Here is a 105,757-nt window from a genome sequence, read left to right on the forward strand (position 1 = left end):
GTTTTTTTTTAAAAAAAAATTTTAAGCGGGGGTGGGGGGTACTTTAAAATAAAACCTTCTTAAAGCGCCCACTTTTATAAACCCAATCCGGGGCGGGCCTCGCCGCCCCGCTCTTGTCTCTTGCATGGCGGAAGAACGCCTGCTTCAAGCCGCCTTTGCTTCTGCTTCATGGAGCGCGAAAGAGCGCCCGTCCGCGTCGAAAATATGTAGGTCTCCGGCGTCCGCCGTCAGCCGCAGCGTCGCTCCGCGCTTGACCTCGACATTGCCCGGCAGCTTGGTCACCAGCGGCAGGTCGGCGCGGCCGATGTCGACATAGACGAGCTGGACCTCGCCGAGCTGCTCGACGTAATCGACCGTCCCTTCGAACAAATAGTCGGCGCCGGTGGCAATCATCAGATCCTCCGGCCGCACCCCGAAGCTCACCGCTGCGCCTTTCGCCGACGCAGGCGTTGCGATCGGCACCGTTGCCTTGCGGCCGCCGACATGGCTGACGACCGTCGGGTTGCCGGTCTTGTCGATCGTCGCCGGCAGGATGTTCATCGCCGGCGAGCCGATGAACTGGGCGACGAACAGATTGCCGGGCCGCTTGTAGAGCTCCATCGGCGTGCCGACCTGTTCGATATGGCCTTCCTTCAGCACCACGATGCGGTCGGCCAGCGTCATCGCCTCGACCTGGTCGTGGGTGACATAGATCATGGTTGTGGCCGGCATCGATTCCTTGAGCTTGGCGATCTCGATGCGGGTGGCGACACGCAGCGCCGCGTCGAGGTTGGACAGCGGTTCGTCGAACAGAAAAACCTTGGGATTGCGCACGATGGCGCGACCGATGGCGACGCGCTGGCGCTGGCCGCCCGACATCGCCTTGGGCAGACGGTCGAGATATTTGGTCAGCTGCAGGATCTCGGCCGCCTGGCGCACCCGCTTGTCGATCTCGGCCTTGCTTTCCTTGCCGATCTTCATCGAGAAGGCCATGTTGTCGTAGACGGTCATGTGCGGATAGAGCGCATAGGACTGGAACACCATGGCGATGCCGCGCTTTGACGGCGGCACGTCGTTGACGATCTCGCCGTCGATCTTGAGCTCGCCCGAGGTGATCTCCTCCAGCCCGGCGATGCAGCGCAGCAAGGTCGACTTGCCGCAACCAGAGGGACCGACGAAGACGATGAATTCGCCCGACTTTATGTCGAGGTCGACGCCGTGCAGAATGTTGAGATTGCCATATGATTTCCTCACTTGCCTTAGCGTGACATCGGCCATGGTACCCTCCAGTTCTTCCTTGAATTCAGTCGATACGCCCGAACCAGGCGCCGTAGCCGCCGAGGCGGATAGTGCCGGCGCCAGTCTGTCCCGAAAACCCGTGTCCCGGCAAGGGCTGCAATGAGCGGCCGCCAAGATCGACCTCGGCCGGCTTTGCTCCGAGATTGAAGGCGCAGACGATCTGCTCGTTGCCTTCGCGGCGCGTGAAGGCGACGGTGTCGCCCTCGCTTTCGATGAACTCGATATCACCCTTGGCCAGTGCCGGATGGGCGCGGCGGAAAGCCAGGAAGCGCCGGTAGTGCTCGAGCAGCGAGCCGTCGTCGCCTTGCTGCACATTGACGGCTTGCGCAAGGTGCTTGCTGGGCACCGGCAGCCAGGGCTTTGCCGTCGAGAAGCCGCCATTGCGGGCAGCGCCGTCCCAAACCATCGGCGTACGGCAGCCGTCGCGTCCCTTGAATTCAGGCCAGAAGCGGATGCCGTATGGGTCCTGCAGATCCTCGAAGCCGAGTTCGGCCTCGCTGAGCCCGAGCTCCTCGCCCTGATAGATACAGACCGAGCCGCGCAACGACATCAGCAGCGCCGAGATGACCTTGAGGTAGGCGGTCGGGTCGGGCTCGCCGGCTGCCCAGCGCGAGGCGGGACGCATCACGTCATGGTTGGAGAAGGCCCAGCACGACCAGCCGTCGCTGGCCACCTTGCCGAAGGTTTCCAGCACCGAGCGCACCTTTGCCGCGCTGATCTTCTCCGGCGCCAGGAAGTCGAAGGAGTAACACATATGCACGCGCTTGCCGCCGGCCGTATAGGCCGCCACCACTTCCAGCCCACGCTGCGAATCGCCGACCTCGCCAACTGCGGCCGTCGCCGGGTATTCGTCGAGCAAGGCGCGGAAGCGTTCGAGGAAGCCGAGGTTTTCAGGCCGGCTCTTGTCGTAGAGATGGTCCTGGTAGTTGTAGGGGTTGACGGCCGGCGCCGTCTGGTCGTTGCGCTGCTCGGGCGGCAGCGGCGGATTGTCTTCCAGGCCTTGGCTGTGGAAATAGAAATTGATGGTATCGAGTCGGAAGCCGTCGACGCCGCGCTCCAGCCAGAAGCGGGTGACGTCGAGCAGCGCGTCCTGGACCGCGCGGCTGTGGAAATTGAGGTCGGGCTGCTCGGCCAGGAAATTATGCAGGTAATATTGCTGGCGGCTGGTGTCCCACTGCCAGGCCGAGCCGCCGAAGATCGACAGCCAGTTATTGGGTGGCGTGCCGTCCGGCTTGGCATCCGCCCAGACATACCAGTCGGCTTTTGGATTGCTGCGGCTCGAGCGGCTCTCCTTGAACCAGGGATGGATGTCGGCGGTGTGCGAGAGCACCTCGTCGATCATCACCTTGAGGCCAAGCCGGTGCGCCTCTGCGGTCAGCGCGTCGAAGTCGGCCAGCGTGCCGAACATCGGATCGACATCGCAATAATCCGACACGTCGTAGCCAAAATCCTTCATCGGCGATTTGAAGAATGGCGAGATCCAGATGGCGTCGACACCGAGCGAGGCGATGTAGGCCAGCCGGCCGATCATGCCCCTGAGGTCGCCGATGCCGTCGCCGTTCGAATCCTGATAGCTGCGCGGGTAGATCTGGTAGATCACGGCACCTCGCCACCAGTCGCGATCGATAGCGAGATCTGGCTTCGGGGTGGCCTTCAAAGCGGATTGCATGATCTCAACCTCCTTTCACCGAGCCGGCAAGCAGCCCACGGACGAAATAGCGCTGCAGCGAGAAGAACACGATCAGCGGCACGATGATGGTGACGAAGGCCGATGTCGTCAGGATCTCCCAGTCGCCGCCGCGCGAGCCGAGCAACGCATTGAGCTTGGCGGTAAGCACGATCTGGTCGCCCTCGGTACCAAGGAAAACCATCGCCACCAGCAGATCGTTCCACACCCAGAGAAACTGGAAGATGGCGAACGAGGCCAGCACCGGGAACGACAGTGGCAGCACGATCTTGACGAAGATCTCGAAATCGCTGGCGCCGTCGATGCGCGCCGACTCCATGATCTCGCGTGGCAGGCCGGCGATATAGCTCCTCAGAAGATAGATGGCGAAAGGCAGGCCGAAGCCGGTATGGGCCAGCCAGATGCCGAGATAGGTCTTCGACGGCACGCCGAAGAAGCTGCCGACGCCGTTATAGAGCTTCAACAGCGGAATCAGCGACATCTGCAGCGGCACGACCAGGAGGCCGATGATGACGGCGATGAGCAGGGCCCGGCCAGGAAAGCGCATCCAGGCCAGCGCGTAGGCGGCGAACGCGGCGATCAGGATTGGAATGACGGTCGCCGGAATGGTGACGGTCAGCGAGTTCATGAAGGAGCGGCCGATGCCTTCCGAAAACAGCACCGTGTCGTAATTGTCGGTGGTGAATTTCGGCGGCGCCGACGAGGCGTAATAGACGCGCTGGCCGCGTTCGCTCTCGAAAGCCTTCGGCGAGGTCATGACGAAACTGCCGTCGGCATTGAGTTGCAGGGTGACGCCGTCGCCGAGATCGGCTGTCGAGCCGGCGGGATATTGCGTCGGCGCGGCCGACTTGACGCCAAAGGCGCTGATGTTGCGGGCCGGGCCGTCGCCGAAGATATTGCCTTGCAGGACGAACTTGCCCTCCTTCTCGACCTGCGCCGAGGCTGGCGGCAGCCGGCCGGCTTCCGTCTGGCTGGAACTGGTGAACGAGTTCCACCAGCCCGAAGCGATGATCTGATCCTTGTCGCGCAGTGACGAGACCAGAATGCCGAGCGTCGGGATCGTCCAGATCGCAACGAAGATGAAGACGGCGATGTGGACGCCGAAACGGCTGACAAAGGACTTTCCGGTCGACGCGGCCATCTCAATGCCCTTCCGTCTCTTTGTTCGCCTGGCGGATGTTCCAGACCATGATCGGAATGACCGCGATCATGATGATGATGGCGATGGTGGCGCCGCGGCCGAAATCGCCGCCGCCGCGGAACATCCAGTCGAACATCAGATTGGCCAGCACCTGGCTGTTCCACTGGCCGTTGGTCATGGTCAGCACGATGTCGAAAACCTTCAGCACCAGGATGGTGATGGTGGTCCAGACCACGGCGATGGTGCCCCAGATCTGCGGCACCATGATCTTCCAGAAGATCTGGAAAGGGTTGGCGCCGTCGATGACGGCGGCTTCCAGCGTCTCTTCCGGAATGCCGCGCAAGGCCGACGACAGGATGACCATGGCAAAGCCGGTCTGGATCCAGATCAGGATGACCATCAGGAAGAAGTTGTTCCAGAACGGCAGCGAGATCCAGACCTGCGGCTGGCCGCCGAAATACTGGATGATGGCGTTGAGCAGGCCGATCTGCGTCTGCCCGTCGCCGCGATATTCGTAGATGAATTTCCAGATGACGCTGGCGCCGACGAACGAGATCGCCAGCGGCAGGAAGATCAGGCTCTTGGCGATGGTGCCCCACCAGATCTTGTCGGTGAGCACGGCGATGATCAGCCCGAGGAAGGTGCAGGCGGCCGGCACCACCGCCAGCCAGATGATGTTGTTGAGGATCGAGTTGCGGAACTCGCGGTCGCCGAACGCCCATTGATAGTTGGCCAAGCCGACGAAATGGGCGCCGCCGCGATCAAGGAACGACAGCCTCAGTGTCTCCACCACCGGGTAGATCAGGTAGATGGTGAGGATGATCATCGCCGGGCCGACGAACAGCCAAGGCCGGATCACCCCCTGCCGGCGCAGATTGTTAATCGCCGCCTTGCCGGAAACGCCGCGCGCCGGAAAGATCGTGTCGAGTGCCTTGTTGGCGCCCCAGAAATAGGCGACGCAGCCGCCCACGCCGATGATGATGACGAATATCGCCGAAAAAATCTGAGCCGCCATGGGTCCCTCCCCCTGCGCACGGATCCGCCAGTCGAGAATGGCTTTGGCGACGGGATCATGCGCCGATTCAGTTGTCTGGAGCGCGACCAGCCGGAAAGCAGGTCACTGGGCGCGCGTCATGCCGGAATGCGTTGTGCTCACGACAATCGACGCGACGCCAAGCACCGGATAAGGTCCGGGCCGTTTGAGGCCCGGACCACATCACATTGGGAACTCAAGCCGGCCGCTTACTTGATCGCGTCCCAGCTTTTCTGGATGTCAGTGGCGACGTCCTGGGCGGACTTGCCGCCGACCAGGTCGATCATGCCGGTCCAGAACGCACCGGCGCCGATCTTGCCCGGCATCAGGTCGGACCCGTCGAAGCGGAAGGTCGAGGCGTTGGCCAGGATCTCGCCCTGCTTCTTCAGCGCGTCGCTAGCATAGGCGTCCTTGTTGACCGACTTGAACGGCGTCACGAAGCCGCCCTGTGCCATCCAGATCTCATGAGCGAGCGGCAGCTTCAGGAATTCGATGAACGCGCGGGCACTCTTGCTATCTTTGGTGATCATGGCCAGCGTGCCGGCGCCGAGCACCGGAGTGCCGAGCTCGGGCTTGGAGGCGTAGGGCGGGTAATAGAAGAAGTCGGCATCCTCGCCGATCTTGGTGCCTTGCGGGAAGAAGGTCGGGATGAACGATGCCTGGTGGTGCAGATAGCATTTCGGCGGCACCGAGAAGAGGCCCTTCGGGCTGTCACGGAAATCGGTCGCCGCAACCGCCTTGGCGCCGCCCTCGACCATCTTGTCGTCCGTCGCGATCTTGCCGAAAATGTCGATCGCATTGACCACTGCCGGATCGTTGAACGGAATTTCGTTCTTAACCCATTTGTCGTAGGTCTCGGGCGTCTGGGTGCGCAGCATGATGTCTTCGACCCAGTCGGTCGCCGGCCAGCCGGTGGCGCCGCCCGAACCAAGCCCGATGCACCATGGCGTGCCGCCGTCGGCGATGATCTTCTTTTCGAGCTCGGCAAGCTCTTCCTGGGTCTTCGGCACCTTGTAGCCCGCTTCCTCGAAATTGTCCGGCGAGTACCAGACCAGCGACTTCACGTCGGCCTTATACGGAAAGGCGAAGAAGCCGGGCTTGCCGTCCTTGTCCTTGAACGTGCCGAGGTCGACCCAGGATTGGCCGGCGCCGTAATTGTCCTTGACCCAGTTGGCCGTGTCGTCGCCGAGCGGCGTCAAAAGCCCCTTCGATGCCAGATCCTGGATCAGGCCCGGCTGCGGCAGCACGGCAATGTTGGGCGGGCTGCCGGCCTGCGTGTCGATGACGATCTGCTGCTCGTAATTCTCCGACGAGGAGTACTTGATCTCGGCGCCGGTGGCTTCGGAGAAGTAATCGAGGACGGTGCGGATAAGCCCTTCGTCCTCGCCGCGCCACGGCCCGAAGATCGTCAGCGTCTCGCCCTTGAGGTCGACCTTCTTGAGCTCCTCGTAGTTGGCCCAGTTGAAACGGGGATCTTCGCCCGGCTTGAACTTCAGTTCGGCTTGCGCCGGCATGGCGAGCGCAAGCGTGGCAAACGCAGCGCCCAGCAGAAGCATTTTCTTCATCGGTATTCCCTCCCAGTGGTGACAAACACCGAACGAAACCTCCATTCCGTCCGCCGGCGCTGCAGGACTGTGACTCAGTCGGAAAGGAACTGCAACCTTTTCGTAGAGTCTTCCAAAGCGCTTTGGTGATTTCGATCTCGCCACTGAATTGATCCGGAGTCAAGAGAAAGCCAAATTAATCGATTTAATTTTTGCGGTCGAGTGCCGGCGAAAGTGCGCTGCAGCACAGTTTTCTGGCGGTGCAGCAGCAAATTCGGCTTCAAACCGGTCCGAACCGTGCGTAAGGTCATTGCGCTCGGCGGCGCAGTTCGTAGCGGCCAGATCGATTCAGATTAAAAGCGCTTTGAGGTTTGGAGGCCTCCGGTGAACCTCAAGCAGCTCTCCCACATGCTGGCGCTTTCGCAGACTACGGTCAGCCGCGCATTGAACGGCTACCCGGAAGTCAACGAGGAAACGCGCCGGCGGGTGGTCGATGCCGCCAAGCGTCACGGCTATCGCCCCAATCCGAGCGCGCGCCGGCTGGCGACCGGCAAGACCGGCATGATCGGCTATGTGCTGCCGACGGGGACGACCGTCGACATCGACCCGCATTTCGTCGAGTTCCTGTCCGGCCTCGGCGACTATGCGCGTTCGCACGAGCTCGACCTGGTGCTGTCACCGGCCGATGCCGACGACCAGGAGACGACGTACCGCCGCATTGTCGCCAACCGGCAGGTCGACGCGGTCTATATCTCCTCGCCGAGGCCGGCCGACCGACGGGTGGCGCTGGTCAATACGCTCGGCATTCCTTTCATCGTCCATGGCCGCAGCGAAGGCTTCGATTTCGAGTATCCGTTCACCGACATCGACAATGAGGGCGCCTTCCACGAGGCGGCGCGGCTACTCGTTCAGCTCGGTCATAGGCGTCTGGCGCTGATCAATGGCGACGATCGCGAGACCTTCGCCATCCATCGCGAGCGCGGCGTGCGCCGCGCGCTTGCGGCGAGCGGCCTGGTGCTTCGTGATCAGCATGTCTGTTCGCTCACCATGACCGAGGAGAATGGCTACCGCGCCGCCCGGCGCTTGCTGGAACAAAGCGACGCGCCGACGGCGATCGCCTGCTCCAGCCTGATCATGGCGCTCGGCGTGGTGCGCGCGGTGCGCGATCTCGGCCTGACCATTCCGGGCGACCTGTCGCTGATCGCCCATGACGACGTCTTTCCCTGGCTGAAGCCGGAAAATTTTTCGGTGCCCTTGTCGACGACGCGTTCGTCGATCCGCCTCGCCGGCGCGCGCATCGCCGAACGCTTGGCGGCGCGGATTTCCGGCCTGGAGGAGGGCGCTCGCGGCGAAGTCTGGCCGGTCGACCTGGTGGTCAGGGGATCGGTCGCCGGCGCGCCGGCCTAGAGGCAATCACTCTGAACGGCCGAGGTCGACTCTTGGCGGCTGTTGGCCAGCACCAGCGGGTGCGTCCTGGTCTCAGGCCGCGGATTTGAGGTGATCGATGAAGGCGCGCAGCTTCGGCAGGACTTGGCGCTTGCCGGGATGATAAAGGAAGACACCCGGCGTCGTCGTGGCGACGCTGTCCAGCACCGACTGGAGTTTTCCTTCGGCTATCAGACCTTCGGCGAGTGGTCGCGGTGTCTGCGCCAGCCCGACGCCCCGCATCGCAGCCCCGACCAACGTCGAATAGTCGTGCGCGATCAGCGGGCCTGAGACGACCGCTTCGATCGCGCCGTTGCCGTCGATGAACGACCAGGGCGCGATGCTGCCATTCGAGCGGCGCAAGCGTAAGCAGGCGTGGTGGCGCAAGTCGTCGACACGCTCGGGACGGCCGTGGCGCTCAAGATAGTCAGGGCTGCCGACGACCACGAACGAGAACGGCGCTGTCAGCCGCACCGCGACCATGTCGGCGGCGATGAGCTGGCCGAGGCGGATGCCGGCATCGAACCCGCCGGTCGCGAGATCGACCATCTGGTCGCTCACGGCGATCTCCAGTTCGATCTCAGGATAGGCTTGGCAGAACGACGCGATCAGCGGCTCCAACATCAGCGGCACGATGGCGCGGGGCACAGACAGGCGCAGCAGACCAGTCGGCCGCTGGCCGATATCGCGGGCGGCCTCGCCGGCCGCGACAAGCTCTTCGAATGCCGGGCCGGCACGGTCGAGGAATCGCTGGCCAGGCTCGGTTAAACCAACGCTCCGCGTCGTGCGGACGAACAACGCCGTGCCCAGACGGGCTTCCAGCGCGCGCACCGCTTGGCTCACGGCGGATGGCGTCACGCCGAGATCGGCGGCGGCACGGCGGAAGCTGAGGCGCCTGGCGACGGCCAGGAACGCCTCGACGCCCTCCAGCGCACCATGTCGGACTGTGTAGTTCTGCTTCATAGGTTGTTGTGATTACACCGGATAGTCGAATTGCGGTAGCGGGCTTAAAGCCGCGTGAATCAACTGTTGAGAGAAGGCCAAATGTCCACGGAAATGGTGTTCCAAACCCATCTTGTTCTCGGCTATGTCGCGTGGTTGCTTTGCTTCGGCGCGTACGGTTTGCCGTGGCTCAGGTCGATGGACCGGGTCGCAGCGCAACGCGCTATCGCTATGCTGCACAGCTTCCGCTTCTTCGGGCTCGTCTTCCTGGTTCCGGGCGTCGTAAGCCCCAATCTGCCCGCTGATTTCGCCGTGTTCGCCGCCTACGGCGATTTCGCGACTGGCGTGCTGGCCATGCTGGCGCTGCTCACGGTGAGGATACGCCCGCTCTTCTGGCCGTTGGTCGTCGCCTTCAATGTCGCAGGGACGGTCGACCTCATCGTCGACTATTACCACGCCATTCAGATCGGCCTTCCTGCACGCGCAGGCGAACTGGGCGCCACCTACGCGATCCCGATCATCTACGTACCGCTGCTGATGATAACGCACGTCGCCGCGTTCTATTTTCTGGCACGTCCTCGGCAAAACGCGACTTGAGCGGGCTATTCCTTCGCCGCTTCGGCCGCCTTGGTATTCAGCAGCCCAAAGCCGAAATCATTGTCCCGCCCCTTGGGGCCGAGATCCCTGGCGGTGGCGGCAAGTGCTTTCTCGACCCAGTCGGCCAAACGGTCGGGTGCGGCATGCAACAGGTTGGCGACGGCGCCGGTCACGATCGCTGCGGCGAAGGACGTCCCGGTCACCACGTCCGAGCCGGCGCCGCTTGGCGCTACCATCTCGACGCCGGGAGCGGAGATGAAGACGTAGGCGCCGCGATTGGCCTGCGGCATCAGCCCGTCCTTGGCATCGGTGGCCGTCACCGCGATCACGCCGACGAAGGCGGCCGGATAACCATAGGGCGCCTTCGGTCCGTTATTGCCGGCGGCCGCGACCAGCACGATGTCGAGCGCGCGCGCATTGCGGCAGGCGATGCCGAGCAGGTCGTTCTTCGGACCGACGAAGCTCATATTGATGATGCGGACATCCTGCTCCGCCGCCCAGTCGAGCGCCGAAAGGATGACGTCCATGGTCGACTTGCCGCCCTCGAAGGCGCGGGCGTGATAGATCCTGGCGCCCGGCGCCATGCCTTTGAACGCGCCGGTGCCGGCAATCAGTCCATCGATCGAAGTGCCGTGGTCGCGCGCCTTGATCGGCACGTCGGGCATGGCATCGAACTGCCCGGCGATGACGCCGGAGAGCGCCGGATTGCCGTCATCGATGCCGGTGTCGATGACGCCGACGCGCACATTCTCGCCGCTGGCTTTGTCGGCATCGAGCGCGATGCGCTCGAACGCATAATTGACGATGCTGGCCGCCTGCTGCAGCGAATAGACATGGTTGGCCTCACGCCGCAACGTGCGGCCGTCGGCGGCAAGCTGTGCCAGCACGACGCCGACCGGGCGGCCATCGGGAATGCCGAAGCGCACCAGCGTGTTGCCGAGCAGCCGCGACTGCCGCTGCGAGCGTATCTCGAGGCCGAACGAAGCCGCGATCTGCTGGACCGCGCCGGCATCGCCATTGACCGTGACCAGCACCTCGTCGGACACGAAATCGCCGGTCACGGCGCGCGGCGGCTCGGTTGCGACAAGATCGGTCGGCGCTACGACCGGACCGCCCGGCGCGGCTACCTGTGTTGCTGGCGCATCGGAGGGCGGAGCGGACGACGGGGCTGCAGTATTGCCGGGAACGGGTATCGGCACCTCGGCGACTACGGCAGGATTGGGGAACAAGTCGACAATCAGCGCGGGAAGAAACACGGCAATCGCCGTGGAAGCTTTAGCCGGCGTTTTGCCGCCGCTATCCTTCCCGTCATCGCCGTCCTTGGTGCAGTCGGTGCCGGCAGCCGTTGCCCGGTTCAGGCAGTCGATCTCAGCCTGGGTGAGGTTCGGGTCATTGGTCTGCGCCATTGCGGACGCGGCGAAGATTGTCATCGCCGCCGTCAATCGAATGACCGCCTCAGCCGCCATCAGCCGGTTTCCTTCCCTCCAGGGCAGCTTCGGTGAAAGGCTGGGCGGCGATAAGGCCAAGCAGCTTGTGATAGTCGGCGGCGGTCTTGGCCGGGACGCCGACGCGGAAGACGCCGTCGGCGGTCGGCCCTCCGGCGATCTTCAACTGGTTCTGGTCGAGAAAAGCGATGATGTCGGACAGCTTCGCATCCGGTTTGAACTTCACAAGGGCAAACGGCATTTTGGCCAGATCGTCCTCCGATCCGGCAATCTCGAAATCGCCACCTCTGTTGCCGGTCTGCACAAAGGATTGCGCGACGACCAGGGCCAGCAGCACCGCGGCCGCGGCCCAGGCGACGCCGGCGGGCACCGCCATGAAGCGGCTCCAGGCTTGCGCCAGCCACGACGATGCCGCCGGCGCGCGGGACGGGCCGGCCTCGGCGTCGAGCGCCTTGGCAAAGCGGCTGAGCGCATCGGCCGGCGTGCGGATTGCCTCGTTTGCGGCAGCGGTGCCGGAGAATTCGGCCTCGGCCTCGCCTAATGCGGCCATCGCCGCCGGATCGCTCGCCAGCCATTCCTCGATGGCTTCGAGCTCGGTGCCCTCCAGCGAGCCGTTCAGATAAAACGGCAGCAGCATTTCCATTTCGTCGCGGCGTGACATTTTTTCAGCGGCGCTCATGGCCACCCCCTGTCGTAACCGGCGGCCTTGAGGGCTTCGCCGAGTTTCTTGCGGGCGTAGAACATCCTGGTCTTGACCGTTGCGACCGGGATGCCGAGTACCTCGCCGATCTCGCTCACCGATTGCCCGTGATAATAGGCAAGGTCGATCACCGTGCGGTGCTCTTCCGGCATGGCATCGATAAAGCGTCGCAAGGCGGCGGCCTTGTCTTCCTTCATCGTCACGACTTCCGGCGTGTCGGCGCCGTCGGCGACCTGGGCCGCGTCATCGTCGTCGATCCAGTCTTCCTTCTTCTTGCGCAGCAGGGACAGCGCCTTGAAGCGGGCAATACCGAGCAGCCATGTCGAGACCTCCGAGCGCCCCTCGAAGGCCGGTGCCTGCCGCCAGAGTTCGAGGAACACCTCGTTCGCGATATCGTCGGCCATCAGTTCCGATCCCGTCTGGCGTGCCACGAAGCGGTAGACCCGCGCGTGGTGGCGCATGAACAGGAGCCGCACGGCGGCACGGTCGCCTTTCGCGACCCGCTCGACAAGCGCGCGATCGGTCTCCGCGGCCGTCATCGCCGGTCGAGCCGCCTGGCTCCTGCCTGCTCTGTCGCTGATCGGCCCAAAAAGGTTCACCGCATCCGCTCGTATATTTGCGGAGGCTAACTGAAGAGCGGGAGCGTTGCCAGAGGGAGAAGAGGGCGCGCGCTCAACTCAGGAACGGCTCCGCCTTCATCGTCGCCGGCACCGGCACGCCGAGGCGCGCAAGCACCGTCGGCGCGAGCTGCAGCTGATCGAGCAGCGTATTGGCTTCCGGACCCTCGCCGGATCCGAAGTAGTAAAGTGCGAAATCCTGCATCTCATCGTCGTGGCCGCCATGATGGCCGCGATCGGTCTGGCCATGATCGGCGGTGACGATCACCTCGTAGCCGGCTTCCCGCCAGCGCGGCAGAAAGCCGGCGAGCATGGCGTCCATTGCATAGACGGCATGATCCATCTCGTGGCAGTCATGGCCGAAGCGGTGGCCCATCGAGTCCAGAGTACAGCTGTGCAGGATGCCGTAGTCGATGCCGTAGCGCCTGGTCAGCATGGTCAACGTCGCGAACAGGTCGACGTCGCTCGGCGTCATCTGGTTCCTGGCATTGTAGCCGGTCATGGTGTGGAACCGGCCATGGCTGATCGGCCTGCCCGGCTGGTCGAACTCCATGTCCTCGACCAGGTCGAACGGATAGGCCCGGAAGAATTCGGACCAGTAGGAGTGGGTGACCGCACCGGTCTTGCCGCCGGCCCTGCTGACTTCGGAAAAGATGTCCGGCTGTTCGACGCGAAACCGGTTCTCGTTCGACAGGATACCGTGCACCTGGGGCGGCACGCCGGTGTGGATCGAGGCATAGCAGGATGCCGAGGTCGACGGCAGCACGGAGCGCATTTTCCATACGCGGGCTTCGCCTGATTGCACCCAGCCTTCGAGATTGCCCATCAGCCGTCGCCAGTTCCGGTAAGGCACGCCGTCGAGGATGATGAGCAATAGTTTTGTGTTGAGCGCCAAGGGCGCCTCCATGCGGCTTAATCGGAAAAGTCAGGGCGGGCCTGCCGTTCAATCCACGCCCGGACAGGATCGTCGGGCGCAAAGGGCGGCCCGCTAGTTCCCCGCGCTGGCCATGCGCCGTCCCTTGATCGCTTTCTCTAGCCAGCCGATCTCCATTTCTGGCACCGACGATAGCAAAAGATCGGTGTAGGCATCGAAGGGTGGCGTCAGCACGGTGCTCTTGGCGCCGTAGCGCACCACTTCGCCGCGATACATCACGGCGATTGAATCGGCGATCGACTTGACCGTGGCCAGGTCGTGGGTGATGAACAGATAGGCGACGTTTTCCTCTTTCTGCAGCCCGAGGAGCAGCTCCAGTATGCCGTGGGCGACCAGCGGATCGAGCGCCGAGGTCACCTCGTCGCAGATGATCAGCTTCGGCTTTGCGGCGAGCGAGCGGGCGATGCAGACGCGCTGCTTCTGGCCGCCCGAAAGCTCGGCCGGATAGCGGTCGACATAGCCTTTGCCCATTTCGATCTTGTCGAGCAGTTCCGCGACACGGGCGTCACGTTGCCTTCCGCGCAGACCGAAATAGAATTCCAGCGGCCGGCCGATGATGGTGCCGACCGTCTGGCGCGGGTTCATCGCCACGTCGGCCATCTGGTAGATCATCTGCAGTTGGCGAAGATCCTCTTTCGGCCGGTCGGCAAGCCGGTTGGCGAGCGGCCGTCCGTCGAAGGTGACGGTGCCTTGTTCGGGCGGCAAGAGGCCGGTGATGGCGCGCGCCAGTGTCGATTTGCCGGAGCCGGACTCGCCGACCACCGCCAGCGTCTGGCCGGGGAAAATATCGACCGAGACGTTCTTCAGCACCTTGATGTGACTGCGGCCATAGGCGGCGGTGATGTTCTTGACCGACAGGAACGGGCTCGTGCCAGGCTTCTGCTCCTGGTGTTCGATCTCATGCACCGAAACCAGCGCGTTGGTGTATTCCTGGCGCGGCTCCTTGATGATCTGGCGGGTGCCGCCCCATTCGACCAGCCGGCCGTGGCGCAGCACCATGATCTCGTCCGAGACCTGGGCGACGACGGCAAGGTCGTGAGTGATGTAGAGCGCCGCGACATGCGTGTCGCGGATGGCATCCTTGATCGCCGCCAAGACGTCGATCTGCGTCGTCACGTCGAGCGCCGTGGTCGGCTCGTCGAAGACGATCAGGTCGGGTTCCGAGCACAGCGCCATTGCCGTCATCACGCGCTGCAGCTGACCGCCCGAGACCTGGTGGGGGAAGCGCTCGCCGATGCTTTCGGGGTTCGGCAGGCTGAGCTTCTTGAACAGCGCCACGGCGCGCTTTTCGGCTTCGGCCCGCGTCGCCGTGCCGTGCAGGAGTGCTGCCTCGACCACCTGGTCCATCAGCCTGTGCGCCGGATTGAAGGCGGCTGCCGCCGATTGCGCGACATAGCAGACCTCGCGGCCGCGCAATTTGCGAAACCCTTCGTTGCCGCCCTTCAAGATGTCGCGGCCATTGAGGATGACCTCGCCGCCGGTGATGCGCACGCCGCCGCGGCCGTAGCCCATCGACGACAGGCCGATGGTCGATTTGCCGGCGCCGGACTCGCCGATCAATCCGAGCACCTTGCCCTTTTCGAGCGTCAGCGAGACATCGTGCACCAGCACGATGTTCTTCGGCGCCTCACCCGGCGGATATACCGTGGCCTCGATGCGCAGATTGCGGATGTCGAGCAGCACGCCGGACTTTGGTTGCCCGGGCTTCGGTTGCCCGGGCTTCGGTTGCTTGTCAGCCATTAGCCGCGTCCTCCCTTCAGGCTTGTCGTGCGGTTGAGCACCCAGTCGGCGACGAGATTGACGGAAATCGCCAGCGCTGCGATCGCCGCCGCCGGAATGAGGGCGGCGCCTATGCCGAAGACGATGCCATCCTTGTTTTCCTTGACCATGCCGCCCCAATCGGCGTCCGGCGGCTGCACGCCAAGCCCGAGGAAGGACAGCGTCGACAGGAACAGTACGGCATAGATGAAGCGCAGGCCGAGTTCCGAAACCAGCGGCGACAGCGCATTGGGCAGGATTTCCCGGAAGATGATCCAGCCGCTGCCTTCGCCGCGCAATTTGGCCGCCTCGACATAGTCCATGACGTTGATGTCGACGGCGACCGCCCTCGACAGGCGGTAGACGCGGGTCGAGTCGAGAATGCCCATGACCAGGATCAGTGTCACCAGATTGGATGGCAGCACCGACAGCACGACAAGGGCCATGATCAGTGTCGGGATTGACATCAGGAGATCGACGAGACGCGACAGAAGCGTGTCGAACCAGCCGCCGAAAACCGCTGCCGAAAAGCCGAGGATGGCGCCGAGCGAGAAGGACAGCGCGGTCGCCAGCACCGCGATGAACAGGGTGATGCGGGCGCCGTAGATCATGCGCGACAACAGATCGCGGCCGAGATTGTCGGTGCCCAGCCAATGCGCCGCCGACATCGGTTCCCAAGGGACGTCGCTGACGATCTCGGCATTGCCATGCGGCGCGATCCACGGCGCAAAAATTGCTGCCAGCACGAACAGCGCCGTCAGCACGATGCCGACCAATGCCGGGATGGGGATGCGTTTGATGACGAGCATACCCGCCCCCTCATTTCGGATGTCTGAGGCGCGGATTGGCGACGATCGCCGCTATGTCCGCGATGATGTTCAGGCTGATGTAGACGGCGGCGAAGATCAGCCCGACCGCCTGCACCACCGGCACGTCACGCTTGGTGACGTGGTCGACGAGGTATTGGCCCATGCCTGGATAGACAAAGATAACTTCGACCACGACGACGCCGACGATCAGGTAAGCGAGATTGAGCATGACGACGTTGATGATCGGCGCAATGGCATTGGGGAAGGCATGCCTGCGGATGACCGCGAAGGCCGAAAGCCCCTTGAGTTCGGCGGTTTCGACATAGGCCGACTGCATGACGTTGAGGATCGCGGCGCGCGTCATGCGCATCATATGGGCTAGCACCACCAGGGTCAGCGCCGCCGCCGGCAGTGCGATGGCCTGAATGCGTTCGCCGAAAGGCATCCCGTCATAGACAGTGGAAATGGCGGGAAACCATTGATGTTGCACCGCGAAGAAAAAGACGAGCACATAGCCGACGAAGAATTCCGGGAAGGACGTCGAGGCCAGCGCCAGTCCCGAGATCAGCTTGTCGACCCAGCCATTGCGGTAGCGCACCGCGATCAGCCCGAGGATGATCGCCAGCGGCACCGCGACGACCGCCGCCCAGAAGGCGAGGAACAGCGTGTTCCACAGCCTTCCCTTGATAGAGGTTGCGATATCCTGACCGCTCGACATCGCCGTGCCGAGATCACCGGTCAGAATGCCGCCGAGCCAGCGAAAATAACGGATGTAGGCGGGATCATTGAGGCCGAGCTGCTCGCGCAGATTGGCGAGCGACTCCGGTGTCGCCGACTGTCCGAGGATGGCTTGAGCGACGTCGCCGGGCAGGATCTGGGTGCCGGCGAAGATCAGGACCGAAACGGCCAACAGCAGCAGAATGCCCAGCGCAATGCGCTGGGCCACCAGTTTCACGATGGGTGAGGACATATCCGCAAGGCCGGGCTCAGGCTTCGAGCCAGCACTTCGCCAGAGCATATCCGTTCATCAACTCCTGATGCGGATCATCCACCCACCCGGCAACCTTGGCGCCCGTCGCGTCGATAAACTGATTGAACATCGGCAGGATCAGGCCGCCCTCGTCGCGCACCATCACAGCCATGTCGTGGTACATGGCCTTGCGCTTGGCCTCGTCGAGCTCGGCGCGAGCCGCCAGCACCATCTTGTCGAAATCCGGACGCTTGAACCGTGTGTCGTTCCAGTCGGCCGTCGACAGATAGGCAGTCGAGTACATCTGATCCTGCGTCGACCGGCCGCCCCAGTAGGAGGCGCAGAAGGGCTGCTTGTTCCAGACTTCCGACCAATAGCCGTCGCCCGGCTCGCGCTTGATCTCCAGCGTGATGCCGGCCTTGGCAGCACTCTGCTGGAACAGCTGTGCAGCATCGACGGCACCGGGGAAGGCGACGTCCGACGTCCGGAGCAGGACGGCACCGTCATGGCCCGACTTCTTGTAGTGGAACTTGGCCTTGTCGGGATCGTATTTGCGCTGCTCGATCTCGGTGAATAGCGGGTACGATGCATTGATCGGGAAGTCGTTGCCGAGCGAGCCATAGCCACGCAGCACCTTGTTCAGCATCTCCTCGCGGTCGATCGCCAGCTTCAACGCCATCCGCAAATCGTTGTTGTCGAACGGCGCGGTGTTGCAGTGCATGATGAAGACGTAGTGGCCGGGTCCCGAATGGTTGCGGATGGTGACGCCGGGCACGCGCTTGATCAGATCGACGATCTTCGGCTCGACGCGGTTGATCATGTGGACCTGGCCGCCCTGCAGGGCGGCCGTACGCGCCGTGGCGTCGTTGATGACGATGATCTCTATCTGGTCGGCATGGCCCATCTTGTCGCCCTGCCAATAATTGGCGAAGCGCTCGCCGCCATGGCGCACGCCGGGCTCGTTGGTGGTGACCTTGTAAGGACCCGCCGAGATGCCGGCATCGGCCTTGTCCTTGCCGCCATTCGGCTGAATGATCAGGTGATAGTCGCTAAGCAGGTAGGGCAGGTCGGCATTCGGCTCCTTCAGCGTCAGCACCACTTCCTTGCCGCTGGCCTTGATGCTCTCGATGCCTTTCATGTAACCGAGCGCACCGGACTTTGACTTCTCGTCCGAATGGCGTTCGAGGGTGGCGGCCACGTCCTCTGCGGTCACCTTCTTGCCGTTGTGGAACTCGACGCCATCGCGGATCTTCAGCGTCCAGGTCTTGGCGTCGTCCGACGAGCCGATCTCTTCGGCGATGCGGTTCTCGAGCTTGCCTTCGGGAGACAGTTCGACGATCAGTTCGCCCCACATCTTGCCGAAGGCGAACGGCACCTGCGTCATAAACAGCGCCGGATCGAGGCTGTTGGTGGACTCGCCACCGACCAGGCCGGCCTTGAGCGTGCCGCCCTTGACCGGACCCGCCGCGCGGGAAGCGCTGGATAGCAGCGAATTGGCGATGGTTGCGGTGACGCCAAGCGCTGCTGCCCGGCCGAGAAAATCGCGACGGCTCAGCTTGCCGGACGCAACGCGCCGGCTCAGATATTCCAGTTCGTTTGACATGTTGAGTTCCTCACTCTGTTGGTCCGACCTTATGGTCGTTTTTCTCATTTCTATCGGGAGAATAATGACCGTAAGGGAAAGCGGTAAGCAAGACCGAATGCGACATGCCGTGGCGTAAATCGTGCGTCGCAATTGGACCAATCGCTATAAGCGCTCAAAGTAGCACGCGCGGGATTTTCTCCTCGAAATTGTGCTCGAAGACGAGTTTCTCGCCTTCATAGGCTTCAATTCTGGCGCTAACCACGAAGCTTTGCGCGTCGGACCGCATTTCGGCGAAGGTTTCGGTGCGCACCGACCATCCATTTCGCGACAGCGTCTGGCTCCAATGCGTCTTGCCCGAGGCTGACAGCGGATTGTCAGGATGGATCACCCATGTCTCCCTGGCGAGGCTCCCGTGGGCGAGGCCATGCTCCAGGTCGCGCACCTCACCGAAATCGTCGACGATGGAAACCGTAATCATTCCGGTCTTTTCGTCGCGATCGACATGACGCTCGGAATTGGCGGGCCGAAGCGTCTCCGTTGCCCAGGGCGCAGCACCTTCGGGAGCGGGGAAGGTGACCTCGTCGCCTGTCGCTGGCGGGCGTACCGGCAGCATCAATGTCGCGGCCGACAATTCGAGCCGGACCGGCTCCGGCGACGGCCAGATCATCGGCCAGTAGGCGTTCGAAACGGCAACGCGCAAGCGATGGCCGACCGGCACGCGATAGGCGCATTGGTCGAGCACCACCCGGGCGCTGACGGTTTCGCTGGGCACCAGCGCTTCGGGAAATTCGTGCGAGTTGCGATGCGTCAGGTTGAGCACGCCGTACGAGATCAGCTCCGATGCCCCGTCCGGATGGACGTCGCACAGCCGAACCGCGATGTTCGCCTGGCGCCGGTCCGACGAGACCCTGACCACAACTTCGGGAGCACCGACAATGTCGATCGTTTCGGTCAGCACCGGCTGGTCGAAGCACACCGACAGCGCATCGTCGGGGCGCTGGTCACCCGGCAGTTCCGGGCCGAAGGTGAAGGGGAAATATTCGCCGCCGGCGAGGCCGCAGCTTTGCGGCGAAGCGACGATAGCGTGGTTGCCTTCAGCGATAAGCTCAACCTCTTGCGTCTTGATGTTGGGTGACGGCCATTCCGATTCAGCGACCCAGCGGCCCGGCCGCTCGGGATGCCAGCGCGCCGGACGCACGCTGTCCATGACATAGGCGCGGTAGGCGGGGTCGGCCTCGACGCCGGTGTCGATGTCCTTCAGCCAGCGGTCCCACCAGCGCAAGGCCTCCTGCAGGAAGCCGATGCGCGGTTCGGGCGCGGCGTAATGCGGGTATTTGTGGATCCACGGGCCGACGATGCCCTTGACCGGCGCCTCGATATTGACGGCGAGATGGGAAATCGTATTGCGATAGCCATCATGCCAGCCGCCGATCGACAGCACCGCGGCATGGATGGCGGAATAGTCCTCGCAGATCGAGCCGCGCTTCCAATAGGCATCGCGATGCTGGTGCTTCAGCCACAGCGGTGCCAGGAAGGGCTGGTTCTCCAGCCTGGTCAGCCACAGGTCGCGCCAGCTTTTGTCGCCGGCCAGCAACGGATCCGGCGGCCTTGACGAATAGGACAGCATGGTCGAGGCCCAGCCGAAATTCTCGATCAGCAGGCAGCCGCCCTTGTAGTGGATGTCGTCGGCATAGCGGTCGACCGTCGAACAGAGACTGATGACCGCCTTCAGCGCCGGCGGCTGCTTAGACGCCACCTGCAGGCAGTTGAAGCCGCCCCACGAAATGCCCATCATGCCGACATTGCCGTTGCACCAGGGCTGGTCCGCCGCCCAGGCGATGACGTCGCAAGCGTCCTGCAATTCCTGCTCGGAATATTCATCGTCCATCAGCCCTTCGGAATCGCCATTGCCGCGCATGTCGACGCGGATCGAGGCGTAGCCGTGGCCGGCAAAATACGGATGCGTCAGCTGATCACGATAGATCGTGCCGTCGCGCTTGCGATAGGGCAGGTGTTCGAGGATTGCCGGCACTGGATCGTCGGCAGCATCGGCCGGCATCCACACCCGCGCCGACAGCCGGCAGCCGTCCGGCATGATGATCCCCATATCCGGAAATTCGACGATCTTTCGTGGGAATTCAGTGACGATTTTCATGCGGGGCATAACGCCCCGCAGCGAGGCGACTTTCAATCGCTATTCGCGACTGGAGCAGCAAATTATGCGACCTGTCAGAGAGGTCGCGCGGCTACCGCAACTCGTCCACCAACTCCGGGTGTTTTTCCAACAGCGTCATCAGCTGAATGGTTGGGCCACTCGGCTCGATCAGACCCCGTTCGTATTTGTCGAAAGCGTTCTCGCCGACCTTGAACAGGGATCCTGCCTCGCGCTGCGACAGTTTGAGCTTTGTGCGCACGCGACGGATGGTGGCCGGTGCCGGAACGCCGTCGATCTTTTCTTTGAGGATGCGGAGCGCTGCATCGACGACGGTCATGTCGTCTCCGACATGCACGCCCTCACTTCCCGAAGAGGGATAATAACCCGGCAGGTCGACGATCATGCTCTCGCCCTTGTAAGTCACAGTGAACGGACGCACCCCACGCGTCAGCGTTTCTCCTGTTTCGGGGGAGGTCATGCTATTCGTTCCATTATTTTCTTTCATCGCCATAGTCACTTTTCCTTGAACGACATGACTGTGAATTCGGTCACGACGTCCGCCTGAAATTTCACATAGAGAACCAGGTCGCGTGCTGGCACGTAATAGACATCTTGCCAGACACGATGGTCGGCGAACGTCGTCATCGACTTTACAAACATCTTCCGCGTGATGCTGCCGATCACCTCGACAATACCGGCGCGATCAAAGCCCAGCCCAATGGCATCCCGCAGGGCGGACGTCGTGATTGCCAGCGTGTCGACAGAACCCAACTCGGCCTTGATTGCATCAAGATCGTAAGTGGGTCTGCGTTTCTCCATAACGCAATATGCCACCATAAAGGTGGCAATTCAAGCCATTGAACTTTGCGGCATTCAATTCAGCGGAATGTCGTTTTCGTCCTTGCCGGCCTGATAGGCGCCGGACAATTCGTCATAGCGCGCCGATATTGTGTGGATGCGCGCTTCCAGCCGACCGCGCTCGGGGTCGGGCAGCGAGCGCACCAATTTGCGGATCGAAAAGCTCTTCCAATAGGCATTCTCGGCATTGTAGCCGCCGGGATCGAGGGTGAAGACCTCTTTCAGGATCTTCAAATCGTGCGGGATGTCGAAGCTGTCGCGCGAGTCCTCGTGGCTGAACAGATAGAAGAAATTGTCGAAGCCGGTCCAGGTGATCGCCGACAGGCAGAGTGAGCAGGGTTCGTGCGTGGCAAGAAAGATCGCGTCCTTGGTGTCGACGCGCTCGGCTTTAGGCATTTCGTAGAAGCGCTTCAGGCAATGCACCTCGCCGTGCCAGAGCGGGTTTTCGGTCTCGTTGTTGGTTTCGGCAAGCACCAGCGAGCGGTCGTCCTTGCGCAGAATGGCCGCGCCGAACAGCTTATTGCCGTGCGCGACGCCTTCGACGGTCTTCGGCACGATGTCGTGCTCGATGACGTCGAGCAGTCGGTCGATCAGCGAAATGTCGGTCATCATCTAATCCCGTCGGGAAGATCGATCTCGTAGGCGTGCGAGAAATGGCACTCTTCGAGATTGGAGCCGTCGCCACCGCGGTCGACGACCACAAAATCCTGGACATCGCCGATCGGCGTCAGCACTCCGTGCCACAGATTGCGCGGATAGTTGATGCCTTGCCCGGGCGCGGTGATGAAGGCATGCGGCTCGCCCGGGCCCTCCTCGCCGTCATGGCAGACGACGACCAGGAACGGCCGTGGTGACAGCGGGATGAAGGCCTGGCTGCCAAACGGATGGCGCTCCACCATGGTCAGCTTCAACGGCAGCTCATAGGGCGTGCCACGCACCATGGAGATCAGCACGCGCGCATTCGGTCCTCGTGCTTCCGCGGTGGCGAGGTCGTGGTAGCGCTCGGCCTTGCCGCCATTGATCGAATAATGGTTGTCGCCGCCCATATCGATGACGTCGCCGAATTCGGCGAAATTTTCGCGGGTCAGCGGCCGCGCGACGATGCGGGTCATGGTAAAGGTCTCGCGACGCCGGCGCTGCCAAGCTTGGCGTGGCGGTTGACGTCCTTGTAGAGGAGGTAGCGGAATTTGCCTGGCCCGCCGGCATAACAAGCCTGCGGGCAGAAGGCGCGCAGCCACATATAGTCGCCGGCTTCGACTTCGACCCAGTCCTGGTTGAGACGGTAGACCGCCTTGCCCTCCAGCACATAGAGCCCGTGCTCCATGACATGCGTCTCGGCGAAGGGAATGACCGCGCCCGGCTCGAGCGTGACGATGGTGACATGCATGTCGTGGCGCATGTCGGCCGGATCGACGAAGCGCGTGGTCGCCCATCGGCCTTCGGTACCCGGCATCGGCGTCGGCGCGATGTCCTGTTCGTTGACGAAGAACGCTTGCGGCGGCTCAATGCCGTCGACTGCATCATAAGTCTTGCGGATCCAGTGGAACCGGACGGCGGCGCCGCTTTCATTGTGCACCGTCCACCCACTCGCCGGCGGCAGGAAGGCAAAGCCGCCCGGCCTTAAGCTATGGTTCTTGCCGGCAAGCGAAACGCTTAGCTCGCCTTCGACCACGAACAGCGCACCTTCGGCGGCGGCGTCAAGCTCAGGGTGGTCGCTGCCGCCGCCAGGCGCGAGCTCGACGATATATTGCGAAAACGTCTCGGCAAAACCTGACAGCGGCCGCGACAGCACCCAGACGCGTGTCCCATCCCAGAACGGCAAGGCGCTGGTGACGATGTCCTGCATCACGCCCTTGGGGATGACGGCATAGGCCTGTGTGAACACAGCGCGGCCGGTCAGCAATTCGCTCTGGCCGGGATGTCCGCCCTGCGGCGCATAATAGGTTCGCTCGGCCATTTTCATCATATCCATAAATTCAAGCCTGTTGCGGAAGCCTGGGCCTATTGCGGCAGCCAAAGCCTATTGCGGAAGCATGTCCTTGAGACGAAGCAGCGCGATGCGCTCGACCTGTCTGCAGGCGGTTTCGAATTCGACATCGTGGCTGTTGCCAATACGCGCCTCGAACTCGGTCAGGATCTCCCCCTTGGTCTTGCCTTTCACCGCAATAATGAAGGGGAAACCGAAACTGGTGACGTAGGCGGCATTGAGTTTTGCGAACAGCTCGCGCTCCTTGTCGGTCAGCGCGTCGAGGCCGGCCGAAGCCTGTTCCCTCGACGATTCCGCCGTCAGCCGCTTGGCCTGCGCCAGTTTTCCGGCAAGGTCGGGGTGCGCATTGAGCACGGAAAGCCGCTCGGCCTCGCTTGCCGCGCGAAAGACGCGGCAGAGCGCATTGTGCAGGCCGCCGGCACTGTCATGCGCCGGGCCGAGCTCCAGCTCATAAGCGCGCTCGGCAATCCACGGCGAATGCTCGAACACGCCGCCAAATGTATGGACGAAGGCCTCGAATTCCATTTTCGACGGGCGCAGCGCCGGCAACCGGAACGGATGCGTCTCCTGCCAATGTTTTGCGATGTCGATGCGCCGTGCCAGCCAGACCTTGTCGTGTGATTTGACGTAGTCGATGAAGCGCTTCAGTGCCGCGACCCGGCCCGGCCGGCCGACGAGGCGGCAGTGCAGGCCGATGTTCATCATGCGCGGCCGTCCTGCCTTGCCCTCGGCATAGAGCGTATCGAAACTATCCCTGAGATAGGCAAAGAACTGGTCGCCCGAGTTGAAGCCTTGCGGCGTGGCAAAGCGCATGTCGTTGGCGTCGAGCGTATAGGGGATGACCAGCTGCGGCTTCGCCGACCCGTCCTGTGCCACATGCTCGAACCAGTAGGGCAGTTCGTCGTCATAGGTGTCCGACACATAGTCGAAGCCGCCCTCTTCCGCCGCCAGCCGCACTGTGTTGATCGAGGTGCGCCCGGTGTACCAGCCGGTCGGCCGCGCGCCTGTGACCTCATAATGCAGCCGGATCGCCGCTTCCATGTCGCGGCGCTCGTCTTCTGGCGCATGGTCGCGGTAGTCGATCCATTTCAGCCCGTGCGAAGCGATCTCCCAGCCGGCCTCCTGCATCGCCGCAACCTGATCGGGCGAACGCGCCAGGGCCGTGGCGACGCCATAGCAGGTGATCGGCACCTGTGCCTCGCTGAACAGGCGCAGCAATCGCCAGAAGCCGGCTCGGGCGCCGTATTCGTAGATCGATTCCATGTTCCAGTGGCGCTGGCCGGGCCAGGGCGCGGCGCCGACGATCTCCGACAGGAAAGCCTCCGAAGCCTTGTCGCCGTGCAGGACGCAATTCTCGCCGCCCTCTTCGTAATTGACGACGAACTGCACCGCGACATGCGCCCCGCCGGGCCATTTCGGATCCGGCGGATTGGCTCCGTAGCCGCGCATGTCTCGTTCGTAACGCATTCTCGCTCCTGCCGGAAATTGTGATCAGGATAGTCGAAAGGAGTGCCTGCGCATTCCCCCGAAATTTTTGAAAGTGTTTTTGTCGCGCTCCGCTCGACCGGGACTTATGCATCGCCTTTAATTGGCGCACAATTCATGAATAGTGTTCGACCGTTCAGGGAATGGAGCAGCTAGTGGCGGAAACGTCGAAAGCCGAAGGCGGGCGCCTGACGACCCACGTCCTCGACACTGCGGCCGGCAAACCGGCGGCCGGTCTGTCGATCGAGTTCTATCATCTTGACGGTCAGGCCCGGACGCATCTGAAAACGGTCGTCACCAATGATGACGGCCGTTGCGATGCTCCGCTGCTTGCCGGCGCGGAATTCCGTACCGGCGAATACGAGCTGGTCTTTGCGGCTGGCGACTATCTGCGCCGGCAAGGGACAAAACTGCCGGAACCGGCCTTCCTCGACCATGTGCCGATCCGCTTCGGTATGGCCGAGCCGGTGCACTATCATGTGCCGCTGCTTCTGTCCCCGTACGGCTATTCGACTTACCGGGGAAGCTGAGATGGCCGGGATCAAGACACGCAACGAAATCCGCTTCATCCTCAATGGCGAGGACGTCGCGCTCAGCACGGTTGCACCCGACCAGACCCTGCTCGATTGGCTGCGGCTCGACCGCTCGCTGCGCGGCACCAAGGAAGGTTGCGCCGAGGGCGACTGTGGCGCCTGCACGGTGCTGGTCGGCAGGCTCTCCGGTGGAACACTGGTCTATGAAAGCGTCAATGCCTGCATCCGCTTCCTTGGCTCGCTAGACGGCACACATGTCGTGACCGTCGAGCATCTGCGCGGCGACGCAGGAAAACTGCATCCCGTGCAGCAGGCGATGGTCGATTTCCACGGCTCGCAATGCGGCTTCTGCACACCGGGTTTCGTCATGTCGCTTTATGCTCTGTGGATGCGGGCGCCGGAGCCGTCGGACGCCGCCATCGAAAAGGCGCTGCAAGGCAATCTCTGCCGCTGCACCGGCTATGAGGCGATCATGCGCGCCGCACGTGCCATCTCCAGCTACGGCACGGCGGCAAAGGATCCGTTGGCGGCGGAGCGCAAGGCAGTCACGGCCAAGCTCGAAGCGATGAAGGACGGTTCGCGCATCGAGATCGGCTCCGGCAACAAGCGGCTGATCGTGCCGGCCAATGCCGACGATCTGGCCAGCGTACTCGTCAAGGAGCCGGGCGCCACTGTCGTCGCGGGTTCGACCGATGTCGGCCTTTGGGTGACCAAGCACATGCGCGATATTGCGCCGGCGGTTTTCATCGGCAATCTCGATGGTCTGTGCGGGATTTCCGAGGACAAGGGCGTCGTCTCGATCGGCGCCGGTGTCACCTATAGCGAAGCCTTCTCGACGCTGGCGAAACGCATCCCGGCGCTCGGCCCGCTGTTCGACCGCATCGGCGGCGATCAGGTGCGCAACATGGGCACCATCGGCGGCAATATCGCCAACGGTTCGCCGATCGGCGACACGCCGCCGCCGCTGATCGCACTCGGTGCCCGCCTGACGCTGCGCCGCGGCGACAAGCGTCGAACGATCCCGCTCGAGGAGTTTTTCATCGCCTATGGCAAGCAGGACCGGCAGCCCGGCGAATTCGTCGAGGCCGTGCATGTTCCGGTGCCGGGTAGCGAGACGAAATTTGCCGTCTACAAGATCACCAAGCGCCGCGACGAAGACATCACAGCAGCGCTAGGCGCGTTTTTCCTGAAGCTCGCCGAGCATGGCACGGTGGCGGATGTGCGCATCGCCTATGGCGGCATGGCGGCAACGCCGAAGCGAGCCTTTGGCGTCGAAAAGGCATTGCTTGGCAAGCCCTGGACGGAAGCGACGGTCGAGGCGGCGATGGCCGCGTATGCCGACGATTTCACGCCGCTGACCGACATGCGGGCAAGCGCCGAATACCGGGCGCTGGCGGCGCGCAACCTGCTGCTGCGCTTCTTTGCCGAAACCACCGGCACCCGGGCGCCGATCCAGGTATCACGGCACGAGGCGGCATGATGAACAAGCACGCCACCCCCAACCTGAAGGCGCAAAAAATCGCCGGCGGCGTCGCCACCGACCAGCGCCATGATTCCGCGCACAAGCATGTCAGTGGCACGGCCGTCTATATCGACGACATGCCGGAACCGGCCGGCACGCTGCACGGCTGCCTTGGGCTTTCGACGGCGACGCATGCCACCATCACCAGCATGGACCTGTCGGCGGTGCGCGCGGCACCCGGCGTCATCGACGTGCTGACGGCGAGCGACGTGCCAGGCGAGAACGACATTTCGCCGACCGGCCGTCACGACGAGCCGGTGCTGGCCGACGGCAAGGTGCAATTCTTTGGCCAGCCGATCTTCTGCGTCATTGCCGAAACCCGCGAGCAGGCGCGCCGTGCAACGAGGCTGGCCAAGGTCGAATACAAGGAATTGCCGTTCGTCGCCGATGTCGGTGAGCTCGATCCCCGGAAAGATAAGCTGGTCACGCCGCCGCTGACGCTGAAGCGCGGTGATGCAGCGGCTGCGATCAATGCGGCGCCGCGCCGGCTGAAGGGAAAAATGCGCATAGGCGGCCAGGAGCATTTCTATCTCGAAGGTCATATCGCCTTGGCCATCCCCGGCGAGGACCACGACGTCACCATCTATTCCTCGACCCAGCACCCGAGCGAAATCCAGCACATGGTCAGCCATGCGCTGGGTGTGCCGAGCCATGCGGTGACGGTGGAAATCCGCCGGATGGGCGGCGCTTTCGGCGGTAAGGAAACGCAAGGCAATCAGTTTGCGGCATTGGCCGCTATCGCCGCGAAGAAACATCATCGGGCCGTGAAAATCCGGCCCGACCGCGACGACGACATGATCGCCACCGGCAAACGCCACGATTTCCTCGTCGACTACGAGGTCGGCTTCGACGACCAGGGCAATATTCTGGGCGTAGATTTCATGTTCGCGGCGCGCTGCGGCTTCTCGGCCGACCTCTCCGGCCCGGTCACTGACCGCGCGCTGTTCCATTGCGACAACACCTATTTCTGGCCGGCGGTGCACGCGCAATCGGCGCCGCTCTACACCAACACGGTATCGAACACTGCCTTTCGCGGCTTCGGCGGCCCGCAAGGCATGGTCGGCGCCGAGCGCGTCATCGACGAAGTCGCGTTTGCCGTCGGCAAGGACCCGCTCGAAATCCGCAAGAAGAATTTCTACGGCACCAGCGACCGCAACATCACGCCCTATCACCAGACGGTCGAGGACAACATCATCCACCGCATCGTCGCCGAGCTGGAGGCGAGTTCCGACTATGCGAGGCGCCGCCGCACCATCGATGCTTTCAATGCCAACAGCCGCTTCATCAAGCGCGGACTGGCGCTGACGCCAGTCAAGTTCGGCATCTCGTTCACCGCCACCCACTACAACCAGGCCGGCGCGCTGGTGCATGTCTATACCGACGGTTCGGTGCATCTGAACCACGGCGGCACCGAGATGGGGCAGGGCCTCTATGTCAAGGTGGCGCAGGTCGTGGCGGAAGAGTTCCAGATCGACCTCGATCAGGTCAAGATCACCGCGACGACGACCGGCAAGGTGCCGAACACCTCGGCCACCGCCGCGTCTTCCGGCTCCGATCTCAACGGCATGGCGGCGCAGAATGCCGCCCGCCAGATCAAGGACCGGTTGATCAATTTCGCCGTCGAGAGATACCAGGTGCCGCGCGACCAGGTGCTGTTCTTGCCCAACCGCGTGCGCATCGGAAACCAGGAGATCGCCTTCGCCGATCTCGTCAGGCAGGCCTATATGGCGCGCATCCAGCTTTCGGCGGCGGGTTTCTACAAGACGCCGAAAATCCATTGGGACCGCGACAAGGGCGAGGGCCATCCCTTCTACTATTTCGCCTATGGCGCCGCGTGCTCGGAAGTCTCGGTCGATACGCTGACCGGCGAATATGTCGTCGAGCGCACCGACATCCTGCACGAAACCGGCCGCTCGCTGAACCGCGCCATCGACCTCGGCCAGATCGAGGGCGGCTTCATCCAGGGCATGGGCTGGCTGACGACGGAGGAACTGTGGTGGGACGACAAGGGGCGGCTGCGCACCCATGCGCCATCGACCTACAAGATCCCGCTCGCGTCGGACCGGCCGAAGATTTTTAATGTGACTTTGGCCGACTGGGCGCAAGCAGGCGAGCCGACGGTGCACCGCTCCAAGGCGGTCGGCGAGCCGCCCTTTCCGCTCGCAATGTCGGTGCTGCATGCGCTGTCGGACGCAGTTGCGAGCGTTGCCAGCCACAAGATCTGCCCGCGCCTCGACCCGCCGGCCACGCCGGAGCGTGTGCTGATGGCGATCGAACGGCTGAAGCGGGAAGCCAAAACCGGCACTTGAATCCCGGAAAACGTGCAATTCAGGCCGAAAAACTCTATATTTCCCGATAGGGAACGCAAATGATGAACGCGAAAGTGCAGAGCCTGAAAGCCTTTCTTGCCGGCGCCGGCCGGGTCGCCTTCGTTGAGGTGGCCCGGACAAAAGGTTCGACGCCGCGCGAGACGGGTGCCTTCATGCTCGTCTCAGGATCGGCCACTTTCGGTACGATCGGCGGCGGCCAGCTCGAATACATGGCGATCGACAAAGCGCGACAGATGCTTTTCCCCCCCCTTGAGGGGGAGATGGCCGCGGAGCGGCCAGAGGGGGTCGTCTCAGAAGGTACCGCCAGCGCGTCGAGCACTGCCGCGGCGACCCCACCCGGCGGCTTCGCCGCCACCCTCCCCTCAAGGGGGAGGGATATCCGCGCCACCCTCGACATCGCGCTCGGCCCGGACATCGGGCAGTGCTGCGGCGGCAGGGTCGAGCTGCTGATCCGGCTGGCCGACGCCGCGCTTGAGGCCAAGCTTGTTGCGGAGGCGGAGGCCGAGGCGGCGCAGTTGCCGCATGTCTGCATCTTCGGCGGCGGCCATGTCGGCCATGCGCTGGCCTCGGCGGTGGCTTTGCTGCCGGTGCATGTCGTCGTTGTCGAGACGCGAGCCGAGGCGCTCAAAGGCATGCCGGAAGCGGTCGAAACCAAGCTGACGCCGATGCCTGAGGCGATGGTGCGCGAAGCCCCGGCTGGATCCGCCTTCGTCGTCCTTACACATGACCATGCGCTGGACTTCCTGATCGTCGCCGAGGCGCTGAAACGCCGGGATGTCGCCTATGTCGGCATGATCGGCTCCAGGACCAAGAAGGCGACCTTCCGGAACTGGTTCCTTAAGTCGGCGGACGGAAGCGAGGCGGAATTTGCCCGCCTCGTCTCGCCGATCGGCGGCGATGCGGTGAAAGACAAGCGCCCGCAGGTGATCGCCGCACTCGCCGTAGCCGAGATTATGACAGCGTTGGCCGGCCATGCGGCGGCACCGTTCGCTCAGTCCAAAGCCCCTCACCGCAAGGCGATGGCTGGCTGACGTTTTGGCTATTCCTTCTCCTGCGTGTGCGCCTCAAGGAACCACAGCAATTTGTCGAGCGAGCGTGAATAGGCGGTGAAGATGTCGGCGGTGTCGGCATCGCCCGCGCCGGCCGCCTCTTCGATCGCCGCGCGTGCCCGCTTGGCGGTTGCGGCATAGCGGTCGATCAGCGCCGCCAGATGATCCCGGGTCTTGTGGATGTCGGTCGGATAGGCCTCGAGCATAGTCGCCTTCGACACCTCTTGCGATGTGCCGAGCGCCGTCCCGCCGAGCTGTACGGCGCGCTCGGCAATGGTGTCGACATGGCCGTCGAGCTCCTCGCGGAACGTGTCGAGCATCTCGTGGATGGCGATGAATTGCGGTCCCTTGACGTTCCAGTGCGCCTGCTTGGTGATCAAGGCCAGATCGATGGCGTCGGCGAGGCGGGCATTGAGAAGATCGATACACTCTTTCTTGGCGTTGGATTGCAGGTCGTTGCGGGTGGCGATGGCATCCATGATCGGCTCCTGTGGCGGTTGCGTCCGCTTGGTTTGAAGAGGGCGAAGTTTGTGGAAGGTCAATCGAACATGCGCGCAGACGCCCTCATCGCCGCGCGGCACAGCATCCCAAAACGGCGATCTCCGACTTTCGTTCCGCTCGTCGTTTACGCCGGCCTTTTCAAGCCCAGATGGTCGCGCAGCGTGCTGCCTTCATAATCCGTACGGAACAGCCCGCGCCGCTGTAGCTCCGGGACGACTAGTGTGGCAAAGGCATCGAGTTGGCCGGGAAAATAGGATGGCATGACGTTGAAACCGTCTGCGGCGCCGCCCTCGAAGCGTGCCTCGAGCTCGTCGGCGATCTGGGCGGGCGTTCCGACGACGCGCCAATGGCCGCGCGCGCCGGCGAAATGACGGGCAAGCTGGCGAATGGACAGCTTGTCGCGGCGTGATTGCTCGATGACGAGCGCCTGCCGGCTCTGCATGCCTTCGCTGGCCGGCAGCTCGGGCAGCGGTCCGTCGATGGGATAGCGCGCGAGATCGGATATGCTGAGATAGCTGGAAAGCAGCGCGACACCGACATCGTCCGGTATCAGCTCCTGCAGTTCATCATGTTTTGCCCGGGCTTCCGCTTCGCTTGCCGCGACGACCGGCGCGACGCCGGGCATGATCTTGACGTCCTCCGGCTCGCGCCCATGGGGCGCCAGCCGTCCCTTGAGGTCGTCGTAGAAGGCCTTTGCCTCCTCGAATGTTTGCGCCGCAGTGAACACCACATCGGCGGTCCGGGCGGCAAGATCGCGGCCCTCATCCGACGCTCCCGCCTGAACCATGACCGGTGCACCTTGTGGCGAGCGCGGCAGATCGAGCGGGTCGCGCACCGAAAAGCTTCTGCCTTCGTGTCCGCCCTGGCCTTGCCAAAGGCCGGTAACCACGGCAGCGAATTCGCGCGCGCGTTCGTAGCGGTCGGCATGCGGGCGCAGACCGGTCGAGCCGAAATTGGCGGCCTCGATCTGGCTGGCCGAAGTGACAAGGTTCCAGCCGGCACGCCCGCCGCTCAGATGGTCGAGCGACAGGAAGGTTCGCGCCAGCCCGTAAGGCTCGTTATAGCTCGTCGACGCCGTTGAGACGAGGCCGATGCGCTCCGTCTGCACCGCGAGCGCCGCAAGCAGGCTGATCGGCTCGAAGCCGATCGAGCGCGACGTTTGGCTGGCGATGTTGACATTGGCCTCACGCACGCCGGCGGCGTCCTCGCAGAAGATCATGTCGAACTTTGCCCCTTCCGCCGTCCGCGCCAGCTGGATGCAATGATCGATGTCGATGCCGGCCGTGACATGCGCCTGCGGATGACGCCAGGCGGCGATGTGGTGGCCTGTCGCCCACAGGAAGGCGCCGAGCTTCATCTGGCCTCGACCGGCGCTCATTGCCGATCCTCCCCTGCAAGCCCGAGATGGGCGCGCAGTGTCGCCGCGCTGTAGCCGGACCGGACAAGGCCGCGGCGGCGAAGCTCCGGCAGCACGAGACCGACGAAATCGTCGAGCGCCGATGTGAACGGCATGGCGATGTTGAAGCCGTCGCAGGCTTTCGAGCGAAAGCACTCTTCGAGCCTGTCCGCAAACAGGTCCGGCGCGGCGGTTATTTCGGCGCTGCCGGTAACGTTCATCAGCACTTTCAGCGCCTCCGGCCTGCGCCCGAAGGCAAGCGCACGGCGCTTCAGATCGCCAGCCTTCGCCGGCTCGATCGATGGCTCATCGAGCAGGACGACATCGGCGGTGCGGGCGGCGATATACATGGCGGGCTCGGACAGGCCGGACATGACCAGCACCGGCGTGTCCTGCGGCGACCGCGCCACGTTGAGCGGCCCGCGCACGGAAAAGTATTCGCCCTTGTGGTCGAGAAGGTGCATCTTCTCGGGATCGAAGAAGCGGCCGCCAACTTTGTCGAACAGCAGCGCGTCTGCGTCCCAGCCTTTCCACAAGCCTTGCACGATGCCGATGAATTCATCGGCGCGCAGGCGGAAATCGTCGCAGGAAAACCCTTCCGGCCGGCTGAAATTGGCGGCCTCGCGCGGGTCGGGCATCATGCTCGCGTTCCAGCCGGTGCGGCCATGGCTGATGATATCGAGCGAGGCGAAACGGCGCGCGAGATTATAGGGCTGGTGGGCGACCGTCGACGCGGCAGCGACGAGGCCGATCCTGCTTGTCACCGTCGCCAGGGCCGCCACCAAGGTCGTTGCTTCGAAGCGCATTTGCCGGTTCAGCCCGCCTGCAACCGTCGCGGAATCGCCGAGCAACACCATATCCAGACCGGCCGCTTCGGCTTCTTGCACGAACCGCGTCAGCAGACTGAAGTCCGGGCCGGCGTCGGGCGGATGGGAAGGAGCGGCTTCCGGAGACAGTGAAACGGCGAGACACATTGTGGCGCCGTTGGCCATCGCTTTCCCTGTTGAGCGAGATTCCTTGAGAATTATCTCGCCGGCTGGACGGAAAGCAACCGGCCAGCCAGCGATCATTTGCCGGCCAGAATATCCCTGATCAGCCGCTGGCAGCGCTCGGCCATGAAATCGAGCAGCAGCCGCACCTTCGGATCCTGCAGCTTCTTGTGCGGGTAGACGGCGGCGAACTGCACCGGCGTCGGCGGCGTGTTGCTCAGGATCACCTTCAGCCGCTGGTCGCGGATAAACGGCTCGACCTCGAAGCGCGGCTTGTTGATGATACCGCGGCCGGACAGCGCCCAGCCGGTCAGCACGTCGCCATCATCGGTATCGTAGGGGCCGTGCACCTCGAACTTTTGCGGCCCATTCGGCGTCTGCAGCGTCCAGACATATTCGCGCGCGCCGGAATAGCGCAGCATCAGGCAATCGTGTTTCTTGCCGATCAACTCCTGCGGCTCGGTCGGCTCGCCGCGCACGTCCAGATATTGCGGAGCCGCTACCAGCACGCGTTCGCAGTCCATGATGCCGCGCATCCTGAGGCTGGAATCCTCGATGATGCCCAGCCGGAACGCAACGTCGATGCCTTCCTTCATGATATCGACATTGTGGTCGGATAACCGGAGCCGCACCTCGATATCGGGGTATCTGTCGTGGAAATCCGGGATGCCGGATGCCACCAGCCGCCGCCCGAGGCCGAGCGGCGCTGTCACCTTTATGGTGCCGCGCGGCTGCCCGGATAACGCGCTGACCGCCGCTTCCGCCTCGGTGACCGCCTCCAGCACCTGCTTGGCGCCGGAGTAGAACACCGTGCCGTGCTCGGTCGGCATCAACTGCCGCGTCGTGCGGTTGAACAGCCTGACACCGAGATGCTTCTCGAGCTCCTTGATGCGATTGGAAGCGACTGCCGGCGAAATGCGCATGTCGCGTCCAGCCGCCGACAAATTGCCGAGCTCGACGACGCGGACGAAAACGGCGATGTTGTCGAGATAGGCCATGCGGCTTTCGTGGCTCTCATGTGGCAGCGTGTAACGAGCCTAGTATTTTCCAAATTTTTTTGAAAGTCATCGTGCAGCTCGGCTCTTTCCGTTTGCGCTCCAGTCCGTAAAGTCAGTGGATCGGCAGGGACGATTTTTTCATGATGGATTTCGCGATATTCTGGGATTGGCTGAGTTTCGCCGTGCGCTGGCTGCACGTCGTCACCGGTATCGCCTGGATTGGATCGTCCTTTTATTTCGTCGCGCTCGATCTCGGGCTGCGCCAGCGTCCGGGCATGCCTGCCGGAGCCTTCGGCGAGGAATGGCAGGTGCATGGCGGCGGCTTTTACCATGTGCAGAAATATCTGGTGGCGCCGGCTGAGATGCCCGAGCATCTGACCTGGTTCAAGTGGGAATCCTACGCCACCTGGCTGTCGGGCTTCGCCATGCTGTGCGTCGTCTACTATGCCGGGGCGGACCTGTTCCTGATCGATCCGAATGTCCTTGCCATGTCGGTGCCTACAGGCATCTTGCTGTCGCTGGCGACGATCGGCGTCGGCTGGGTGATCTACGATCTCTTGTGCCGTTCGCCGCTCGGCAACAGCGACACCGGCCTGATGCTGGTGCTGTATGGGGTGCTGGTATTCATGGCCTGGGGACTGACCCACCTGTTCACCGGCCGCGCCGCCTTCCTGCATCTCGGCGCCATTACCGCGACGATCATGTCGGCCAACGTTTTCATGGTCATCATCCCCAACCAGAAGATCGTCGTCGTCGACCTGATCGCCGGCCGTAAGCCTGATCCGAAATACGGCAAGATCGCCAAGCAGCGCTCGCTGCACAACAATTACCTGACGCTGCCGGTTTTGTTCCTGATGCTGTCGAACCATTATCCGCTGGCGTTCGGGACAGAGTTCAACTGGGTCATCGCCTCGCTGGTGTTCATCATCGGCGTGCTGATCCGGCACTATTTCAACACCAGGCATGCGCGCAAAGGCAATCCTACCTGGACCTGGCTGGCGGCCGCCGTCCTGTTCGTCGTCATCATCTGGCTGTCGACGGCACCGAAGCTGCTGACCGGCGAGGTCAAAACGTCCTCGGCGGCACAGGTCTACGTTGCCTCGGCGCATTTCCCTGCCGTGCGCGATACGGTGCTTGGCCGCTGTTCGATGTGCCACGCGGCGGAGCCGTCCTACGCGGGCATTTACCACGCACCGAAGGGCGTGATGCTCGACACCGATGCCGGCATCGCCGAGCACGCCGGCGAGATCTATCTGCAGGCCGGCCGCAGCCACGCCATGCCGCCCGCCAACGTCACCCAGATCACCGACAAGGAACGGGCGCTGCTGGTGGCGTGGTTCGAAGGCGCAAGGAAATGACCAGCACGCTCCTGCGCGGCCGCACGCTGTCGTTTTTGCGCTGGCCCGAAACCATCGACGACCATTCCGCCTGGCATTACGAGCAAGATGGCGGCCTGCTGATGCGCGACGGCAGGATCGTTGCCGCGGGCGCCTATGCCGAGGTCGAGAAAAAGGCGGGCGAGGGAACAAAAAAAATCGACCACAGGCCGCATCTGCTGCTGCCCGGGTTCATCGATGCGCACGCGCATTTTCCGCAGATGCAGGTCATCGCTTCCTTCGGCGCCGAGCTGCTCGACTGGCTGAACACCTACACTTTTCCGGAAGAGACCAAATTCCAGAACGCCCAGCATGGCCGCCGTATCGCCAGGCTGTTCCTGGATGAAGTATTGCGGCATGGCACCACGACAGTCGCGGCCTATTGCTCGGTACACAAGGAATCTGCCGAAGCGTTCTTTGCCGAGTCGCACGACCGCAACATGCTCAACATCGCCGGCAAGGTGATGATGGACCGCAACGCGCCGGACGGCGTGCTCGACACGCCGCAATCGGGCTATGACGACAGCAAGGCGTTGATCGATGAGTGGCACGGCAAGGGGCGCCAGCACTATGCCATCACGCCGCGCTTCGCCATCACCTCGTCGCCCGAGCAATTGGAGATGGCGGGCGCGCTCTGCCGCGAATATCCTGATCTGCACATGCAGACGCATCTGTCGGAAAACCACGCCGAGATCGCCTTCACGCAGCAATTATACCCGCAGACGCGGGACTACACCGACATCTACGAACACTATGGGCTGCTCGGGCGCAGAAGCCTGTTCGGCCATTGCATCCACCTGTCGGAACGCGAGGCGGATGTGCTTTCGGATAGCGGCTCGGTGGCGGTGTTCTGCCCGACCTCCAACCTGTTTCTCGGCTCGGGCCTGTTCGATTATCAGCGCTATAGCCGCCGCGAGAAGCCGCTTCGCATCGCCGCCGCCACCGATGTCGGCGGTGGCACCAACTATTCGATGCTGCGCACCATGGACGAGGGCTACAAGGTGATCGCGCTGAACGGCGAGAAGCTCAATCCGTTCCAGTCCTTCTGGCAGCTGACCCGCGGCAATGCCGAGGCGCTGTCGCTTGCGGAAAAGATCGGCACCCTGGAGGAAGGCAGCGACGCCGATATCATCGTGCTCGACGCCCGCGCCACGCCGGCGATGCGGCTGCGGGTGGAGACGGCGGACACGCTCGCCGAGGAATTGTTTCTGCTGCAGACGCTCGGCGATGACCGCGCCGTGCGCGAGGTCTATGTCGCCGGCCGGGCGGCCAAGGCGGATATAGCGGTTTAGCCGTCGTATGCGGCCGGCTTGACCGGGCGGCAGCCATCCGCCAAAGCAACAGGCGAGATCGACAGGGGAACGACATGGCCGTTGCGGACGACATCGCTCTGATCAAGAAACAGGAAGCCACGCTTGTCTTTTCGGCCTTCGATGAAGCCGTCGCTTTCGAGATCGGCTCGGCGATCCGCGACCGGGCTCTCAAGGAAAACCTGCCGATCATCGTCGATATCAGAACTTTCGACCGGCCGCTGTTCTATGCGGCAATGCCCGGCTCGAACGCCTCCAATCCGGACTGGGCGCGGCGCAAGATCAACGTCGTGCGGCGGTTCCTGAAAAGCACCTACCGCATTGTGCTGGAGCAGCAGCGCCCCGACCGCAGCTTCAAGCCCGGCGAGGGGCTGGACGTTGCCGACTATGTGCTGGCCGGTGGCGGCTTTCCCATCACTGTCAAGGGCGCTGGCGTTATCGGCGTGATCGCCGTCTCCGGTCTACCGGAGCGCGAGGACCACGGAGTGGTCGTCGATACGCTGTGTAGCTACTTGGGCGTCGATAGCCAGGAGTTGGTCCTGCCGCCGGAAGCAACATCGTGACGTTGGCGCTGCCCCTCATCCGCCTGCCGGCACCTTCTCCCCGCGTAGTGACGGGGAGAAGGGCAACGCTCCAACGCTGGCGATCCCCTCTCCCCGTCTCTATACGGGGAGAGGGTAAGGGTGAGGGGCAGCGCAAACGCCGCAGAAGCTCGCACAGCGTCCGTGGTAGCTCAGTATGACCGCGCTCGATCCCAAGTCCTTTCTCATTTCGATCTTCAACGCCGCCGTTGCCGCCGCCGATCCCCAGAGGACGATCAAGGATCATTTGCCCGCAAGGCCGAAGGGACGGACGATCGTCATCGGTGCAGGAAAAGGCTCGGCGCAGATGGCGGCGGCTTTCGAGAAAGTGTGGGACCGGCCGATCGAAGGTTTGGTCGTCACCCGCTACGGCTATGGCGCGGCCTGCCGGCGCATCGAGATCATCGAGGCGGCGCATCCGGTGCCGGATGCCGCGGGGCTGGAGGCCTCGCGACGGCTGCTCGAAAAGGTCCAGGGACTGACTGCGGACGACCTCGTCGTGGCGCTCATTTCGGGCGGCGGCTCGGCGCTGCTGCCGTCACCTGCCGAAGGTCTGACGCTGGCCGATGAGATCGCCGTCAACGAGGCGCTGCTCGCCTCCGGCGCGCCGATCGCCGCGATGAACACCATCCGCAAACATGTTTCCGCGATCAAGGGTGGCAGGCTGGCGGCCGCTGCCTATCCAGCCAAGGTGGTGTCGCTGGTGGTCTCCGACATTCCGGGCGATAACCCGGCGCTGGTCGCTTCCGGCCCGACCGTTCCCGATTCCGGCAGCCGCGAAGATGCATTAGCGTCGATCGCCGCCTATGACATGAAACTACCGGCTTCAGTGATGGCGCACATCAATTCGCCGGCCGCCGATGCACCGCGCGTCGATGATCCGCGTTTTTCGCGCAACGAGGTACATCTGATCGCCTCGGCCGGCGTATCGCTGGAAGCGGCTGCGGCCGAAGCCAGGTACCAAGGTATCGAAGCGGTCATTCTCTCCGATTCCATCGAGGGCGAGGCGCGTGAGGTCGGCGGTGTCCACGCTGCAATCGCGCGCGAAGTGGCGACGCGCAACCGGCCATTCGCAAAACCGGTGCTGATCCTGTCGGGCGGCGAGACGACCGTGACCTTGCGCGCGAAAGGCAAAGGCGGCCGCAACTCGGAATTCCTGCTCGCCTTCGCCATTGGGATCAGCGGCATGGCGGGCGTCCACGCACTGGCCGCCGACACCGACGGCATTGACGGTTCGGAAGACAATGCCGGCGCCTTCGCCGACGGCTCGACAGTGTCGCGGATGCATAAGGCGGGCGTCGATGCCAAGGCCATGCTTGCCGGCAACAACGCCTGGACGGCATTCAATGCCATAGATGACCTTTTCGTACCCGGTCCGACCGGCACAAACGTCAACGATCTCCGGGCGATATTGATCAAATAGCTCAGGCGGCCATCAGCTTTTTCACCGCTCTCATATCCTGCAGGAACCGGTCGCGTTCTGCCTGCTTGTCCGCCGGCTCGCGAATGCGCAGGATGAAGGACGGGTGGATGGTGACGAAGACACGCAAGCCATCGTCGCGCTCCACGACGGCCCCGCGCATCTTCATGATCGGCACCACCTTGCCAAGCAGCGCCTGCGCCGCCGTTGCGCCGAGCGCCACCGCCAGATTGGGCTTGATCAGATCGATTTCCTTGTCGAGCCACCAGCGGCAAGCCTGCACCTCGCCGGCGTTGGGCTTCGAGTGGATGCGCCGCTTGCCGCGCGGCTCGAACTTGAAATGCTTGACCGCGTTGGTGATGTAGACTTTCAGCCGATCGACGCCGGCATCGTCCAGGATCGCGTCGAACACCTTGCCGGCCGGGCCGACGAAAGGCTTGCCCGCCAGATCCTCCTGGTCGCCCGGCTGTTCGCCGACGAAGATCACCTTGGCTTTATCAGGGCCTTCACCGAACACGGTCTGCGTGGCGTCGTGCCATAGCGGACAGCGGCGGCAGATCTTGGCCGTTTCGCGCAGTTCAGGAATCGTCCTGGCGTCGATTTCTGTCGTTTCCGGAGACTTGCTTGCAGGCAAGCGTCTTGCCTGCACTTTGGCATGGTGCGGCGTCGGGGTTGTCTGCATCCTGGCGATCATGACTAAGGCGGCCTTGCTCGCTCCTGCAATCAGACACGCAATGAGCAAAGCCCGCCGAAGGTTCCGTTGAAATTATTCCGCATGGGCCTTCACCGGCGGATGGCCGACGATGCGATGCCCTACACCTCGTGCAGATAGAGGTGATAATCCAGTTCGCTGACCGTGCGCGCCACGCGCAGATATTCCGACTGCTTGATCGCCACGAACGTCCGGTGCAGGTCTTCGCCCAATGCGCCCTTGAGGAAGGTCGACGCCCTTGCCGCCTCGATCGCGGCACGCCAGTCGACCGGCATCGTCGTGCGCGTGACGGCCGATTCGTAGCCATTGCCGGTGGTTTCGGGACCGGGATCGAGGCCTTCGTCGAGGCCCTTGACGACACCGGCCAGCACCGTTGCCGCCACTAGGTAAGGATTCGCGTCGACGCCCGATGGCCGGTGCTCGATGCGGCGGTTCTTGGCATCGCCGGCCGGCACACGCAGTGCCACCGAACGGTTGTTGACGCCCCAGGTCGGCGCCACCGGCGCATAGGATTGCGAGACGAAGCGCCGCCATGAATTGGCATGCGGCGCGAAGACCAGCATCGATTCCGCCATCGTCTGGATCAGTCCGCCGAGGCCGCGCAGCAGCGGCAGCGACCAGCTTTCGCCGCCGGTTTCGGCAAAGACATTCTTGCCGGCATCGTCCAGCAGCGAGACATGAAAATGCATGCCCGAGCCGGCATATTTCTCGATCGGCTTGGCCATGAAGCAAGCGGTGACACCATGACGGCGCGCCTGCGCCCGCACCAGTCGCTTGAGCATCACGAGATCGTCGGCCGCCCGCATCACATCCTTGCGGTAGTTGAGCGTCAGCTCGTACTGGCCGGGCGCATATTCCGAGATGACCGTCTCGGCCGGGATGCCTTGCACCTTGGCTGCGGCGTAGATGTCGGAAAACAGCGGCTCCATGCCGTGCAGATGGTCGACGGAATAGACCTCCGTCTTGGCCGAGCGGCGTCCGTCAAGCACCGCGTGCGCCGGCTGCACCTTGCCTTCGGCGTCGCGCTCGTTGGCGAGCAGGAAGAATTCGAGCTCGAAGGCGCCGGCCGGATGCAGGCCCTTGGCCGCGAGGATGTCTACCTGGCGGGCGAGTGCCAGCCGCGGGTCGGACGACATCGGCTGGCCATCGAGATGGTACATCGCCATCAGCACCTGGCCGCGCGGCGGCTGGGTGCCGAACAGCGGCACCAGTGTGCCGGGGATCGGCCACGCCCGCAGGTCGCCGTCGCCCGTCGTCCAGATCAGCCCGGTCTCGTGAACATCCTCGCCGGTGATGTCGAGGCCGAGGATCGAGATCGGCATGTGCCGGCCCCCCTCGAAGATGCTCATCAATTCATGCCGGCGCACGATCTTGCCGCGCCCGACGCCATTGGCGTCGGTCAGCACGATGTCGAACGCTTCGATCTCGGGATGAGCGTCGAGAAAGGCCTGCGCCTCGGCGGGCGTCGAGCCCGAAGGGGATGCCGTGACCAGGTTCAAACTTTGCTTGGGCGCTTGTTTCATGCCGCAAGCTTGTCTCACGCCGTAAGCTTTGCCGCAACCGCGCCGAAGGCAGTGATCAGCCGGTTCACCTGGGCGGCGCTGGTCGCAGGAGAGATCAGCATCATGTTGTGGAAGGGTGCGATCAGCACGCCGCGATTGACCAGCGCGACATGGATTGCCGCCTCGAGCTCCGGCACGTGCGCAGCTTCCGCTTCGCCGCCGTTCCTCAGCGGGCCCGGCGCGCAGATGAACTCGACACGGGCACCGACGCGAGCAACATGCCAGGGCAGACGATAGCGATCGATGACGGCGGTCAGCCCGGCGTCGAGCCGCCGCGCCAGATGGTCCATATGGCTGTAGTTCTCGTCGGTCATGACGTATTCGAGCGTGGCGCGCATCGCTGCGAATTGCAGCGGATTGGCCGACAGCGTTGTCCCCATGCCGGAGTAGCCGGGCTCTTTCCGGCTGATATAAGCGGCATAGCGGGCCGCAACGTCTTCGCTCATGCCCCAGACGCTCGCCGGTACGCCGCCGGCAATCGGCTTGCCCAGCACGAACAGGTCCGGCTCCAGCCCGTATTTGCTTGAATAGCCGCCGGGACCGGTCGAGATTGTATGCGTCTCGTCGATTAGAAGCAGCGTGCCGGTCGCACGGGTGAGACGCCGCAAACCATCATGAAAGCCGGCTTCGGGCAGCACCATGCAGGAATTGGTCAGCACCGGCTCGGCGATGACGCAGGCGACATCGTTGCCCCGGAGTGCCGCGTCGAGCGCCGGCAGATCGTTGAACTCGACGACATCAGTCGCCCGCGTCAGGTCGCGGAACTCGCCGGCCAGTCCCGGTCGATTCACCGCTTTCCCGGCGACCAGCCGCACCATCGTCTCGTCGACCGAGCCATGATAGCAGCCGTTGAAGACCAGTATCTTCTCCCGGCCGGTAACGGCGCGGGCAACCCGCAGCGCGAAGCGGTTGGCATCGGTCGCCGTCGTCGCGATCTGCCACGACAGCAAACCGAAGCGCTGCTGCAGCAACGGCCCGATGGCGAGCGCGTTCTCGGCAGGCAGCATGTAGGTCAGGCCGCGTCCGGCCTGCCTGCGGATGGCGCGTGCGACCGGCGGCGGCGAATGGCCGAACATCGAACCGGTGTCGCCAAGGCAGAAATCGTCGAGCCGGTTGCCGTCGATATCTCTGATGATGGCGCCCCTGGCCCTATCGACGAGGATCGGGAACGGCGTCGGCCAGTCGTTCATCCAATGCATCGGCACGCCGCCGAAGAAGCCGGGCAGGCCATTGCCGATTTTCGCCATCGATTTTGGCCGCGCCCGGCGGAAGACTTCTGCTTCGGTCGCGCGCAACTCGGCGATCCGGGCCGGGCCGATGCCGCCGATGGAAGTCTTTGAATGGTTCATGACGTTCATGGCGGCCCTCTCAGTCGCACTTTAGACAATCGGCATCCGCCACCGCAATTGGCCGGGCGGCTGCCCTGTGTTGGGTCAGCGGTCGTTTGAATGAAAACAGGCGCTTGACCGCGAGCCGCCTTCGGGCGCCAATGGTATTTCGGCTGGAGGGGATAAGATGTTGCGGGCGATCGTCTGCGCAGCAACGCTGCTGTCGTCGGTTGGTGCGGCTCTGGCGTCCGGCGGCATCTGGTGTTCCGCCGAGGATGCAGCCGTCAAATTTCAGGTCGGTGCCGGGGTCACCAGAGGCATGGGCGGGCCGACCTTCAATTTTAGCGGCGAGCTCGAGATTCTGGGCAGGCCGGCTGGCGACAGTCTGCGCAAGACGGTGTTCGAGGATCAGAACCTCACGCAATATTGGCTCGACAACAAGGAATTGCGGCTGCTCGTCTACCACGAACGGCAGGTCGAAAACGCCTACGGCTATGTCGAACTGGCGATCCTGACCAAGGCCAGCGAGGAAGGCGTCTATGACGGTCGCTATTTGCTCTCAATCTATGATGTAACGGCCGATGCCGAAAAGGACGGCAAGCAGGCTGAATTGACCGGCAAAGTATCTTGCGGAGCCGAGTAAATAACAGGCTACGCCGAAATATCGATGACGCCGCAGTCGCCCGCAGCGCTGCCAAAGGCGACGCGGCGCTCTTCCTTGTCCCACATCATCGAAGTGACGGCGCCCTTGCCCGGCCGGCGCAACAGCACTTCCTTGGCGTCGGCGAAGCGCACCGCCATCACCATCCCGTCATCATAGCCGATAGCAACGACGTCCTGGCTCGGGTGGCAGGCGACCGTGGTCACCATGGAGCTGCCGCGCGTGCCGAGTTCCAGCGGCGCCTTGCCCATCGGCCCGTCTTTGCCGGAAAACGGCCAGACGATCGCCGCCGGCGCGCCGGAACTCGCCAGCCATTTGCCCTTGGCGCTCCACGACAGGCTTTTCACCTTGCCGGGGTAGCCGGACATGCGCATGTGCTTGCCGTCGGCGAGCTTCCAGCCATGCAGCGCGTTTTCCTGCATGGTGGTGACGACGAAGCCGCCGTCCGGCGAGAAGGTGATGCCGGTGTGGGCGCCGGCCCATTCGAGCTCGACCGGCTTGCCGTCGGCAGCCGGGAAGTGCAGCGTCGCGCCATTGTAGCGGGCAACGCCGAAGCGCATGCCCTTGGGCGAGAAGGCCAGCCCCTCGACCGAGCGCGGATGCGAGAATTCCCTGGTCTTGCCGTCGGCAAACCGCACATAGGCAATCTTGCCCGAAGCATAGGCAACAGCGCCTTGCGGCCCGGCGGCGACGCTGGTTATCCATTTTTTGCCTGCGGTCGCCAATTCCGTTGTATTGCCGCCTGGGGTCACGGCAAAGATCCTGCCGTCCTCACCACCGGTGATCAGTCGGTCGTTTGCCGCATCATGGAAGGCGGCGAGCATTCCGTCATTGGCCTGCACCGTCTTGTGGCCATGGTCGAGCCGATGGATTGTGCCGTCAGCCAGCGCAAAATGCGGCACGTCGCCGAGAAACACGGCGGCGAGGCAGTGGCCTTCGAGATCGAGCGGGGCGACTGTCGGCATGAGAGATCATTCCGTTCGAGATTTCTGCTTGTCATCTAACCCGCCGGACTGTCGGCGAGGCTCCGCCTTCTCCCCTTGTGGGAGAAGGTGGATTGGCGCGCAGCGCCAAGACGGATGAGGGGTGCTGGACGGAGTGCCGTCCTTGCCAAGCTGGAACACCCCTCATCCGACCGAGCTTTCGCTCGGCCACCTTCTCCCACAAGGGGAGAAGGAGAGAAGGGGCAGCGCTAGCGCTATAAAGTCCGGAAATCAAGCGGCCTGGCAGGCCTCGAAGCTTGTCTTCAGTCGCTCGGCGTCGAGTTCGCGGCCGATGAACACCAGCCGGCTCTCGTGCTTCTCGTCGTCCTTCCAGGCGCGCTGGTGGTCGCCCTCGATGATCATGTGCACACCTTGGATGACATAGCGCTCGTCATCGCCTTTCAGCGCAATGATCCCTTTCAGCCGCAGGATGTTCGGGCCTTCCATCTGGGTGACCTTCTCGATCCACGGGAAGAACTTTTTCGGGTCCATCTCGCCGCCGCGCAGCGACACCGACTGCACAGTCACGTCATGGATGTCGGAAGGGTGCGCATGATGATGCCCGTCATGATCGTGGTGATCATGGCCGTCGTGATCATGGTGATGGTGGTCATGATCATGATCATGATGGTCGTGATCGTCATGCGCCTCGAGGAAATGCGGATCGTTCTCCAGCGCCCGGGACAGGTCGAACGCACCGCGATCGAGCACCTCGGACAGCGCCACGCTGGCGCGTGTGGTGCGATGGATTCGTGCCGCCGGGTTGATGGCGCGGATCGTCGCCTCCACCTTGCTCAGCTCTTTGGGGGTGACCAGATCGGTCTTGTTGAGTACGACGACATCGGCAAAGGCGATCTGGTCCTCGGCCTCTCGGGAATCCTTCAGACGCAGCGGCAGGTGCTTGGCGTCGACCAGCGCCACCACCGCATCGAGCCTGGTCTTGGAACGCACGTCGTCGTCCATGAAGAAGGTCTGCGCCACCGGCACGGGATCGGCGAGGCCTGTGGTCTCGACGAGGATGGCGTCGAAGCGGCCAGGCCTGCGCATCAGGCCTTCGACGACGCGGATCAGGTCGCCGCGCACGGTGCAGCAGACGCAGCCATTGTTCATCTCGTAGATTTCCTCGTCGGATTCCACGATCAGCTCGTTGTCGATGCCGATCTCGCCGAATTCATTGACGATGACGGCGTAGCGCTTGCCATGGTTTTCCGAAAGGATGCGGTTGAGCAGTGTCGTCTTGCCGGCGCCGAGATAGCCGGTGAGGACGGTTACGGGGATCTGCGTCTGTGCGTCGCTCATATTGTGCCTCGAATAGGGATTGTCGGCTCCATATAGGATGTGTGCTCGGCTTTTGCACGAGGCAAACCGGTGGGCCAAAGAGGGCTGGTATTGCCGAACTTTCCTCACATTACCGAACTTTCATTGGCGCCGCCTGACAGCGGGCCCTAGATAGGCGGGGTCATTTACGGAGCTGTTCGCGTTGAAGAGGCGCCAGATGTCCGACAAGTCCTTGCCACTAAGCCGTCGGCAGGCGCTCGGTCTCGTTGCGGTTACCGCTGGCGGCATATTCCTGCCTGCCGGTGCAAGGGCCGGGCAGGTTTCGCGCTATGCCGGGCTTGCTTTGTTCGAAGCCGGTGCCGGCGTCTGCGCCATCACGCCCGAGGTCACCGAAGGGCCGTTCTATTTCGACCCGAAGCTCGAACGCGCCGATATCACCGAGGGCAAGAAGGGCATCGCCCTCAATGTGCGGCTGCAAATCGTCGACGCCGCCTGCCGGCCGCTTTCCGGCGCACGCGTCGATATCTGGCATTGCGATGCCCAGGGCACCTATTCCGGCTATCCCGGACAGGGCGACGGGCAGGATATCGACACGTCCGGCCAGAGCTTTCTCCGCGGCTGGCAGAGAACCGATGAAAGCGGCATCGCTTCTTTCGCCACCATCTATCCCGGCTGGTATCGCGGCCGCACCACCCACATCCATTTCAAGATCTTCCCCGACGACCGCTCGATGATGACCGGCCAGATGTTCTTCCCCGACAGCCTCAGCGAGCAGATATTCGCCACCGTCGCGCCCTATAAAGATCGCCCCGGCAAACGCGATACATCGAACGCGCGGGACGGCATTGCGCGGCAGGCCGGGCCGCTGTCGCAGGCAGCGCTGCGGGAAATGGCGGACGCCTATCAGGCGTTGATGGTGGTCGCGGTGAAAGCCGGTTGAGAACGCCTCGTCACGTCCCCATCCAGCCATTGCGGAAAGTCGTTTGTCATCTAACTGAAATAAACATCTGGCATTAGCCACGGCGAACACCGCGAAGCTTGCCGGCAAAGCTATTTTCCCAGCCGGAATGTTTTCGATCGTCATTGCCAATCGGCGGCCTGCTTCTATGCTGTCCGCACCGGTTCGGCCGAGGAGGGATGAGCATGGCCAAGGCGGACAAGACTGCAACAATGAGCCGGCTGCATTCGGCGGCGCGGCTGGCGCGCACGGCGCTCGCCGCCCGGCTTCTGGCGCATGGTTTCTATGCCGGCCAGGACCAGATCATGCTGGCGCTCGACCGCGAGGACGGGCAGACGCCCGGCAACCTTGCCGGCCGCCTCGGCGTGCGTCCGCCGACCATCACCAAGACCATCAACCGGCTGCAGGCGCAGGGCTTTCTGGAGAAGCGGGCCTCGTCCGCCGATGCCCGCCAGGCGCATATTTTCCTCACCGACACCGGCCGCGAAATCATCCACGCCATCGAGAAATCGGTGAAGAAGACCGAAAAGCAGGCATTGAAGGGTCTCGACAAGAAGGATCAGAAAGCGCTGTTCAAGCTGCTTGCCCGTGTCGAGGCGAACCTTTCGAACGGCGAAATGGTGCTCCCCGATGACGAACTCGATATCGAGGACAAGATCCTTGAATAAGGTCACGCGTTCGCCGCTGACGGCCGTCGCGTCAGTGCCGACCAGCGTCCCGGTGTGACGCCGAACGCCTTTTTGAAATGCCGATTGAAATGGCTTTGGTCACTGAAGCCGGCTGCGATGGCGATTTGCGCCAGTGGCTCGTCGGCTTCGATCATCCGACGGGCTCGTTGAAGCCGGCGCATCAACAGGAACCGGTGCGGGCTGGTGGAGAAGGTGGCGCGGAAATGCCGCGACAGGGCATAACGGTCCAATCCGGTTATCGCCTCCAATTCGTCTGAACGTACAATCCGCGCGACATTTTCCTCCAGATAGTCGCGCGCCAGGCTGGCGGCGCGCCACGCCGTTTTCGCTACCGGTTTCGTCGGCTGACCGGCGTGCCGGGCCAGGCTTTGCATAAGCTGCGTCATGAAATCGACGACAAACAGCTCGTCCAGTTCCTGATTCAACGGCCCGAGCGCGGAAAGCAGCGTCGCCCGGAGATCGCGGTCTGTCACCACGGCATTCCCGACGAATGGCAGTGATCCGCCGCCGAGACAATCGAGCATCAGGGACGGCTCCAAATAGAGCATTCTGTATCGCAAGCCGTCTTCGGTACCGGCACCGCCATCGTGCAGTTCGTCGGGATGAAGGATAATGATCTGGCCAGGCAGGCTCTGATGCGTTTGGCCGCGATAGCGGAAGCGCTGCACGCCATAAAGCGTCACCCCGATCGCATAGGTGTCGTGGCGATGGAGATCGAAGGCGTTGCCGTGGAACCGGGCCTCGATGCGTTCCATGCCGGCAGCACGGGGTGCCGGTACGATGCAGTTTTCGGCTGCATCCACGCACAAACGTCCAAGACCCTGAAAGGCTTCCCCGTCTAGACCGTGCGGCATCGCTTCTCTCGCAGCCTCGGATTGGCCCCCTTTCGGATTGGAAACTGTCGCATGTTCGATACGAAATTTGCAATCGTGCTCAAGGATGATCTTCCCGTCTGGCAAAAGCTCAATGTCACCGCCTTTCTGACCAGCGGCATCGTCGCGCAATTTCCCGACATTATCGGCGACCCCTACCGTGATCGCGCCGGCAATATCTACAACCCGCTGTCGATCCAGCCGGTCATCGTGCTTTCGGCGGACGGCCAGACGCTCGGCGCGATCCAGCGGCGGGCGCTGGAGCGTGGTGTGACGGTTTCGCTCTATGTCGAGGAAATGTTTTCGACCGGGTATGATCTGGCCAACCGCGCCGTCTTTGCCGAATTTGCGCCGGAGGATGCCAAGGTGGTCGGCATCGCGCTTCGCGCCGAAAAGAAGCTCGTCGACAAGATCACCAAGGGCGCCCGCATGCACGCCTGAGTCGTCGGCCACTAGGTCGGCCGCTGGGAAACAAACTGAGCCTGTCGGCGGCTGTCGTTGTGCCAGCCTGTTTTGGCTTGCCCGCAGGCGACAATTGCCGCATTGGTGAGGGACCGCCTTGCTTCCCGTCCGGCCTGAAATTGAATGCTCCCCCAAGACATGACGAAAGCGCGACATCGCCGGCGGCGATCCTGTGCATGCTTTCCGTCTATGTGTTTTTCACCTTCCTCGACACCAGCAGCAAGTACCTTGTGCTGGCCGACGTCTCGGCGCTGATCGTCGGCTGGGCCCGCTTCGCGGTCCATGTGCTGATCGTCGGCGTCTTTCTGCGTGGATGGCGCGAGCCGCTGCGCTTTCGTCCCGCCAACCTGCCGGCGCATCTCACGCGCGGTCTGCTCCTGTTCGGATCGACGATATGCAACATTCTCGCGCTGCGGACGCTGCAGCTGGCGGAAACCACCTCGATCTACTTCTTCGGCCCAATGGTGATCACTGCGCTTGCCGGTCCGTTGCTCGGCGAATGGGCAGGCTGGCGGCGCTGGCTGGCGATCATGAGCGGCTTTGTCGGCGTCCTCATCATCACCCGGCCGGGCATCGGAGTTTTTGGCGTCGGCCATCTCTTTGCGCTCGGCTCGATGCTATCGAACAGTTTCTACGTCATCATGACGCGCCGCATGTCGGCGACGGAAACCTCGGAAAGCCTCATTCTGTTTTCGGCGCTGGCGCCGGCCGTGCTGCTGCTGCCGACACTGCCGTTTTCGCTTTCGTTGCCGCAGGATGGCTGGCACTGGTTCATATTGCTGATGCTGGGCGTCTTCGGCGCCGCAGGCCTATCGCCTTGCCACCACCACGGCCCTGGCTCCCTATCCCTATTCGCAGATGATCTGGATGATCATCTCCGGCCTGATCGTCTTCAACCAGTTTCCCGATCGCTGGACGCTGGTCGGTGCCACAGTCATCGTCGCCAGCGGCCTCTACATCGTTCACCGCGAGCACCGGCTTCGCTTGCGCAACCGCGCGACGCTGGACGCGGAGGCGGAAGCGCTGGCAAAAAAACTTTGATTTGCGCGGGATCGATGGCATAAGAGCCGGCCTTTAAACAGTTTAAATTGCTTCGGGAGCGCAGGGCGCTGGCACAGAAGATCAAGCTTTCCACCATCGCGGATGCGCTCGGCGTGTCCACGGCCACGGTCTCGCTGGCCTTGCGCGACAGCCCGCTGGTCGCCGGCGGCACCCGCGATCGCATCAAGGAACATGCCCGCGCCATCGGCTATATCTACAACCGCCGCGCCGCCAGCCTGCGCACCTCGCGTTCGGGCATTGTCGGCGTCGTCGTCCATGACATCATGAACCCGTTCTTTGCCGAGATATTGCGTTCGATCGAGAGCGAACTCGACCGCAGCCGGCAAACCTTCATCCTGTCGAACCACTACGACCAACTCGAGAAACAACGCACCTTCATCGACACGCTTCTGCAACTCGGCGCCGACGGCGTCATCATGTCACCGGCCATCGGCACGCCGCCCGAAGACATAATCATGGCCGAGGAGAACGGTCTCCCGGCAGTGCTGATTGCACGCACCGTCGAAGGTGCCGACGTGCCGGTGTTTCGCGGCGACGATGCCTATGGCACCGGGCTTGCTACCAATCATCTGATCTCGCTTGGCCACAAGCGCATCGCAATGATCGGCGGTACCGACCAGACCTCGACCGGCCGCGACCGCTATCAGGGATATGTCAACGCCATGGAGGCGGCAGGGCTTGAGGTCAGGCCGTCCTGGCGCATCGCCGGCCCGCGCACCAAGCAGGCCGGCTTCGAGGCTGCCGGGCAGTTCCTGGCGCTGAAGGACAGGCCGACCGCGGCCTGCTGCTGGAATGACCTCGTCGCCATCGGCCTGATGAACGGCATCGCGCGCGCTGGTCTGGTGCCGGGCATCGACATCTCCGTTACCGGCTATGACGACCTCGAGGAGGCGGCGATCGCGACGCCTGCGCTAACCACCGTCTGGAACGGCCAGCGCGAGGTTGGCCGCCGCGCCGCCAGCGCGCTGCTCGACAAACTCAACGGACAGACGGTGCGGCCGTCGCAGGAACTGATCAAGCCGGAACTGCATGTGCGCCAGTCGACCGGCAAACCGGTGGAACGTGCATGACAAAAACCAAACAGCAAGCTGTCGCCATTCTGGTGCCGGGCCAGTTCAACGATCATGCGGTCGGCCGCATCGACGGGGTGTTCAGCCGCGTCCGGATCGAACGCGCCGATCCGTCGCTGGTCACCGACGAGATGCGTCATACGGTGCGCGGCATCGCCGCCTTTGGCGGCATAAGCTCCGCGTTGATGGACGCGCTGCCAAAGCTCGAGATCATCGCCAATTTCGGCGTCGGCTATGATTCGGTCGATGTCCGCCACGCCGCACAGCGCGGCATCATGGTCACCAACACACCGGATGTGCTGACCGAAGAGGTCGCCGATACGGCGCTCGGCCTGTTGATCAATACCATCCGCGAACTGCCGCGCGCCGAGGCCTGGCTACGCGACGGAAGCTGGCTGCGCAACGGCAACTATCCGCTGAGCCGGCTGACCTTGCGCGGGCGCCATGTCGGTATCTTTGGCATGGGCCGCATCGGCCTCGCCATTGCCCGCCGGCTCGACGCTTTTGGGCTGCCCATTGCCTATCACAACCGGCGCCGACTCGAAGGCCTGTCCTATGACTATCACCCGACGCTGAAAGGTCTCGCCGAGGCGGTCGACACACTGATCTCGGTGGCGCCCGGTGGGGCTTCGACGGAAAAGGCCGTCAATGCCGAAATCCTCTCGGCTCTTGGGCCGAACGGCGTCTTTGTCAACATCGGCCGGGGCAGCACGGTCGACGAACCAGCCCTTGCCGCCGCACTTGCCAGCGGCAGCATCGCCGCTGCCGGGCTAGACGTCTTTGCCGACGAGCCGAATGTGCCAACGGCGTTGCTTGCCGCGCCCAACACCTCGCTTTTGCCACATGTCGGCTCGGCCTCGCAGCACACCCGCCGCGCCATGGCGGACCTGTGCGTCGAAAATCTGGTCTCGTGGTTTTCGCAGCGCAAGGCGCTGACGCCGGTGCCGGAGACGGCAAATGTCAAGGCAAGGCCGTAAGCGGGCTGCCATATCTATTAACTTCAGCTTAACCCTTCGGAATCATTCTGGTCCCTTCGCAGTGTATGTCCGCCTGATAGGACATGACAGCAAGATGAAGCGCGCCTCCCTGATCTCTTCGAACCGGCGCGCTTGAAATGCGCGGAGAACCAGGATGAAGACGCTTCCTGCATTGATGGCAGTCGCTGTGCTGTTCGGCAGCGCCCAGCTGTTTTACGCCGGTAGCGGTGAAAGCCGTGCGGCCAGTGAGTCACCGCCTTCATCCGGCAACTACAGGCTGGTAGTCCATGGCAACGAGGGGTCTTGTGCGGTCAGCCGGGGCGCCGAGATTTCGCAAGGCCTGTCGCTGTTGACGGTCGCAGCAAATTGCCGCCGGGTGTTGCCCGGCGTCGAGCAGGCGAAGTTCTGGCGAGAGCAGGATGACGGCACGGTCACCTTCAGCGCCAACGGCACCGATCCGATCGTCATGTTCTCAGTCGCCGACGGCGATGGTTACGAATCCTACGCGCCGGCGCTGCCGCTGCTGACGCTGGCGTCGGCCGGCAACTAGCGAGCGCGGCAGGACTATTCCGCGGCTGCGCGCGCACCCGATTTCGCCGCCTGATGCAGGCGCACCGCATCGCCGAATGCGCGAAATATCTTTACCGAGATACTGTCCGATTTGACCCAGTATTCGGGATGCCACTGGACGCCGACGGCGAAAGCCCGTGCATCGCGCACCGAAACCGCCTCGACAGTGCCGTCGGCGGCGACCGCTTCGACCTGCAGCTTTGGGCCAAGCCGGTCGATGGCCTGGCGATGCACCGAATTGACCATGATATCGCCGGCGCCGAAGACCCCGGCCAGGCAGCTGCCGGGTTTTATCGCCACGCTCTGGCGGATGGCGAAGCGTTCGTCCTGATTGTCGCTTGCCGGCGCACGATGATCGAGCGAACGGGCGCGTTCCTGGATTTCGGTGGCCAGCGTGCCACCCAGCGCCACATTCATCTCCTGGATGCCGCGGCAGATGGCGAGCAATGGCACCCCGCGCTCCACCGCCCGGCGGATCAGCGGCAACGTCGTCGCGTCGCGGGCGGAGTCGTAAGGACCATTGGCTTCGCTGGCGTCACCGCCATAGAGCGAGGGATGAACGTTCGATTTGGAGCCGGTGACCATGACGCCGTCGACGGCGGAAAGCAGTTCGTCGAAGTCGAGCCGGTCGCCGAAGGACGGTACCAGCAGCGGGAACACGCCTGCACCCGAAAGCGCCGCTTCGAGATATTGCTGTGGCGCGGCATGCCAGGTGTAATTGTCGAACTGGCGGACATCGGTCGATACGGCGACGAGCGGCTGGTGCATTTGGTCCGGATCCCATCGGGTGCAACGAATTATCTGCCTGCAAAATAGGCGATCCGAAGGCGCATTTCCATGGCAAGTTTCGGCGTGTCGCGTAGGCCAGTTAATCGACCTTAGACTATAGTTGCAAGATCTGGCCCAACGCCGTGAATTTCCCCGAAATGCGCCGCTCAAACCGGGCTACCGTGCTGGACTCGACTCCTTGCCTGTGTATTGTCGGCTCGAAGCCGATCCGGGCGCCGAAGTGTCCCGAATGTCGGTCAGTGGATCCAAAAGGGAGGAACTTCATGGATCGTCGTTCGTTCATCCGCAAGGCCGGCACCACCGGTTTCGGCGCTGCGGCCGCTGCCGCGACACTTGCTGCGCCGGCCATCGCCCAGTCCAATCCGAAAGTGACCTGGCGACTGGCGTCGTCCTTCCCGAAGTCGCTCGATACGATCTATGGCGGCGCCGAAGTGTTTTCCAAGATGCTGTCGGAGGCGACCGACGGCAACTTCCAGGTCCAGGTCTTCGCCTCCGGCGAACTCGTTCCCGGCCTGCAGGCCGCCGATGCCACCACAGCCGGCACGGTCGAGGCCTGCCATACCGTGGCATACTATTACTGGGGCAAGGACCCGACGTGGGCGCTGGGAGCGGCGGTTCCGTTTTCGCTCAACGCGCGCGGCATCAACGCCTGGCACTATCATGGCGGCGGCATCGATCTGTTCAACGAGTTCCTGGCGACGCAGGGTCTGTTTGGGCTGCCGGGCGGCAATACCGGCGTGCAGATGGGCGGCTGGTTCCGCAAGGAGATCAAAACGGTCGCCGACCTTTCCGGCCTCAAGATGCGTATCGGTGGTTTTGCCGGCAAAGTGGTGCAAAGGCTCGGCGTGGTTCCTCAGCAGATCGCCGGTGGCGACATTTATCCGGCGCTGGAAAAAGGCACGATCGATGCCGCCGAATGGGTCGGCCCTTATGACGACGAGAAGCTCGGCTTCTACAAGGTTGCGCCCTATTACTACTATCCCGGCTGGTGGGAAGGTGGACCGACCGTCCATCTGATGTTCAACAAGGCGAAATACGACGAACTTTCGCCGGCCTACAAGTCGCTGGTGCATACTGCCGCTCAAGCGGCCGACGCCAACATGCTGCAGAAATACGACTATCTCAATCCGGCGGCGGTTAAGCGGCTGGTTGCCGGCGGTGCCAAGTTGAGCCCGTTCAGCCAGGAGATCATGGCCGCCTGTTTCGAAAAGGCCAACGAAGTCTATGCCGAGATGGAAGCCTCGAATGCGCCGTTCAAGAAGATCTGGGATTCGATCAAGGCGTTCCGCAAGGAGCATTATCTCTGGGCGCAGGTGGCCGAGTACAACTATGACACCTTCATGATGGTCCAGCAGCGCAATGCCAAGCTCTGATCCTGTTGCTTCGCGGCGCCAGTGTTCCTTTCGGAACACTGGCGCCGTAGCGCATTCATTTGCGATCAGCCGGGCACCACCACGACCTTGACCTCGCCTGGCGCCGGCGGGTTGGCAATGATCGCCACCGCCTCGTCGAGGCTGACTTGTCGTGATATCAGCCGATCTACTTCGATCGTCCCCGAGGCGATAAGATTGGCGGCCCGGCGATGGGTAAAGGGGTTGAGGAAGGAACCCAGGACCTTCAACTCACGGAACAGCAGATCGAACGGTTCGAACGCCACTTTCATGCCTTGCGGCATCACGCCGACGACGACGACGGTGCCGCCCGCTTTGGCCAGCCGCATCGCCTGCTCAACAGTGTCTTTCACGCCGGCGCATTCGAACACCACGTCGACGCCGCCCGGCATCAAACCCGACCGGCCGACGATCGCATCGATGACATCGAAGGCGCTGGGATCGAGCGTCGCCGTTGCGCCAAATTGCTCGGCAAGAGCCCGCCGCGAGGCCTGACGGGTCGACAAGATAATGGTCGTCGCACCGGCGAGCTTTGCCAGTTGAACGGTGAGCAGGCCGATCACGCCGCCGCCGAGCACCGCGACCGACGAGCCTGGTTTGATCGCGGCAAGGTCCACGCCATGCAGGCAGCAGCCGAGCGGCTCGCAGAAAGCACCATGCGTAGGCTTCAGATCGCCTGGCAAGACGAAGGCCTGTTTCTGTGGCAGGACAAGATATTCGGCAAAGCCGCCATCGCGATGGATACCGATGGCGCGTAGATTGCCGCAGAGATTGACCCGGCCGGCCTGACAATGCTCGCATCGGCCACAGGCAATGTTGGGATCGCCGGTGACGCGGTCGCCGACGGAAAAGCCGGATACGGCAGGTCCGACCGCCTCGACAATGCCGGAGAATTCATGCCCGAGCGTCACCGGCGGCGTGCACGGGAATTCACCATGGAAAAGATGCCTGTCGGTGCCGCAGACGCCGCACGCCTCGATGCGCACCAGCAGATCGTTCGGCCCGGCGGTCGGTTTCTCGACCTCGCACACGGCGAGGCTGCCCACTCGCTCCAACCGAACCGCCTTCATGGCTGCCGGGCCCTCCTCAGTTGAAACTCGGTGGTTGCGACAGATCGATTGCCGGCGCCGCCGGTTTCGCGGGCGGCTTTTCGTCGAAGCTCGGCGGCTGCGACAAATCCGGTGTGGAAGGTGAGGCCGGGGCAGTGCCGCCGTTGGCCGGCGGCGTGCCAAGCGGCGACAAGCCGATGCCAGGCGTTTCCGGCACCTGGTAGTTGATGGTGCCAGGATCGACGACAGTGCCTTTGTAGTGCATCACCATCTGCGGGAAGGCGATGGTCAGGCCGATCATGATCACCTGGATGCAGACGAAGGGCACTGCGCCCCAATAGATCTGCCCTGTGGTGACCGGCGCGATCTGCTTGCCGGTGAGTCGGTCGAGATAGGGCACGCGCGCGGCGACCGAGCGCAGATAAAACAGCGCGAAGCCGAAGGGCGGATGCATGAAGGAGGTCTGCATGTTGACGCCCAAAAGCACGCCAAACCAGATCAGGTCGATGCCGAGTTTGTCAGCCGCTGGCGCCAAAAGCGGCACGATGATGAAGGCAAGCTCGAAAAAGTCGAGGAAGAAGGCGAGCACGAAGACGAGGATGTTGACGCCAATCAGGAAACCGACTTCACCGCCCGGCAGCGACGTCAACAGGTGCTCGACCCAGATGTGGCCATTGACGCCGTAGAAGGTCAGCGAGAACACCCGCGCGCCGATCAGGATGAACAGAACGAAGGACGACAGCCTGGTCGTCGAGGCCAGCGCCTGCTTGACCACGTCGAGCGACAGCCGCCCCTTCATCGCCGCCATTGCCAGCGCGCCGACGGCGCCCATGGCGCCGCCTTCCGTCGGCGTGGCGATGCCAAGGAAGATGGTGCCCAGCACCAGGAAGATCAGCGCCAGCGGCGGGATCAGCACGATGATCACCTGCTGTGCCAGTCTGGACATCAGGTTGATCTTCAGGCGCTGGTCGACGATCGCCACGACATAGATGAAGATGACGCCCATGGTGGCGCCGAGGATATCGGCGTTGCCGCCATGGTTCGGCGCAAGGTAGCGATACGCCGCATAGGAAACCACCACCGCCGCCAGCAGCGCCGCCAGCAGCGACAGCACGCCGTGGCCGAGCGTGCGGGCCTCCAGCGGCAGGGCCGGCATCGACTTCGGCCGGAAGATCGACATCAGCAGGATGTAGAGCATGTAGATGCCGGTCAAAATGAGTCCGGGGATCAGCGCTCCCTTATACATATCGCCGACCGAGCGGCCGAGCTGGTCGGCCAGGACGATCAGCACCAGTGACGGCGGGATGATCTGGGCGAGCGTCCCGGACGCGGCAATGACGCCGGATGCCAGCCGCCGGTCGTAGCCGTAGCGCAGCATGATCGGCAGCGAAATCAGACCCATGGCAATGACGGAGGCCGCCACCACGCCGGTCGTCGCGGCGAGCAGCGCGCCGACGAAAATCACGGCATAGGCGAGGCCACCACGGACCGGTCCGAACAACTGGCCGATCGTGTCGAGCAGGTCTTCGGCCATGCCGGATCGTTCGAGCACGATGCCCATGAAGGTGAAGAACGGGATCGCCAGCAGCGTATCGTTCGACATCACCCGGCTGCCATAGAAATTATCCGGCAACGCGTGCAGCAACGGCCAGGCGAGATTGATCGAGCCGCCCGAATAGGGCGACAGAAGCACGCCGATGAAGAAGAACATCAGGCCGTTGGCGGCGAGCGAGAAGGCGACGGGGTAGCCGATCAGCAGGAAGACGACCAGCGAGGCGAACATGATCGGCGCCATGTTCTGGGCGATGAACTCGATCACGAGCGCACCTCTTCGGCGAGCGCCTTGGCTTCGAGTTCGGCCTGCTCATGCGCCGATATGAACGGAGTGGGATCGTCCATCTGACCGCGCATGATGGCGATTTTCTTGATGATTTCGGAAATGCCCTGCAGCGCGAGCAGAAAAAAGCCGACCAGCAGGATCGCCTTCGCCGGCCAGATGATCAGCCCGCCGGAATTGTTCGACATCTCCCCGCTGCGATACGACAGCGACACATAGGGAACGAAATAGACCACCATCAACGTCACGAACGGCATCAGGAAGAAGACGTGACCGAAAAGGTCGATCCAGTGCTGCACGCGGCGCGAGAACATGCCGTAGACGATATCGATGCGGATATGGTCGTTCTGCTTCAGCGTGTAGGCGGCGGCCAGCATGAAGGCGGCGCCGAACAGATACCATTGCAATTCCAGCCAGGCGTTCGAGGACATGTCGAACACCTTGCGGATGACGGCGTTTGCGGCGCTTACCAGGATCGCCAGCAGGATCAGCCACGAAACCCATTTGCCGATGAATTCGTTCAAACGGTCAATGGTTCTGGAAAGAGCGAGAAGCCCTGCCATGCATTCCTCCCTTGTGTCAGAGCGCGGCGGTTCCCTGTCCGTCGCGTCGCTGTGGACCAACGGTATGCAGTGCGTGGTCCGGCTGGTCAACACGGGACAGCCCGCATAAACACAGTTGTGAGATGACGGGCGGCAAAATGCTGCCGCGTCCTTTGCATGTCCAAGGACATGCGGCGCTTTCACCCAAGCAAAGTCGGGTGCGGCTCAGGCGATCTTCTGTTGGTCGCGGCCGGTGCCGATCAGCACAAGCATGGCGACGAGGAACAGGTACATCCAGCCGTCCCGCCATTCGAGCGGGAAATAGCCGGCCCATAGCGATTCGGCCATGCCGAAAGCGGCGGCACCCAGTGCCGCCCGCAAAGGCGAGAGATAGCCGCCCACTGCGGTCACGAACAGGATTTTCAACCCGTAGACCAACCCTGTGCCGAAGCTGATGTTACCGTAGTAGAAGGCGGCGAGCACGCCGGCCAGTGCCGCGCAAAGGCCGCCGAAAAGCACCGCGTGCCGAAAAACCGCACGGACATCGACGCCGCACATCGCAGCCGCCTTGGGATCGTCGGATACGGCGCGCCAGCTCCGGCCGAAGCTCGAATATGCGAAGCCCCAGGCAGCCAGCGCCATGGCCGCCAGTACGGCGGCGCAATCGAGCAATTGGATCAGCGTCAACGTCGCCTTGAAGCTGGCATTCTGCGCGAAGACGATGGTCTGGGCCAGCATTGGCGGCAACCATAGGTCATGGGTATCGGCGGCGATGCGGCTGGCTTCCGACAAGACCAGCAATATGCCGAGCGTCGTCACCACGATGGCGTTGGGCGAGCGGTCGGCCAGCGGTTCGAAGATACTTCGCGACAGGACATGGCTGAGCAGCGCCGCATAAAGGAATGCCGCAGCTACGCCGAGCGCGACCGATGCAAACAGCGTCAGCCACAGCGCCTGATAGCCGAACGCCGCAGTGAGGATCATCGTATGCCCGCAAAAGGCGAACAGCGCGCCATAGGCAAGATTGGTACGGTGCAGGATGCCGTTGGTCAGCACGTAGCCGAAGGCAAGCAATGCGTAGAGCGCGCCCGAATGCAGCCCGTTCAGAACCTGCTGGAAGAAATAGAGCATGCAAGACCCTCTATGCATGCCCCGCAATTGGGGCAGAGGTTTGGGACGAACGATATTCTCAGTACGGCGATCGCCTCAGTGACGAGCGTTGCACCCGGAATCTAACTTGTCAAACGCGAGTTATCAGTTAGATTCGCCATATGACAGTATCCTGGACTCCGCACCGCTTTACCGGTGGCATGCTGGCGCTCGATACGGCGAACACCGTCGTTTTGCGGAACGATCCGGAGAAAACTTTCGACCGTTTCGACGATCCGGCCGAGATCGCCCGCTTTGCCGAAGCCGCGAGTGCCTTTCGCGCCGCCGAGCTCGGCGGCAGGCGGCTCGTAGCGCCGGCGCCTGAAAAGATCGCCCCGGTGGTGCTGTCGATCCGGGAGACGACCGATCGGCTGTTTCGCGGCGCGGTATCGAAAGGTGCGATCGCGACCGGCGATATGCCGAAATTCTTGGAAGCCTGCGCCGATGGCCTCGCTCATAGCCGCACCGAAATCGGCACGCCTGGAAAACCGTTCGGTGATCCGGCGACGCCGATTGCCTTCGAGGCCGCGCTTGCGGTCTCGGCGCTGTCGCTGCTGCGTAGCGACACCATCGCCAGGCTGCGGATATGTCCGAACTGCAGCTGGCTGTTTGTCGACAAAAGCCGCAATTCCAGCCGCCTCTGGTGCGACATGGCGGTGTGCGGCAACCGCCAGAAGGCAAACCGACACTATCGCCGCCGGACCGCGGCCAGGGAGGTCACCAATGTCTAGAAGATTCTCACGCGCAATGATTGTCGTCGCGGCGTTATTCGCGGCGGCCGCGCTCGGCGCCTGCCGTGATTCCGGCAAGGACCAGCTGTTCGCCATTTCCGGGAAGCTGTTCGAGTTCAACTACCGGCTGGGTATCGCCACCTATGTCATCACCCTCAATCCGCTGCGGCCGGTGGGTGAGGGGCAGGTCGCTGTGGTCTCCTTCCAGAACCCGGCCGGTGGTGATCCGATCATCGTCACCCAGAAAATATGGCCGAAGCTGCCGCATGTGACGCTCACCAGCCCGCCGCTTACCTGCGTTGTCAAGGACAAGCCCTATGCGGTGTCGATCCGCATCGAGGATTCCAGCGGCAAGTTGCTGCAGAGTTTCGCGACCACTCTGACGTCCTCGCTCGACCAGTCGGTCCTGCCCGACCGGCCTCTGGTGGTCGGGCCAGTCTACGAGCTCAACAAGGACTTGGCCGGCCATGTCGACGGCAAGCTGCCCGGTGAACCGAAGCCCAGTTGCCCAAAGGCTGCATGATGCATCACCAGCGGCACTGACCGCCGCCGGAATTTTTCATGCTCGGCCATCCTCCCCGACAGGCGTTTCGTGGCGCCACACGGCCGCGCACGGATCGTTTGTTGCGGACCGCCTGGCACCTTCGATTTTGTTTGACCTCCCCGGCAAGGGAAGAAAGACTGTGGGCACTCGACTCCGACGTTGGCCGCGCACCTCCAGGCGCGGCCTCCGCACAGGAAATGCCTGATGACGCTGCACAATGTCGCGCTCGACGACAAGTTCGACCTGGCAAAGGAGGGCATCTTCCTGTCGGGTGCCCAGGCAGTCATCCGCATGCTTCTGATGCAGCGCGAGCGCGACCGCCGGGCTGGCCTGAACACCGCCGGTTTCGTCTCCGGCTATCGCGGCTCGCCGCTCGGCGGCCTCGACATGCAGCTGTGGAAGGCCAGGAACCAGCTCGCGCAGTCGGACATCGTCTTCCAGCCCGGTCTCAACGAGGAGCTCGCCGCCACCGCCTGCTGGGGCTCGCAGCAGGCCGAATTGCTGGGCGAGGGTACCCATGACGGCGTTTTTTCGGTCTGGTACGGCAAGGGTCCGGGCGTCGACCGCTCCGGCGACGTGTTCCGCCACGCCAATCTCGCCGGGTCGTCGAAACATGGCGGCGTGCTGGCTCTGATGGGCGACGACCACATGGCCGAATCCTCGACCAACGCGCATGCCACCGAGTTCCTGTTCGTCGACACCATGGTGCCGATCCTTAATCCGGCCGGCGTCCAGGAGATCATCGACTACGGCCTTTACGGCTTTGCCATGTCGCGTTTTGCCGGCACCTGGGCGGCGATCAAATGCGTCAAGGACAACATCGAATCGACAGCCTCGGTCGATGCCGCGCTTGACCGGCTAGATATCGTCATTCCGGACTTCGACATGCCGCCCGGCGGCCTCAACATCCGTAACGAGATCGACATGCTCGGCCAGGAGGAGCGGTTGCATGAATACAAGCGCGCCGCCGCTTCTGCGTTCATCCACGCCAATGGGCTGAATCGGATCGTCTATTCGGGCGGCACCAGCGCCAAGCTTGGCATCGTCACCATCGGCAAGAGTTATCTCGATGTTCGCCAGGCGCTGGAGGATATCGGCGTCGACGAAGCGGCCGCCAGTCGTATCGGTATCAGGCTGTTCAAGGTCGGTTGCCCGTGGCCGCTCGACCTGCAACACATCGCCGACTTTGCTCGCGGCCTCGATACCATCGTCGTCGTCGAGGAGAAACGCTCGCTGATCGAGGTGCAACTGCGCGAGAACCTTTACGGCACCGCGACGCAGCCGGTCATCGTCGGCAAGAAGGACGAGCGCGGCGACTGGCTGTTCCCGGCCAAGGGCGCGCTCGACCCCAACGATATTGCCATCGCGCTCGGCGAGAGGATTTTGCGAACGATCGGCCCGTCGGAAGAAATCGCCGCGCGGGTGGCGAAGTTGCGCCAGTTCCAGGCGATGCTGGCCGACACGTCAGACATCGCCTCGCGCACGCCCTTCTTCTGCTCCGGCTGCCCACACAATTCCTCGACCAAGGTGCCGGACGGCTCGCTCGCCGCCGCCGGAATCGGCTGTCATTTCATGGCGCTGTGGATGGACCGCAACACCGTCGGCTTCACCGCCATGGGCGGCGAGGGCGCGCAGTGGGTCGGCCAGGCGCCGTTCTCGAAGCGCGAGCACATCTTCCAGAATCTGGGCGATGGCACTTACAACCACTCGGGTGTGCTGGCGATCCGCTTCGCGCTGTCGACCGACGCCAACATCACCTACAAGATCCTCTACAATGACGCCGTCGCGATGACCGGCGGGCAGCCGCACGAGGGCGGCCTGACGGTGGACATGATCGCAAGACAGGTGCGCGCCGAGGGCGTGGAGCGCATCGCCATCGTCACTGACGAGCCGGACAAATATACCGGCAAGGTGGAATTTCCCGCCGGCGCCACCATCCATCACCGCGACGACCTCGATCTCGTCCAGCGCGAGTTGCGTTCGGTCAAAGGCGTCTCGGTGCTGCTCTACGACCAGACCTGCGCCGCCGAGAAGCGTCGCCGCCGCAAGCGCGGCACGTTCCCCGATCCGGACAAGCGTATCTTCATCAACGAACTGGTCTGCGAAGGCTGCGGCGATTGCGGCGTGCAGTCGAATTGCGTCTCGATCCAGCCGGTCGAGACCGAATTCGGCCGCAAGCGCAAGATCGACCAGTCGAGTTGCAACAAGGACTTCTCTTGCGCCAACGGCTTCTGCCCCTCCTTCGTCACCGTTCATGGCGCCAAAATCAGGAAAGCCGAAGGCATAGCCGGCGCGGCCGACCCGCTCGCGGGGGTGCCGGCGCCGGCGCAATTTACGCTCGGTGAACAAGGCTGGGCGGCGATCATCGACGGTGTCGGCGGCACCGGCGTCGTCACAATAGGCGCGGTGCTCGGCATGGCCGCGCACCTGGAAGGCAAGGGCTGCGGCATGATCGACATGGCCGGCCTCGCCCAGAAGGGCGGCTCGGTGTTCACCCATGTCCGCATCGCCCGCACGCCGGACGACATCCACGCCATTCGGGTATCGGCCGGCAAGGCCGATCTCGTGCTCGGCTGCGATCTCGTCGTTTCGGGTGCCAAGAAGGTGTTGGCCGCGGTGTGCGAAGGCCATACCATCTTCCTCGCCAACACTGCCGAGATCATGCCGGGCGAGTTCGCCCGTTCGGCCGATTTCTCGCTGCCCGTCGAGCGGCTGAAGAAAGCGATAAGAACGGCCGCGGGCGACGACAGGACGCATTTCTTCGACGCTACCCGCACCGCCACTGCGCTGTTCGGCAGCTCGCTTGGTGCCAACATGTTCATGCTCGGATTCGCCTTCCAGCATGGCGGCTTGCCGCTGTCGGCGGAGGCGGTCGAGAAGGCGATCGAGCTCAACGGCGAGGCGGTAGCGATGAATGTCGCGGCATTTCGCTGGGGCCGCCGCGCCGCCCACCAGCCGGATTTCGTCCGCAGCCTTCTCGCCCAGCCGGGCAAGGCCACGCAGCATGCCGCCATTGCCGAGACGCTGGACGATATCATTGCTCGCCGCGTCGCCTTCCTGACCGCCTATCAGAACGCCGCCTATGGCAAGCGCTATGCCGACAGACTGGCGGCGCTGCGCAAGGCCGAAACCAATGCTGTGCCCGGGTCGACCGTGGTGACCGAGGCTGCCGCAAAGAACCTGTTCAAGCTGATGGCGATCAAGGACGAATACGAGGTGGCGCGGCTTTATACGGACGGCTCCTTTGCCGCAGAGCTCGCAAAGCAGTTCCAGAGCTACGGCAAGCTTGAATTCCATCTCGCACCGCCGATCATGGGCAGGCGCGGCAGTGACGGCAAGCCGAAGAAGTCGAGCTTTGGTCCGTGGATGATGAACGGGTTCCGCCTGCTGGCGGCGGTGAAGGGGCTGCGCGGTACCGCTTTCGACCTGTTCGGCTACAGCGCCGAGAGGCGTATGGAGCGGCAGCTTCTTGCCCTCTATGAAGCCGACCTGGAGCTTGTCGCCGGCGCGCTGGCGCCGGGCAAGATCGAGGCCGCCGCCGCGCTTGTCTCGGTGCCGGCGCTCATCCGCGGCTTTGGCCACGTCAAGCAGGCCAGTGCCGAAAAAGCCGCCGGCGAACGCCAGCGTCTGCTCGACCGCCTCTCGACGGCGCCGCTGCGGCCGCAACTTCAAGCCGCCGAATAATTCAGCGCCGTGATACGCCTTGTTTACCTGAACTGTAGTTTCCCTGCTTCCGCTGCGTCACCAATGAATGCCAATAGAGCCCGAACCGCTGCTCTAAACCTTTCTTAAGGCCAATGTGACACTGCTGGGTTCCCCAGGGTTGGGATCCAGGCGTGAATCTGAGACGAAAAAACGAGATTCCGGTCGACGTTTACATTCCGTTCGTGGAAACGCTGTTTCGCGACGGGTTCACGCTGTCGATCGGCCTTGTTGCGCAGACACTCCTCGTCATTCTGGTCTATTGGAAGACCATGGACTTGGCGTATCTTCTAGTTGCCGCTGGGCTCATCATTGTCGGTACCCTGCGCCTTCGCAACATCCGAAAATACGGGCGACTTCCTTCCCCGACGACGTGGGAAGAAGCCCATGATCGCGAAAACGATTACATAATTTTCGGTTCGATGCATGGTTTCATGCTTGGCGCGTTCTGTTTCGTCAGTATCTATCTGGCAAATGACAGCCACGACAACTATGCCGAAATAGCCTCTGTCTGCGTCACTCTGGCATCGGTCACGTCGATTGCCGGCCGCAATTATGGGTCGCCGCGCATGGTCATGATTTTTATCATAACCACCACATGGCCCATATCGCTTGGCTTTATCCTGCGCGGCGATATCTACCACATCATCCTCGGTCTGATGTCGGCCCCTTTTCTGTTTGCGATCAAGCGGTTCGCCGACATCGTCCGCGAAGTCCTGTTTACCGCCCTGTCGGAGGAAAAGAAGGCGAACCGCATCGCGCAGCGTTTCAACCGCGCGCTCAACACCATGTCGCATGGCCTTGTCATGCTTGGTCCCGACGGCCGGGTGGCGGTGGCCAATGCCGAAGCCGCGCACCTGATGTCGCTCAAATCGGCCGATGCGCTGCTAGGCCGCTCGATCCACGGTCTGCTGATGCGCGGCGCTGCAGGCGGCATGCTGGCGCCGAAAGATTGCCGTTACATCGAAGCCCAGCTGACGCGTGCGTTGCGCGAGGGCCGCGACCGCAAGGTCCTGGTCTCGCTCACCAACGGCCAGCACTATGAATTTTCGGCGCGCGAAGGCAGCCAGGAACTGGGCGTCGTCACTTTCGAGGATGTGACCGCTCGGGTCGAGGCGGAAGACAAGATCCGCTTCATGGCGCGCTACGACAGTCTCACCGGCCTGCCCAACCGCGCCTACTTCCACGAGTTGGTGGTGGAAGCCATGGCCTCAGGGGATCCCGAGCGTCTCTGCGGGCTGGTGGTGCTCGATCTCGATGATTTCAAGAGCGTCAACGACACGCTCGGCCATCCGGTCGGCGACGGATTGATCTACGCCGTTGCCGAGCGGCTGGCGGCAGTCGCTGGGCCAGGCATCACCGTCAGCCGCTTCGGCGGCGACGAGTTCATGATCTTCTTCGAGCGCATCGAGGATGAAAGCCACTTGACCGGCCAGGTTGATGAGATCTTTGTCAATCTACAGGGCGAGGTCGATGTCGCCGGCCACGGATTACGCATCCAGGCCAGCGGCGGCGCGGTGCTGTCGCGGGTCAAGGATACCGACGTTGACGCCATGATCGTCAAAGCCGACCTTGCACTCTACAAGGCCAAGGAGCTTGGCAAGAACGGTTGGCGGCTGTTCGAGGCCTCCATGGATGCTGCCTTCCGCAGCCGTCAGCTGATGAAGGCGGACCTGCGCAGCGCCGTGGAAAACAACGAATTGCGGGTGGTCTATCAGCCGATCGTGGCGATGAGCACGATGCGTATCGCCAGTTGCGAAGCGCTGTGCCGCTGGGATCATCCCGATCTCGGGCCGATTTCCCCCGGTATCTTTATTCCGCTGGCGGAGGAAATGGGGATTATTTCCGACATCAGCACCTTCGTCCTGCATGCGGCCTGCACGGAATGCGCCAAATGGCCGGCCCAGACCAGCGTGTCGGTCAATCTCTCGGCCAAGGATTTCCGCAACCGTGATGTCATCCAGAAGGTTCGCGACGCGCTGGCTGAATCCGGTCTCTCCGCCGGACGTCTGGAGATCGAAGTCACCGAGACGGCGCTGCTCGACGACAAGTCGCTGACACGCCAATATATCGAGGAGTTGAAGCGGCTCGGCGTGCGCATTGCGCTCGACGATTTCGGTACCGGGTATTCGAGCCTCAGCTATCTCCACAAACTGCCGCTCGACAAAATCAAGATCGACCGCTCGTTCCTGATGGATGTCACTCAGAACAGCCGGTCGCTCGAATTGCTCAAGGGCATCGTCAACCTGTCACGGCCGCTGGGACTTTCGGTTACCGTCGAAGGTGTCGAGACCTTCGAACAGCTCAAGATCCTGGCATTGCAGGTCAAGCCGGACCTGGTCCAGGGCTTTCTGTTCGGGTCGGCACTCAGCGCGTCCGGCATCGAGACGATGTCGAGCACCGTCTGGCCCTTCGCCAAGGACATCCAGACGGCAAGGAAGGCGCCGCGGCGCTGACTTCGCGCTGAAAAACCGCGTATTTTAGTATAATTTTATTAATTATTAACCTTAACGAGCGGTAAACGAGATCCTACTTATTTTCATCTTTACATCTCATGACCCGTCCGTAGTGTCGGCTGGTGGCGGTAATCGCGGGGAATAGAGTTCATGTGTGCCCAGTTGAGTTCGCTCGGCCATGCGGCGGGCGCTGGTGGGAAAGATGCGTCCGAGACCATGTCCAGCTTCGCGCAACATGTTTATGCGCTGCTTGACCGGACGGAGTACCGACGCTGTGAAAGCGGCGAGGACTTCGAAAGCATTTACAGGCTGCGCTACAATTCCTATCGGATGAACGATCTGGTGCCCGAGAATGCGTCCCGTCAGGTCCATGACGAGTTTGACGAACTGCCCAATTGCCATACGTTCGGAATCTACATCGAGGGGCGGCTGGTCAGCACAATGCGCCTGCATAACGTGTCTGCTGATAACGCCACATCACCAGCGCTCAGCGTCTACAAGGACTTGTTGATGCCGCGTCTGGCGGCCGGCGAAGTCTTTATCGACCCGAGCCGTTTTGCCGTGGACGCCGAATGGTCACGGCTTTACCCGCAGATCCCGTATCTGACGCTGCGCCTTGCGGGCATGGCTTGCTTCCATTTCGGCGCGCCTTATTGCATATCCATGATCCGCGAGGACCATGCGGCTTTCTACAAGCGCATCTATCGGGCGCGACCGATTGGCGATGCGCGGCCCTATGCCGGCGTGATCAACTGTTTCGCGCTGCTTTATCAAGCCGATGTCCTGGCGATCAAGAATGAAACCTACGCTCGCTTTCCGTTCTTCCGTTCGACGCCAATGGAGCAGCGCATGTTGTTCGATACGCCCGGTGCCGGCGAACTCGCCCCGCTGACCATCCTGCCCACCGCCAAGTATTTTCGCGAAGCCGCCTGAACGAGCCCATGGAGCCTTCCGGTCGCTTCGGCGTTCTGGGCAAGGGTGCTGGTGGTAGGTCGGCATGGCCGGCATCCGCCAAGCATCGCTTCGATAGCGATCCGATCAAAGGAACCGATATGACCATTTCCACGCTCGCCCTTACCCCGCTTATCTCGCTGATTGCAGGCGTGCTGATCCTGGTGATGCCGCGGCTGCTCAATTATATCGTCGCCCTTTATCTGATCGTTGTCGGCCTGCTCGGTCTGTTCCCGCATCTCGCCGGCTAACGACATCGGCAATAGCGGACCTGCCATCCATTGTGGTAGGTATCGCCGCGCTTCGCGCAGCGATTTCCAGTTTCGCTTGAGACAGTTGGCTGCGGCGATGCGGCAATAGTGCCATTGCCCTTAACGCGGCTTTTCGCTATGTGCCTGAAAGATGTCTTCGAAGGGGTATTCCTATGGCTGAACACACGCCGACCGGTCCTGTCGAACTGGGCGCGAAGATGGACTATGCCGAGCACGACCGCACCTATGCCGGCTTTGTGATGCTGGCCAAATATGGGTCGCTATTTTGCGCCGCCGTGCTTCTGGCCATGGCGTTCGGCTTCTTTGTGGGCGGCTTCTTCTCGGGGACTATCCTGTTCGTTCTGATCCTGGCCGTCGGCGCCTTTATTCTCCGATAACTCCTCCAACCTTTGTCGAGGGCGCCGCCGGGGGCCGGCCGGCGTCTTGGGTAACGGGTTCCGGCCGAAAGGATCATGCGGTGGGACAGACGGTTTTCATCCCTCGTGAGCTTGACGCGAACGAGCCGCGCGTCGCGGCCTCGCCCGACACGGTGAAGCGGCTGGCGGCACTGGGTTTCGACGTGATTGTCGAAACCGGCGCCGGCACTGCGTCGCGCATTCCCGACGAGGAGTTCGCCCGGGTGGGCGCCGCGATCGGCAAGGCCGGCGATGCAGCCAGGGCCGATGTCGTGCTGAAGGTGCGCCGCCCCATGGACGCCGAGCTGAAGGGCTACAAGTCCGGCGCCGCTGTCATCGCGATCATGGATCCCTACGGCAACGACGCTGCCGTCGCTGCCCTTGCCAAGGCCGGTGTTACTGCCTTCTCCATGGAGTTCATGCCGCGCATCACCCGCGCCCAGTCGATGGACGTTCTATCCAGCCAGGCCAACCTCGCCGGCTATCAGGCGGTGATCGATGCCGCTGCCGAATATGACCGGGCGTTACCGATGATGATGACGGCGGCCGGCACGGTACCGGCAGCGAAGGCGTTCGTCATGGGCGTCGGCGTCGCCGGTCTGCAGGCCATCGCCACCGCGCGCCGCCTCGGCGCCGTGGTCACCGCCACCGACGTGCGCCCGGCCGCCAAGGAGCAGGTCGCCTCGCTCGGCGCAAAATTCCTGGCCGTCGAGGACGAGGAGTTCAAGGCGGCCGAGACGGCCGGCGGCTACGCCAAGGAAATGTCGAAGGGGTACCAGGCCAAGCAGGCGGCGCTGACCGCCGAGCACATCGCCAAGCAGGACATCGTCATCACCACGGCGCTGATCCCCGGCCGTCCGGCGCCGAAGCTGGTCTCGGCAGCAATGGTCGCCTCGATGAAACCCGGCTCGGTGATCGTCGACCTCGCGGTCGAGCGCGGCGGCAATGTCGAGGGCGCCGAAGCCGGCAAGGTGGTGACCACGGCCAACGGGGTAAAGATCGTCGGCCATCTCAACGTTCCCGGTCGCGTCGCCGCCTCCGCCTCGCTTCTCTATGCCAGGAACCTCTATGCCTTCCTCGAGACGCTGGTCGACAAGGCGGCGAAGACGCTTGCCATCAACCACGACGACGAACTGGTCAAGGCAACGATGCTGACCGATGCTGGCAAGATCGTGCATCCGGCTTTCGCAAAGGCTGAGCAGGAGCCGCCAAAGGGCCAATATGTCGAGCCACCGGCCATTCCGGCCAGGACGATGGTTGCCGAGGCTTCGGCGAAGCCGGCTGCGAAGAAAACGGCCGCTTCGAGGAAGCCCAAGACCACCGGAGGGATCGCGTGATGGATCAGACTCTGCAGAAAGCCCTCGACCAGCTCGACCAGGCGACAGCTGCCGTGCGGCTCGCGGTGCAGAACCTGGCGGCCGCGCCCGGCACCGAGGCGGCGGGTGACGCCGCTCACGCGCTGTCCGGCGGTGCCATCGATCCCTTCGTCTTTCGCTTCGCCATCTTTGTCCTGGCGATCTTCGTCGGCTACTACGTCGTGTGGTCCGTCACGCCGGCACTGCACACGCCGCTGATGGCGGTCACCAACGCCATTTCCTCGGTCATCGTCGTCGGCGCGCTGCTGGCCGTCGGCATCTCGGCCTCAGGGCTTGCCACCGGCTTCGGCCTCGTTGCGCTGATGCTGGTATCGGTCAACATCTTCGGCGGCTTCCTCGTCACCCAGCGCATGCTGGCCATGTACAAGAAGAAGGAAAAGTAGGCCGCTATGAACGCCAACTTCGCCTCCTTTCTCTATCTGGTCTCCGGCATCCTGTTCATCCTGGCATTGCGCGGCCTGTCGCATCCGACCACCAGCCGCCAGGGCAACATGTACGGCATGATCGGCATGGGCATCGCCATCGCCACGACGCTGGCGCTGGCGACCCCTTCGGCCGGGCGCTTCGGCCTCATAGTGCTCGGGCTGCTGATAGGCGGCTCGGCCGGTGCGGTCACGGCACGGCGCATTGCCATGACCTCGATGCCGCAGCTGGTCGCCGCCTTCCACTCGCTGGTCGGTCTTGCAGCGGTCATGGTGGCGGCCGCCGCCATCTATGCACCGGAAAGCTTCGGCATCGGCACCGTCGCCGATATTCATGCCCAGGCACTGATCGAGATGAGCCTCGGCGTTGCCATAGGTGCCATCACCTTCACCGGCTCGGTCATCGCCTTTTTGAAGCTCGACGGCCGCATGTCGGGCAAGCCGATCATGATCGGTGGCCGCCACTTCATCAACGCGGCCCTGGGCATTGCGCTGATCGTGCTGATCGTGCTGCTCGTCACCGCCGAGTCCAAGGTGGTGTTCTGGCTGATCGTTGCCGCCTCGCTGGTGCTGGGTGTGCTTCTCATCATCCCGATCGGTGGCGCCGATATGCCGGTGGTCGTGTCGATGCTGAATTCCTATTCGGGCTGGGCCGCGGCCGCCCTGGGCTTCACGCTCGGCAATCTGGCGCTGATCATCACCGGCGCGCTGGTCGGCTCGTCGGGCGCCATCCTGTCTTACATCATGTGCAAAGGCATGAACCGGAGCTTCATCTCGGTCATCCTCGGCGGCTTCGGCGGCGAGACATCAGCCATTGCCAACGACGGCATCGAGCGCACGGTCAAGCAGGGCTCGGCCGAGGATGCCGCCTATCTGATGATGAATGCTCAAAAGGTCATCATCGTGCCGGGCTACGGCATGGCCGTCGCCCAGGCGCAGCACGCCCTGCGCGAGATGGCCGACAAGCTCAAGGCCAACGACGTCGACGTCAAATACGCCATCCACCCGGTTGCCGGCCGCATGCCCGGCCACATGAACGTGCTCTTGGCCGAAGCCAACGTGCCTTATGACGAAGTGTTCGAGCTGGAGGACATCAACTCTGAGTTCGCGCAGGCCGACGTCGCCTATGTCATCGGGGCCAATGACGTCACCAATCCCTCGGCTCGTGACGACAAGTCCTCACCTATCTACGGCATGCCAATCCTCGACGTCGACAAGGCGCGCACTTGCCTGTTCGTCAAGCGCTCGCTCGGCTCCGGCTATGCCGGCATCGACAACACGCTGTTCTACAAGGACGGCACCATGATGCTGCTCGGCGACGCCAAGAAGATGACCGAGGAGATCGTCAAAGCGATGGATCACTGAAACGGCGTCGCTGCCAACTCACTGCCGATCGTCGAATACAGCCCGGCTCCGCGCCGGGCTTTTTCTTGGCTGTTCCCGGTTCTGAAGCTACGATGCCGACCCGTCGTCTTGCTAACGGCGTCATCGTGGAGGTGCTGGTGCCCGACCCTGGTTCTGCTGCATCGCCGGCCGCCGATCTGACCGCAGCAGAGAAGGCGCCACGCAAGCGCAGCCAGGCGGTAGTGGTCGTGCACGGCATGGGCGAGCAGCGGCCCATGGACACGTTGAGGGAGTTTGTCCAGGCCGTATGGAGCCACGATCCGGCCCGTGCACCGTTCTATGCCCATGTCCCCGATCCGGCCGACCCGATGGGTGCGAAGATCAACCAGAGCTGGATCACGCCCGACAGCCGGACCAATTCGCACGAACTCCGCCGGATCACCACGCCCTATGATGTCGATGGCCGCCGCACCGATTTCTACGAGCTTTACTGGGCCGATATCACCCAGGGCACGACCCGAAGCCGCCTTGCTGCCTGGGTGACGACCCTGCTCTGGCGCAAGCCGGCCGATATTCCGCGCGATGTGCTCAAACTCTATGTCGTCACGCTTTTGGCCACCATCGTCGTCCTTGGCGCGGCGCTGGCGCTCGCAACGTCGACCTGGCAAGGCTACATCTCCTGGACGACCGGTGTGCTTGTCACGGTTCTGGCGTCGTTCGTCATCTGGTCGGTGGACCAGTTTGGCTTGCCTTATTTCGGCGACGTTGCCGCCTATGTGCGGGCCGAAGCGGCAACGGTCGAGAAGCGGGCGCTGGTCCGCGAGCGTGGCCTCAAGCTGCTGAAGCGTCTCATGATGGACGATGCCTATGACCGCATCGTGCTGGTCTCGCACAGCCTCGGGTCGATCATCGCCTATGATCTGTTGCAGATATTGTGGGCCGATTTCAGGCCTAGAAAGTTGGAAGCCATTCGCGACAAAGCGAGGCTGAAGGCGATCCACGTCGTCGACAAGGCGACGCTGGCCGCCGATGCCTCCGCTTGGCCCGACAGCCTCGATGACCTCCCCGCATTCCGGCGCAGCCAATGGGAGCTCTACCGGCAGCTTCGCGTCGGCGACGCCGATCATCCGCTGCCGTGGAAGATCAGCGATTTCGTCACGCTCGGCAGTCCGCTGACCCACAGCGAGTTTCTGGTGACCTACAACCTCGCCGAATTCAGGCGCGGCATCGCCGAGCGCCTGTTTTCGGCATGCCCGCCGATCGCCGACAGGGCGGCGGGCGGGACCATGCTCTACCAGGAAGGGCGCAGCCATTCCGGCAAGCCGCAGCGGGCGGTGCATCATGGCGCGGTGTTTGCCGCGACGCGCTGGACCAATATTTTCGACAGGGGCAATGGCTGGCTGACCGGCGACCCGATTTCAGGGCGGATGACGGAAAATTTTGGTCCCGGCGTGGAAAACATCCAGGTCGAGCTGCGCGGCTCGGGCGGCCGCGTCTTCACGCACAGGCTCTACTGGTCGCTGACGGCGAGCGGCGTCGAGGTCAACGCGCCGGCCGGCGTACAACCGCGCTCGCACCTTGCCGTGCTGCGCGATGCGGTCGATCTCGGCCGCAAACTGGAAGCTGAGCTGTAGGCGGCGAGCAGCGCACGACAATGCCGCGGCGGCAGTTCAAAGCAAGGTCCCCTTCGGACGCAATCTTCCCGAAGCGGACCGAGTTCGCTTAGTCACCGATCAACGATTGGTCAGGAAAATCGCTTCCTCGTCGTCGCGCTGCCTGCCGCCAAGTGCTGCAGCCGCGCTGGCAATGAAGGCCCCGACGACCAGCGACAGCGCGCCAATCAGCGAGAAGGTGGCGCCTGCCTTTCTGGCGGTGTCGGCCGCCTGCTGGGCCTTGACCTTGGCGTCCTGCGCTCTGGCGATTACCGCATCGACGCGAGCGGTGGCATCCGCTTCGGACAGGCCTGTGCGGGCGGCCACCAGCCGCGACAGATAGGTCTTGTCGTCGGCCGATATTTCGCCTGCTGCGGCACTCGCGACTAGAATGCGCGATGCCTGCGCCGTTGCCGCAGCGTCGCTCTCCGGATTGGCGGCAGCGAGCCTTGCCGGATCGGCCGGGCGGAACAGCGTATCGACGAAATACGATGTGGCGTTGTCTGTCGAGGCGCTACCCGCGTTTGCAGCAGCACCTGCCGAAGCGCCAATTGCCGCGCCCGATGCCACAGTCGAAGCAGCCTGGACACCGGTACCTATCGCGGCCGAAAGCGCCGTGCCGAGCACGCCGGCGACGAGCAGCGTCGCCAGCGCCCAGGCCAGGAAGCCGTGAGCGGTATCGCGGAAGAAGACTTCATCGGTGTGGATGCCGACCCATTTGGTGCGCAGGCGTCCGGCGAGGTAGCCGCCCAGGGCCGACGACAGCCACTGCACGACGATCAGCCAGACGGCGGTGGAAACGGCGAAAGTCGTGACTGACGCACCCGAGCCGGACCATGGCGACACCATGCTCAGCCCAAGCCCGGAGCCGAGCAGCATCAAGATGAAGGTAAGCGTTGACGCAGCAAAGGCGCCGGCGACGATTGGCCCCCAACTGACAGCAGTGGAAGCGGATTCCGTCGGGGCGGAAACGTCGACAGCTGTTACGGTGGACTGCATCGAAGCCTCCCTACCGTGCGAACAGCATGATCAGAATAATGATCGGAATTGGGACTCCGAGAAGCCAGAGCAAAATGCCACGTCCCATGGATGCCTCCTGCGGCGATTGTGATCAACTACAATGCCTTGAAAGCCTTTCCGTTCCGGCGGTCCTGGTGATCTTTGTTGCGTTGCAGCAGTCGTATTGGTGCGCCAAGGCGCACCAATACACTTCAGCCTGCTGGCTGGGTATCTGGATGGCGGCTCAGATGTCCAGATTGGCAACCGACAGCGCGTTTTCCTGGATGAATTCGCGCCTTGGCTCGACCTCGTCGCCCATCAGCCGTGAAAACAAGCTGTCCGCATCAGTCGCGTCATTGACCTTGACCTGTAACAGCGAGCGCACATTCGGGTCGAGCGTCGTTTCCCAGAGCTGCTCGGCGTTCATTTCGCCAAGGCCCTTGTAGCGCTGCATGGTCAGGCCCTTGCGGCCGGTGGCAAACACGGCATTGAGCAGTGCCAGCGGCCCCGAAATGGTTTCCGAGACATCCTTGCGGCGCAGCACCGGCGGCTCGCCGTAGATTTCCGCCAGGCGCGGCGCATAGCGGTCGAGCTGGCGTGCGTCGGCGGAATTGATCAGCGCCAGGTCGAGATGCGCGAACTCCTTGACGCTGCGCACCGTTCGCTCGAAGACATAGCCGCCAATGCCCTCGTTCGAGGTCGACATGCGGCCGATCCAGCCGCGCTCGGTGTCCTCGGCGATAATGTCGAGACGACGGGCAACACGCTCGGCCGTCTCGTTGGCGCGGCGGAGGTCGGTGAATATCTCCGGGTTGAGCGCGCCGGCAATCGCTGCCTGCTCGACCACGCCTCTGTCATAGCGCGTGTGCAATCCGTTGATGAGCTGGCGGACAGCCAAGGCGTCGTCGATGGCACTGCGCAGGTCCTGCCCGGCCCGCACCTCGCCTGTGCTGAGCGCAAGCGACGCTTCTTCCAGCCCGGAGCCGATCAGGAATTCCTCGAAGGCGGCTTCGTCCTTGATGTATTGCGAGCTCTTCCCGCGCGTCACCTTGTAGAGCGGCGGCTGCGCGATGTAGAGATGACCGCGTTCGATCAGTTCCGGCATCTGGCGGAAGAAGAAGGTCAGCAGCAAGGTGCGGATGTGGGCGCCGTCGACATCGGCGTCGGTCATCAGGATGATCTTGTGGTAGCGCAGCTTGTCGGCGTTGAACTCGTCCTTGCCGATCGAGGTGCCGAGCGCGGTGATCAGCGTGCCGATCATGTCGGAGCCGAGCATGCGGTCGAAGCGGGCGCGCTCGACATTGAGGATCTTGCCGCGCAGCGGAAGAATGGCCTGGTTCTGGCGCGAACGGCCGCCCTTGGCCGAGCCGCCGGCGCTGTCGCCTTCGACGATAAAGATCTCGGATTTCGCCGGATCGCGCTCCTGGCAATCGGCCAGCTTGCCGGGCAGCGAGGTGACGCCGAGCGAACTCTTGCGGGTGATGTCGCGTGCCTTGCGCGCGGCTTCCCGCGCGGCAGCGGCCTGGATGACCTTCTCGATGACCGCCTTGCCCTCGGTCGGGTGCTCCTCGAGCCAGGTGCCGAGCGCTTCGTTGACAAGCCCTTCGACCACCGGGCGGACCTCGGACGACACCAGCTTGTCCTTGGTCTGCGAGGAGAATTTCGGGTCGGGAACCTTGACCGACAGCACCGCGGTCAGCCCTTCGCGGCAATCATCGCCGATCAGCGCCACTTTTTCCTTCTTGGTCAGGCCCGAGGAGTCGCCATAGCCGGTTATCTGGCGCGTCAGCGCACCGCGGAAGCCTGCCAGATGCGTGCCGCCGTCGCGTTGCGGGATGTTGTTGGTGAAGGCCAGCACGTTTTCATGGTAGCTGTCGTTCCACCACATGGCGACTTCGACCGTGATGCCGTCGCGCTCGGCGCGGATCGAGATCGGCTTGTCGAGCAACGGCTTCTTCGTCCGGTCGAGATATCGGACGAACTCTTCCAGCCCGCCATCGTAGTGCAGTTCATGGCGCACGATGTCGGCATGGCGGGCATCGGTCAAAACGATGCGCACGCCGGAGTTCAGGAAGGCGAGCTCGCGCAGCCGATGCTCCAGCGTACCGTAGTCGAATTCGACCATGGTGAAAGTCTCGGACGACGGCAAAAACGTGATTTCGCTGCCGCTGCGCCCTTCATAGGTGCCGGGGACCTTGTCTTGTTCATAACTGCCGGTGATGCGCAGCGGCGCGTCGGCATTGCCATGCGTGAAACTCATCTCGTAGATATGGCCGTTGCGGCGGATCTTCAGTTTCAGCCAGGCCGACAGGGCGTTAACGACCGACACGCCGACGCCGTGCAGGCCGCCTGAGACCTTGTAGGAGTTCTGGTCGAACTTGCCGCCGGCATGCAGCTGCGTCATGATCACTTCGGCCGCTGAAATGCCTTCGCCGGTGTGGATATCGGTCGGAATGCCGCGGCCATTGTCGATGACCGTCACCGATCCGTCCGGATTGAGCGTCACCGTCACCAGGTCGGCATGGCCGGCCAGTGCTTCGTCGATGGCGTTGTCGACGACTTCATAGACCATGTGGTGCAGGCCCGAGCCGTCGTCGGTATCGCCGATATACATGCCCGGCCGCTTGCGAACGGCATCCAAGCCCTTCAAAACCTTGATGGAATCGGCGCCGTATTCGGCTTCAACGCCGTTGGCGATGTCGGTCTGGTCGCTCATGAAAACCTGTCTGATTGATGCCGTGTGCAGAGCGCGAAAAATCGGCTTCGAATCGCGCATTCCTAATGTCGTAGATATAGGCGCAAAAGGCGGTTTTTCCAAGGTTTGCAGGCATTTCGGAACGGAATGACCATCGCGTGAGCCGGCTACCGGCGCCTGGCTTCGATCCTGGCCAGCCGCTCACGTAAAAACTTGATCATGAACTTGTGGCGCGGTGCCAACCGCCCGCTCCGGTCGAGCTCGAGCGTCATGTCGAGCGCCTTGGAAAGCACAGCCTTCGGGTCCTTTGCGACTTGGGCGTAGTCGATATAGGCGACCACCAGGTCGCGCTGCCAGGTGGCGTTGTCCGGATCGGACCGGGCAAGTTTCTCGCGAATGGCCAGGCTGTTCTGAAGGGCTTGCCGGGCGCCCCTGACGTCGCGCTGCCTGAGGCGCAGCGTGGCGACTTCGGACAGCGTTATCGACAAGTCCCGCTGCCAGTCGGAATTGACGGGATCGAGCTTGGCCAGCCTCTGCGCAATCGCGTAGCTGTCCAGATAGGCGTTCAGCGCGCCTTTGTGGTCGCCCTGTATCGCCAGGACGCCGGCGACTTTCTCGATGCACACGGACAGGTCGCGCTGCCATTCGGTGTTGTTCGGGTCGCCGGCGGCGAGCGCGCTGGCCTGGGAAAGTGCCTCACGATAAGCCGAAAGTGCCGCCGGCCAATTCTGCTGGTCGCTCAGCGCATTGCCGATCTTGGCGTTGCCGACCGACAGGTCGCGCTTCAACTCGGTGTCGTCCGGATCGCGTTTCGCCAGTTGTTTGACGATCGCCAGACCTTCCTTGTAGGCCGCCAGCGCCCCGGCGGCGTCGCCGCGTTCGCGCAGCAGGTCGCCTATCGTATCGTGGCTGACCGAGACGTCACGCTGCCGGTCGGCGTCGCCCGGTTTGTCCGCCGCCAGCGCCAGCCGCACCTTCAGGCTCTCTTCATAGGCCGCCTGTGCGTTTTCCAGTTGGCCTGCGATATGGGCAAGGTGACCGATCTCATCGTAGGTGATGGTCAGGTCGCGCTGCAGTTCGGCACGGTCGGGCTCTCCGGCGGCGAGCTGCTTCTTGATGGACAGGCTTTCCTGGTAGACCTCTGCGGCGCCGGCCAGATCGCCTTGCGTCGCCAATACGTTGCCGATCTTGTCGTCGGCCATGGCGAGGTCGCCGAACCACTCCAGATCGTCCGGTTCTGCCTCGGTCAGGCCCTGCAGAATGGTCTTGGCGGTCTCATAATTCTGCAGCGCTGACGGCAGATTGCCTTGCGCCATCCGCACGTTGCCCAGCTTGACGTGGCTGACGGCGAAGTCGCGCTTCACGTTGGGATCGGTTTCATGATGCGACCGCCGCTCGAGATCGGCTTGCAGCGCCTCGAAGGCACGGCCAGCCGCATCGATATTGCCGACCGTGGTATAGAGCTTGCCGAGCTCGTCCAGCGTGCGGATCAAGCGGTCGGCGTCGTCGAGCGACAGCACAACCTGTCCGGCTTCGCCATAAAGCGCGAGCACGGATTCATAGTCCCTGATGGCTGTGGCGTAGTCGAGGTCGGCGCGCGCGGCCCCGCCGAACAGATAGCGCGTTGCGGCCTCGGAGAGCGTGCGGCTGACGAAATTGGCCTTCAGCGCGTTGCGCGAGACATTGTCGATCTCGGCTGCCTCGGCGAGCTTTTTACGCGCGGCATCGAACGCTCCCAGCGAAAGCTGCTCTTCGGCCTGCCGGCGCAACGCTGCCACCCGCAGATCGTCGGAGCCAAGCGTCTGCATTTCGCTCCGCACCTTGACGAAGGCGTCGGCTGCCTCACGCAGCCTGGCGTTCAGACTGTCCGCGGAGAGGTGGCCGGCATCGGAACTGATCAACGCGCCATAGAGCGGTGCCAGCGGCATGTCGGCGTCGCTGGCGATCTTCTCCACTTCGCCGCGCATCGCGGGCGTCACCTCGGCCATGGCCAGCAACAGGCGTTCGCGTTCCGGCAATTTCTCCTTGGCCGAGGCGGCAAAGAACAGCTGCGGCAGGCCGCTCTCGACATAGGGCAATTGCTTGCCGCGCGAGAGGTCGTAGACCTCCTGCTGCACGAGCGTCAGCACGGAGCGGATCTCGAGACCTTCGGTGCCGAGGTATTTCGTCAGCGCCGCGGTAAACGGCGAATTCTGGTCCGTCCCATCCGCGGCGGTCTCGCCGGGCGCCGCCGAGAAGGCAAACAGGATGTTTTCTGCCCGCCCGATGCGGCCAAGACCCGGCCGGACCTTGTCGCTGACCTCTTTTACCAGCGCCGTTGCGCCGCGGCCTTCGCCGCCCGTAGCCGCAAACGGATCGCTGCGGCAGGCATCGAGCACGATCAGTCCGACCTTGCTGGTGGCGGCGACGGTCGCGCGGATCTCCTCCAGCGGCAGGCTGGTCCTTTCCAGCGTAGCGAGCGACGACGCGTCTGCATCGACCGGCAGGAGCCGATTCTCGCCGGCTATCTCGACGCCGTGGCCGGAGAAGAACACCAGCGCCACGTCGGCGCCTTTGGCATCCTCGCGGAAATCGTCGAGCGCCCGGCGCATGCGCCGCAGGTCGCGGTTGGTTTCGAGGAAGACCTCGAAACCAAGCTTCCTCAGCACCGTTTCCATGACCTCACCGTCATTGACGGGATTGGCGAGCGGCCGGATCAGCCGATAGTCGTTCTCGGCGATGACCAGCGCAACGCGCCGCTCCGCCGCAGCAGCGGAACCGGTCGAGAGGATCAGCAGCAAGGCAAACAGAAGACGCAAATCGAACCGCCCCGGCTCGGTCATTTGCCGGAGCATTCCATCTCTTTATGGCATGAGCAAGTTACGGCATCGGCAAGCTGGGCCGTTCGCGTTGTCAGCCGACCCGCATCGGCTTCAGCGCTTCGCTCCAGCGGAACAGCTCGTCCAGCATGGTCCTGGCCCCGCCGAGCACCTGCTCGCTGGGGAAGAAGGCGCCGGTCTCGTCGAGCAGCTTCTGGTACATCGGCAGCGCCACGCCTTCCGGAATCGGCATGACGCCGACGGAGGTCAGCAGCGGTTTGATCGCCTGCGCCGCTCGCAGGCCACCGGAGACACCGCCGTAGCTGAGGATGGCGGCCGGCTTGTATCGCCATTCCCTGAGCAGGTAGTCGACCGCGTTGACGATCGCGGGGGCTGCGAAATAATTGTATTCCGGCGCTACGAAGACGAATGCGTCGGCGGCGTCGATTGCCTTCGACCACGCTTTCGTGTGGCTGTTTTCGTATTTGGCGAGTCTCGGATGATGCGGCTCGTCCAGCACCGGCAAGTTGAAGGCGGCGATGTCGGTGAGCACCGGCTCGAATTTCCCGTGCTCGCGCGCAAAGCTCTCCAGCCAATTTGCGAAAACCGGCCCGGCGCGGCCCGGCCGCGTGCTGCCGATGATGACGTTCAACTGGTGCTTCAAGGCAGGCTCCCGCCGGTTAGTGGCATCTGTGGTGCTGCCACCTAAGACACGCAGCCCGACACAGCAAGCAGGCACTTTCCGGTGCCCCGGTCACATTCCAGAGAGCGGATGCATCACCTTGTCGTCCACTCACATGGACGCCTGCCTTGCCCGCCACTACATTGAGGTGTCAGCGGAGCAAGTCATGGACAGTCAGCCCGTCCCCTTCGTCCCGCCGGCGCCGAAGCCGCGCACCGCGCCGCCCTCGACGCTGGAGATGATCCGCATCGTCTACCGCAATCCGCTCGAACTGTGGGGCGAGCCGACCTACAACGAGCCCTGGATTTCGGTGACCGGCATCGGCGGGCCGCTGGTCATCGCCAACGACCCCGGTCTCATTCGCCACGTGCTTGTCGATAACGCCAAGAACTACAAGATGGCGACGGTTCGCCAGCTGATCCTGCGGCCGATCCTGCGCGACGGCTTGCTGACCGCCGAGGGCGAGGTGTGGAGGCGTTCACGCAAGGCGATGGCGCCGGTGTTCACGCCGCGCCATATCTTCGGTTTTGCCGAGCCGATGCTGAGGCGCACGCGGGAGTTCGTCACGCGCTACGAGGGCGGCGGTACGTTCGACATCGCTCACGACATGACGCTGCTTACCTTTGACATTCTGGCCGAGACGCTGTTTTCCGGTGAGATTTCAGGCGAGCCGGGCAGCTTTGCCAAGGAGATCGACCGCCTGTTCGAGACCATGGGTCGGGTCGATCCACTCGACCTTTTGCGGGCACCCGATTGGCTGCCGCGTCTGACCCGCATCCGCGGCCGCAAGACCATGGCCTACTTCCGCAAGATCGTCACCGACACGGTGCAAATGCGCGAGGCGCGGTTGAAGCGTGATCCGGACACGGTGCCGCAGGATTTTCTCACGCTGCTGTTGAAAGCGGAGGGACCGGGCGGGCTGACCCGGGCCGAGGTCGAGGACAACATCATCACCTTTATCGGTGCCGGCCACGAGACTACGGCCAGGGCGCTCGGCTGGACGCTCTACTGCCTTGCCGAAGCGCCGTGGGAGCGCGAAAAGATCGAGCGCGAGATCGATGCCGTGCTGGCGCGTGAGCCCGACCCGACGAAATGGCTCGACGCCATGCCGCTCACCCGCGCCGCCTTCGACGAGGCGCTCAGGCTCTATCCGCCGGCGCCGTCGATCAACCGCGAACCGATCGAGCCCGAAACCTGGAACGGCCTCTACATACCGCGACGTGCCGCGGTGCTGGTGATGCCGTGGGTCGTCCACCGCCATCGGAAATTGTGGGACCGGCCCGACGCTTTCATGCCGGAACGCTTCCATCCGGGAAACCGCGAAAAGATCGATCGTTTCCAGTATTTGCCGTTCGGCGCCGGCCCCCGCGTCTGCATCGGCGCCAGCTTCGCCATGCAGGAGGCGATCATCGCGTTGGCGATCATGCTGTCGCGCTACCGTTTCGACGCCACCGCGGAAACCCGCCCCTGGCCGGTGCAGAAGCTGACGACGCAGCCGCAAGGCGGCCTGCCGATGCAGGTCACCCGGCGCGGCTCGTAGGCAACCGCACGTCCGTTCGTGTTATGCGGCGGACTTGCGTTGGAACTGGCCGGCGGCGCGGTAGCGCCAGAGATAGCTGGGCAGAATGGTTCCGATCGACCGTGGCTGGATCCCGAGGCCGGCGAGCGTCCTGTTGTCCTTGACGGCGGCTTCCGACACCACATTGTGCTGGCGCAACAGCAGGACCTGGTCCTTGGTCAACAACGGATTGGGCAGCAGCCCGAGAATTGACGCCTGGAGGTTCGCCAGCCACCATGGCACGGGCAGCAAAAACCGCTTGCGTTCGATGATGACAAGCAGCTCTTGCATGCATTCCTTGAAGGTAAGCACCTGCGGCCCGCCGAGTTCATAGATCCGGCCGCCCTGGACCTTGCCGTCGACCGAGTGCGCCACCGCTTCGGCGACGTCGCCGACATAGACCGGCTGGAATTTCGTCTGCCCCCCGCCGATCAGCGGCAGCACTGGGGAAAAGCGAGCCATGTTGGCAAAGCGGTTGAAGAAACCGTCCTCCGGCCCGAAATTGATCGATGGCCGCAAGATCACGGCGTCTTGGACCGTCTCAAGAACGGCCTTTTCGCCGAGCGCCTTGGTACGCGCGTAGTCCGATTGCGCGTGGAGGTCCGCTCCCAGAGCCGAAATGTGGGTGAGGCCGGCGCCGACGGCGCGCGCCGCTTCGGCAATAGCGCGCGCGCCGAACTCGTGGACGGCAGTAAATTTCTGCCGGCCGGCCTCATGCGCGATCGCCACCAGATTGACGACATGGTCGGCGCCTTGCACGGCGCGGTCGACCGACCAGCGCACCCGGACATTGGCCTGCACCGGCTGAATCTGCCCGACATTGCCAAGCGGTTGCAAATGGCCGGCGAGATCGGGCCGACGGCAGGCGACCCGGATGCGGTAGCCGCGCTTGGCCAGCGCCCGCACGACATGACGACCGACAAAGCCGGAGCCGCCGAAAACGACGACGAGCTTTGGGGTCTGAAGGATTTCGGTCATGGCTGGCTCCGGCGTGCTATCCAGATGGTTTGGTTTGAAGCCGTTTCATAGTCGGTTTCGCACCAAAGGCAAAGGGCGACCATGGGTCGCCCGGCATTGTTGAAGCATGATTTCCGGTATCAGTTGGAAACGGCAGAAAACCCGCCGACGCCCGGCTTTAGGTAACTCCATTCGGGACAGGAACCTTTGTTCCGGCCGGCGATTTTAGGATGTATGGTTTGATTCCGAATGGAGGATATTGCCGATGACGACAAAACGCGTTGCGATCTTCGCTCTGGCGTTCGCAACAGGCTGCAGCGTCGGTGCCTCGGCATTCGCGGCAAACCGGCATCACCACCAAGCTCAACCCGAACGCTACGTTCCGGCCAACGGCAACATCATCGACATTCTGTTCGGTGGCCCGCGCTACTATGACAACCACCTGTTCACGACGGCCGCCGAACCCTGCTCCTACAACAGGGTAGGGCCGGACGCGAATGCGGCGAACGTCATCAACGATCATTATTGCGGGAAGTAGGCTCGCGCTGCCGGATCGGCCGGCCTCGTCAGCCGCTCATCGGACAAACGAATTTCTTCAGGACGAATAGCGCGCGGCGAATTCGGAAATGCGTTGCACCACGGCTTTCGGCGCGCTTATGCCGCGCGCCGCCGCCTTCTCCGCGGCCTCGGCCCGGGCACGCCCCGGCACATGCACGCCATAGCGCCGCCGCAGCCGGTCGAGCTGATCCTTCATCCGCTTTTCGAAGTCCGGATCGAGCAGCTTGGGCTCGACGGCAAGCACGAACAGGCCGGTCCCCGGACTGTCCGGCCCGCCGCTGAACCATGGCGCATCGAGCGACCAGTTGGCGCCCGACAGGCCCGCAGCCAGCACCTCGACCATCAACGCGATGTTGGCGCCGCGCTGGCCGCCGAAGGCAAGCATGGCGCCCTTCGTGGCAGCTGCCGGGTCCGTGGTCGGATTGCCGCTGGCATCCAGTGCCCAGCCTTCGGGTATCTTCTTGCCGTCCTCGGCCGCCTTGCGGATGTTGACGAAGGCGGTGGCGCTCGACGACTGGTCGATGACTAGCGCCGCCCCGTCCGCGGCGGGTGCCGCAAAGGACATCGGGTTGGTGCAGTAGACCGGCTTGACCGAGCCCGAGCCGGCAAGCACGGCCGGGCCGTTGGTGGCGGCGAACGATACCAATCCCTGCGCGGCCAGCCGTCCGGTGAAATAGCCGAGCGCGCCGCATGTATAGGCATTCTTCTGTGAAAAGATGGCGACGCCGAACAGTCGCGCCGCCTTGGCGAGGTCATCGATCGTGCGGTCGAAACCGGTATGCGCCAGTCCGCCGCGGGCATCGGAGAGATAGACTGCGAGCGCCGGCCTGGTGATCACCGGATCGGCATTGCCGTCGATACGGCCGGCTTCCAGCGCTTCGAGATAATCGATGAAATGCGACAGCCCGACGGTCGACAGTCCTTCCGCCTCGGCCGCGACGATCGAGGCAGCCAGCGACTGCGCTGCCTCTTCGTTTGCGCCGGCGCCAAGTGCGGCCATCCGGCACAGCCCTGTCGCCTGGTCGAGACTGAGTTGCATTGTGATTGCCATGGATATCTGAGGGAATGGGTGAATGGTGAATGGTGAGTGGGATTTAGCCGGTAACACTACGGGCTACTCACTACTGACTATTCACCATTCACCATTCACCTAACCAATCTTGTTCGGAATCCGCGCCTCGATCTTGCCCAGAGCGAAGACGAGGATGCCGGTGATCGCCATATAGATCAACGCCAGGAGCAGCAAGGGTTCATAGGTGAGGTAGGTATCCTGACGCACCTTTGAAGAGACGGCGAATATATCGATCACGCTGATGGTCGCCACCAGCGGCGTCGATTTCAGCTGCAGCACGGTTTCGCCCGTCAGTGTCGGCAGCGCGCGGTAGAAGGCCTGCGGCAGCCAGATTCGCTGGAAAATCCTCCAGCGGCTCATGCCGAAGGCGCGGGCGGCTTCCAATTGACCTTTCGGCACGCCGGCGAAAGCGCCTCGCATCACCTCGCCCTCATAGCCGGCGAAGGACAGCGTCAGCCCGAGAACGCCATAGGGCCATGCCTGCCTGAGATACGGCCACATCCAGGACTCGCGAATCCACGGATATTGTGGAAACAGCGAGCCCAGCCCGTAATAGAGCAGCCAGAGCTGCAGCAGCAGCGGTGTTCCCCTGATGACGGTGCAGAAGACCTTGGCGGGTGCCGCGAACCAGACGGGGCCGGCAGCCTGCGCCAGGCCGAGCGGCACGGCGAGCAGGAAACCCAGTATGCAGGTGACGGCAAGAATCCACAGCGCGCGCCAGATGCCGAGCAACCCCATCCCGTAATATTTAGGCAGCCAGTCCCAGCGCATGAAGACAGCCGCCGCCAAAACCAGTCCCAGCGCGATCAGGATCAGCACGATACGATGCGGCTTCAGCCACAGCGAAGCGCGTGCGGCTATCTCGACGGCCGCTTCGCCAGTCATCACCGGGCCAGCCATCAACGGGCCTCCTTGAGCGAGGGCATGCCGCGGCGGGCCCAGCTCTCGATGCGGCCGATGATCAGGTTGGAAACCAGCGTCAACAGAAGGTAGATCGCGCCGGCGGCGACAAAGAATGTCAGATAGGCTTTGGTGACGCCGGCCGCCTGCCGTGTCGCCAATGTCAGCTCGAAAAAGCCGACGACCGCCAGCAGGGCGGTGTCCTTGGTGGCGATCAGCCAAAGATTGGCAAGGCCGGGTATGGCGAACGGCAGCATCGCCGGCAGCGTGATGCGCCGCAGCAGCAGGCCGGGAGACATGCCATAGGCGCGCGCGGCTTCGATCTGGCCCTGCGGAATGGCGAGGATCGCCCCGCGGATCACCTCGGTCGAATAGGCGCCCTGGACGAAGCCGAGCACGGCAATGCCGGCCGCCAGCCCGCTAATGTCCATGCGCTGATAGCCCATTGCCGTCAGCATCTGATTGATCAGGTCGGTGCCGGCGTAATAGAGCAGAAGGATCAGCACCAGCTCCGGCACGGCGCGCACGACGGTCGTATAGACTGCCAGGAGATCGCGCACCACCGGACCACCATACAGCTTGCCGGAGGCGCCGCCGATACCGATCAAAAGGCCGAGACAGGTGGCGCCGACCGCAATCTCGATCGTATGGAGCAGCCCGACGATGAGCGTTCCACCCCAGCCCGGCGGCACGGGCGAGAGAAGCGCGATGGCAGAGGCGGCCCAAGCCGGAACAAATGCGTCGATCAGCGTCGCCCTCGAATTGCTGGCGCTAAAACCGCCGGCGATTTCCGCCCGCGGAAGCTCGCGTCGATGGATTTCGACCAACCACGCGGCTCTATCGGGGCCGCGTGGTTAATCGCTCATGGATGAGGCCGTCAGTTCGACTGCGTGTCGGAGCCGTAAATATCAAAGTCGAAGTACTTCTTCGAAATCTCGTCATATTTGCCGTTGGCGCGGATGGCCTTGATACCGGCGTTGATCTTTTCCTTCAACGCGGTGTCTTCCTTGCGGACGCCGGCGCCGACGCCGGGCCCGAGAATGGCCAGATCCGGCGCGACCATGCCTTTCAGATCGCAGCATTGCTTGCCCTGGTCCGATTTCAGGAAGGCGTCGAGGGCGATGGAATCGGCCTGCACCGCGTCGACCCGGCCGGCGGCAAGATCCTGGTTGGCCTCGTCCTGGGTCTGGTATTCCTTGATTTCCGCCGCGTCGGCGAAGTGCTTCTTGGCGTAGTCGGCGTGTACGGTCGAGACCTGGACGCCGATGATCTTGCCCTTGAGGTCCTCCGGTGTCGAGCCGAACTTCTGGTCCTTCGGCCCGATGATCGCAGTCGGGGTGTTGTAATATTTGTCGGAGAAGTCGATCGTCTTCTTGCGTTCGTCGGTGATCGACATCGAGCTGGCGATGACGTCGATCTTCTTGGTCGTCAACGCCGGGATGATGCCGTCCCAGGCGACCGGCGTGATGACGCAGTCGAGCTTCTCTTCGGTGCAGACAGCGTCGATGAATTCGATTTCCCAACCGACCCATTTGCCGGAAGCATCCGGCGAGGTGAACGGCGGATAGGGCTCGGCAGCGACACCGATCTTGACCGGATCGGCCTTGGCCACGCCCACGGCGGCAACGCCAAGCAGCAGCGCTGCCGCAAAGGTCTTGAGAATAATCTTCATCGTCATGACTCCCAGTTTGTTGTTGTTCCCGGTTTTCGTCCGCCCACGGTTTAACTGATGTTGCGGATGAACTGCTTCAGCCTTTCGGATTTTGGTGCGCCGAAGATCTGTTCCGGCGACCCTTCTTCCTCGACCAGCCCGTTATGGAGGTAAACGACATGCGTCGCGACCTCGCGGGCAAACTTCATCTCATGGGTGACCAGCACCATAGTGCGGCCTTCGCGCGCCAGGTCGCCGATCACCTTCAGCACCTCGCCGACCAGCTCCGGGTCGAGCGCCGAGGTCGGCTCATCGAACAGCATGACGCGCGGATTGATGGCCAGCGCCCTGGCGATCGCGGCGCGCTGCTGTTGGCCGCCCGACAGATAAGCGGGATAGACGTCGCGTTTTTCGGCCAGGCCGACGCGGGCGAGCAATTTTTCCGCCTCGCCGATCGCCACATCGCGCTTGACGCCGAGCACATGCACGGGAACCTCGATGACGTTCTCGATCAACGTCATGTGGCTCCACAGATTGAAATTCTGGAAGACCATGCCGAGCTTGGAGCGGATGCGTTCGATCTGCTTGCGGTCGGCGGGCACGGTGTGGCCGTAGCTGTCGGCCTTCAGCTTTATCTCTTCGCCATTGACCCGGATGATGCCGCTGGTCGGGTTCTCCAGGCAGTTGATGCAGCGCAGCAGCGTCGATTTGCCCGAGCCGCTGCCGCCGATGATGGCGATCACCTCGCCGTCGCGAGCCGACAGCGAAACGCCCTTCAATACATGCAGCTTGCCGAAATTCTTGTGCAGGTTCTCGACGTGGATGGCTTCGGCGGCGCCGTTCTGCGCCGTATGCTTCAGGGCGGTGGCCGGCGCTGTCATCGTCGCGGCGCCCCGCGGAGCAGCCGAGGCAGTGCTTGCTGGAATTTTTTACCCATTACCCGTCACTGGACAGCGTTCCGATTCTCAAGATGGACCGTTCCGCTTGTCTCCGTCAACCGCAGTTTTTTGGACCATTGATCACCGCCTGCCGAGTGGCTATTGGCAGGAGGGGCGCGTTTCAGGAGAATTTAGTGGGCAAAGCATACGGGTCGCAGTCGATGGCCGGGACGCTGCAGCGCGTGCTGATGCGCTCCGCTGCCGGCGCCATGCGTCGGGCCGAAGCGCTGGAGTGGCACTATGGCCCCGGCTTCAATCCGCAAAAAGCGGCGGTCCAGCATGATGCGCTGGCCAGGCTGATTTCGGCCTCAGGCGCTGAGATCGAATGGCTGAGTGACGCCGACGACGGGCTTGCCGATTCGGTTTTTACCCACGATCCCTCGCTGATGACCGACCATGGCGCGGTCATCCTTGCCATGGGCAAGGCGCTGCGCCGGCCCGAGCCCAGCCTCCACGAGGCAGCCTATGGGCGCATGGGCATCCCCGTCCTCGGCCGAATCGAGGCTCCCGGCCAGGTCGAGGGCGGCGACTGCGTGTGGGTGGATGCAAACACGCTGGCCATCGGCCGCGGCGTGCGCACCAATCAGCACGGCATCCAGCAGCTCTCCAACCTGCTTTCGCCCAAGGGCATCCAGGTCTATGGCTTCGACCTGCCGCTCTGGCAGGGCGAGGAGGCCTGCCTGCACCTGATGTCGGTGATCAGCCCGCTCGCCGACGATCTGGCGCTGGTCTATGCGCCCCTCCTGCCGGTCGCCTTCCATCAGATGCTGCGCGAACGTGGCATTCGGCTGGTCGACGGCGATGCCGACGAATTCTTCGCCTCGAATGGGCTCAGCCTCAATGTCCTGCCGACCGCGCCGCGCCAGGTTATCGCCGTTGCCGGTTTTCCGAAGACGGCGGCTGCCATGCAGGCCGCTGGCTGTACGGTCTCGACATTCGAGGCCGATGCGCTGTGCATTGCCTGCGAGGGCGGCCCGACCTGCCTCACACGCCCGGTGCTAAGACAATGACGACCATTGGCGAAGCGCTCATCACCTTGCTCGAAGCGCACGGCGTCGACATCGTCTTCGGCATCCCCGGCGTGCACACGGTCGAGCTCTACCGCGGGCTGGCGCGGTCGAAGATCCGTCACATCACGCCGCGCCACGAGCAGGGCGCCGGCTTCATGGCTGACGGCTATGCGCGCGCCAGCGGCAGGCCGGGTATCGCCTTCGTCATCACCGGGCCGGGGCTGACCAACACCATCACCGCCATGGGCCAGGCGCGCGCCGATTCGGTGCCGATGCTGGTAATCTCGGGCGTCAACGCCACACCGACGCTGGGCAAAGGCCTTGGCCATCTGCATGAACTGCCGGACCAGCGCGGCATGATGGAGAAGGTGGCGCTGTTTTCGCACCGTGTCACCGAGGCCGGCGAACTGCCCGGCGTGCTCGCCCGCGCCTTTGCGCTGTTCTCATCCTCGCGTCCGGGTCCGGTGCACATCGAGATCCCGACCGATGTCATGAGCCTGCCTGCCAACGGCATCGTGCCGCTGCTGCGGAGTTCAGCGCCGCCCGAGCCGGATGTGGCGGCGATTGCCGAGGCGGCAAGGCTATGCGCGTCTGCCCGCCGGCCGCTTATCCTGGCCGGCGGCGGCGCCAAAGCGGCCGAAGCGCCGTTGCAGCACCTGGCCGAGAGGCTGGGAGCGCCGGTCGTCCAGACCGCCAATGCGCGCGGCCTGCTCTATCGTCATCCACTTGGCGTGCCGGCCAGCCCCAGCCTGAAGGCGGTGCGTGCGCTGATCGCCGATGCCGACCTGGTCATTGCCGCCGGCACCGAATTCGGTCCGACCGACTATGATGGCTATGGCGACGGCGGTTTTGTCCTGCCCGCCAACCTGATCCGCATCGACATCGGCGCCGACCAGCTTGCCCGCCGGCCTGCGCGGATTTCGATCCAGGCCGATTGCGGAGCGGCGCTCAAGGCGCTGCTTGCCGAAATCGGCACGCACGAGACGCCATTGGATGATGGTTCAGCCCGCGCCGCCGCGACGCGGCAGGCGGCCTTTGCCGAGATCGGCCCGGCCATGCAGGCGCAATTGCGAGCCGTCGAGACGATCCGCGATGCGCTGCCTGGCGCGATCATCGTCGGCGATTCGACCCAGCCGGTTTACGCCGCCAACCTCTATTACGATCACGACCGGCCGGGCGGCTGGTTCAACGCGGCCACCGGCTTCGGCGCGCTCGGCTATGGCCCGCCGGCGGCGATCGGTGCCGTCCTTGCCAGGCCTGAGGCGCCGGTCGTTTGCCTCACCGGCGACGGCGGCTTCCAGTTCACCCTGCCGGAACTGGGCGCCGCGCTCGACGCGGCGGCGCCGGTGATCTTCGCCGTCTGGAACAATCGTGGCTACCGCGAGATCGAAACCTCGATGCTCGACGTCGGCGTCGAGCCGGTCGGCGTCTCCCCGGCACCGCCGGATTTCTGCAAATTGGCCGAAGCCTACGGCATTGCCGCCGAGCGGATTTCTGGCACTGGCGGCTTGGCGGACGCGCTCGGGCGCGCGCGGGCGACTGGACGACCTTACGTCATCGAGATTTCGGTTGAGTGATCGCGCGAAAGGCGCGACCTTCCGCATCGGCGGCGCGCAATGACGGAGCGGTCGAATATGACGGAAACACTGGACGGCAGACATATCGTGGTGACCGGCGGCACCGGTGCCCTTGGCGGCGCGGTCGTAGGAAAACTGCTGGAGCAGGGCGCGATCTGCCATGTGCCCAATGCCCACGCTGCCGCGCCTGCGCATTTTCCCTTTCCGGCGCATGACCGCGTCAGGCTGGCGCACAATGTCGACCTTGCCGACCCTGCCAAGGTCGACGCCTTCTATGCCAGCGTTCCGAATTTATGGGCATCGGTGCATCTGGCCGGCGGCTTCACCGCCGCGCCGGTCGAGAAGATCGAGCCCGCCTCCTTCGCCGAGATGATGGATACCAATGCCCGCACCACCTTCCTGTGCTGCCGCGCGGCGATACGCTCGATGCTGGAATCTTCCGTGCCGGGCCGCATCGTCAATGTCACCGCGCGAGCCGGGCTCGATCCGCGGCGCGGCTCCGGCAAGGTGGCCTACGCCGCCGCCAAGGCGGCAGTCGCCGCGATGACCGTGGCGATAGCCGAAGAGCTGAAGGGCAACGGCATCCTGGTCAACGCCGTGGCGCCCTCGACGCTCGACACGCCGGCCAACCGGGCTGACATGCCGAACGCAGATTTCAGCAGATGGGTCAGCCTTGAAGCGGCCGCCGAGGCCATTGCTTATCTCGCCTCGCCGGCCAACATGGCGATCAGCGGCACGCTGGTGCCACTCTACGGCCGGGCCTGAGCCTGCGGTCCGTCGCAAGCAAAAGGTCACAAGCAAAAGCCCCGCCGGACCGTTCCGGCGGGGCTTTTGTTTCGTTTATAACCCGCGCGAGGCGCGGTGTTGGCTTAGCTGCCCTGCTTCTTCAGCGCGGCACCCAAAATATCGCCCAGCGAAGCGCCGGAGTCGGTCGAACCGTATTGGGCGACCGCTTCCTTCTCTTCGGCGATTTCCAGGGCCTTGATCGAGACCTGCAGCTTGCGGGTCTTCTTGTCGAAGGCGATGACGCGGGCGTCGACTTTCTGGCCGACGGTGAAGCGCTCGGGGCGCTGCTCGTCGCGGTCACGGCTGAGATCGGAGCGCTTGATGAAGGTCTCGATGCCGCTGTCGACCAGCCGCACTTCCAGACCGCCATCCTTCACGCCGATAACCTCGCAGGTGACGACTGCGTTCTTGCGCAGTTCGCCTGACGTCGCCGCTTCGCCGACCGTGTCCTTGGCCAGCTGCTTGATGCCGAGCGAGATGCGCTCCTTGTCTATGTCGACGTCGAGCACCTGCGCCTTGACCATGTCGCCGCGATTGTACTCTTCGATCACCTGCTCGCCCGGACGGGTCCAGTCGAGGTCGGAAAGGTGGACCATGCCGTCGACGTCGCCTTCGAGGCCGATGAACAGGCCGAACTCGGTCTTGTTCTTGACCTCGCCCTCAACCTGGCTGCCGACCGGGTGGCTGCGCGCGAAGGCCTCCCACGGGTTCTCCAGCGTCTGCTTGAGGCCGAGCGAGATGCGGCGCTTGGCCGGATCGACTTCGAGCACCACCACGTCGACTTCCTGCGTCGTCGACAGGATCTTGCCGGGATGCACGTTCTTCTTGGTCCACGACATTTCCGAAACGTGGATGAGGCCTTCGATGCCCGGCTCCAGCTCGACGAACGCGCCGTAGTCGGTGATGTTGGTGACGGTACCCTTGATCTTCTTGCCGATCGGGAACTTGGTGCCGATCTCGGACCACGGATCGCTCTCGAGCTGCTTCATGCCGAGCGAGATGCGGTGGGTTTCCTGGTTGATGCGGATGATCTGCACCTTGACCGTCTGGCCAATATTGAGGATTTCGGTCGGATGGTTGACGCGGCGCCATGCCATGTCGGTGACGTGCAGAAGGCCGTCGATGCCGCCGAGGTCGACGAACGCACCATAGTCGGTGATGTTCTTGACGACGCCTTCGACCACCTGGCCTTCTTCGAGGTTCTGCACGATTTCCGAACGCTGTTCGGCGCGGCTTTCCTCGAGCACGGTGCGGCGCGACACCACGATGTTGCCGCGGCGGCGATCCATCTTGAGGATCTCGAAGGGCTGCGGGTTGTGCATCAGCGGCGAGACGTCGCGGATCGGGCGGATGTCGACCTGGCTGCGCGGCAGGAAGGCCACGGCACCGTCGAGGTCGACGGTGAAGCCGCCCTTGACCTGGTTGAAGATGACGCCTTCGACGCGTTCGCCCTTGGTGAACTTCTCTTCGAGACGGACCCAGCTCTCTTCGCGGCGGGCCTTTTCGCGCGACAGCATGGCTTCGCCAAGCGCGTTCTCGATACGCTCGACATAGACCTCGACCGTGTCGCCGACCTTGAGCGTCGTGTCCTTGCCCTTGACGCCGAATTCCTTCAGCGGCACGCGGCCTTCGACCTTGAGGCCGACGTCGATGATGGCCATGTCCTTCTCAATGGCGGTGATGATGCCCTTGACGACCTGGCCTTCGCCGGAATGGCCGGCGGAAAATGATTCTTCGAGCAGGCTCGCGAAATCATCGCGAGTGGGATTTGCAACTGACATAGTTTCTCCTGGAATGCCCCGCAATCTGTCGCGGGGCGGGCGCCGTGGGTTAGCGTTGCGTTGGCCTGCCAGCGTTCCGGGCAAAAAGCCCTTGGCCGCCCTTGAGCGGCAATTCCGGCGCATGAAGAATGCTGGCAGGCTGGTTCATACCCGATATGGGAAGTCTTTTTGTCGCCGGCAATCGGCGGCGGCAGGAAAACCCGGCTCAGGCTTCGTTTCTCTTGGCCAGGACATCGTCGATGATCGCCTGAGCTGCCAGAAACGCGGCTTCTATAGCCATTTCCGACGTGTCGAGCAAGTGCGCATCGGCGGCCGGCTTCAAGGGCGAGTCCATGCGGCCCATATCGCGCTCGTCGCGGCGCACGATATCGGCAAGGATTTCGTCGAAATTGGCAGTGCCGCCGATGCTCTCGATTTCATCCAGCCGCCGCTTTGCCCGCACCTCGGCGCTGGCCGTGACATAGAGTTTTACGTCGGCACCGGGACAGACGACGGTGCCGATGTCGCGGCCGTCGAGCACCGCGCCAGGCGGTGTTCTTGCGAAGTCACGCTGTTTCTCGACCAGGATGCGCCGCACCGACGGGATCACTGCCACTTTCGAAGCCGCCTCGCCAACGGCGTGTGCCGAAAGCACGGCGCGGTCGAGCTTTGCCAGATCGACCTGACGAGCCGCGGTTTCAGCGGCCGAGACATTGTCGAGCGGCAGGCCGAGCCGGAGCAGCGAATGCGCCACCGCCCGATAGGTAAGGCCGGTGTCGAGCAGGTTCAGCCGGTAGTGATCGGCGAGTCGCCGAGCGAGGGTGCCCTTTCCGGCACCGGCAGGGCCGTCGATGGCTATGGTGAAAGTTGAGGTCATTGGCCGCCCACCGGAATCGAAAAGCGCAATGATCCAGATAGGCGTTGCGATCCTTCGCGCCCCCCTCTGTCCTGCCGGACATCTCCCCCACTTGGGGGGAGATCGGCGGCCATCGCGGCTTTCGCCAATTGTCTACGTCGCAGGATTGAGCGGAGCGCCGAAGCTGCCAATCTCCCTCCTTGCGGGGGAGATGTCCGGCAGGACAGAGGGGGGCGCTGTCCCACCGACGTTCCAGTTTGGCCCCAACCCCCAAGGCTATTGATTGCTATCAAGCTATTCGATCTCCGCACCGAGCCCCTTCATCAGCCCCATGAACTCCGGAAAGCTCGTTGCGATCATCGCCTGGTCGTCGATGGTCACGGGCTTTTCCGTTGCCAGCCCCATAACCAGAAAACTCATGGCGATGCGGTGGTCGAGATGGGTCTGGACGATGGTGCCCTGTCCGTTGGGGTGTTGGCCGAGGCCCTTGCCGCCGGGCTTTCCGCGCACGACAAGCGAGGCCTCGCCTTCGCTGCAATCGACGCCGTTGAGCTTCAGCCCTTCGGCCACCGCCGACAGCCGGTCGGATTCCTTCACGCGCAGCTCTTCCAGGCCAAGCATCAGCGTTTCGCCCTCGGCAAAGCTCGCCGCCACGGCAAGCACCGGATACTCGTCGATCATCGTCGGCGCCCGTTCGGGCGGCACGGTGACGCCTTTCAGTTCGGAATAGCGTACGCGCAGGTCGGCGACGTCCTCGCCACCTTCGTTGCGCGGATCGATTATGTCGATCCAGGCGCCCATTTCCTGCAGCGTCAACAGAAGTCCAGTGCGGGTCGGGTTCATCAGCACGTTTTCGATTGTAATGTCCGAGCCCGGCACGATCAGCGCCGCCACCAGCGGGAAGCCGGCCGAGGAGGGGTCGCCAGGCACCGCGATCGTCTGCCCCGTGAGCTTGCCCTGGCCTTCGATGAAAATGTGGCGCACGCCGCGCTCGTCGGTCTCGACCGACAAATTGGCGCCGAACCCCTTGAGCATTTTTTCGGTATGGTCGCGCGTCATAACCGGCTCGATGACGGTGGTGATCCCCGGCGTGTTCAGCCCGGCCAGCAGCACCGCCGACTTGACTTGTGCCGATGCCATCGGCACGCGGTAGGTGATCGGCGCGGCGTGCTTAGGCCCATGAAGCGTGATCGGCATGCGGTCGCCGGGCGTCGCCTTCAGCACCTGCACGCCCATCTGGCGCAAAGGTTCGAGCACGCGGCCCATCGGCCGGCCGGACAGCGAGGCGTCGCCGATGAAGGTGGTTTCCATGTCATAGGTGCCGACCAGGCCCATGGTGAGGCGTGAGCCGGTGCCGGCATTGCCGAAATCGAGCGGGCCTTCCGGCTGCAGCAGCGCGCCGTTGCCGGTACCGCGGATCACCCACTCAGCGCCATGCTTCTCGATATGGGCGCCCATGGCCTTCATGGCAGCGCCCGTACGCATCACGTCCTCGCCTTCCAGCAGCCCGGTGATACGGGTTTCGCCGGAGGCCAGGCCACCGAACATGAACGAGCGGTGCGAGATCGACTTGTCGCCCGGCACCCGTGCCGCGCCTGAAAGGCCAGATGATTTGCGGGCGGTGGCCTGCTTCGGGGCGGCAGTGTGCGACATGGTTCTTTCCTGGAAACGCCGGCGGCCGGCCATTTTCTGCTGGTTTGCGGGGTCTCCTATCATGGCGTACCGAAATGGTCATCCCCTTGGTATGAAGGCCTTCGAATTCAAGCTTTTTGGGACGCCGGCTTTTCGCTTTGACAGCGCCGTAAACTCTGGTTAAGGGGACCAAACTTTCATCGACGAGGCTTGCTGTGGCAAAACCCGAACTTGGCACCAAACGCATCGACCCGGAGACGGGTCGAAAATTCTATGACTTGAACAAGGACCCAATCGTCTCGCCTTATACGGGCAAGAGCTATCCGCGCTCCTATTTCGAGGAAGGCAAGATCGCCGCCCTCGAGGAGGAAGAGGAAGTTGCCGAGAAGGAAGTGGACGCCGAGGAGGAAGAGGGCGTCGAGGTTGTCTCGCTCGAAGAGGCGGACGAGGACGCGAAGGCCGACGAGCTTCCCGATCTCGGCGATGACGAAGACGACGTTGACCTTGGCGATGACGAGGATGACACGTTCCTCGCCGACGAGGAGGAAGAAGACGACGACGTTGCCGACATGATCGGCGTCGGCGAAGACGACGACGAAGTCTGAGCGAACCGCATTCGCCGGCTTTCGCGGCGCTGCCTAGAAAAAGCGGTTCTTGAAGGCTTGATATTGACTGAAGGCGGGGTTAGAAGCCGCCTTCACTAACGGCGCGGTTTAGAACCCGCGCCGGAACTCTTCGCCGGAAACGGCGCCGGTGAACTGCCGGAGTGGGGCCATAGCTCAGTTGGGAGAGCGCTTGAATGGCATTCAAGAGGTCGTCGGTTCGATTCCGATTGGCTCCACCAGTTCTCTCCGCGAAAATCAGCGGAACGGCCGCCCGCCCATCCGGGCTGGCCGCCGCCCATCGCAGAACCTAGCTGAGACTAGTTAATCGGCCGCCCGGCTTGGGCTCGCCGATCCATTCAGAAGTAATGAGCCCGTGCCCGGTCTGTGCATGTTTCTGGCTGTGGTTTGAACCGCGAGCACCGGTCTGGACCAGGCAGCGGGCTGAAATGACGGCTGAGCAAAACGCCGTTACTTGTTGCAGTTCTGCATATCCGACGTCATGGCGCCGCTGGGGGTATTGTTGTCGGTATCGCTGCTCGCCGTATCCTTACAGCGGTCCTCCATACCGTTTGTCTGCGGCGTGGTGGCGTTCGTTGCGTTCGGATCGATCGTGTTCGGGGTAGTTGCGCTGCCAGTCCCGGTGTTGCCGCCGGAAGTGCCTGTGTTGACGCCGGTATTGGGGTCGTTACCGGTCCCGGAGCCCATGGATTGTGCCATGGCAGATGTGGCCAGGCCGATAGCAAGTAGGGATGCAGAGAGAATTTTCATCATCTTAGTGTCTCCATCGAGTTGCATCGCTCTATCGCGATCTATACCAACGAGAGTTTTTTCGAGATGTTCCGTTGGGCAGAAATATTGATCGATACAATCATTATGGATCTTTGTTGCTCGTCGTTTCCTGAATGCGGCTGCGAAATTCCTGCCGCATAGCGGCAATTTCGTCTGGAACCAAATCGAGCATGCCGCGTTCTTGCGCTTGCGGGGAGTTGTGTCGGCCGCAGGGGACAGTTTCACCAGGACATTTAAGAAATCCGTGAGCTGGGAGGGGCGCTGTGAGCGTGCTTGCATCCACAAGGCAATTGGACCACCGTCAAATACTGAACGCGCTGAAGGCTTTTCGGAGCGGTGACTTCTCCGTTCGCATCGACAATATCTATTCTGGCCTCGATTCGGAGATCGCCGACACCTTCAACGAAATCGTCGAGCTCAACGATCAGGTCACGCGCGAGTTTGAGCGCCTCAGCAAGGTCGTCGGCAAGGATGGCCGGATCGGCGAACGCGGCCGTGTCCGCAACGCCACCGGCAGTTGGGAATCGAGCGTCCGTTCCGTCAACGATCTGATCGAGGACATGGTTCAGCCGACGGCCGAAGTGGCGCGCGTCATCGGCGCGGTGGCCAAGGGTGACCTGTCGCAGACGATGATGGTCGAAATCGACGGCCGGCAGCTGCGCGGCGAGTTTCTGCGGATCGGCAAGATCGTCAACACCATGGTCGGGCAACTGGCCTCCTTCGCCTCGGAAGTGACGCGCGTGGCGCGCGAGGTCGGCACCGAAGGCAAGCTCGGCGGCCAGGCCCGCGTGAAAGGTGTGGCCGGGACCTGGAAGGACCTGACCGACAACGTCAACGCGATGGCGACGAACCTGACCGGGCAGGTGCGCAACATCGCCGAGGTGACGACCGCCGTCGCTTCCGGCGACCTGTCGAAGAAGATTACCGTCGACGTGAAAGGCGAAATCCTCGAACTCAAGAACACCATCAACACGATGGTCGACCAGCTCAATTCCTTCGCCTCGGAAGTGACGCGCGTCGCGCGCGAAGTCGGTACAGAAGGCAAGCTCGGCGGCCAGGCGCGCGTCGAAGGTGTCGGCGGCACCTGGAAGGACCTGACCGACAACGTCAACCTGATGGCCGAGAACCTGACCGGCCAGGTGCGCAATATAGCCGAGGTGACGACGGCTGTGGCGCTTGGCGACCTGTCGAAGAAAATCACGGTCGACGTCAAGGGCGAGATCCTCGAACTGAAATCGACCATCAACACCATGGTCGACCAGCTGAACTCATTTGCCGGCGAGGTGACGCGTGTCGCCCGCGAAGTCGGCACCGAGGGCAAGCTCGGCGGCCAGGCTCAGGTGCGCGGCGTCGCCGGCACCTGGAAGGACCTGACCGACAACGTCAATTCGATGGCCGAGAACCTGACCGGCCAGGTCCGCAACATCGCCGAGGTGACGACCGCCGTCGCTTCGGGCGACTTGTCGAAGAAGATCACTGTCGCCGTGCAGGGCGAAATCCTCGAGCTCAAGGACACCATCAACACGATGGTCGATCAATTGAACTCCTTCGCCTCCGAAGTGACGCGCGTCGCCCGCGAGGTCGGCACCGAGGGCAAGCTCGGCGGCCAGGCCGAAGTGAAGGGCGTCGGCGGCACCTGGAAGGACCTGACCGATAACGTCAACCTGATGGCCGCCAACCTGACCGGCCAGGTCCGCAATATCGCCGAGGTGACGACCGCCGTTGCCCGCGGCGACCTGTCGAAGAAAATCACCGTCGACGTCAAGGGCGAAATCCTCGAGCTCAAGGACACCGTCAACACGATGGTCGATCAGCTCAATTCCTTCGCCTCGGAAGTGACGCGTGTGGCGCGCGAAGTGGGGTCGGAAGGCAAGCTCGGCGGCCAGGCGCATGTCGAGGGCGTCGGCGGCACCTGGAAGGACCTGACCGACAACGTCAATGCCATGGCCGGCAATCTGACAGTGCAGTTGCGCGACGTGTCCAAGGTGGCGACGGCAATTGCGACCGGCGACCTGACCCAGAAGATCACCGTCGATGCATTGGGCGAGATCCTGCAGATCAAGGACGTCATCAACACGATGGTCGACCAGCTGAATTCCTTCGCCTCCGAGGTGACGCGCGTGGCGCGCGAAGTCGGTTCCGACGGCAAGCTCGGCGGCCAGGCGCAGGTGCGCGGCGTTGCCGGCACCTGGAAAGATTTGACCGACAACGTCAATGCGATGGCTGCCAACCTCACCGGCCAGGTGCGCAACATCGCCGAGGTGACGACTGCGGTGGCGCTGGGCGACCTGTCGAAGAAGATCACGGTCGATGTGCGCGGCGAGATCCTCGAGCTCAAGGACACCATCAATACGATGGTCGACCAGCTGAATTCCTTTGCCTCGGAGGTGACGCGCGTTGCGCGCGAGGTCGGCACTGAAGGCAAGCTCGGCGGCCAGGCGCAGGTGCGCGGCGTTGCCGGCACCTGGAAGGATCTGACCGATAATGTGAATTCAATGGCCGAGAACCTGACCGGCCAGGTCCGCAACATCGCCGAGGTGACCACCGCTGTGGCGCGCGGCGACCTGTCGAAGAAGATCACCGTCGACGTCAAGGGCGAGATCCTGGAGCTGAAATCGACGATCAACACCATGGTCGACCAGCTGAACTCCTTTGCCGGCGAAGTGACGCGTGTCGCCCGCGAGGTCGGCACCGAGGGCAAGCTCGGCGGCCAGGCGCGGGTCGAGGGCGTCGCCGGTACCTGGAAGGACCTGACCGACAACGTCAACCTGATGGCGACGAACCTGACCAACCAGGTGCGCGGCATCGCCGATGTCGTGACCGCGGTCGCGCAAGGCAATCTCAAGCGCAAGCTGACGGTCGATGCCAAGGGCGAGATCGCCTCGCTCGCCGACACCATCAACGGCATGATCGAGACGCTGGCGACCTTCGCCGACCAGGTGACCAACGTCGCCCGCGAAGTGGGCATCGAAGGCAAGCTCGGCGGCCAGGCCCGGGTGCCCGGCGCTGCCGGCCTTTGGCGCGACCTGACCGACAACGTCAATCAGCTCGCGGCCAACCTGACCACTCAGGTGCGCGCCATCGCCGAGGTGTCGACGGCGGTGACCAAGGGCGATCTGACCCGCTCGATCAGCGTCCAGGCCTCCGGCGAGGTGGCGGCGCTGAAAGACAACATCAACGAGATGATCCGCAATTTGAAGGACCAGACGCTGAAGAATGCCGAGCAGGACTGGCTGAAGACCAATCTCGCCCGCTTCTCGCGCATGCTGCAGGGCGAGCGCGACCTGGCCACGATCTCGCGCCTCATCATGTCCGAACTCGCCCCGCTGGTGAATGCGCAATATGGCGTGTTCTATGTGACCAACCGCGACGAGGATGAATTCTATCTGGAGCTCGCCGCCTCCTATGGCGCCGAAAGCAAGGCGGAAATCAAGCAACGCCTCGATCTGCGTGAAGGGCTTGTCGGGCAGAGTGCCGCCGACAAGCGCGCCATCATGCTGGACAATGTGCCGCCGAATTTCCTGCGCGTTACCTCCGGCCTTGGCAATGCCGCGCCGGCGAACGTGATCATTCTTCCGGCTCTGTTCGAGGACGAGGTGAAGGCCGTCATCGAACTCGCCTCGTTCAGCGAATTCCGCGACACGCACCAGTCGTTCCTCAACCAGCTGATGGAATCCGTCGGCATCGTTCTCAACACCATCGCCGCCACCATGCGCACCGAAGGCCTGCTCAAGCAGTCGCAACTGCTGACCTCGGAATTGCAGGCGCGTCAGACCGAGCTGACCAAAAAGCAGGAAGAGCTGCACGCCACCAACGAGGAGCTGCAGGAAAAGGCGCAGCTGCTCGAGAACGAAAAGAAGCAGGTGGAGAACAAGAACCTGGAAATCGAGATGGCGCGGCGGGCGCTGGAGGAGAAGGCCGAGCAGCTGGCGCTTACCTCGAAATACAAGTCGGAATTCCTCGCCAATATGAGCCACGAACTGCGCACGCCGCTGAACTCGCTGCTCATCCTTTCAAACCTGCTCGCAACCAACCAGCAGGGCAATCTCAACGACAAGCAGGTCGAGTTCGCGCGCACCATCAATTCGGCCGGCACCGACCTTTTGAGCCTGATCAACGACATCCTCGACCTGTCGAAGATCGAATCGGGCACCGTCTCGATCGACATCAACGACATGCCGGTGGTGCATCTTCGCCAGCACATGGAGCGAACCTTCCGGCAGCTGGCGACCGACAAGGGGCTTGGCTTCACCATCAACGTCGATCCCGAGCTTCCGGAGACCGTCCGCACCGACGAGAAGCGATTGCAGCAGATCGTGCTCAACCTTTTGTCGAACGCCTTCAAGTTCACCTCGCAAGGCGAGGTTCGCTTGAATTTCCGGGCCGAAAAGACGGGCCGTCACAACGTTTCGGCGCAACCGATGGAGGCGCTCGCGATCGTGGTCACCGATACCGGCATCGGTATTCCGCAGGACAAGCAGAAGCTGATTTTCGAGGCCTTCCAGCAGGCCGACGGCACCACAAGCCGCAAATATGGCGGCACCGGGCTTGGGCTCTCGATCAGCCGGGAGATTGCCCGGCTGCTAGGCGGCGAATTGCGGGTCGAGAGCACGCCGGGCAAGGGTTCGACGTTCACTCTGGTCATTCCATTCGACGGACCCCGGATGGCCTTGGCCCCGCAAGCGGCGTTGCTGCCGGCGATGGAGGTGGCCGCGACGACAGCGCAGCCGAGCCCGCCGTCCTCCGAATTGCTCGATGACCGCGATACGATCTCGTCGGAAGATCGGGTCGTGCTGATCGTCGAGGACGACCCGACCTTCGGCGGTTTGCTGCTCGGCCTTGCACGTTCGGCCGGGCTGAAAGGCGTCCTGTCGACCGCGGGCTCCGGCACGCTGGCTTTGGCACGCAAGCTGGTTCCCGACGCGATTACGCTCGATCTCGGACTATCGGATATCGACGGCTGGGTGTTGTTCGATCTGCTTCGCCATGACCCGAAAACCAAGGACATTCCCGTTCATGTCATCTCGGGCGCCGAAGACATCGAGGTGCTTGCCCGCAAGGGTGCATCCAGCATTTCAACCAAGCCCGTATCGTCGGACGAACTGATGAAGGTCTTCCAGGATATTCATTCCAGAAAGCTCCGCGTCCAGAGCCGCGTCCTGATTGCCGATCCCGATCCCGAGCGCCGCCTTTCGCTGATCGAGGCGATCCGCGACGGCGTCACCTCGGTTACGGCGATCGGCCGCGTCGCGGCGAATGCGGACGAAATCGGCATCGCCAACTATGATGCCGTTGTGCTCGGCTTTGGCCGCTCGGCCAAGGACAACGCCCAGATGCTGGATGAGATTGCCATCCTGTTCGGGCAGTCGGTGTCGCGACTGCTGTTCTTTGCGCCTCATCCGGAAGCGCTGCAACAGTCGCTCGCCTTGCATCCGGCATTGGCGGATGTTCCGCGGGCGGAGAATTTCGCGCAGCTGGCTCTCCTGATGTCGGCAACACTCCCCGGGCGAGGCCACGAAAACGATGGTGCGGCAGCCGAACAGCCGGACAAATTCGACCTCGCCGGCGCAAAGGTCCTCATCGTCGACGACGACATCCGCAACATCTATTCGCTTACCAGCGTTCTCGAGACCTATGACATCCAGGTGCTGCATGCGGAGCGCGGCCGGGAAGGTATCGCGCTTCTGGAGCAGAGCCCGGACATCGATGCGGCACTGATCGATATCATGATGCCGGAAATGGATGGCTACGAGACGATGCGGCAGATCCGCAGCATGCCGGCGATCGCCCATATCCCGTTGATCTCGGTCACAGCCAAGGCAATGAAGGGCGACCGGCAGAAGTGCCTCGATGCCGGCGCCTCCGACTACATCGCCAAGCCTGTCGACCTCGATCTGCTGTTGGCATTGCTGCGTGTCTGGATCGGCCGTTCGCGATCCCGTGTCCATGGTCCGGAAAAGATGCTCATGGCAGTGAACTGACGGCCGCTCGATGCAGAAGCTATCGAGAAACGGAGCAAGGAAGCTGGAGGTCATGGCGCCGGCAGCGGGGCCGGCAAAGGCGCGCATCCTGGCCGTGGATGACGACGAGCGCAATCTGCTGGCGATCGGCGAGGTTCTGGCCCCTATCGGTGAAGTCGTCTGCGTGCAGTCGGGCGAAGAAGCGCTGCGCGCACTGCTGAAGGAGGATTTCGCAGTCATCCTGCTGGACGTGCTGATGCCCCGGCTGGATGGCTACGAGACCGCGGGATTGATCCGCCAGCGCGAGCAATCCAGGCGAACGCCGATAATTTTTCTCACCGCCATCAACAAGGAAGACGCGCACATGCTGCGCGGCTACGACGCCGGCGCGGTGGATTACGTGTTCAAGCCTTTCGACCCGGCCATGCTGCGTTCCAAGGTTGCCGTGTTCGTCGAACTTCATGAGAAGACGCTCGAAATCCAGCAAAAGGCGGCTGCCGAGCAACGGCTGCTGGCCCAGGCACTGCAGGCGCAGAAGGAAAAGCTCGAGGCCGAGCGGGCGCTGCGCAGCGCACAGGAGCGGCAGCATGCCATTTTGAGCTCTCTTCCGGTCTGCTTCCACGCAAGGGCGGCGGAGCCGCCGTTCGGCGCCAGCTTTGTCACCGAAGGGGTCGAACGCCTGACCGGCTTTCCTGCGGAACGGCTGACCGCCGATCCAGGCTTCGGCCTGAGCCGCGTTCATCCCGACGATCTGCCGAGAGTGAGGGAGGTCCTGCTCGCAGCCAAGGCCACCGGCTCCTACACCTGCGAATTCCGCTGGCAATGCGCCGACGGCAATTACCGGATTTTTCTCGACCAGGGCGTCCTGTCGAATGGCTCCGACGGCCGGAAGCCCGAGATCCTCGGCACATTGCTGGACGTTACCGAGCGGCGCGAGCTTGAGGACCAGCTGCTGCAGTCGCAGCGCCTCGACGCGATCGGCAAGCTTACCGGCGGCCTGGCGCATGATTTCAACAATCTGCTTGCCGCAATTCTCAGCGGATTGGGATTGCTCGAGCGCCATGCCGAGTTCGACGGACAGACCAGGCAGGTTCTGGAACTGACACGCCGGTCGGCAAAACAAGGCGCCGAGCTCGTCAACCGCATGCTTGCCTTCTCGCGCCGCCAGACGCTGAGGCCGCGGGCCGTGCGCCTCGCCGCGCTCGGCGATACAATGAACGGGTTGGTGGCCCCGGTCCTGGGCGGCCTGATCCGTTTCGATTGGCTTGTCGACGACACTGTGTGGCCGGCGCATGTCGATGCCAGCCAGCTGGAGCTCGCGCTGATGAACCTGGTCTTCAACGCGCGCGATGCCATGCCGTCCGGCGGCACGATAATCGTGGAGGCGCAAAATCGAACGCTAGGCAGTGCAGCCGAGGATATTTCGGCGGGCGACTATGTCGTGGTCACGGTCAAGGACACGGGGTCGGGCATACCGGCTAACATTCTCGCCAAGGTCGTCGAACCGTTCTTCACCACAAAACCGGTCGGCAAAGGCACTGGCCTCGGTCTGAGCACGGTGCATGGTTTCGTCAAGCAATCGGGCGGCACGCTTCGCATTGAAAGCACCGTCGGCAGTGGAACATCCGTCCAGCTCTGGCTGCCGCGTTCAATCGAGCGTCCGGTCGAAATCGCCGAGAAATCCGATGCCGACGACACCGTCGTGAATGCCGGCGAGGACTATCCATCGGTCCTGCTGATCGACGACAGCAACGTACTGAGGGAACTGACGGCGCAATCGCTTCGCCAACATGGCTTTGCGGTTACCTGTGCCGGGGGCGGTGCCGAAGCGCTGGCGATGATCGAGCGGGCGCCGTACGATTTCGATGTCATCGTCACCGATTTTGCCATGCCGCTCGTCTCGGGCCTGGAGGTCATTCGGTTCGCCCGGAATCTGCGGTCCGATTGGCCGGCGGTGATGATAACCGGATACGCCGATGCCGACGCGATCGCCGACCGGCCCCCCGACGTGCCGCTGCTCGGCAAACCGCTGCGCGAAAAGGACCTGATGGAGAGCATTCTTGCGGCGGCCGCGCGCGCCGGCTCGCAGAAAGCCAGGCAGGCCCAGCCGGTGAAAGGCGGGTACCGATTTTCGACCTGAAGAGACAAGCCTCACCGAATCGAAACGGTACGTTCCGTATCCTCGATCGTCCGCGACATCCAGCCTGTGTGCAACACGGAGCGCCGGCCATGGCGCGCTCGACGGGCTGTGATGCGGTTGATAAGCCCTCTCCGCAAGGAGACTCGAGACATGACCGTTGCGATCGAGATGGGCCAGACGAGCGCAGGCGCCCCGGCGGCGCTGGATCTTGAGGAACTGCTGGCGACGCGGCTTCTGGTGCAGGGCAATTCGGGCTCCGGCAAATCCCACCTGCTGCGCCGGCTCTTGGAGCAGAGCGCGCCCTGGGTGCAGCAGACCATCATCGACCCCGAAGGCGACTTCGTGACGCTGGGCGACCGTTTCGGCCACCTGGTGATCGACGCCGAGGAGCATACCGAGCGCGGCCTGCAGAGCGCCGGCGAGCGGGCGCGCATCCACCGCGTCTCCACGGTGCTCAATCTCGAGGGGCTCGACGCCGAGAACCAGATGCGGCGCGCCGCCGCCTTTCTCGGCGGGCTTTTCGAGGTCGCCCGCGACCACTGGTACCCGATGCTGGTGGTGGTTGACGAAGCGCAGCTGTTCGCGCCGGCCGTCGCCGGCGAGGTTTCGGACGAGGCACGCAAGCTCTCGCTCGGCGCCATGACCAATCTGATGTGCCGCGGCCGCAAACGCGGGCTGGCCGGCATCATCGCCACCCAGCGGCTTGCCAAGCTCGCCAAGAACGTCGCCGCCGAGGCTTCCAATTTCCTCATGGGCCGGACTTTTCTCGATATCGACATGGCGCGTGCCGCCGACCTTCTCGGCATGGAGCGGCGCCAGGCCGAGGCCTTTCGCGACCTCGAGCGCGGGCAATTCATGGCGCTCGGCCCGGCGCTGTCGCACCGTCCGCTCGGCTTGCGCATCGGCCCGACCGATACGAGTCCGCGCAACGCGACCCCGCGCCTGATGCCGCTGCCGGAAGCGGCGTTGGAGGATGCCCGCGCGATCATCCTGGCGGCGCCGCCGCCGGAAACCGTGCGGCCGCAGCGCCGCTCGTCGCCGGACCTGCTCGATCAGCTGATGGCAGCAAAATCGGCGGCGCTGGAAATCCGCC

The 105,757-nt window shown here is 63.2% G+C and carries 88 protein-coding genes, 1 tRNA gene and 1 pseudogene; 40 read left to right on the plus strand and 50 right to left on the minus strand.

The features are described 5' to 3' along the window. Positions 1–144: 144 nt before the first annotated feature. From NKJ20_RS17910 to NKJ20_RS17930, 5 genes are all read right to left on the minus strand, one after another. Positions 145–1,257, minus strand: a complete 1,113-nt coding sequence (locus NKJ20_RS17910) for an ABC transporter ATP-binding protein (RefSeq protein WP_023680224.1) — start codon at positions 1,255–1,257, stop codon at positions 145–147. 25 nt (positions 1,258–1,282) lie between these two features. Then, a complete protein-coding gene (bglA, locus tag NKJ20_RS17915) occupies positions 1,283–2,947 on the minus strand; it encodes a beta-galactosidase BglA (RefSeq protein WP_352452252.1) in 1,665 nt (554 codons plus the stop codon). Positions 2,948–2,951: 4 nt separating this feature from the next. Beyond that, positions 2,952–4,106 carry a carbohydrate ABC transporter permease gene (locus NKJ20_RS17920; protein WP_352452251.1) on the minus strand — a complete coding sequence of 385 codons (1,155 nt, stop codon included), beginning with the start codon at positions 4,104–4,106 and terminating at the stop codon, positions 2,952–2,954. Position 4,107: 1 nt separating this feature from the next. Next, entirely contained in the window at positions 4,108–5,121 is a 1,014-nt protein-coding gene (locus NKJ20_RS17925) for a carbohydrate ABC transporter permease (RefSeq protein ID WP_023680221.1), read from the minus strand. A gap of 227 nt (positions 5,122–5,348) precedes the next feature. Beyond that, positions 5,349–6,704: an ABC transporter substrate-binding protein gene (locus NKJ20_RS17930; RefSeq protein ID WP_352452249.1), complete on the minus strand. Its 1,356-nt coding sequence runs from the start codon at positions 6,702–6,704 to the stop codon at positions 5,349–5,351. 363 nt (positions 6,705–7,067) lie between these two features. Between NKJ20_RS17930 and NKJ20_RS17935 the strand changes: the two genes are divergently transcribed. Then, positions 7,068–8,090, plus strand: coding sequence for a substrate-binding domain-containing protein (locus tag NKJ20_RS17935; protein WP_352745786.1), 1,023 nt, complete (start codon positions 7,068–7,070; stop codon positions 8,088–8,090). A 72-nt stretch (positions 8,091–8,162) separates the two neighbouring features. Here the strand turns inward: NKJ20_RS17935 and NKJ20_RS17940 are convergent, their stop codons facing one another. Further along, positions 8,163–9,071 (minus strand): LysR family transcriptional regulator, encoded by a 909-nt coding sequence (locus tag NKJ20_RS17940; RefSeq protein ID WP_352745789.1) that lies wholly within the window; start codon positions 9,069–9,071, stop codon positions 8,163–8,165. 81 nt (positions 9,072–9,152) lie between these two features. Here NKJ20_RS17940 and NKJ20_RS17945 point away from each other — a divergent pair, with 81 nt between their 5' ends. Further along, positions 9,153–9,647: a DUF8737 domain-containing protein gene (locus NKJ20_RS17945; protein ID WP_352745790.1), complete on the plus strand. Its 495-nt coding sequence runs from the start codon at positions 9,153–9,155 to the stop codon at positions 9,645–9,647. A 5-nt stretch (positions 9,648–9,652) separates the two neighbouring features. Here the strand turns inward: NKJ20_RS17945 and NKJ20_RS17950 are convergent, their stop codons facing one another. The 15 genes from NKJ20_RS17950 to puuE all read right to left on the minus strand — a co-directional run bounded on the left by NKJ20_RS17950 (position 9,653) and on the right by puuE (position 24,932). After that, complete coding sequence (locus NKJ20_RS17950; RefSeq protein ID WP_352745792.1) at positions 9,653–11,113, minus strand: S8 family serine peptidase; 1,461 nt, start codon at positions 11,111–11,113, stop codon at positions 9,653–9,655. Beyond that, positions 11,103–11,771 carry an anti-sigma factor gene (locus NKJ20_RS17955; RefSeq protein ID WP_352745795.1) on the minus strand — a complete coding sequence of 223 codons (669 nt, stop codon included), beginning with the start codon at positions 11,769–11,771 and terminating at the stop codon, positions 11,103–11,105. The genes NKJ20_RS17950 and NKJ20_RS17955 overlap by 11 nt, the downstream gene beginning before the upstream one ends. Further along, complete coding sequence (locus tag NKJ20_RS17960; protein ID WP_352452243.1) at positions 11,768–12,331, minus strand: sigma-70 family RNA polymerase sigma factor; 564 nt, start codon at positions 12,329–12,331, stop codon at positions 11,768–11,770. The genes NKJ20_RS17955 and NKJ20_RS17960 overlap by 4 nt, the downstream gene beginning before the upstream one ends. 133 nt (positions 12,332–12,464) lie before the next feature. Then, entirely contained in the window at positions 12,465–13,304 is an 840-nt protein-coding gene (locus NKJ20_RS17965) for an alkaline phosphatase family protein (protein WP_352452242.1), read from the minus strand. Between the two features lie 93 nt (positions 13,305–13,397). After that, a complete protein-coding gene (locus tag NKJ20_RS17970; RefSeq protein ID WP_352681493.1) occupies positions 13,398–15,083 on the minus strand; it encodes an ABC transporter ATP-binding protein in 1,686 nt (561 codons plus the stop codon). Then, positions 15,083–15,910 carry an ABC transporter permease gene (locus NKJ20_RS17975; RefSeq protein ID WP_352452240.1) on the minus strand — a complete coding sequence of 276 codons (828 nt, stop codon included), beginning with the start codon at positions 15,908–15,910 and terminating at the stop codon, positions 15,083–15,085. Before NKJ20_RS17975 ends, NKJ20_RS17970 begins: the two co-directional genes overlap by 1 nt. Before the next feature lie 10 nt (positions 15,911–15,920). Beyond that, positions 15,921–16,880 (minus strand): ABC transporter permease, encoded by a 960-nt coding sequence (locus NKJ20_RS17980; protein ID WP_352681491.1) that lies wholly within the window; start codon positions 16,878–16,880, stop codon positions 15,921–15,923. Between the two features lie 16 nt (positions 16,881–16,896). After that, a complete protein-coding gene (locus tag NKJ20_RS17985; RefSeq protein WP_023676219.1) occupies positions 16,897–18,483 on the minus strand; it encodes an ABC transporter substrate-binding protein in 1,587 nt (528 codons plus the stop codon). Positions 18,484–18,637: 154 nt separating this feature from the next. After that, positions 18,638–20,620 carry a CocE/NonD family hydrolase gene (locus tag NKJ20_RS17990; RefSeq protein ID WP_352745798.1) on the minus strand — a complete coding sequence of 661 codons (1,983 nt, stop codon included), beginning with the start codon at positions 20,618–20,620 and terminating at the stop codon, positions 18,638–18,640. Positions 20,621–20,711: 91 nt separating this feature from the next. Continuing rightward, positions 20,712–21,131: a type II toxin-antitoxin system MqsA family antitoxin gene (locus NKJ20_RS17995; protein ID WP_352614344.1), complete on the minus strand. Its 420-nt coding sequence runs from the start codon at positions 21,129–21,131 to the stop codon at positions 20,712–20,714. Positions 21,132–21,133: 2 nt separating this feature from the next. Beyond that, the gene (locus NKJ20_RS18000) at positions 21,134–21,439 is read right to left on the minus strand and encodes a type II toxin-antitoxin system MqsR family toxin (protein ID WP_352614345.1); all 306 of its coding nucleotides are present in this window, start codon (positions 21,437–21,439) and stop codon (positions 21,134–21,136) included. A gap of 54 nt (positions 21,440–21,493) precedes the next feature. After that, positions 21,494–22,087 carry a nucleoside deaminase gene (locus NKJ20_RS18005; protein ID WP_352469853.1) on the minus strand — a complete coding sequence of 198 codons (594 nt, stop codon included), beginning with the start codon at positions 22,085–22,087 and terminating at the stop codon, positions 21,494–21,496. Beyond that, the gene (locus NKJ20_RS18010) at positions 22,087–22,590 is read right to left on the minus strand and encodes an ureidoglycolate lyase (protein WP_352745801.1); all 504 of its coding nucleotides are present in this window, start codon (positions 22,588–22,590) and stop codon (positions 22,087–22,089) included. Before NKJ20_RS18010 ends, NKJ20_RS18005 begins: the two co-directional genes overlap by 1 nt. Further along, on the minus strand, positions 22,587–23,435 hold the full coding sequence (locus tag NKJ20_RS18015; protein ID WP_502894808.1) for a bifunctional allantoicase/(S)-ureidoglycine aminohydrolase: 849 nt from the start codon (positions 23,433–23,435) through the stop codon (positions 22,587–22,589). Before NKJ20_RS18015 ends, NKJ20_RS18010 begins: the two co-directional genes overlap by 4 nt. A 63-nt stretch (positions 23,436–23,498) precedes the next feature. Continuing rightward, positions 23,499–24,932, minus strand: coding sequence for an allantoinase PuuE (gene puuE / locus NKJ20_RS18020; protein WP_352745806.1), 1,434 nt, complete (start codon positions 24,930–24,932; stop codon positions 23,499–23,501). Positions 24,933–25,105: 173 nt separating this feature from the next. On the opposite strand from puuE, the gene uraH reads away from it, so the two are divergent. The 4 genes from uraH (at position 25,106) to xdhC (ending at position 30,366) form a co-directional block, all read left to right on the plus strand. Beyond that, the gene (gene uraH, locus NKJ20_RS18025) at positions 25,106–25,480 is read left to right on the plus strand and encodes a hydroxyisourate hydrolase (protein ID WP_352614350.1); all 375 of its coding nucleotides are present in this window, start codon (positions 25,106–25,108) and stop codon (positions 25,478–25,480) included. 1 nt (position 25,481) lies between these two features. Then, positions 25,482–26,963 carry a xanthine dehydrogenase small subunit gene (gene xdhA, locus NKJ20_RS18030; protein WP_352614351.1) on the plus strand — a complete coding sequence of 494 codons (1,482 nt, stop codon included), beginning with the start codon at positions 25,482–25,484 and terminating at the stop codon, positions 26,961–26,963. Continuing rightward, positions 26,963–29,314 carry a xanthine dehydrogenase molybdopterin binding subunit gene (xdhB, locus tag NKJ20_RS18035; protein ID WP_352745809.1) on the plus strand — a complete coding sequence of 784 codons (2,352 nt, stop codon included), beginning with the start codon at positions 26,963–26,965 and terminating at the stop codon, positions 29,312–29,314. The genes xdhA and xdhB overlap by 1 nt, the downstream gene beginning before the upstream one ends. 62 nt (positions 29,315–29,376) lie before the next feature. Continuing rightward, positions 29,377–30,366 (plus strand): xanthine dehydrogenase accessory protein XdhC, encoded by a 990-nt coding sequence (xdhC, locus tag NKJ20_RS18040; protein WP_352745874.1) that lies wholly within the window; start codon positions 29,377–29,379, stop codon positions 30,364–30,366. Positions 30,367–30,374: 8 nt separating this feature from the next. Here xdhC and dps read toward each other — a convergent pair whose 3' ends face one another. From dps to NKJ20_RS18060, 4 genes are all read right to left on the minus strand, one after another. Then, entirely contained in the window at positions 30,375–30,863 is a 489-nt protein-coding gene (dps, locus tag NKJ20_RS18045) for a DNA starvation/stationary phase protection protein Dps (RefSeq protein WP_352452232.1), read from the minus strand. A gap of 146 nt (positions 30,864–31,009) precedes the next feature. Further along, positions 31,010–32,263, minus strand: coding sequence for an LLM class flavin-dependent oxidoreductase (locus NKJ20_RS18050; RefSeq protein WP_352745811.1), 1,254 nt, complete (start codon positions 32,261–32,263; stop codon positions 31,010–31,012). Then, positions 32,260–33,273: an LLM class flavin-dependent oxidoreductase gene (locus tag NKJ20_RS18055; protein WP_352452230.1), complete on the minus strand. Its 1,014-nt coding sequence runs from the start codon at positions 33,271–33,273 to the stop codon at positions 32,260–32,262. Before NKJ20_RS18055 ends, NKJ20_RS18050 begins: the two co-directional genes overlap by 4 nt. A 74-nt stretch (positions 33,274–33,347) precedes the next feature. Then, positions 33,348–34,268: a LysR family transcriptional regulator gene (locus tag NKJ20_RS18060; protein ID WP_352452229.1), complete on the minus strand. Its 921-nt coding sequence runs from the start codon at positions 34,266–34,268 to the stop codon at positions 33,348–33,350. A gap of 140 nt (positions 34,269–34,408) precedes the next feature. Between NKJ20_RS18060 and NKJ20_RS18065 the strand changes: the two genes are divergently transcribed. The 4 genes from NKJ20_RS18065 to NKJ20_RS18080 all read left to right on the plus strand — a co-directional run bounded on the left by NKJ20_RS18065 (position 34,409) and on the right by NKJ20_RS18080 (position 38,958). Further along, positions 34,409–35,626 carry a urate hydroxylase PuuD gene (locus NKJ20_RS18065; RefSeq protein ID WP_352745813.1) on the plus strand — a complete coding sequence of 406 codons (1,218 nt, stop codon included), beginning with the start codon at positions 34,409–34,411 and terminating at the stop codon, positions 35,624–35,626. Beyond that, positions 35,623–36,936, plus strand: coding sequence for a guanine deaminase (gene guaD / locus NKJ20_RS18070; protein WP_352454743.1), 1,314 nt, complete (start codon positions 35,623–35,625; stop codon positions 36,934–36,936). Before NKJ20_RS18065 ends, guaD begins: the two co-directional genes overlap by 4 nt. A 74-nt stretch (positions 36,937–37,010) precedes the next feature. Next, positions 37,011–37,517: a heme-degrading domain-containing protein gene (locus NKJ20_RS18075; RefSeq protein WP_352697149.1), complete on the plus strand. Its 507-nt coding sequence runs from the start codon at positions 37,011–37,013 to the stop codon at positions 37,515–37,517. 175 nt (positions 37,518–37,692) lie between these two features. Further along, positions 37,693–38,958: a glycerate kinase type-2 family protein gene (locus NKJ20_RS18080; protein ID WP_352745816.1), complete on the plus strand. Its 1,266-nt coding sequence runs from the start codon at positions 37,693–37,695 to the stop codon at positions 38,956–38,958. Between the two features lies 1 nt (position 38,959). Here NKJ20_RS18080 and NKJ20_RS18085 read toward each other — a convergent pair whose 3' ends face one another. The 3 genes from NKJ20_RS18085 to NKJ20_RS18095 form a co-directional block, all read right to left on the minus strand. Further along, entirely contained in the window at positions 38,960–39,682 is a 723-nt protein-coding gene (locus tag NKJ20_RS18085) for a UdgX family uracil-DNA binding protein (protein WP_352745876.1), read from the minus strand. An 86-nt stretch (positions 39,683–39,768) separates the two neighbouring features. Continuing rightward, positions 39,769–41,190 carry a glutamine synthetase family protein gene (locus NKJ20_RS18090; RefSeq protein ID WP_352590966.1) on the minus strand — a complete coding sequence of 474 codons (1,422 nt, stop codon included), beginning with the start codon at positions 41,188–41,190 and terminating at the stop codon, positions 39,769–39,771. Positions 41,191–41,204: 14 nt separating this feature from the next. Beyond that, positions 41,205–42,587 carry an aspartate aminotransferase family protein gene (locus NKJ20_RS18095; RefSeq protein WP_352452223.1) on the minus strand — a complete coding sequence of 461 codons (1,383 nt, stop codon included), beginning with the start codon at positions 42,585–42,587 and terminating at the stop codon, positions 41,205–41,207. 157 nt (positions 42,588–42,744) lie between these two features. Between NKJ20_RS18095 and NKJ20_RS18100 the strand changes: the two genes are divergently transcribed. Next, positions 42,745–43,200, plus strand: coding sequence for a hypothetical protein (locus NKJ20_RS18100; protein WP_352681511.1), 456 nt, complete (start codon positions 42,745–42,747; stop codon positions 43,198–43,200). An 8-nt stretch (positions 43,201–43,208) separates the two neighbouring features. Here the strand turns inward: NKJ20_RS18100 and NKJ20_RS18105 are convergent, their stop codons facing one another. Together NKJ20_RS18105 and NKJ20_RS18110 are read right to left on the minus strand one after the other, a co-directional pair. Then, positions 43,209–44,183 carry a WD40 repeat domain-containing protein gene (locus NKJ20_RS18105; protein WP_352745820.1) on the minus strand — a complete coding sequence of 325 codons (975 nt, stop codon included), beginning with the start codon at positions 44,181–44,183 and terminating at the stop codon, positions 43,209–43,211. 249 nt (positions 44,184–44,432) lie between these two features. Then, positions 44,433–45,500 carry a CobW family GTP-binding protein gene (locus NKJ20_RS18110; protein ID WP_352745823.1) on the minus strand — a complete coding sequence of 356 codons (1,068 nt, stop codon included), beginning with the start codon at positions 45,498–45,500 and terminating at the stop codon, positions 44,433–44,435. Between the two features lie 196 nt (positions 45,501–45,696). On the opposite strand from NKJ20_RS18110, the gene NKJ20_RS18115 reads away from it, so the two are divergent. Further along, on the plus strand, positions 45,697–46,419 hold the full coding sequence (locus tag NKJ20_RS18115) for an intradiol ring-cleavage dioxygenase (protein ID WP_352745826.1): 723 nt from the start codon (positions 45,697–45,699) through the stop codon (positions 46,417–46,419). A gap of 203 nt (positions 46,420–46,622) precedes the next feature. Beyond that, on the plus strand, positions 46,623–47,105 hold the full coding sequence (locus NKJ20_RS18120; RefSeq protein WP_352454736.1) for a MarR family winged helix-turn-helix transcriptional regulator: 483 nt from the start codon (positions 46,623–46,625) through the stop codon (positions 47,103–47,105). A gap of 2 nt (positions 47,106–47,107) precedes the next feature. Here NKJ20_RS18120 and NKJ20_RS18125 read toward each other — a convergent pair whose 3' ends face one another. After that, entirely contained in the window at positions 47,108–47,980 is an 873-nt protein-coding gene (locus NKJ20_RS18125) for an AraC family transcriptional regulator (RefSeq protein ID WP_352745879.1), read from the minus strand. A 51-nt stretch (positions 47,981–48,031) separates the two neighbouring features. Between NKJ20_RS18125 and NKJ20_RS18130 the strand changes: the two genes are divergently transcribed. The 5 genes and pseudogenes from NKJ20_RS18130 to NKJ20_RS18150 all read left to right on the plus strand — a co-directional run bounded on the left by NKJ20_RS18130 (position 48,032) and on the right by NKJ20_RS18150 (position 52,119). Next, positions 48,032–48,439 (plus strand): DUF2000 family protein, encoded by a 408-nt coding sequence (locus NKJ20_RS18130; protein ID WP_254816031.1) that lies wholly within the window; start codon positions 48,032–48,034, stop codon positions 48,437–48,439. A gap of 197 nt (positions 48,440–48,636) precedes the next feature. Then, positions 48,637–49,501 (plus strand): annotated as a pseudogene (locus NKJ20_RS18135) (DMT family transporter). Between the two features lie 68 nt (positions 49,502–49,569). Then, positions 49,570–50,592, plus strand: coding sequence for a LacI family DNA-binding transcriptional regulator (locus NKJ20_RS18140; RefSeq protein WP_023676245.1), 1,023 nt, complete (start codon positions 49,570–49,572; stop codon positions 50,590–50,592). Beyond that, the gene (locus NKJ20_RS18145) at positions 50,589–51,569 is read left to right on the plus strand and encodes a 2-hydroxyacid dehydrogenase (RefSeq protein WP_352745829.1); all 981 of its coding nucleotides are present in this window, start codon (positions 50,589–50,591) and stop codon (positions 51,567–51,569) included. Before NKJ20_RS18140 ends, NKJ20_RS18145 begins: the two co-directional genes overlap by 4 nt. Positions 51,570–51,723: 154 nt before the next feature. After that, the gene (locus NKJ20_RS18150; RefSeq protein WP_352745832.1) at positions 51,724–52,119 is read left to right on the plus strand and encodes a hypothetical protein; all 396 of its coding nucleotides are present in this window, start codon (positions 51,724–51,726) and stop codon (positions 52,117–52,119) included. A gap of 14 nt (positions 52,120–52,133) precedes the next feature. Here NKJ20_RS18150 and NKJ20_RS18155 read toward each other — a convergent pair whose 3' ends face one another. Beyond that, positions 52,134–52,907: a gamma-glutamyl-gamma-aminobutyrate hydrolase family protein gene (locus tag NKJ20_RS18155; RefSeq protein ID WP_352745834.1), complete on the minus strand. Its 774-nt coding sequence runs from the start codon at positions 52,905–52,907 to the stop codon at positions 52,134–52,136. A 284-nt stretch (positions 52,908–53,191) separates the two neighbouring features. On the opposite strand from NKJ20_RS18155, the gene NKJ20_RS18160 reads away from it, so the two are divergent. Then, on the plus strand, positions 53,192–54,301 hold the full coding sequence (locus NKJ20_RS18160) for a TRAP transporter substrate-binding protein (RefSeq protein ID WP_352540376.1): 1,110 nt from the start codon (positions 53,192–53,194) through the stop codon (positions 54,299–54,301). A 65-nt stretch (positions 54,302–54,366) separates the two neighbouring features. Here NKJ20_RS18160 and NKJ20_RS18165 read toward each other — a convergent pair whose 3' ends face one another. From NKJ20_RS18165 to NKJ20_RS18180, 4 genes are all read right to left on the minus strand, one after another. Continuing rightward, positions 54,367–55,389, minus strand: coding sequence for a zinc-dependent alcohol dehydrogenase family protein (locus tag NKJ20_RS18165; RefSeq protein ID WP_352452212.1), 1,023 nt, complete (start codon positions 55,387–55,389; stop codon positions 54,367–54,369). 16 nt (positions 55,390–55,405) lie between these two features. Beyond that, entirely contained in the window at positions 55,406–57,184 is a 1,779-nt protein-coding gene (locus tag NKJ20_RS18170) for a TRAP transporter large permease (protein ID WP_352454837.1), read from the minus strand. Then, positions 57,184–57,768, minus strand: a complete 585-nt coding sequence (locus NKJ20_RS18175; protein WP_352452211.1) for a TRAP transporter small permease subunit — start codon at positions 57,766–57,768, stop codon at positions 57,184–57,186. The genes NKJ20_RS18170 and NKJ20_RS18175 overlap by 1 nt, the downstream gene beginning before the upstream one ends. A 204-nt stretch (positions 57,769–57,972) precedes the next feature. After that, the gene (locus tag NKJ20_RS18180; RefSeq protein ID WP_352745837.1) at positions 57,973–58,878 is read right to left on the minus strand and encodes a branched-chain amino acid ABC transporter permease; all 906 of its coding nucleotides are present in this window, start codon (positions 58,876–58,878) and stop codon (positions 57,973–57,975) included. Positions 58,879–59,018: 140 nt separating this feature from the next. Here NKJ20_RS18180 and NKJ20_RS18185 point away from each other — a divergent pair, with 140 nt between their 5' ends. The 11 genes from NKJ20_RS18185 to NKJ20_RS18235 all read left to right on the plus strand — a co-directional run bounded on the left by NKJ20_RS18185 (position 59,019) and on the right by NKJ20_RS18235 (position 72,723). Next, complete coding sequence (locus NKJ20_RS18185) at positions 59,019–59,627, plus strand: CGNR zinc finger domain-containing protein (protein WP_352469881.1); 609 nt, start codon at positions 59,019–59,021, stop codon at positions 59,625–59,627. After that, positions 59,620–60,150, plus strand: a complete 531-nt coding sequence (locus NKJ20_RS18190) for a hypothetical protein (protein ID WP_352452209.1) — start codon at positions 59,620–59,622, stop codon at positions 60,148–60,150. Before NKJ20_RS18185 ends, NKJ20_RS18190 begins: the two co-directional genes overlap by 8 nt. Before the next feature lie 225 nt (positions 60,151–60,375). After that, entirely contained in the window at positions 60,376–63,855 is a 3,480-nt protein-coding gene (locus NKJ20_RS18195) for an indolepyruvate ferredoxin oxidoreductase family protein (RefSeq protein ID WP_352745840.1), read from the plus strand. Positions 63,856–64,007: 152 nt separating this feature from the next. Further along, positions 64,008–66,329 (plus strand): putative bifunctional diguanylate cyclase/phosphodiesterase, encoded by a 2,322-nt coding sequence (locus tag NKJ20_RS18200; RefSeq protein WP_352452207.1) that lies wholly within the window; start codon positions 64,008–64,010, stop codon positions 66,327–66,329. A gap of 150 nt (positions 66,330–66,479) precedes the next feature. After that, positions 66,480–67,262, plus strand: coding sequence for an N-acyl amino acid synthase FeeM domain-containing protein (locus NKJ20_RS18205; protein ID WP_352745843.1), 783 nt, complete (start codon positions 66,480–66,482; stop codon positions 67,260–67,262). 119 nt (positions 67,263–67,381) lie between these two features. Beyond that, positions 67,382–67,531 carry a DUF3096 domain-containing protein gene (locus tag NKJ20_RS18210; protein ID WP_013528205.1) on the plus strand — a complete coding sequence of 50 codons (150 nt, stop codon included), beginning with the start codon at positions 67,382–67,384 and terminating at the stop codon, positions 67,529–67,531. Between the two features lie 173 nt (positions 67,532–67,704). Continuing rightward, entirely contained in the window at positions 67,705–67,929 is a 225-nt protein-coding gene (locus NKJ20_RS18215; RefSeq protein ID WP_352522521.1) for an aa3-type cytochrome c oxidase subunit IV, read from the plus strand. A gap of 80 nt (positions 67,930–68,009) precedes the next feature. Next, positions 68,010–69,284, plus strand: a complete 1,275-nt coding sequence (locus tag NKJ20_RS18220) for a Re/Si-specific NAD(P)(+) transhydrogenase subunit alpha (protein ID WP_352745846.1) — start codon at positions 68,010–68,012, stop codon at positions 69,282–69,284. Further along, complete coding sequence (locus NKJ20_RS18225; protein ID WP_502894805.1) at positions 69,284–69,706, plus strand: NAD(P) transhydrogenase subunit alpha part 2; 423 nt, start codon at positions 69,284–69,286, stop codon at positions 69,704–69,706. Before NKJ20_RS18220 ends, NKJ20_RS18225 begins: the two co-directional genes overlap by 1 nt. A gap of 6 nt (positions 69,707–69,712) precedes the next feature. Beyond that, on the plus strand, positions 69,713–71,110 hold the full coding sequence (locus tag NKJ20_RS18230) for an NAD(P)(+) transhydrogenase (Re/Si-specific) subunit beta (protein WP_352745849.1): 1,398 nt from the start codon (positions 69,713–69,715) through the stop codon (positions 71,108–71,110). Between the two features lie 92 nt (positions 71,111–71,202). Continuing rightward, positions 71,203–72,723, plus strand: coding sequence for a hypothetical protein (locus tag NKJ20_RS18235; RefSeq protein ID WP_352745850.1), 1,521 nt, complete (start codon positions 71,203–71,205; stop codon positions 72,721–72,723). Between the two features lie 99 nt (positions 72,724–72,822). Here NKJ20_RS18235 and NKJ20_RS18240 read toward each other — a convergent pair whose 3' ends face one another. The 4 genes from NKJ20_RS18240 to NKJ20_RS18255 all read right to left on the minus strand — a co-directional run bounded on the left by NKJ20_RS18240 (position 72,823) and on the right by NKJ20_RS18255 (position 79,897). Further along, positions 72,823–73,740, minus strand: a complete 918-nt coding sequence (locus NKJ20_RS18240) for a hypothetical protein (protein WP_352745852.1) — start codon at positions 73,738–73,740, stop codon at positions 72,823–72,825. A 244-nt stretch (positions 73,741–73,984) separates the two neighbouring features. Next, a complete protein-coding gene (gene gyrB, locus NKJ20_RS18245) occupies positions 73,985–76,456 on the minus strand; it encodes a DNA topoisomerase (ATP-hydrolyzing) subunit B (protein WP_352745855.1) in 2,472 nt (823 codons plus the stop codon). A 146-nt stretch (positions 76,457–76,602) separates the two neighbouring features. Beyond that, on the minus strand, positions 76,603–79,257 hold the full coding sequence (locus NKJ20_RS18250) for a caspase family protein (protein WP_352745857.1): 2,655 nt from the start codon (positions 79,255–79,257) through the stop codon (positions 76,603–76,605). Between the two features lie 70 nt (positions 79,258–79,327). Further along, positions 79,328–79,897 (minus strand): NADPH-dependent FMN reductase, encoded by a 570-nt coding sequence (locus NKJ20_RS18255; protein ID WP_352453679.1) that lies wholly within the window; start codon positions 79,895–79,897, stop codon positions 79,328–79,330. A 184-nt stretch (positions 79,898–80,081) separates the two neighbouring features. On the opposite strand from NKJ20_RS18255, the gene NKJ20_RS18260 reads away from it, so the two are divergent. Further along, complete coding sequence (locus NKJ20_RS18260) at positions 80,082–81,455, plus strand: cytochrome P450 (RefSeq protein ID WP_352453680.1); 1,374 nt, start codon at positions 80,082–80,084, stop codon at positions 81,453–81,455. Between the two features lie 21 nt (positions 81,456–81,476). Here NKJ20_RS18260 and NKJ20_RS18265 read toward each other — a convergent pair whose 3' ends face one another. Then, entirely contained in the window at positions 81,477–82,451 is a 975-nt protein-coding gene (locus tag NKJ20_RS18265; protein WP_352453681.1) for a complex I NDUFA9 subunit family protein, read from the minus strand. A gap of 244 nt (positions 82,452–82,695) precedes the next feature. Between NKJ20_RS18265 and NKJ20_RS18270 the strand changes: the two genes are divergently transcribed. After that, positions 82,696–82,968, plus strand: coding sequence for a hypothetical protein (locus NKJ20_RS18270; protein WP_352453682.1), 273 nt, complete (start codon positions 82,696–82,698; stop codon positions 82,966–82,968). A 57-nt stretch (positions 82,969–83,025) separates the two neighbouring features. Here NKJ20_RS18270 and NKJ20_RS18275 read toward each other — a convergent pair whose 3' ends face one another. The 5 genes from NKJ20_RS18275 to NKJ20_RS18295 form a co-directional block, all read right to left on the minus strand. Next, a complete protein-coding gene (locus NKJ20_RS18275; RefSeq protein WP_352745860.1) occupies positions 83,026–84,027 on the minus strand; it encodes an Ldh family oxidoreductase in 1,002 nt (333 codons plus the stop codon). A gap of 111 nt (positions 84,028–84,138) precedes the next feature. Further along, complete coding sequence (locus NKJ20_RS18280; RefSeq protein WP_352745882.1) at positions 84,139–84,945, minus strand: ABC transporter permease; 807 nt, start codon at positions 84,943–84,945, stop codon at positions 84,139–84,141. Positions 84,946–84,959: 14 nt separating this feature from the next. Then, complete coding sequence (locus tag NKJ20_RS18285) at positions 84,960–85,625, minus strand: ABC transporter permease (RefSeq protein ID WP_352453687.1); 666 nt, start codon at positions 85,623–85,625, stop codon at positions 84,960–84,962. Positions 85,626–85,837: 212 nt separating this feature from the next. Beyond that, a complete protein-coding gene (locus tag NKJ20_RS18290; protein WP_352743813.1) occupies positions 85,838–86,632 on the minus strand; it encodes a transporter substrate-binding domain-containing protein in 795 nt (264 codons plus the stop codon). Positions 86,633–86,682: 50 nt separating this feature from the next. Further along, a complete protein-coding gene (locus NKJ20_RS18295; protein WP_352743811.1) occupies positions 86,683–87,492 on the minus strand; it encodes an ABC transporter ATP-binding protein in 810 nt (269 codons plus the stop codon). Positions 87,493–87,710: 218 nt separating this feature from the next. Between NKJ20_RS18295 and NKJ20_RS18300 the strand changes: the two genes are divergently transcribed. Genes NKJ20_RS18300 through NKJ20_RS18310 form a run of 3 tightly spaced genes read left to right on the plus strand, consistent with a single transcriptional unit; the run spans position 87,711 to position 90,901 of the window. Next, positions 87,711–88,559, plus strand: a complete 849-nt coding sequence (locus NKJ20_RS18300) for a dimethylarginine dimethylaminohydrolase family protein (protein ID WP_352743990.1) — start codon at positions 87,711–87,713, stop codon at positions 88,557–88,559. Beyond that, positions 88,556–90,136, plus strand: a complete 1,581-nt coding sequence (locus tag NKJ20_RS18305; protein WP_352743809.1) for a 5-guanidino-2-oxopentanoate decarboxylase — start codon at positions 88,556–88,558, stop codon at positions 90,134–90,136. Before NKJ20_RS18300 ends, NKJ20_RS18305 begins: the two co-directional genes overlap by 4 nt. Before the next feature lie 57 nt (positions 90,137–90,193). Continuing rightward, positions 90,194–90,901 (plus strand): SDR family NAD(P)-dependent oxidoreductase, encoded by a 708-nt coding sequence (locus tag NKJ20_RS18310; RefSeq protein WP_352453685.1) that lies wholly within the window; start codon positions 90,194–90,196, stop codon positions 90,899–90,901. A gap of 104 nt (positions 90,902–91,005) precedes the next feature. Here the strand turns inward: NKJ20_RS18310 and rpsA are convergent, their stop codons facing one another. From rpsA to aroA, 3 genes are all read right to left on the minus strand, one after another. Then, positions 91,006–92,703, minus strand: coding sequence for a 30S ribosomal protein S1 (gene rpsA, locus NKJ20_RS18315; RefSeq protein ID WP_023676278.1), 1,698 nt, complete (start codon positions 92,701–92,703; stop codon positions 91,006–91,008). A gap of 205 nt (positions 92,704–92,908) precedes the next feature. Beyond that, positions 92,909–93,559, minus strand: a complete 651-nt coding sequence (cmk, locus tag NKJ20_RS18320) for a (d)CMP kinase (protein ID WP_352745863.1) — start codon at positions 93,557–93,559, stop codon at positions 92,909–92,911. 273 nt (positions 93,560–93,832) lie between these two features. Next, positions 93,833–95,191: a 3-phosphoshikimate 1-carboxyvinyltransferase gene (aroA, locus tag NKJ20_RS18325; RefSeq protein WP_352745865.1), complete on the minus strand. Its 1,359-nt coding sequence runs from the start codon at positions 95,189–95,191 to the stop codon at positions 93,833–93,835. A 194-nt stretch (positions 95,192–95,385) separates the two neighbouring features. Between aroA and NKJ20_RS18330 the strand changes: the two genes are divergently transcribed. Together NKJ20_RS18330 and NKJ20_RS18335 are read left to right on the plus strand one after the other, a co-directional pair. Then, positions 95,386–95,775: a TIGR02300 family protein gene (locus NKJ20_RS18330; RefSeq protein WP_023676282.1), complete on the plus strand. Its 390-nt coding sequence runs from the start codon at positions 95,386–95,388 to the stop codon at positions 95,773–95,775. Positions 95,776–95,938: 163 nt separating this feature from the next. Continuing rightward, positions 95,939–96,014 (plus strand) — tRNA-Ala (locus tag NKJ20_RS18335). A gap of 229 nt (positions 96,015–96,243) precedes the next feature. Here the strand turns inward: NKJ20_RS18335 and NKJ20_RS18340 are convergent. Continuing rightward, the gene (locus tag NKJ20_RS18340; RefSeq protein ID WP_352745867.1) at positions 96,244–96,546 is read right to left on the minus strand and encodes a hypothetical protein; all 303 of its coding nucleotides are present in this window, start codon (positions 96,544–96,546) and stop codon (positions 96,244–96,246) included. Between the two features lie 287 nt (positions 96,547–96,833). On the opposite strand from NKJ20_RS18340, the gene NKJ20_RS18345 reads away from it, so the two are divergent. The 3 genes from NKJ20_RS18345 to NKJ20_RS18355 form a co-directional block, all read left to right on the plus strand. Continuing rightward, entirely contained in the window at positions 96,834–102,545 is a 5,712-nt protein-coding gene (locus NKJ20_RS18345; RefSeq protein ID WP_352745886.1) for a HAMP domain-containing protein, read from the plus strand. Between the two features lie 10 nt (positions 102,546–102,555). After that, entirely contained in the window at positions 102,556–104,664 is a 2,109-nt protein-coding gene (locus tag NKJ20_RS18350) for a PAS domain-containing hybrid sensor histidine kinase/response regulator (protein ID WP_502900822.1), read from the plus strand. Between the two features lie 150 nt (positions 104,665–104,814). Next, positions 104,815–105,757: helicase HerA domain-containing protein (locus NKJ20_RS18355; RefSeq protein WP_352745872.1), on the plus strand; the 943-nt coding region annotated here is incomplete at its 3' end.

This window comes from Mesorhizobium sp. M0185, from assembly GCF_040322175.1.
In the GTDB taxonomy this organism is placed as follows: domain Bacteria; phylum Pseudomonadota; class Alphaproteobacteria; order Rhizobiales; family Rhizobiaceae; genus Mesorhizobium.

Bases quoted from the DNA above. Each gene is read 5' to 3' on its own strand.
- NKJ20_RS18190 (WP_352452209.1), top strand. From the start codon at position 59,620: ATGTCTAGAAGATTCTCACGCGCAATGATTGTCGTCGCGGCGTTATTC.
- NKJ20_RS17985 (WP_023676219.1), bottom strand. From the start codon at position 18,483: ATGTCAAACGAACTGGAATATCTGAGCCGGCGCGTTGCGTCCGGCAAG.
- NKJ20_RS18095 (WP_352452223.1), bottom strand. From the start codon at position 42,587: ATGAACGTCATGAACCATTCAAAGACTTCCATCGGCGGCATCGGCCCG.
- NKJ20_RS17920 (WP_352452251.1), bottom strand. From the start codon at position 4,106: ATGGCCGCGTCGACCGGAAAGTCCTTTGTCAGCCGTTTCGGCGTCCAC.
- puuE (WP_352745806.1), bottom strand. From the start codon at position 24,932: ATGCGTTACGAACGAGACATGCGCGGCTACGGAGCCAATCCGCCGGAT.
- xdhC (WP_352745874.1), top strand. From the start codon at position 29,377: ATGAACGCGAAAGTGCAGAGCCTGAAAGCCTTTCTTGCCGGCGCCGGC.
- NKJ20_RS18275 (WP_352745860.1), bottom strand. From the start codon at position 84,027: ATGCAACTCAGTCTCGACCAGGCGACAGGGCTGTGCCGGATGGCCGCA.
- NKJ20_RS18295 (WP_352743811.1), bottom strand. From the start codon at position 87,492: ATGACAGCGCCGGCCACCGCCCTGAAGCATACGGCGCAGAACGGCGCC.
- NKJ20_RS18130 (WP_254816031.1), top strand. From the start codon at position 48,032: ATGTTCGATACGAAATTTGCAATCGTGCTCAAGGATGATCTTCCCGTC.
- bglA (WP_352452252.1), bottom strand. From the start codon at position 2,947: ATGCAATCCGCTTTGAAGGCCACCCCGAAGCCAGATCTCGCTATCGAT.
- NKJ20_RS18235 (WP_352745850.1), top strand. From the start codon at position 71,203: ATGCCGACCCGTCGTCTTGCTAACGGCGTCATCGTGGAGGTGCTGGTG.
- NKJ20_RS17980 (WP_352681491.1), bottom strand. From the start codon at position 16,880: ATGTCCTCACCCATCGTGAAACTGGTGGCCCAGCGCATTGCGCTGGGC.
- NKJ20_RS18160 (WP_352540376.1), top strand. From the start codon at position 53,192: ATGGATCGTCGTTCGTTCATCCGCAAGGCCGGCACCACCGGTTTCGGC.
- NKJ20_RS18340 (WP_352745867.1), bottom strand. From the start codon at position 96,546: ATGATGAAAATTCTCTCTGCATCCCTACTTGCTATCGGCCTGGCCACA.
- guaD (WP_352454743.1), top strand. From the start codon at position 35,623: ATGACCAGCACGCTCCTGCGCGGCCGCACGCTGTCGTTTTTGCGCTGG.
- rpsA (WP_023676278.1), bottom strand. From the start codon at position 92,703: ATGTCAGTTGCAAATCCCACTCGCGATGATTTCGCGAGCCTGCTCGAA.
- NKJ20_RS18305 (WP_352743809.1), top strand. From the start codon at position 88,556: ATGACGACCATTGGCGAAGCGCTCATCACCTTGCTCGAAGCGCACGGC.
- NKJ20_RS18175 (WP_352452211.1), bottom strand. From the start codon at position 57,768: ATGGCAGGGCTTCTCGCTCTTTCCAGAACCATTGACCGTTTGAACGAA.
- NKJ20_RS18195 (WP_352745840.1), top strand. From the start codon at position 60,376: ATGACGCTGCACAATGTCGCGCTCGACGACAAGTTCGACCTGGCAAAG.
- NKJ20_RS18215 (WP_352522521.1), top strand. From the start codon at position 67,705: ATGGCTGAACACACGCCGACCGGTCCTGTCGAACTGGGCGCGAAGATG.
- NKJ20_RS18080 (WP_352745816.1), top strand. From the start codon at position 37,693: ATGACCGCGCTCGATCCCAAGTCCTTTCTCATTTCGATCTTCAACGCC.
- NKJ20_RS18005 (WP_352469853.1), bottom strand. From the start codon at position 22,087: ATGACCGACATTTCGCTGATCGACCGACTGCTCGACGTCATCGAGCAC.
- NKJ20_RS17975 (WP_352452240.1), bottom strand. From the start codon at position 15,910: ATGCTCGTCATCAAACGCATCCCCATCCCGGCATTGGTCGGCATCGTG.
- NKJ20_RS18150 (WP_352745832.1), top strand. From the start codon at position 51,724: ATGAAGACGCTTCCTGCATTGATGGCAGTCGCTGTGCTGTTCGGCAGC.
- NKJ20_RS17945 (WP_352745790.1), top strand. From the start codon at position 9,153: ATGTCCACGGAAATGGTGTTCCAAACCCATCTTGTTCTCGGCTATGTC.
- NKJ20_RS17940 (WP_352745789.1), bottom strand. From the start codon at position 9,071: ATGAAGCAGAACTACACAGTCCGACATGGTGCGCTGGAGGGCGTCGAG.
- NKJ20_RS18165 (WP_352452212.1), bottom strand. From the start codon at position 55,389: ATGAAGGCGGTTCGGTTGGAGCGAGTGGGCAGCCTCGCCGTGTGCGAG.
- NKJ20_RS18125 (WP_352745879.1), bottom strand. From the start codon at position 47,980: ATGCCGCACGGTCTAGACGGGGAAGCCTTTCAGGGTCTTGGACGTTTG.
- NKJ20_RS18065 (WP_352745813.1), top strand. From the start codon at position 34,409: ATGATGGATTTCGCGATATTCTGGGATTGGCTGAGTTTCGCCGTGCGC.
- NKJ20_RS18180 (WP_352745837.1), bottom strand. From the start codon at position 58,878: ATGCTCTATTTCTTCCAGCAGGTTCTGAACGGGCTGCATTCGGGCGCG.
- NKJ20_RS18060 (WP_352452229.1), bottom strand. From the start codon at position 34,268: ATGGCCTATCTCGACAACATCGCCGTTTTCGTCCGCGTCGTCGAGCTC.
- NKJ20_RS18050 (WP_352745811.1), bottom strand. From the start codon at position 32,263: ATGAGCGCCGGTCGAGGCCAGATGAAGCTCGGCGCCTTCCTGTGGGCG.
- NKJ20_RS18055 (WP_352452230.1), bottom strand. From the start codon at position 33,273: ATGGCCAACGGCGCCACAATGTGTCTCGCCGTTTCACTGTCTCCGGAA.
- NKJ20_RS18110 (WP_352745823.1), bottom strand. From the start codon at position 45,500: ATGAGCGACGCACAGACGCAGATCCCCGTAACCGTCCTCACCGGCTAT.
- NKJ20_RS17930 (WP_352452249.1), bottom strand. From the start codon at position 6,704: ATGAAGAAAATGCTTCTGCTGGGCGCTGCGTTTGCCACGCTTGCGCTC.
- NKJ20_RS18290 (WP_352743813.1), bottom strand. From the start codon at position 86,632: ATGAAGATTATTCTCAAGACCTTTGCGGCAGCGCTGCTGCTTGGCGTT.
- xdhB (WP_352745809.1), top strand. From the start codon at position 26,963: ATGAACAAGCACGCCACCCCCAACCTGAAGGCGCAAAAAATCGCCGGC.
- NKJ20_RS18250 (WP_352745857.1), bottom strand. From the start codon at position 79,257: ATGACCGAGCCGGGGCGGTTCGATTTGCGTCTTCTGTTTGCCTTGCTG.
- NKJ20_RS18265 (WP_352453681.1), bottom strand. From the start codon at position 82,451: ATGACCGAAATCCTTCAGACCCCAAAGCTCGTCGTCGTTTTCGGCGGC.
- NKJ20_RS18000 (WP_352614345.1), bottom strand. From the start codon at position 21,439: ATGGAGAAACGCAGACCCACTTACGATCTTGATGCAATCAAGGCCGAG.
- NKJ20_RS18090 (WP_352590966.1), bottom strand. From the start codon at position 41,190: ATGAAACAAGCGCCCAAGCAAAGTTTGAACCTGGTCACGGCATCCCCT.
- NKJ20_RS17960 (WP_352452243.1), bottom strand. From the start codon at position 12,331: ATGACGGCCGCGGAGACCGATCGCGCGCTTGTCGAGCGGGTCGCGAAA.
- NKJ20_RS18010 (WP_352745801.1), bottom strand. From the start codon at position 22,590: ATGACCCGCATCGTCGCGCGGCCGCTGACCCGCGAAAATTTCGCCGAA.
- NKJ20_RS17950 (WP_352745792.1), bottom strand. From the start codon at position 11,113: ATGGCGGCTGAGGCGGTCATTCGATTGACGGCGGCGATGACAATCTTC.
- NKJ20_RS18270 (WP_352453682.1), top strand. From the start codon at position 82,696: ATGACGACAAAACGCGTTGCGATCTTCGCTCTGGCGTTCGCAACAGGC.
- NKJ20_RS18240 (WP_352745852.1), bottom strand. From the start codon at position 73,740: ATGCAGTCCACCGTAACAGCTGTCGACGTTTCCGCCCCGACGGAATCC.
- NKJ20_RS18155 (WP_352745834.1), bottom strand. From the start codon at position 52,907: ATGCACCAGCCGCTCGTCGCCGTATCGACCGATGTCCGCCAGTTCGAC.
- NKJ20_RS18115 (WP_352745826.1), top strand. From the start codon at position 45,697: ATGTCCGACAAGTCCTTGCCACTAAGCCGTCGGCAGGCGCTCGGTCTC.
- gyrB (WP_352745855.1), bottom strand. From the start codon at position 76,456: ATGAGCGACCAGACCGACATCGCCAACGGCGTTGAAGCCGAATACGGC.
- NKJ20_RS18145 (WP_352745829.1), top strand. From the start codon at position 50,589: ATGACAAAAACCAAACAGCAAGCTGTCGCCATTCTGGTGCCGGGCCAG.
- NKJ20_RS18075 (WP_352697149.1), top strand. From the start codon at position 37,011: ATGGCCGTTGCGGACGACATCGCTCTGATCAAGAAACAGGAAGCCACG.
- NKJ20_RS18015 (WP_502894808.1), bottom strand. From the start codon at position 23,435: ATGGCCGAGCGAACCTATTATGCGCCGCAGGGCGGACATCCCGGCCAG.
- NKJ20_RS18350 (WP_502900822.1), top strand. From the start codon at position 102,556: ATGCAGAAGCTATCGAGAAACGGAGCAAGGAAGCTGGAGGTCATGGCG.
- NKJ20_RS18230 (WP_352745849.1), top strand. From the start codon at position 69,713: ATGAACGCCAACTTCGCCTCCTTTCTCTATCTGGTCTCCGGCATCCTG.
- NKJ20_RS17910 (WP_023680224.1), bottom strand. From the start codon at position 1,257: ATGGCCGATGTCACGCTAAGGCAAGTGAGGAAATCATATGGCAATCTC.
- dps (WP_352452232.1), bottom strand. From the start codon at position 30,863: ATGGATGCCATCGCCACCCGCAACGACCTGCAATCCAACGCCAAGAAA.
- NKJ20_RS18105 (WP_352745820.1), bottom strand. From the start codon at position 44,183: ATGCCGACAGTCGCCCCGCTCGATCTCGAAGGCCACTGCCTCGCCGCC.
- NKJ20_RS17990 (WP_352745798.1), bottom strand. From the start codon at position 20,620: ATGAAAATCGTCACTGAATTCCCACGAAAGATCGTCGAATTTCCGGAT.
- NKJ20_RS17995 (WP_352614344.1), bottom strand. From the start codon at position 21,131: ATGGCGATGAAAGAAAATAATGGAACGAATAGCATGACCTCCCCCGAA.
- NKJ20_RS18120 (WP_352454736.1), top strand. From the start codon at position 46,623: ATGGCCAAGGCGGACAAGACTGCAACAATGAGCCGGCTGCATTCGGCG.
- cmk (WP_352745863.1), bottom strand. From the start codon at position 93,559: ATGACCTCAACTTTCACCATAGCCATCGACGGCCCTGCCGGTGCCGGA.
- NKJ20_RS17970 (WP_352681493.1), bottom strand. From the start codon at position 15,083: ATGGCTGACAAGCAACCGAAGCCCGGGCAACCGAAGCCCGGGCAACCA.
- NKJ20_RS18205 (WP_352745843.1), top strand. From the start codon at position 66,480: ATGTGTGCCCAGTTGAGTTCGCTCGGCCATGCGGCGGGCGCTGGTGGG.
- NKJ20_RS18260 (WP_352453680.1), top strand. From the start codon at position 80,082: ATGGACAGTCAGCCCGTCCCCTTCGTCCCGCCGGCGCCGAAGCCGCGC.
- NKJ20_RS18100 (WP_352681511.1), top strand. From the start codon at position 42,745: ATGTTGCGGGCGATCGTCTGCGCAGCAACGCTGCTGTCGTCGGTTGGT.
- NKJ20_RS18300 (WP_352743990.1), top strand. From the start codon at position 87,711: ATGGCCGGGACGCTGCAGCGCGTGCTGATGCGCTCCGCTGCCGGCGCC.
- NKJ20_RS17955 (WP_352745795.1), bottom strand. From the start codon at position 11,771: ATGAGCGCCGCTGAAAAAATGTCACGCCGCGACGAAATGGAAATGCTG.
- aroA (WP_352745865.1), bottom strand. From the start codon at position 95,191: ATGTCGCACACTGCCGCCCCGAAGCAGGCCACCGCCCGCAAATCATCT.
- NKJ20_RS18280 (WP_352745882.1), bottom strand. From the start codon at position 84,945: ATGACTGGCGAAGCGGCCGTCGAGATAGCCGCACGCGCTTCGCTGTGG.
- xdhA (WP_352614351.1), top strand. From the start codon at position 25,482: ATGGCCGGGATCAAGACACGCAACGAAATCCGCTTCATCCTCAATGGC.
- NKJ20_RS18185 (WP_352469881.1), top strand. From the start codon at position 59,019: ATGACAGTATCCTGGACTCCGCACCGCTTTACCGGTGGCATGCTGGCG.
- NKJ20_RS18310 (WP_352453685.1), top strand. From the start codon at position 90,194: ATGACGGAAACACTGGACGGCAGACATATCGTGGTGACCGGCGGCACC.
- NKJ20_RS18210 (WP_013528205.1), top strand. From the start codon at position 67,382: ATGACCATTTCCACGCTCGCCCTTACCCCGCTTATCTCGCTGATTGCA.
- NKJ20_RS18225 (WP_502894805.1), top strand. From the start codon at position 69,284: ATGGATCAGACTCTGCAGAAAGCCCTCGACCAGCTCGACCAGGCGACA.
- NKJ20_RS17925 (WP_023680221.1), bottom strand. From the start codon at position 5,121: ATGGCGGCTCAGATTTTTTCGGCGATATTCGTCATCATCATCGGCGTG.